The 115,343-nt window shown below is 38.5% G+C and carries 109 protein-coding genes and 1 pseudogene (1 of these 110 running past the window's edge); 45 read left to right on the top strand and 65 right to left on the bottom strand.

Annotation, left to right across the window (positions count from 1 at the left end):
• Both PP182_RS19745 and PP182_RS19740 read left to right on the top strand, forming a co-directional pair.
• Window positions 1–2,060 carry the 3' portion of an inorganic phosphate transporter gene (locus tag PP182_RS19745; RefSeq protein ID WP_272652973.1) on the top strand. Its footprint begins 241 nt before the window's first position, so the window shows 2,060 of its 2,301 coding nt (coding positions 242–2,301); its start codon lies beyond the left edge, outside the window; it ends in the stop codon at window positions 2,058–2,060.
• A 55-nt stretch (window positions 2,061–2,115) separates the two neighbouring features.
• Entirely contained in the window at window positions 2,116–2,835 is a 720-nt protein-coding gene (locus PP182_RS19740) for a DUF6503 family protein (RefSeq protein WP_272652972.1), read from the top strand.
• Window positions 2,836–2,839: 4 nt separating this feature from the next.
• Here the strand turns inward: PP182_RS19740 and nadD are convergent, their stop codons facing one another.
• The 6 genes from nadD to PP182_RS19710 form a co-directional block, all read right to left on the bottom strand.
• On the bottom strand, window positions 2,840–3,424 hold the full coding sequence (nadD, locus tag PP182_RS19735; RefSeq protein ID WP_272652971.1) for a nicotinate (nicotinamide) nucleotide adenylyltransferase: 585 nt from the start codon (window positions 3,422–3,424) through the stop codon (window positions 2,840–2,842).
• Between the two features lie 63 nt (window positions 3,425–3,487).
• Entirely contained in the window at window positions 3,488–4,072 is a 585-nt protein-coding gene (gmk, locus tag PP182_RS19730; RefSeq protein ID WP_272652970.1) for a guanylate kinase, read from the bottom strand.
• Window positions 4,072–4,929, bottom strand: coding sequence for a YicC/YloC family endoribonuclease (locus PP182_RS19725; RefSeq protein ID WP_272652969.1), 858 nt, complete (start codon window positions 4,927–4,929; stop codon window positions 4,072–4,074). The genes gmk and PP182_RS19725 overlap by 1 nt, the downstream gene beginning before the upstream one ends.
• Before the next feature lie 56 nt (window positions 4,930–4,985).
• Window positions 4,986–5,807 (bottom strand): 3-keto-disaccharide hydrolase, encoded by an 822-nt coding sequence (locus tag PP182_RS19720; protein ID WP_272652968.1) that lies wholly within the window; start codon window positions 5,805–5,807, stop codon window positions 4,986–4,988.
• 20 nt (window positions 5,808–5,827) lie between these two features.
• The gene (locus tag PP182_RS19715; protein ID WP_272652967.1) at window positions 5,828–6,577 is read right to left on the bottom strand and encodes a 3-keto-disaccharide hydrolase; all 750 of its coding nucleotides are present in this window, start codon (window positions 6,575–6,577) and stop codon (window positions 5,828–5,830) included.
• 20 nt (window positions 6,578–6,597) lie between these two features.
• Entirely contained in the window at window positions 6,598–7,650 is a 1,053-nt protein-coding gene (locus tag PP182_RS19710) for a sugar phosphate isomerase/epimerase family protein (protein WP_272652966.1), read from the bottom strand.
• A 159-nt stretch (window positions 7,651–7,809) separates the two neighbouring features.
• Between PP182_RS19710 and PP182_RS19705 the strand changes: the two genes are divergently transcribed.
• Window positions 7,810–9,513, top strand: coding sequence for a GMC oxidoreductase (locus PP182_RS19705; RefSeq protein ID WP_272652965.1), 1,704 nt, complete (start codon window positions 7,810–7,812; stop codon window positions 9,511–9,513).
• A 116-nt stretch (window positions 9,514–9,629) separates the two neighbouring features.
• Window positions 9,630–10,088 carry an ASCH domain-containing protein gene (locus PP182_RS19700; protein ID WP_272652964.1) on the top strand — a complete coding sequence of 153 codons (459 nt, stop codon included), beginning with the start codon at window positions 9,630–9,632 and terminating at the stop codon, window positions 10,086–10,088.
• 53 nt (window positions 10,089–10,141) lie between these two features.
• On the opposite strand, the gene PP182_RS19695 is transcribed toward PP182_RS19700, so the two are convergent.
• From PP182_RS19695 to PP182_RS19680, 4 genes are read right to left on the bottom strand one after another with little or no spacing between them, the layout of a single operon-like run.
• Window positions 10,142–11,281, bottom strand: coding sequence for a Gfo/Idh/MocA family protein (locus PP182_RS19695; RefSeq protein ID WP_272652963.1), 1,140 nt, complete (start codon window positions 11,279–11,281; stop codon window positions 10,142–10,144).
• 48 nt (window positions 11,282–11,329) lie between these two features.
• Window positions 11,330–12,562 (bottom strand): MFS transporter, encoded by a 1,233-nt coding sequence (locus PP182_RS19690; protein ID WP_272652962.1) that lies wholly within the window; start codon window positions 12,560–12,562, stop codon window positions 11,330–11,332.
• A gap of 5 nt (window positions 12,563–12,567) precedes the next feature.
• On the bottom strand, window positions 12,568–13,011 hold the full coding sequence (locus tag PP182_RS19685) for a DinB family protein (RefSeq protein WP_272652961.1): 444 nt from the start codon (window positions 13,009–13,011) through the stop codon (window positions 12,568–12,570).
• An 18-nt stretch (window positions 13,012–13,029) separates the two neighbouring features.
• Window positions 13,030–14,022 (bottom strand): sugar phosphate isomerase/epimerase family protein, encoded by a 993-nt coding sequence (locus PP182_RS19680; RefSeq protein WP_272652960.1) that lies wholly within the window; start codon window positions 14,020–14,022, stop codon window positions 13,030–13,032.
• Window positions 14,023–14,195: 173 nt separating this feature from the next.
• Here PP182_RS19680 and PP182_RS19675 point away from each other — a divergent pair, with 173 nt between their 5' ends.
• Genes PP182_RS19675 through PP182_RS19665 form a run of 3 tightly spaced genes read left to right on the top strand, consistent with a single transcriptional unit; the run spans window position 14,196 to window position 17,483 of the window.
• Window positions 14,196–15,914, top strand: a complete 1,719-nt coding sequence (locus PP182_RS19675) for a GMC oxidoreductase (protein ID WP_272652959.1) — start codon at window positions 14,196–14,198, stop codon at window positions 15,912–15,914.
• Entirely contained in the window at window positions 15,914–16,561 is a 648-nt protein-coding gene (locus PP182_RS19670) for a gluconate 2-dehydrogenase subunit 3 family protein (protein ID WP_272652958.1), read from the top strand. The genes PP182_RS19675 and PP182_RS19670 overlap by 1 nt, the downstream gene beginning before the upstream one ends.
• A gap of 1 nt (window position 16,562) precedes the next feature.
• Window positions 16,563–17,483 carry a hydroxypyruvate isomerase family protein gene (locus tag PP182_RS19665; RefSeq protein ID WP_272652957.1) on the top strand — a complete coding sequence of 307 codons (921 nt, stop codon included), beginning with the start codon at window positions 16,563–16,565 and terminating at the stop codon, window positions 17,481–17,483.
• Window positions 17,484–17,761: 278 nt separating this feature from the next.
• On the opposite strand, the gene PP182_RS19660 is transcribed toward PP182_RS19665, so the two are convergent.
• Entirely contained in the window at window positions 17,762–17,953 is a 192-nt protein-coding gene (locus tag PP182_RS19660; RefSeq protein ID WP_272652956.1) for a hypothetical protein, read from the bottom strand.
• A gap of 384 nt (window positions 17,954–18,337) precedes the next feature.
• Window positions 18,338–18,844: a hypothetical protein gene (locus PP182_RS19655; protein ID WP_272652955.1), complete on the bottom strand. Its 507-nt coding sequence runs from the start codon at window positions 18,842–18,844 to the stop codon at window positions 18,338–18,340.
• A gap of 474 nt (window positions 18,845–19,318) precedes the next feature.
• On the opposite strand from PP182_RS19655, the gene PP182_RS19650 reads away from it, so the two are divergent.
• Complete coding sequence (locus PP182_RS19650; protein ID WP_272652954.1) at window positions 19,319–20,053, top strand: LytR/AlgR family response regulator transcription factor; 735 nt, start codon at window positions 19,319–19,321, stop codon at window positions 20,051–20,053.
• A 90-nt stretch (window positions 20,054–20,143) separates the two neighbouring features.
• The gene (locus tag PP182_RS19645; protein WP_272652953.1) at window positions 20,144–22,051 is read left to right on the top strand and encodes a tetratricopeptide repeat protein; all 1,908 of its coding nucleotides are present in this window, start codon (window positions 20,144–20,146) and stop codon (window positions 22,049–22,051) included.
• Here PP182_RS19645 and PP182_RS19640 read toward each other — a convergent pair.
• Window positions 22,044–22,613 carry a DUF3109 family protein gene (locus PP182_RS19640; RefSeq protein ID WP_272652952.1) on the bottom strand — a complete coding sequence of 190 codons (570 nt, stop codon included), beginning with the start codon at window positions 22,611–22,613 and terminating at the stop codon, window positions 22,044–22,046. The two genes, PP182_RS19645 and PP182_RS19640, sit on opposite strands and share 8 nt — an antisense overlap.
• Window positions 22,614–22,726: 113 nt before the next feature.
• On the opposite strand from PP182_RS19640, the gene PP182_RS19635 reads away from it, so the two are divergent.
• Both PP182_RS19635 and PP182_RS19630 read left to right on the top strand, forming a co-directional pair.
• Window positions 22,727–23,311 (top strand): MarC family protein, encoded by a 585-nt coding sequence (locus PP182_RS19635; protein WP_272652951.1) that lies wholly within the window; start codon window positions 22,727–22,729, stop codon window positions 23,309–23,311.
• Between the two features lie 35 nt (window positions 23,312–23,346).
• Window positions 23,347–23,550 (top strand): hypothetical protein, encoded by a 204-nt coding sequence (locus tag PP182_RS19630; protein ID WP_272652950.1) that lies wholly within the window; start codon window positions 23,347–23,349, stop codon window positions 23,548–23,550.
• On the opposite strand, the gene PP182_RS19625 is transcribed toward PP182_RS19630, so the two are convergent.
• The 4 genes from PP182_RS19625 to PP182_RS19610 all read right to left on the bottom strand — a co-directional run bounded on the left by PP182_RS19625 (window position 23,547) and on the right by PP182_RS19610 (window position 27,038).
• Entirely contained in the window at window positions 23,547–25,172 is a 1,626-nt protein-coding gene (locus PP182_RS19625) for a S41 family peptidase (protein ID WP_272652949.1), read from the bottom strand. The genes PP182_RS19630 and PP182_RS19625 overlap by 4 nt on opposite strands.
• 5 nt (window positions 25,173–25,177) lie before the next feature.
• A complete protein-coding gene (locus PP182_RS19620) occupies window positions 25,178–25,609 on the bottom strand; it encodes a deoxycytidylate deaminase (RefSeq protein ID WP_272652948.1) in 432 nt (143 codons plus the stop codon).
• 87 nt (window positions 25,610–25,696) lie between these two features.
• Window positions 25,697–26,284: a HupE/UreJ family protein gene (locus tag PP182_RS19615; protein ID WP_272652947.1), complete on the bottom strand. Its 588-nt coding sequence runs from the start codon at window positions 26,282–26,284 to the stop codon at window positions 25,697–25,699.
• A 13-nt stretch (window positions 26,285–26,297) separates the two neighbouring features.
• The gene (locus tag PP182_RS19610) at window positions 26,298–27,038 is read right to left on the bottom strand and encodes a TerB family tellurite resistance protein (RefSeq protein WP_272652946.1); all 741 of its coding nucleotides are present in this window, start codon (window positions 27,036–27,038) and stop codon (window positions 26,298–26,300) included.
• 126 nt (window positions 27,039–27,164) lie between these two features.
• Between PP182_RS19610 and PP182_RS19605 the strand changes: the two genes are divergently transcribed.
• The 3 genes from PP182_RS19605 (at window position 27,165) to PP182_RS19595 (ending at window position 29,058) form a co-directional block, all read left to right on the top strand.
• Complete coding sequence (locus PP182_RS19605) at window positions 27,165–27,575, top strand: BrxA/BrxB family bacilliredoxin (protein ID WP_272652945.1); 411 nt, start codon at window positions 27,165–27,167, stop codon at window positions 27,573–27,575.
• A gap of 74 nt (window positions 27,576–27,649) precedes the next feature.
• On the top strand, window positions 27,650–28,387 hold the full coding sequence (locus tag PP182_RS19600; RefSeq protein WP_272652944.1) for a lysophospholipid acyltransferase family protein: 738 nt from the start codon (window positions 27,650–27,652) through the stop codon (window positions 28,385–28,387).
• Window positions 28,384–29,058, top strand: a complete 675-nt coding sequence (locus PP182_RS19595) for an HD domain-containing protein (protein WP_272652943.1) — start codon at window positions 28,384–28,386, stop codon at window positions 29,056–29,058. Before PP182_RS19600 ends, PP182_RS19595 begins: the two co-directional genes overlap by 4 nt.
• 5 nt (window positions 29,059–29,063) lie before the next feature.
• Here the strand turns inward: PP182_RS19595 and PP182_RS19590 are convergent, their stop codons facing one another.
• Together PP182_RS19590 and PP182_RS19585 are read right to left on the bottom strand one after the other, a co-directional pair.
• Window positions 29,064–30,335 carry a nucleotide sugar dehydrogenase gene (locus tag PP182_RS19590; protein WP_272652942.1) on the bottom strand — a complete coding sequence of 424 codons (1,272 nt, stop codon included), beginning with the start codon at window positions 30,333–30,335 and terminating at the stop codon, window positions 29,064–29,066.
• A gap of 195 nt (window positions 30,336–30,530) precedes the next feature.
• Window positions 30,531–31,976: a glycosyltransferase gene (locus PP182_RS19585; protein ID WP_272652941.1), complete on the bottom strand. Its 1,446-nt coding sequence runs from the start codon at window positions 31,974–31,976 to the stop codon at window positions 30,531–30,533.
• Between the two features lie 281 nt (window positions 31,977–32,257).
• Here PP182_RS19585 and PP182_RS19580 point away from each other — a divergent pair, with 281 nt between their 5' ends.
• From PP182_RS19580 to PP182_RS19555, 6 genes are all read left to right on the top strand, one after another.
• A complete protein-coding gene (locus PP182_RS19580) occupies window positions 32,258–33,682 on the top strand; it encodes a Gfo/Idh/MocA family protein (RefSeq protein WP_272652940.1) in 1,425 nt (474 codons plus the stop codon).
• A 121-nt stretch (window positions 33,683–33,803) separates the two neighbouring features.
• Window positions 33,804–35,543 (top strand): amidohydrolase, encoded by a 1,740-nt coding sequence (locus PP182_RS19575; RefSeq protein WP_272652939.1) that lies wholly within the window; start codon window positions 33,804–33,806, stop codon window positions 35,541–35,543.
• A gap of 84 nt (window positions 35,544–35,627) precedes the next feature.
• Window positions 35,628–36,911, top strand: coding sequence for a CitMHS family transporter (locus PP182_RS19570; protein ID WP_272652938.1), 1,284 nt, complete (start codon window positions 35,628–35,630; stop codon window positions 36,909–36,911).
• Window position 36,912: 1 nt separating this feature from the next.
• Window positions 36,913–38,247: an acyclic terpene utilization AtuA family protein gene (locus tag PP182_RS19565; protein WP_272652937.1), complete on the top strand. Its 1,335-nt coding sequence runs from the start codon at window positions 36,913–36,915 to the stop codon at window positions 38,245–38,247.
• A gap of 2 nt (window positions 38,248–38,249) precedes the next feature.
• Window positions 38,250–38,549: an AtuA-related protein gene (locus tag PP182_RS19560; RefSeq protein WP_272652936.1), complete on the top strand. Its 300-nt coding sequence runs from the start codon at window positions 38,250–38,252 to the stop codon at window positions 38,547–38,549.
• 10 nt (window positions 38,550–38,559) lie between these two features.
• Complete coding sequence (locus PP182_RS19555) at window positions 38,560–39,588, top strand: alpha/beta hydrolase (protein WP_272652935.1); 1,029 nt, start codon at window positions 38,560–38,562, stop codon at window positions 39,586–39,588.
• Between the two features lie 12 nt (window positions 39,589–39,600).
• On the opposite strand, the gene PP182_RS19550 is transcribed toward PP182_RS19555, so the two are convergent.
• The 7 genes from PP182_RS19550 to PP182_RS19520 form a co-directional block, all read right to left on the bottom strand.
• Window positions 39,601–40,674, bottom strand: a complete 1,074-nt coding sequence (locus PP182_RS19550) for a PA0069 family radical SAM protein (RefSeq protein ID WP_272652934.1) — start codon at window positions 40,672–40,674, stop codon at window positions 39,601–39,603.
• Window positions 40,675–40,720: 46 nt separating this feature from the next.
• Window positions 40,721–42,271, bottom strand: coding sequence for a hypothetical protein (locus PP182_RS19545; RefSeq protein ID WP_272652933.1), 1,551 nt, complete (start codon window positions 42,269–42,271; stop codon window positions 40,721–40,723).
• A 17-nt stretch (window positions 42,272–42,288) separates the two neighbouring features.
• The gene (locus PP182_RS19540) at window positions 42,289–43,071 is read right to left on the bottom strand and encodes an enoyl-CoA hydratase/isomerase family protein (protein WP_272652932.1); all 783 of its coding nucleotides are present in this window, start codon (window positions 43,069–43,071) and stop codon (window positions 42,289–42,291) included.
• An 11-nt stretch (window positions 43,072–43,082) separates the two neighbouring features.
• Window positions 43,083–44,513: a sensor histidine kinase gene (locus PP182_RS19535; RefSeq protein ID WP_272652931.1), complete on the bottom strand. Its 1,431-nt coding sequence runs from the start codon at window positions 44,511–44,513 to the stop codon at window positions 43,083–43,085.
• Window positions 44,514–44,743: 230 nt separating this feature from the next.
• Complete coding sequence (locus tag PP182_RS19530) at window positions 44,744–45,295, bottom strand: CopD family protein (RefSeq protein WP_272652930.1); 552 nt, start codon at window positions 45,293–45,295, stop codon at window positions 44,744–44,746.
• A 77-nt stretch (window positions 45,296–45,372) separates the two neighbouring features.
• A complete protein-coding gene (locus PP182_RS19525; protein WP_272652929.1) occupies window positions 45,373–48,507 on the bottom strand; it encodes a WD40/YVTN/BNR-like repeat-containing protein in 3,135 nt (1,044 codons plus the stop codon).
• Window positions 48,508–48,530: 23 nt separating this feature from the next.
• A complete protein-coding gene (locus PP182_RS19520; RefSeq protein ID WP_272652928.1) occupies window positions 48,531–51,662 on the bottom strand; it encodes a WD40/YVTN/BNR-like repeat-containing protein in 3,132 nt (1,043 codons plus the stop codon).
• 149 nt (window positions 51,663–51,811) lie between these two features.
• Here PP182_RS19520 and PP182_RS19515 point away from each other — a divergent pair, with 149 nt between their 5' ends.
• The gene (locus tag PP182_RS19515) at window positions 51,812–54,961 is read left to right on the top strand and encodes a S41 family peptidase (RefSeq protein WP_272652927.1); all 3,150 of its coding nucleotides are present in this window, start codon (window positions 51,812–51,814) and stop codon (window positions 54,959–54,961) included.
• A gap of 32 nt (window positions 54,962–54,993) precedes the next feature.
• Here the strand turns inward: PP182_RS19515 and PP182_RS19510 are convergent, their stop codons facing one another.
• From PP182_RS19510 to hemH, 4 genes are all read right to left on the bottom strand, one after another.
• A complete protein-coding gene (locus PP182_RS19510) occupies window positions 54,994–56,100 on the bottom strand; it encodes a lactonase family protein (protein ID WP_272652926.1) in 1,107 nt (368 codons plus the stop codon).
• A 123-nt stretch (window positions 56,101–56,223) separates the two neighbouring features.
• Window positions 56,224–56,352, bottom strand: coding sequence for a hypothetical protein (locus PP182_RS19505; RefSeq protein WP_272652925.1), 129 nt, complete (start codon window positions 56,350–56,352; stop codon window positions 56,224–56,226).
• A 117-nt stretch (window positions 56,353–56,469) separates the two neighbouring features.
• Window positions 56,470–57,843, bottom strand: a complete 1,374-nt coding sequence (locus PP182_RS19500) for an MATE family efflux transporter (protein ID WP_272652924.1) — start codon at window positions 57,841–57,843, stop codon at window positions 56,470–56,472.
• Between the two features lie 173 nt (window positions 57,844–58,016).
• On the bottom strand, window positions 58,017–59,051 hold the full coding sequence (gene hemH, locus PP182_RS19495; RefSeq protein WP_272652923.1) for a ferrochelatase: 1,035 nt from the start codon (window positions 59,049–59,051) through the stop codon (window positions 58,017–58,019).
• 162 nt (window positions 59,052–59,213) lie between these two features.
• Here hemH and PP182_RS19490 point away from each other — a divergent pair, with 162 nt between their 5' ends.
• Both PP182_RS19490 and PP182_RS19485 read left to right on the top strand, forming a co-directional pair.
• A complete protein-coding gene (locus PP182_RS19490; RefSeq protein ID WP_272652922.1) occupies window positions 59,214–60,287 on the top strand; it encodes a mechanosensitive ion channel family protein in 1,074 nt (357 codons plus the stop codon).
• Between the two features lie 5 nt (window positions 60,288–60,292).
• Window positions 60,293–61,135 carry an N-acetylmuramoyl-L-alanine amidase-like domain-containing protein gene (locus PP182_RS19485; RefSeq protein ID WP_272652921.1) on the top strand — a complete coding sequence of 281 codons (843 nt, stop codon included), beginning with the start codon at window positions 60,293–60,295 and terminating at the stop codon, window positions 61,133–61,135.
• Window positions 61,136–61,295: 160 nt separating this feature from the next.
• On the opposite strand, the gene PP182_RS19480 is transcribed toward PP182_RS19485, so the two are convergent.
• Window positions 61,296–62,189, bottom strand: a complete 894-nt coding sequence (locus tag PP182_RS19480; RefSeq protein WP_272652920.1) for an AraC family transcriptional regulator — start codon at window positions 62,187–62,189, stop codon at window positions 61,296–61,298.
• A gap of 195 nt (window positions 62,190–62,384) precedes the next feature.
• Here PP182_RS19480 and hemA point away from each other — a divergent pair, with 195 nt between their 5' ends.
• The 8 genes from hemA to PP182_RS19440 all read left to right on the top strand — a co-directional run bounded on the left by hemA (window position 62,385) and on the right by PP182_RS19440 (window position 71,239).
• Window positions 62,385–63,641: a glutamyl-tRNA reductase gene (gene hemA, locus PP182_RS19475; RefSeq protein WP_272652919.1), complete on the top strand. Its 1,257-nt coding sequence runs from the start codon at window positions 62,385–62,387 to the stop codon at window positions 63,639–63,641.
• On the top strand, window positions 63,638–65,221 hold the full coding sequence (hemC, locus tag PP182_RS19470; protein WP_272652918.1) for a hydroxymethylbilane synthase: 1,584 nt from the start codon (window positions 63,638–63,640) through the stop codon (window positions 65,219–65,221). The genes hemA and hemC overlap by 4 nt, the downstream gene beginning before the upstream one ends.
• Window positions 65,218–66,243 (top strand): uroporphyrinogen decarboxylase, encoded by a 1,026-nt coding sequence (gene hemE / locus PP182_RS19465; RefSeq protein WP_272652917.1) that lies wholly within the window; start codon window positions 65,218–65,220, stop codon window positions 66,241–66,243. Before hemC ends, hemE begins: the two co-directional genes overlap by 4 nt.
• 78 nt (window positions 66,244–66,321) lie before the next feature.
• Window positions 66,322–66,864 carry a GNAT family N-acetyltransferase gene (locus PP182_RS19460; RefSeq protein WP_272652916.1) on the top strand — a complete coding sequence of 181 codons (543 nt, stop codon included), beginning with the start codon at window positions 66,322–66,324 and terminating at the stop codon, window positions 66,862–66,864.
• Entirely contained in the window at window positions 66,854–67,756 is a 903-nt protein-coding gene (hemF, locus tag PP182_RS19455) for an oxygen-dependent coproporphyrinogen oxidase (RefSeq protein WP_272652915.1), read from the top strand. The genes PP182_RS19460 and hemF overlap by 11 nt, the downstream gene beginning before the upstream one ends.
• A 6-nt stretch (window positions 67,757–67,762) precedes the next feature.
• A complete protein-coding gene (locus tag PP182_RS19450; RefSeq protein WP_272652914.1) occupies window positions 67,763–68,551 on the top strand; it encodes a PhzF family phenazine biosynthesis protein in 789 nt (262 codons plus the stop codon).
• A gap of 32 nt (window positions 68,552–68,583) precedes the next feature.
• Window positions 68,584–69,576: a porphobilinogen synthase gene (gene hemB, locus PP182_RS19445; RefSeq protein WP_272652913.1), complete on the top strand. Its 993-nt coding sequence runs from the start codon at window positions 68,584–68,586 to the stop codon at window positions 69,574–69,576.
• 82 nt (window positions 69,577–69,658) lie between these two features.
• The gene (locus PP182_RS19440; RefSeq protein WP_272652912.1) at window positions 69,659–71,239 is read left to right on the top strand and encodes a serine hydrolase domain-containing protein; all 1,581 of its coding nucleotides are present in this window, start codon (window positions 69,659–69,661) and stop codon (window positions 71,237–71,239) included.
• 121 nt (window positions 71,240–71,360) lie between these two features.
• Here the strand turns inward: PP182_RS19440 and PP182_RS19435 are convergent, their stop codons facing one another.
• Together PP182_RS19435 and PP182_RS19430 are read right to left on the bottom strand one after the other, a co-directional pair.
• Complete coding sequence (locus PP182_RS19435) at window positions 71,361–71,579, bottom strand: hypothetical protein (RefSeq protein ID WP_272652911.1); 219 nt, start codon at window positions 71,577–71,579, stop codon at window positions 71,361–71,363.
• Between the two features lie 2 nt (window positions 71,580–71,581).
• Window positions 71,582–72,073, bottom strand: coding sequence for a DinB family protein (locus PP182_RS19430; RefSeq protein WP_272652910.1), 492 nt, complete (start codon window positions 72,071–72,073; stop codon window positions 71,582–71,584).
• A 223-nt stretch (window positions 72,074–72,296) separates the two neighbouring features.
• Here PP182_RS19430 and PP182_RS19425 point away from each other — a divergent pair, with 223 nt between their 5' ends.
• The 4 genes from PP182_RS19425 (at window position 72,297) to PP182_RS19410 (ending at window position 76,365) form a co-directional block, all read left to right on the top strand.
• Complete coding sequence (locus PP182_RS19425; RefSeq protein ID WP_272652985.1) at window positions 72,297–73,256, top strand: helix-turn-helix transcriptional regulator; 960 nt, start codon at window positions 72,297–72,299, stop codon at window positions 73,254–73,256.
• Between the two features lie 64 nt (window positions 73,257–73,320).
• Entirely contained in the window at window positions 73,321–74,628 is a 1,308-nt protein-coding gene (locus PP182_RS19420) for a serine hydrolase domain-containing protein (RefSeq protein WP_272652909.1), read from the top strand.
• Window positions 74,629–74,745: 117 nt separating this feature from the next.
• Window positions 74,746–75,885 (top strand): CNNM domain-containing protein, encoded by a 1,140-nt coding sequence (locus PP182_RS19415; RefSeq protein ID WP_272652908.1) that lies wholly within the window; start codon window positions 74,746–74,748, stop codon window positions 75,883–75,885.
• A 6-nt stretch (window positions 75,886–75,891) separates the two neighbouring features.
• The gene (locus PP182_RS19410) at window positions 75,892–76,365 is read left to right on the top strand and encodes a methylated-DNA--[protein]-cysteine S-methyltransferase (protein ID WP_272652907.1); all 474 of its coding nucleotides are present in this window, start codon (window positions 75,892–75,894) and stop codon (window positions 76,363–76,365) included.
• A 184-nt stretch (window positions 76,366–76,549) separates the two neighbouring features.
• Here the strand turns inward: PP182_RS19410 and PP182_RS19405 are convergent, their stop codons facing one another.
• Window positions 76,550–77,698 (bottom strand): hypothetical protein, encoded by a 1,149-nt coding sequence (locus tag PP182_RS19405; RefSeq protein ID WP_272652906.1) that lies wholly within the window; start codon window positions 77,696–77,698, stop codon window positions 76,550–76,552.
• Between the two features lie 91 nt (window positions 77,699–77,789).
• Between PP182_RS19405 and PP182_RS19400 the strand changes: the two genes are divergently transcribed.
• Window positions 77,790–78,503: a 3'-5' exonuclease gene (locus PP182_RS19400; RefSeq protein WP_272652905.1), complete on the top strand. Its 714-nt coding sequence runs from the start codon at window positions 77,790–77,792 to the stop codon at window positions 78,501–78,503.
• 240 nt (window positions 78,504–78,743) lie between these two features.
• Here the strand turns inward: PP182_RS19400 and PP182_RS19395 are convergent, their stop codons facing one another.
• From PP182_RS19395 to PP182_RS19360, 8 genes are all read right to left on the bottom strand, one after another.
• Window positions 78,744–79,196, bottom strand: coding sequence for a hypothetical protein (locus PP182_RS19395; RefSeq protein WP_272652904.1), 453 nt, complete (start codon window positions 79,194–79,196; stop codon window positions 78,744–78,746).
• A gap of 2 nt (window positions 79,197–79,198) precedes the next feature.
• On the bottom strand, window positions 79,199–79,408 hold the full coding sequence (locus PP182_RS19390; protein WP_272652903.1) for a hypothetical protein: 210 nt from the start codon (window positions 79,406–79,408) through the stop codon (window positions 79,199–79,201).
• Window positions 79,409–79,697: 289 nt separating this feature from the next.
• A complete protein-coding gene (locus PP182_RS19385; protein WP_272652902.1) occupies window positions 79,698–80,036 on the bottom strand; it encodes a hypothetical protein in 339 nt (112 codons plus the stop codon).
• Between the two features lie 5 nt (window positions 80,037–80,041).
• Window positions 80,042–81,379: a DUF6973 domain-containing protein gene (locus PP182_RS19380; protein ID WP_272652901.1), complete on the bottom strand. Its 1,338-nt coding sequence runs from the start codon at window positions 81,377–81,379 to the stop codon at window positions 80,042–80,044.
• A gap of 63 nt (window positions 81,380–81,442) precedes the next feature.
• On the bottom strand, window positions 81,443–81,706 hold the full coding sequence (locus PP182_RS19375; RefSeq protein ID WP_272652900.1) for a hypothetical protein: 264 nt from the start codon (window positions 81,704–81,706) through the stop codon (window positions 81,443–81,445).
• A gap of 178 nt (window positions 81,707–81,884) precedes the next feature.
• Window positions 81,885–82,235 carry a hypothetical protein gene (locus tag PP182_RS19370; RefSeq protein ID WP_272652899.1) on the bottom strand — a complete coding sequence of 117 codons (351 nt, stop codon included), beginning with the start codon at window positions 82,233–82,235 and terminating at the stop codon, window positions 81,885–81,887.
• Between the two features lie 352 nt (window positions 82,236–82,587).
• Window positions 82,588–83,232, bottom strand: a complete 645-nt coding sequence (locus PP182_RS19365) for a hypothetical protein (RefSeq protein ID WP_272652898.1) — start codon at window positions 83,230–83,232, stop codon at window positions 82,588–82,590.
• On the bottom strand, window positions 83,180–83,437 hold the full coding sequence (locus PP182_RS19360; protein WP_272652897.1) for a hypothetical protein: 258 nt from the start codon (window positions 83,435–83,437) through the stop codon (window positions 83,180–83,182). Before PP182_RS19360 ends, PP182_RS19365 begins: the two co-directional genes overlap by 53 nt.
• 43 nt (window positions 83,438–83,480) lie before the next feature.
• On the opposite strand from PP182_RS19360, the pseudogene PP182_RS19355 reads away from it, so the two are divergent.
• Window positions 83,481–83,591 (top strand): annotated as a pseudogene (locus PP182_RS19355) (3'-5' exonuclease); the annotation flags it as partial.
• Between the two features lie 110 nt (window positions 83,592–83,701).
• On the opposite strand, the gene PP182_RS19350 reads toward PP182_RS19355, so the two are convergent.
• The 6 genes from PP182_RS19350 to PP182_RS19325 form a co-directional block, all read right to left on the bottom strand.
• Window positions 83,702–84,025: a hypothetical protein gene (locus tag PP182_RS19350; RefSeq protein WP_272652896.1), complete on the bottom strand. Its 324-nt coding sequence runs from the start codon at window positions 84,023–84,025 to the stop codon at window positions 83,702–83,704.
• Between the two features lie 209 nt (window positions 84,026–84,234).
• Window positions 84,235–85,698, bottom strand: coding sequence for a hypothetical protein (locus tag PP182_RS19345; protein WP_272652895.1), 1,464 nt, complete (start codon window positions 85,696–85,698; stop codon window positions 84,235–84,237).
• Between the two features lie 75 nt (window positions 85,699–85,773).
• On the bottom strand, window positions 85,774–85,992 hold the full coding sequence (locus PP182_RS19340; protein WP_272652894.1) for a hypothetical protein: 219 nt from the start codon (window positions 85,990–85,992) through the stop codon (window positions 85,774–85,776).
• A 322-nt stretch (window positions 85,993–86,314) separates the two neighbouring features.
• Entirely contained in the window at window positions 86,315–88,564 is a 2,250-nt protein-coding gene (gene katG, locus PP182_RS19335; protein WP_272652893.1) for a catalase/peroxidase HPI, read from the bottom strand.
• 214 nt (window positions 88,565–88,778) lie between these two features.
• Window positions 88,779–90,842 carry a S8 family serine peptidase gene (locus PP182_RS19330; RefSeq protein WP_272652892.1) on the bottom strand — a complete coding sequence of 688 codons (2,064 nt, stop codon included), beginning with the start codon at window positions 90,840–90,842 and terminating at the stop codon, window positions 88,779–88,781.
• A gap of 316 nt (window positions 90,843–91,158) precedes the next feature.
• Window positions 91,159–92,136, bottom strand: a complete 978-nt coding sequence (locus PP182_RS19325) for an endonuclease/exonuclease/phosphatase family protein (RefSeq protein WP_272652891.1) — start codon at window positions 92,134–92,136, stop codon at window positions 91,159–91,161.
• A 74-nt stretch (window positions 92,137–92,210) separates the two neighbouring features.
• Here PP182_RS19325 and hflX point away from each other — a divergent pair, with 74 nt between their 5' ends.
• Complete coding sequence (hflX, locus tag PP182_RS19320; protein WP_272652890.1) at window positions 92,211–93,425, top strand: GTPase HflX; 1,215 nt, start codon at window positions 92,211–92,213, stop codon at window positions 93,423–93,425.
• A 259-nt stretch (window positions 93,426–93,684) separates the two neighbouring features.
• On the opposite strand, the gene PP182_RS19315 is transcribed toward hflX, so the two are convergent.
• The 15 genes from PP182_RS19315 to PP182_RS19245 form a co-directional block, all read right to left on the bottom strand.
• Entirely contained in the window at window positions 93,685–94,614 is a 930-nt protein-coding gene (locus PP182_RS19315) for a DUF3078 domain-containing protein (RefSeq protein ID WP_272652889.1), read from the bottom strand.
• 71 nt (window positions 94,615–94,685) lie between these two features.
• Window positions 94,686–95,192 (bottom strand): DUF2480 family protein, encoded by a 507-nt coding sequence (locus PP182_RS19310; protein ID WP_272652888.1) that lies wholly within the window; start codon window positions 95,190–95,192, stop codon window positions 94,686–94,688.
• Between the two features lie 19 nt (window positions 95,193–95,211).
• On the bottom strand, window positions 95,212–95,544 hold the full coding sequence (locus PP182_RS19305) for a DUF59 domain-containing protein (protein WP_094996716.1): 333 nt from the start codon (window positions 95,542–95,544) through the stop codon (window positions 95,212–95,214).
• A 5-nt stretch (window positions 95,545–95,549) separates the two neighbouring features.
• Window positions 95,550–95,972: a SufE family protein gene (locus PP182_RS19300; RefSeq protein WP_272652887.1), complete on the bottom strand. Its 423-nt coding sequence runs from the start codon at window positions 95,970–95,972 to the stop codon at window positions 95,550–95,552.
• 73 nt (window positions 95,973–96,045) lie between these two features.
• Entirely contained in the window at window positions 96,046–97,260 is a 1,215-nt protein-coding gene (locus PP182_RS19295) for an aminotransferase class V-fold PLP-dependent enzyme (RefSeq protein WP_272652886.1), read from the bottom strand.
• 68 nt (window positions 97,261–97,328) lie between these two features.
• Entirely contained in the window at window positions 97,329–97,877 is a 549-nt protein-coding gene (locus PP182_RS19290) for a porin family protein (RefSeq protein WP_272652885.1), read from the bottom strand.
• A 173-nt stretch (window positions 97,878–98,050) separates the two neighbouring features.
• A complete protein-coding gene (locus PP182_RS19285) occupies window positions 98,051–98,641 on the bottom strand; it encodes an outer membrane protein (protein ID WP_272652884.1) in 591 nt (196 codons plus the stop codon).
• A 183-nt stretch (window positions 98,642–98,824) separates the two neighbouring features.
• The gene (locus PP182_RS19280; RefSeq protein WP_272652883.1) at window positions 98,825–99,481 is read right to left on the bottom strand and encodes a porin family protein; all 657 of its coding nucleotides are present in this window, start codon (window positions 99,479–99,481) and stop codon (window positions 98,825–98,827) included.
• A 6-nt stretch (window positions 99,482–99,487) separates the two neighbouring features.
• Window positions 99,488–100,804 (bottom strand): Fe-S cluster assembly protein SufD, encoded by a 1,317-nt coding sequence (sufD, locus tag PP182_RS19275; RefSeq protein ID WP_272652882.1) that lies wholly within the window; start codon window positions 100,802–100,804, stop codon window positions 99,488–99,490.
• Window positions 100,805–100,873: 69 nt separating this feature from the next.
• Window positions 100,874–101,626 carry a Fe-S cluster assembly ATPase SufC gene (gene sufC / locus PP182_RS19270; RefSeq protein WP_272652881.1) on the bottom strand — a complete coding sequence of 251 codons (753 nt, stop codon included), beginning with the start codon at window positions 101,624–101,626 and terminating at the stop codon, window positions 100,874–100,876.
• Window positions 101,627–101,632: 6 nt separating this feature from the next.
• The gene (locus tag PP182_RS19265; RefSeq protein WP_272652880.1) at window positions 101,633–102,499 is read right to left on the bottom strand and encodes an N-acyl homoserine lactonase family protein; all 867 of its coding nucleotides are present in this window, start codon (window positions 102,497–102,499) and stop codon (window positions 101,633–101,635) included.
• A gap of 98 nt (window positions 102,500–102,597) precedes the next feature.
• Complete coding sequence (gene sufB, locus PP182_RS19260) at window positions 102,598–104,043, bottom strand: Fe-S cluster assembly protein SufB (RefSeq protein ID WP_272652879.1); 1,446 nt, start codon at window positions 104,041–104,043, stop codon at window positions 102,598–102,600.
• A gap of 39 nt (window positions 104,044–104,082) precedes the next feature.
• Window positions 104,083–104,412: a HesB/IscA family protein gene (locus tag PP182_RS19255; protein ID WP_272652878.1), complete on the bottom strand. Its 330-nt coding sequence runs from the start codon at window positions 104,410–104,412 to the stop codon at window positions 104,083–104,085.
• A 126-nt stretch (window positions 104,413–104,538) separates the two neighbouring features.
• Window positions 104,539–105,882: a hypothetical protein gene (locus tag PP182_RS19250; protein WP_272652877.1), complete on the bottom strand. Its 1,344-nt coding sequence runs from the start codon at window positions 105,880–105,882 to the stop codon at window positions 104,539–104,541.
• Between the two features lie 3 nt (window positions 105,883–105,885).
• Window positions 105,886–107,127 (bottom strand): choice-of-anchor B family protein, encoded by a 1,242-nt coding sequence (locus tag PP182_RS19245; RefSeq protein WP_272652876.1) that lies wholly within the window; start codon window positions 107,125–107,127, stop codon window positions 105,886–105,888.
• Window positions 107,128–107,188: 61 nt separating this feature from the next.
• On the opposite strand from PP182_RS19245, the gene thiL reads away from it, so the two are divergent.
• Complete coding sequence (gene thiL / locus PP182_RS19240; protein WP_272652875.1) at window positions 107,189–108,238, top strand: thiamine-phosphate kinase; 1,050 nt, start codon at window positions 107,189–107,191, stop codon at window positions 108,236–108,238.
• 156 nt (window positions 108,239–108,394) lie between these two features.
• On the opposite strand, the gene PP182_RS19235 is transcribed toward thiL, so the two are convergent.
• Entirely contained in the window at window positions 108,395–108,610 is a 216-nt protein-coding gene (locus PP182_RS19235; RefSeq protein WP_272652874.1) for a hypothetical protein, read from the bottom strand.
• Between the two features lie 247 nt (window positions 108,611–108,857).
• Here PP182_RS19235 and brnQ point away from each other — a divergent pair, with 247 nt between their 5' ends.
• The 4 genes from brnQ (at window position 108,858) to PP182_RS19215 (ending at window position 111,984) form a co-directional block, all read left to right on the top strand.
• Entirely contained in the window at window positions 108,858–110,168 is a 1,311-nt protein-coding gene (brnQ, locus tag PP182_RS19230) for a branched-chain amino acid transport system II carrier protein (protein ID WP_272652873.1), read from the top strand.
• A 182-nt stretch (window positions 110,169–110,350) separates the two neighbouring features.
• Window positions 110,351–110,677: a hypothetical protein gene (locus tag PP182_RS19225; RefSeq protein ID WP_272652872.1), complete on the top strand. Its 327-nt coding sequence runs from the start codon at window positions 110,351–110,353 to the stop codon at window positions 110,675–110,677.
• A 101-nt stretch (window positions 110,678–110,778) separates the two neighbouring features.
• Window positions 110,779–111,288 carry a hypothetical protein gene (locus tag PP182_RS19220; RefSeq protein WP_272652871.1) on the top strand — a complete coding sequence of 170 codons (510 nt, stop codon included), beginning with the start codon at window positions 110,779–110,781 and terminating at the stop codon, window positions 111,286–111,288.
• Between the two features lie 255 nt (window positions 111,289–111,543).
• Complete coding sequence (locus tag PP182_RS19215) at window positions 111,544–111,984, top strand: nuclear transport factor 2 family protein (protein WP_272652870.1); 441 nt, start codon at window positions 111,544–111,546, stop codon at window positions 111,982–111,984.
• Between the two features lie 145 nt (window positions 111,985–112,129).
• On the opposite strand, the gene PP182_RS19210 is transcribed toward PP182_RS19215, so the two are convergent.
• Entirely contained in the window at window positions 112,130–113,218 is a 1,089-nt protein-coding gene (locus PP182_RS19210; RefSeq protein WP_051199795.1) for a serine hydrolase domain-containing protein, read from the bottom strand.
• Between the two features lie 230 nt (window positions 113,219–113,448).
• Between PP182_RS19210 and PP182_RS19205 the strand changes: the two genes are divergently transcribed.
• Together PP182_RS19205 and PP182_RS19200 are read left to right on the top strand one after the other, a co-directional pair.
• Complete coding sequence (locus tag PP182_RS19205) at window positions 113,449–114,402, top strand: sensor histidine kinase (protein WP_272652869.1); 954 nt, start codon at window positions 113,449–113,451, stop codon at window positions 114,400–114,402.
• Window positions 114,399–115,097, top strand: a complete 699-nt coding sequence (locus PP182_RS19200; RefSeq protein ID WP_272652868.1) for a LytR/AlgR family response regulator transcription factor — start codon at window positions 114,399–114,401, stop codon at window positions 115,095–115,097. The genes PP182_RS19205 and PP182_RS19200 overlap by 4 nt, the downstream gene beginning before the upstream one ends.
• The last annotated feature ends 246 nt before the right edge of the window (window positions 115,098–115,343 follow it).

The following is a 115,343-nucleotide window of genomic DNA, read 5'->3' as shown; positions in this document are numbered from 1 at the left end:
AAGAAATCATGTTCATATTTATGGCCGTCATGATTACGGATATTCTCCTGTTAGACTTTTTTAATACTCTAGGAATGCCTACATCTACAACGGTGTCCATTGTATTCAACTTATTGGGCGCGGCAGTTGCCATGGCCTTGATTAAGATTGCCGCTAATAACGGAAGTATTACCGAGGTTGTAAATTACATCAATAACGAAAAGGCGATTCAAATAATTTCCGGTATACTTTTATCGGTAGTGGTCGCCTTTACCGTCGGAGCTCTGGTCCAGTACCTTTCTAGATTATTGTTATCCTATGACTATCAGAAAAAAGCAACGTGGATAGGTGCATTGTTTGGTGGAGTAGCTTTGTCTGCAATGACATATTTTATTTTGCTCAAAGGAATCAAGGGTACACCCTATGCCGATGTCAGTTTCGATATTATTGGTGGAGTAACCATTAAGGACTTCCTAGAACAAAAATGGGTTTCCGTTGTATCTGCAAACTTTGTCCTTTGGTCCATAATTTCTTATTTACTTATGAACTTTGCCAAAACCAACATATACAAATTAATCATTGGTGTTGGTACATTTGCTTTGGCGCTGGCTTTTGCCGGTAACGATTTGGTTAATTTTATTGGTGTACCTATTGCGGCATGGCAATCCTATGCCGAATGGGAAACTTCCGGAATTCCAGCGACGGAATTCAGTATGGAAATACTTAGTGAAAAGGTAGCAACGCCGACTCTACTTTTGTTTCTTTCCGGTATTGTCATGGTAGCAACTTTATGGCTATCCAAAAAAGCCAGATATGTTGCAGAAACAGAAATAAACCTTTCTAGGGAGGGTGAGGCCAAGGAAAGGTTTCAGCCCAACTATTTATCCAGAAGTATCGTAAGGTTCTCCATTGGCCTATCTGATGCTACAAGCAACTTGTTGCCTGAAAGTTGGCAAAAAGGAATTGAGCACCGCTTCAAGAAGCCAATAATACCTTTGACAAAAAATAAATTCCACGAACTCCCTGCTTTTGATATGGTTAGAGCCGCGGTAAACCTAATGGTGGCAGGAATTTTAATTTCAATAGCCACATCTTATAAACTGCCATTATCCACTACTTATGTTACGTTTATGGTAGCTATGGGAACATCACTGGCTGATCGTGCTTGGGGCGCAGAAAGTGCCGTATATAGGGTGGCCGGGGTCTTGAATGTAATAGGCGGCTGGTTCGGAACTGCTATTATTGCTTTTATAGCTTCTGGAGTCGTCTTGGCACTTATAAGTTTTGGTAAAGGAGCTGCAATTGCTATTTTACTTTTTGCCGCTGTTTTACTTTTAGCTAGAAATTATATTTCACACAAAAAGAAATCAAAAGAGATAAAGGCGGAATACACTTTAAATAAGGCCGAAAGCAGTTCTATTCAAGGAGTTATTGAGGAAAGTGCCAATAATATCTCAAACGTACTAAAAAGAACGAATAAAATTTACACTAACTCAATCAATGGTTTAGCTGTACAGGATTTGAATCTGCTCAAAAAGAACAAGAAACAAGGTGCCAAGCTAACAAATGAAATAGATGAACTAAGGGATAATATATTCTTCTTCATCAAAAACTTGGATGAAAACAGTATAGGGGCCAGTAATTTTTATATCACAGTTCTTGGCCATCTTACCGACATAGCCCAATCATTAGAGTATATAGGCAAGGTTAGTCATAAGCATGTAAACAATAACCATAAGAAGTTAAAGTACAACCAAATCAAAGAGCTAAAACAAATAGATTCCAAACTAGATGAGGTTTTAGGTCTCACTCAAACTGCATTTGAAAAGAGGTCCTTTGAAGAAATTGGAAAGGTGTTATTAAAAAAACAAGAGTTGTTCGATTTAGTCTCTGAAAAAATCCAAAGACAGGTAGAACGGACTAGAACAGAGGAATCAAGTCCAAAAAATACAACGCTATATTTTTCCTTGCTTTTGGAAACCAAGGATTTAATGACGGCTACCATGGAGCTTCTGGAACAATATTATAGCGAACACGATAGTTCCGTGGAACCAGCAAAAATTGTGGAAACTACCAATTAGTACCCGAGCAACAGTGCTTTTTGGGTATATTGATAAACCATAAATTCATTTAGTCATGAGATATTTACTTTTTGGATTCATTGTGCTGAATTCTTGGTTAGGCACCACACAAGACTTAACCGGTCCCCAACTTCTGGAGAAAGCAATTTCCTATCATGACCCCAACAGCAATTGGAAGAATTTTAATGGGAATATGGACATAATAATGACCACTCCCAATTCAGAAACCAGAAGAACCCACTTGGAACTGAATCTACCCGAAAGTTATTTTAAATCCTCAGTTAGAAAGGGCACACATACTGTTGACTACATTATTGACAAAGACCAATGTGAACTGTTGTTAAACAATAGTCCCGATATTTCGGATGATAGTAGGGATAGTCTGCAAATAACTTGCGAACGTGCAAATATGATGAAGGATTACTACACCTATCTGTACGGTTTACCTATGAAACTGAAAGATACCGGAACGATGATAGACCAGAAAGTTGCCAAAAGAACTTTCAAAGGGAAAGAATATCTCGTTTTAAGTGTAAAGTATGACGAGGCCGTGGGGAAAGACACTTGGTACTTCTATTTTGACCCTAATACTTATAAAATGGAGGTATATCAGTTTTACCATGACGAGTCTAAAAACGATGGTGAGTATATTCTGCTGTCCGAAGAAATTATGGTGAACGGAATAAAAATGCCTAAGCTTAGGGCTTGGTATTATAATAAGGACGATAAATACCTGGGTACGGATGACCTTGTCCAAGCTAACCCCCTAGAGTAATTTTCTATCTATAAAAATTCATCTCATCCATATATTTCCAAACTGCAGGAGGCAACATCGGCTTTACGTTTTTACCGTTCTTGTGCTCATGTCGAATAAACGTTGAAGAAATTTCCATTATTGGCGCTTTTACCACTTGAATTCTAGGGTGACCCTTAAATTGATGATCTACTACACCCTCTGAAACCCTGGGATAAACATAAATTTCATATCCTTTCAAAATTTCCTCATAATTTTTCCATTTATGAAAACTCTTTAGATTATCCTCGCCCATAATTAAACAGAATTGATACCCTTCTGGATATTTTTCCATCAAATGAACCAAAGTATTGATCGTATAATTCGGTTGGGGTAAATCGAACTCGATTTTGGAAGGTTTTAATTTTGGATACTCTTCCGTAGCCTCCAAAACCATTTGATACCGATGGTGATTATCCAAAAGTGATTTTTTTGCTTTAAACGGACTTTGAGGGGTCACAACAAACCAAACCTCATCCAAGTCCGAAAACTCCACCATATGGTTCGAAATTACCAAATGGCCTATATGAATAGGATTAAAAGTTCCGAAATATAGACCTACCTTTTTCATATCGTAAAGGAGTTTTGCAAATGGGAGAGATACATAAAATATTGTGCCATAAAGTAGAAAAAACTAATCCTCCTTAGTAGTACCAACAAAATCGGCCACTAAATTCTCCGCTTCTTTTAGGGCAACTTCTAAATCGTAGTTTTTTATGATTTTATCAAACTGTGGTGCCGTGGCCAACTCTACGGAGGCCTTTGCAATTCTCATGTTTATTTTATCATCACTTTCGGTACTGCGTTTCTTCAGCCTTATTTTAAGTTCATCCACACTTGGAGGTTTAACAAAAACAGCCAAAGTACGGTCTGGATATTTCTTTTTAATTCGTAAACCTCCAGCAACATCGATATCGAAAATTACATTCTTCCCTTCGGCCCATAAACGTTCAACCTCACTCTTCAGCGTACCATAAAAATTGTCTCGGTATACCTCTTCCCATTCCAAAAAGTCTTCATTTTTGATGTGGTTCTTAAATTCGGATACAGACATAAAGTAGTAATGTTCCTTATTCTTTTCCTTTCCACGGCGAGGTCTGGAAGTGGCAGAAACCGAAAAGGCCAAATTTAACTCCGGACATCCCAAAAGATGTCGAACAATGGTGGTTTTTCCACTACCGGACGGGGCTGAAAAGATGATGAGCTTCCCCCCTTCCATTATAACACGTTTAGCATTTGTTCTTTTATTTTTTCCAACTCATCCTTCATCTGTACGACTAATTGCTGCATGGGCGCATAATTTGCCTTGGACCCTATTGTATTTATTTCACGACCAATTTCCTGGGAGATAAACCCCAATTTTTTACCATTACTATCCTTGGATTTTAAAGTTTTCACAAAATAGTCCAAATGATTGGCCAATCGGACCTTCTCCTCGGTGATATCGTATTTTTCAAGGTAATAGATCAACTCTTGTTCAAACCTATTGGCATCCACCTCTGCCTTTACGTCTTGTACAGCTTTTTCCAAACGTTCCCTTACAGCAGACTGCCTTTCCGGATCCATTACAAGTACTTTTTCCAACAAAGTCTGTAAAGCCTTTATACGTTCTGCAAAATCATTCTCCAGTACGCTCCCTTCCTCTGACCTGAATGTATTTATTTCGGTCAATGCACCTTTTAATGCCTCTAAAATCGCAGTATATTCTTCTTCATCTATATCTTCCCTATCGGTACGCATGGCATCCGGTAGACGCAGAGCCATTTCCAATAATTGAATATCCTCACCGTTGGCAATGGACTTCAATTGGTTCATATATTGTTTAACAACACTTTCATTCACTTGTCCCGAGGCTTCATCACCGGTAATCTCAATATATAAATTGAAATCTACCTTGCCACGTTGTAAGGAATTTGCAATTACCTTTCTAATTTCCAACTCCTTTTCCCGGTAAGCAGAGGGCATGCGCGCGTTTAAATCTATACTCTTACTATTAAGGGATTTGATTTCTACGGTAATTTTCTTAGTTGGAAGCTGCACGACATGCTTCCCAAATCCAGTCATGGATTGAATCATAGGTCGAATTTAAAATTGTGGTAAAGGTAACTGTTTTGTTAAGGTTTACTTAGCGCCTAAAGTTCCCTTACCCAAATATTACGATAACTTACACGACTGTCGTCCCCATGGTCCTGTAATTTAAGCGGGCCTTTCCCATGTGCTGGATTCTTAGGCCAGCCAATATATGGTGTAGTGCCTTTTAGCTCTATATGATCTTGTACCAAAACACCATTATGGATTACAGTAATGTCACCTGATTTTGTTTTACCTCCCTCATTATTGAATTCCGGAGCATGATAAATAATATCATACGTGTTCCAATCCCCTGTAGGTACGGAAGCCATGGCCAGAGGAACATGCTGCTTATAAATCGATGCTACTTGCCCATTAACATAGGTTGGGTTGTCATTTTGATCTAAAACTTGTACCTCATACATACCATTCAAAAAAATACCACTATTCCCCCTATGCTGCCCCTCTTCTTGTACAGGTAAAGGAGACTTCCATTCGATGTGTAATTGAATGTCCCCAAAATTTTGCTTTGTTTGTATATCACCCGTCTTGTCCTTTACGGTCATACTACCATCGTTGTTCAAATGCCATTTCGCAGCTGTACTATCAATGGAAGATATCCAATTGTCCAAATCACTACCATCGAATAAAACAATGGCGTCGCTCGGAGCTCCATTCTGCCCAGTAGGATTTACTACTGGCACCTTTGGCTCGTAAAATTCTGTTTCCTCTGGGGTAGTTGGCTCCGTACCCGAATACTCATCGTATACAATTACCTCATCCTTAACTTCCATTTCTGATTCCGCTGTTTCCTGGGTAACCTTTTCTTGACATGAAGCAAACAATATTGAACATAGTAGTCCCGAAATATAAAATCTTTTCATATTATAGTTTATATGGCTTTTTAAAGTTCTTTTATTTTGATGTTCTTAAATGCAACCTGATTTCCATGGTCCTGTAAGGCTATTTTTCCATTGGAATATTTCGCAAAATGTTCCCAATCCGCAAATTTTGATTCGGAAACCATTTCTCCCCATTCGGGGTCATTAACTGGGAAATCAACTACCTCTACTCCATTTAAAACAACATTACCTTCATTGGTTTTATGGTTGATGGTAATCACCATGTTATTCCATTCCCCAATTGGTTTGGTCACATCTTCAGATGGGGATACCATATCGTATAATGCTCCGGATTGATGACTTGTACCGTTCTTACCATCAGGATGACCTTCATTATCGAGAACCTGTACTTCCGGTCCCGTTTCATAGGGCTGGCCCAACTCCTCAATTTCCTTAACACCCCACATAACACCGCTATTACCACCTTCAGAAATTTTCCAGTCCATGGAAAGTTCAAAATCGGTATAGGAGTCATTGCTAACCAAATTAAATTGTTCTCCGTCCTCCCTTTCCTCCGGTGGGTACAAAATCATAGCTCCGTCCTCTATCTTCCAATTATCGGATACATCTTGTTTTAGGTATTCATGCCATCCGTCAAAAGTTTCACCATCAAAAATGATGGTCCAAGTATCTTGGTCTGGCATCATTGTAGCATCATCCACTACAGCCTTGGACTCTTCAGTTTCTTTCTTGGTTTCCTTACACCCTACAACTAGTAAAGCGATGATGAGAGTTTTTAAAATATTCTTCATTGGTATCATTTTAGCCATAATTAAAGTCCTAATATATTTTTCAGCATTTCCTTATCAATTTCCGCTCCTGCAAAATCATCGAACGTTTTCTCCGTAGCCTCTATAATATGATCTTGTATAAAAATAGCTCCTTCCCTAGCTCCTTGCTCAGGACTCTTAATGCAGCACTCCCACTCCATTACGGCCCAAACATCGCAGCCATATTGGGTAAGTTTTGAAAAGATGGTTTTAAAATCAATTTGGCCATCGCCCAAGGAACGATATCTACCGGCACGATTACCCCAATCATTATACCCACCAAAGGCTCCCTTTTTTCCAGTAGGATTAAACTCCGAATCCTTTACGTGAAAAGATTTAATAAATTCGTGATAAAAATCGATATACTCTATGTAGTCCAACTGTTGAAGCACAAAGTGACTTGGATCATAAAGTATGTTTACTCGTTTGTGGTTATTGGTTGCTTCAAGAAATCGTTCAAAGGTATCCCCGTCATGCAAATCTTCACCAGGATGAATTTCATAACAAACATCTACACCTTCCTTATCATAGTGGTCCAATATCGGCATCCATCTTTTGGCCAGTTCCTCAAAACCCATCTCAACTAATCCCGCTGGCCTTTGGGGCCATGGATGCATCGTATGCCATAAAAGTGAACCGGAAAAAGTAGCATGAGACTTTAAACCCAATCTTCTACTTGCAGTTGCCGCCTTCTTTACCGTTTCAACCGCCCATTCCGTTCTTGCCTTAGGATTGTTATGCACATTTTTTGGTGCAAATGAATCGAACATTAAATCATAGGCAGGGTGAACCGCTACCAATTGCCCTTGTAAATGTGTAGACAGTTCTGTTATCTCCAATCCGTAAGAGTTAATCTTACCTTTTAACTCGTCACAATAGGTCTGACTCTCCGCGGCTTTATCCAAATCGATAAGAAAGCTTTCCCATGTTGGAATCTGAATTCCTTTATATCCTAAATCTGCAGCCCATTTACACATACCATCTAAAGTGTTGAACGGTGCTTCACTATCTACAAATTGCGCTAAAAATACCCCAGGGCCTTTAATTGTTTTCATATTTGATACTGCTTCTGTTATTTAATACGTTGTTAATGTTGCAAGTAGAAATCTGTGAATTAATATTATATTTAAAGAATTAATTACACATTCCTGTATTTATCATTCGTCAATTTATAAATATAGGAAATACCATCAGAAAAAGATAAAAATAAAGGGATGAATCAAGAAGAAACCTACGATGCTATCGTAGTTGGAACGGGAATAAGTGGTGGTTGGGCAGCCAAGGAACTGACCGAAAACGGCTTAAGAACCTTAGTCCTGGAACGTGGCCGTATGGTAGAGCATTTAAAAGACTACCCTACCATGAACGATGATCCTTGGGACTACGCTTACAAAGGTGAGCTTTCTAAGGACGAACAAAAAAAATATCATGTTCAGAGTAGGGTAAATTGGGCGCCTAAAGACGATAATAAGCATTTTTTCGTAAACGATTTGGAACATCCCTACGTAGAGACAAAACGTTTTGATTGGATTCGCGGGTATCAAGTGGGAGGAAGATCCCTTACTTGGGGGAGACAGAGTTACCGATGGAGTGATATTGATTTCGGAGCCAATAAAAAGGAAAATATTGGAGTGGATTGGCCTGTACGATATACCGATATTTCACCATGGTACGATAAGGTTGAAGAATATATTGGTGTTAGTGGTGAGAATTTGGGTCTAAAACAATTGCCTGACGGGAAATATCAGCCCGCTATGAAGTTGAACTGTGTTGAAGAGGTCTTTAAAAAAGAGACCGCTGAAAAATTCGATGATGGGCGATTGGTTACAATTGGCAGAACAGCCCATATAACAGATCCCAATGCAAATTTTGAAGGTAGAGGTACCTGCCAAAACCGCGATCGTTGTTCAAGAGGTTGTCCTTTTGGAGGATATTTTAGCAGTAATTCCTCCACTTTGCCAGCAGCGGAGCGAACAGGCAATATGACCTTGCGGCCGAATTCCATTGTTTATGAAATTATTTATGACGACACTACAAAAATGGCTACGGGGGTAAAGGTAATCGATGCCGAAACCCATGAAGAATTAGAGTTTAAGGCAAATGTAATATTTCTATGTGCTTCGGCGATGGCATCAGTTGGGATTTTGCTTCAGTCCAAATCGGAACGATTTCCAAACGGGCTTGGTAATGATTCCGATGCCTTGGGACGAGGAATTATGGACCACCATTATAAATTAGGGGCTTCGGCTAAGGTTGATGGATTTCTGGATAAATATTATAAGGGACGACAGCCTACAGGCTTTTACATCCCGCGATTTGTAAACCTGGACGAAAATACAAAGCGAGAAGGTTACTTACGAGGTTTTGGATATCAGGGAAGAGCTAGCCGTGGAGATTGGTCTGAATCCATTGCCGAGTTGAGTTACGGAAAGGAACTAAAACAAGAAATTATAAAACCCGGACATTGGACTATCGGCGTTACAGGTTTTGGTGAATTTCTTCCCTACGATGATAACAGAGTTACCTTAAGCCCAACAGAAAAAGATAAATGGGGGCTACCTCAATTGGCTTTTGATGTGGAGTTCAAAGAAAATGAATATAATATGAGAGAGGATATAAAAAAACAAATAGAAGTCATGTTTAAGGCTGCGGGCTTTAAGGAAATAAGCACCTATGATCAAGTTACCGGTCCTGGATTAGGTATACATGAAATGGGTGGTGCCCGTATGGGTCATAGTCCTAAGGACTCCATCGTAAACAAAAACAATCAGGTCCATTTAGTACCCAATGTGTATGTAACCGACGGAGCCTTTATGTCGTCCTCTAGCTGTGTTAATCCTTCATTGACCTATATGGCTTTTACTGCCCGGGCGGCAAATCATGCGGCTAAAGAATTTAAAGCGGGTAAATTTTCGTAAACAATAACGATATAACGGGAATCTTAAGAATCGTATCGATCTAATTATTTGATTCAATATCAATGTAAGTTCTTTAAAGATTCTACAGACCCAACCATTTATTTATTAAATAGACTATGGAAAATGCTTCTGCCAGAAATATGTGGGGTGATTACTTGGACAAACATCTCGAGGATGCGTTTCACGATGCGCCGGAAGTCATACATTTCTGCGACAACCAAAAAGATGCTGACCTATGTGCGGATTTAGCAAAAAAAGGAATTAAAAAAGCGACAACGGATTCGCTTTTAGGTTTACAACTAAGAAAGGAAGCCTTACCTAAAATTGGAGATTTTAAGGTAGTTACCAATTGGGAAGGTGAGGCACAATGCATTATTAAACTTATTTCAGTTAAACTAAAACCCTATTTTAATATTGACGAGCAATACGCAGCATTGGAAGGAGAAGGGGATAAAAGTTTATCCTATTGGAAAAAAACGCATTGGGATTACTATACCAGGGAACTAGAACCCTTTAATAGAAAACCAAACGAAAGTATGATCGTGGTGTGTCAGGAATTTGAAAAAATTTTCTAAAAAATAAAAAGGACCGGTGAGTAGCCGGTCCTTTCTTAAAATGGGTCTATTAATTAATCCTCTAAATCCACCCAAGTATTTCCGTTCTTATTAGATTCTACTGTCGATAAAATAAAATCCATCCCTCTTACACCATCAACGATGGTTGGGAATTCGCCGTCATTATATTTTTCACCTCTAATGGCTCTTGCCGCTCCTAAATAAATGTTGGCCATAGAATCAAAAATTCCTTCAGGGTGACCTGCAGGTAGTTTCGTACCATCCAATGATAATTCGGTATTATAGGCATGACCGGGCTTGTATATTTGAACAGGTTCGGTATCACTCATCTTATACAGGAAATTAGGTTTTTCCTGTTCCCAAACAAAAGCTCCCTTTTCGCCATAGATGCGAATGGCCAAACCATTTTCCTCTCCTGTTGCGACCTGACTTCCTCGAATTACCCCTTTTACATGGTCGCCCATTCTTATTAATACGGTACCGTCTACATCCATTTTATTATCCTCATATAAATAGTTGAAATCACATAAAAGCGACTTCACTTTAAGACCAGTAGTGTATTCTACCATATTAAACGCGTGTACCCCTATATCTCCCATACAGGAACTTATTCCCGCCTTCTTAGGGTCTAGGCGCCAAACCGAATTTCGTTTTTCCTTATCATGGATAATTTCATTGATCCAACCTTGATAATATCTGGCATCTACCTTATGGATTTTCCCAAGAGCTCCGGCTTTAATCATTTCCCTCATTTGGCGCACCATAGGATACCCGGTATAAGTATGTGTCAAGGCAAAAACGGTACCTGATTTTTGTTGTGATTCCAATAAGGTTTTTGCTTCTTCCAAAGTAGTTGTCATGGGCTTTTCACAAATGACATGAAATCCATTGTCCAATAACTTTTTGGCCATTGGGAAGTGTAAAAAATTAGGCGTAAGAACGGAACATACTTGTATACGTTCATCCTCAGGCAATTTCATTTCCTCCTCCACTAGGGTGTCAAAATCTTTGTATACCCGGTCCAGAGGAATATCAATTTCTTTTGCAAAAGCAATGTTATCATCATAATCGGGATTGAAAACCGCCCCTGTGATTTGATAATTATCATTTATATGGGAAGCTACCCTATGTAATACCCCAATGAGTGAATCTCCTCCTCCTCCTAAAATTCCTAATCTAATTTTCTTTGGCATGTTGTAATCGTATTTTTAGTTTTAAGGTTTTCAATTTATGTAAAAATTCTAAGATTGATAGTCGATTTTTTCTCTTTTAAATAAAAGAGCATATAAAATCAACACTATAAACGCAAAGCTGGCAGGATATAACCAAATCGATTCCCAAATATGCATTCCGTCGCTCAACAAATAGGTGTTGGCTATCTCCCCCGCTATCCAAAAACCAATTAACATACCCACCCCGTAGGTTGCTAGGGTAATTAGTCCCTGTGCCGAGCTTTTATATTTAGGCCCTGCTTTACTATCCGTATAAATTTGACCGGAAACAAAAAAGAAATCATAGCATATACCATGAAGTGCAATACCTATTATCAACATGAAGCCGAGTTCCCCTACATCCCCATAAGCAAATAAAAGATAACGTACTACCCAAGCAAGCATGGCTACCAAAATGGTATTTTTAAATCCAAATTTTGTAAAAAAGTAGGGTAATAGCAATAAAAAAAGAATTTCGGAAATCTGACCTAATGTCATTTTACCAGTTGGGTTTTCCATTCCTATTTCTACCAAAAAAGGATTCGCATTCTGATAATAGAACGCTAAGGGAATACATATGAGAATCGAGGATATAAAAAATATCAAAAAATTCCTGTCCTTGAACAAATTCAATGCGTCTAAACCCAGAATATCCCTGATGCTCAATTTTTCACTTGTACCTTTTGCTTTCGGCGGTGTTTTTGGTAGGCTGAAACTGAATATCCCTAAGAACAAAGAAGCCATGGAGGTCATTAAAAATGTGTTTTTTAATTGCCCCTGTAATATACCCGAACTAGAATCCCATTCAAAAAGATAACTGATCAATAGCCCAGCAACAATCCAACCGAGTGTCCCAAAGACCCTTATCATGGAAAATTCTTTGGCCGGATTTTTCATCTGATTAAAGGAAACGGAATTGACCAATGCCAAAGTTGGCATATACAATATCATGTAGCCCAAAACATACGGATAGAAAACATCGAAGGAAGTTGTCTTGTACATTAGAAACAAAAGACCAGCACCCAAGAGATGTAAGAGCCCCAAAATTCTTTCAGCATTGAAATATCTATCGGCAATTAAACCAATAACAAAAGGAGCAATAATAGCACCCCAAGATTGGGTTGAAAAAGCCAAAGCAATTTCACCGTCCGAAGCATTAATATTATTACCCAGAAAAGTACCTAGTGTTACAAACCACCCTCCCCAAATAAAAAATTCCAGGAACATCATTAAACATAGGCGTATTCGAATACCGAGGTTCATGGCTTTTATCTTTTATAAAAAACGTAATCCAATACAATAGGCTCTATGTCATTTTTTCTAAAGTCCATAGCAATTTGCCCCCTATGATTTGTAGAATGATTTATAATGTGAAACAATATATCCTGTAAGGTATTGGTGAAAAGCCTGCCTTCGGAATTTTCATAGTCGATTCGTTTATCAAAACCATCCGCATTTGTGGTTATTTCAAACGAAGTCCTTTGGTTTTCATAATGGATATCAGACCAATCTTTTACATTATGTCTGTCCCAAACATTAAATTCGGAAGTCTTCATTAGAATTCGGGCATTCCAGATATGATGTGCATTAAGGATATGGCTAAAAAGTTCCTGCGTTTTATCGGGAACCTGTTGCATTGCCACACATTCATCGATAATTCTCTTATTACAAAAGAAATTATAGTCGAACAATTCATGAAAGAATGCTTTCATATTCCAATAAACCTAGAGTTAAACAACTTCTTTAGCCGCCTTTAATAATAAATCCCTTGTTGCAATAATACCTTCTTCCTCGCTTAGCACGTTTCCTTCATATTCAACGCCCACAAATCCGGTATATCCATTGTCCTTGACTATTTGTAACATCTTTACATAGTCAATATTCTCTTCGTTCCCCTCTGCATCAAATACGTTGGATTTTGCACTTACCGCTTTGGCATAAGGCATCAATTCCTTAACTCCTTTATATTTATCATACATTACTTCGCAATCCCAGCTATCAGGTTTCCTGGTTATGCAAAAATTTCCAAAATCCGGTAAGGTACCTACATTATCCATAGCTACCATCTGCATTACCTCAGCATGTAATTCACCATTAGAAGATAGTCCTCCATGGTTCTCTACAAGAACATTGATGTTCTTATCCTTGGCATACCTGCCAAGTTTGGTAAGACCGTCCACAGAATTCATCTTCCATTCCTCCGGATCATTGCTGCCATTTAGATTTACTCGGATGGCGTGGCAACCCATTGCCGCAGCGGCATCTACCCACTTTTTATGTTTCTCTACTGTTTCATTTCGCTCAGCTTCATCGCTTGCGGCAAGATTCCCTTGTCGGTCAATCATAATCAAAACATTCTTCATACCGTGCTTTTCAGCTTCGGTATTAGACTTATCAATAAATGCGGTCATAGCCTCTGGTGAATAGTCATCGTTTTCTAAATCAGCAGGGTAAAGTTGGCTAACGTATTCCAAACCTTTGAAACCCCAGTTTTTAGCTTTTTCCGCAAAAGTGTATGGATCCACACCCTTTTCATTAATCATTTTATGAATGGACCATTGCGCCAGGGATAGTTCAAAAAACGGTTCCGTCATTGCTGAAGATTCCTCCATTTCGGGAATCGTTTTATCCTCTTTTTTTGTTTCCTTACAAGCGTAGGCTCCCAAAAAAGTAACTCCCACACCTGCTGCGGTGGTCCTAGTAATAAAATTTCTTCTTTTCATTGATCAAAATAATTTTTGCTTAGGTAATTGGTTCTAAAATGTTTAACTCCATAAAATGGAGTAATTTACTGATTACCACTATAACGTTATAGTGTCATATTCTCAATAAGATTAAGATTTAAATGTATAGAATTAATTTAATATTTAATAAATTTAGGGAATAAACAATTTCTATGAGTAAATTTTATTATAACGAAGAACAGGAATCGTATGATGCGATTGTTGTTGGAACTGGAATTAGTGGTGGATGGGCCGCTAAAGAGCTTTGTGAAAATGGTTTAAAGACACTAGTTCTTGAACGGGGTAGAATGGTGAAGCACATAGAGGATTACGTGACTGCCAACAAAGACCCTTGGGATTTTCCAAATGGGGGTGTTGCTACCAAAGAAATTATTGAGCAACAACCTAAACAACACAGAACTGGTTATACTACGAGCCAAGCAAGCCATATGTGGTTTGTAAATGATTTGGAACATCCCTACAATGAGATCAAAAGATTTGACTGGATGCGTGGCTACCATGTTGGAGGACGTTCACTTCAATGGGGGCGGCATAGCTATCGATGGAGCGATATTGACTTTACTGCGAATAAAAGAGATGGTATAGCCGTAGATTGGCCTGTCCGTTATAAGGACATCGCGCCATGGTACGCTAAAGTTGAGGATTATATCGGAGTAAGTGGTGAGGCATTAAACCTGCCACAACTCCCGGACAGTAACTTTTTACCCATGATGGATCTAAACTGTGTAGAGCAACATGTTCGGGAAAAAGTAGCTGAAAATTTCGATGGTCGCGTAATTACATCAGGAAGGGTTGCACATATAACGGGAAGTAAAAATTTCGATGGCCGATCAAAATGCCAATTCAGAAATAGATGTATACGAGGTTGTCCTTTTGGAGCTTATTTCAGCAGCTTGTCATCAACTTTACCCGCGGCCGAGGCAACCGGTAACCTGACCTTAAGACCAGATTCCATCGTGCATGAAATAATGTACGACCCTAACACTAAAAAAGCTACTGGTGTGAAGGTAATCGATAGGGTCACCAAAGAGGCCTATGAATTTAAAGCAAAGGTTATTTTCCTTTGTGCTTCGGCCATTGCTTCAACATCCATTCTAATGCAATCCAAATCCGATCGCTTCCCCAACGGAATGGGCAATGACTCCGATCAGCTGGGACGTAATGTAATGGATCACCATTTGGGCGTGGGAGCCTCTGGAAAATTTGATGGATTTGACGATAAATACTATAAAGGCAGAAAGCCTAATGGTGTTTATATTCCAAGATTTAGAAATTTGGGAGGCGACTCCAATCGCACCGATTATAAACGTGGCTTTGGATATCAAGGTGGTGCTAGCCGTGGAAACTGGGAAGACGTCATCGCAGAAATGTCCCACGGCAAGAACTTAAAGGATGCCATTACCAAACCCGGCGGATGGACCTTTGGTATTGGTGGATTCGGGGAAATATTACCTTATCAAGAAAATAGATTCACTTTGGATTACGATAAAAAAGATCAGTGGGGACTACCAACGGTAACCTTTGATGCAGAATTCCAAGAAAATGAATATAATATGCGCAAGGACATGCAGGAGTCAGCCGTTGAAATGTTGGAGAAAGCAGGTCTGCGTGATGTACAAGGGCATGACAATGAAGAATCTCGTGCTATAGGTCTAGGAATCCACGAAATGGGTACGGCCAGAATGGGTAGGGATCGAAAAACTTCGGTATTAAATGGCAATAACCAACTCCATGATGTACCTAATGTTTATGTCACAGATGGATCATTTATGACATCTGCAAGTTGCGTGAATCCGTCATTAACCTACATGGCATTTTCAGCGAGGGCCGCAAACCACGCTGCAGAAGAACTTAAAAAAGGAAATATATAATGGATAGAAGAAAAGCACTTAAAAATATGGGGTTAGCAATGGGTTATACTGTTGCTACTCCCACCCTTTTAAGCATTATGCAAAGTTGTAAAGGGGAAACTGTGGCGACATGGACACCTGAATTCTTAACGGTATCGGAAGGAGCTGTCCTTACCAAACTGGTAGATATAATTCTTCCAAAGACCGATACTCCTTCCGCATCGGAAGTACAAGTGGATATATTTATAGATAAGTTTGCTAAAGACGTCTTGGAAAAAGAAGAACAAGATTTTCTAAGAATGGCTATGGGAAAATTTACCGATAAGGCTTTACAGGATTCTGGAAAGTCAAATGTAGACGACCTTACTTCTGAAGATTTGGAACCTGTATTGGCAAGTTCCCTAAAGTATACGAAAGAGGATGAAGCCAAAATGTTCGAGTCCATTACCTCTTATACGGAAGCTGTAGCCGAAGGTAGTGAAGCGACTTTGGACGATGAGACATCCAGGTTCGCATTTGCAAATAATCTTCGTGGATTGACCATTTGGGGTTATAAAACTTCAGAATATGTAGGAGAGGAAGTAATGGCTTATCTTCCCGTACCGGGAGAGTATATTCCCTGTGCGGATACTCAAGAGTTAACCGGAGGCAAAGCATGGTCCTTATAACATGAAAAGAAGAGACTTTGTTAAAAATACAGCCCTTTCCAGCGGAGTTATTTCGTTGGGAGGGGCTTTTTCTTACGCATCCTCAGATCATAACCAAGGAAAAGCCCCTAACAGCTTTAATCTTAATTATGCGCCTCACTTAGGCATGTTCAAGCAACATGCAGGGGAAGACCCTATTGACCAAATAAATTTCATGGCAGACCAAGGGTTTAATGCATTTGAAGATAATGGCCTTATGAACCGTGATATCTCCTTACAAAATAAAATTGGGGAAACCCTTGCCAAAAGAGGTATGACCATGGGGGTGTTCGTTGTGGATAAAGGAGGTAATATGGCAAATACCTTAGCTGCAGGAAAAAAAGAACATGTTGATATCTTCCTAGATGGTTGTAAAAAAGCCGTGGAAGTAGCAAAACGTGTAGACGCAAAATGGATGACCGTTGTCCCTGGAGGATTTGAAAGAAATTTTCCGATAGGAGTACAAGATGGCAATGTTATAGAAGCCCTGAAACGAGGTGCTGAAATTTTTGAACCTCATGGACTAGTGATGGTATTAGAGCCATTATCGGATTCGCCGGACCTTTATTTGCAGAACTCAGATCAAACATATATGATTTGTAAAGGGGTGGACAGCCCTTCCTGTAAAATACTGTTTGATATATACCATATGCAAAAAACAGAAGGTAATATTATACACAATATGGGACTTACATGGGATGAAATAGCCTATATTCAAGTTGGTGACAATCCTGGTAGAAATGAGCCTACTACTGGCGAGATTAATTACAAAAATGTATTCAAGTTTATTCATAACCAAGGTTTCAATGGCGTACTCGGGATGGAACATGGTAATTCCCAATCTGGTAAGGATGGGGAAACGGCAGTAATCGAAGCTTACAAAAAAGTGGATCAATTTCTTTGAAACAGACCCGGATAAACCTTTTTCAAGAAAAACCCCCATCGTAAAAAATTTTCACGATAGAGGTTTATATTTTTTAACGGGATATGGACCCAAATGGCCTTCCGCCGTTTTTTTTGGCTTGTTTACCACGCTTTAATCCACGGATACATTCATATGGATTAAAGAGATCTTGACCATAATGGAACCTTATCTCAAGTATCCTTTATTGCTAGGTGTCGGCATACAAAAAATGCAACAGCATAAAACAACATACTTTACATGGTGATGACATTGTATACTTAATCCAATTCTGGTTTTACCACGCTAACGGAATCAATCTGAATTTCACTCATCTCCAAAATTGTACTTTCATCTTCTTCAGGGCAGTCTCCTTGTAGGCATTCAATTAGATCAGTTTGTTCTTTTGTACATGAGGTTATTGATAGGGCCAATGCCATAACACCTATTATAATTACCATTTTAGTTTTCATCTTTCATTGGTTTTTAATTAATATGCTCTTAATTCAATTATTAGGTTAACGATAAATTATAAACCAAAACTATAAAGGCCCATATACAGGTAAAACTCTTGCTGTGTATTGGTTTAGCTACTATATCGTTAGGGCTTAACCCTTAATTTCTAGCGAAATAGGGTTACTTTGTATTATCGCCTTGTTTAGTTGGAATAGCGTTTAATCTTAAAAAAATACGACCCCTCAATGCTTCATTTGATGAAAAATGCCCACCAAGTGCTAATCTAGGTAGTTCCCCCGAAACCTATTATTAGACTTGTAACGAAATACTCAGTGCATTCCTGTTACCATTGGCGCTCAAAACATTGACCGGAACAAAAATATCCCTAGGGTCGTATATTGCTAGAAATTTTGAAAAGAATCCGAAATTCGAATTGTTTTCCCATTATTATTTAAAAGGGTTATATCTAAATAACCTTGAATATGCTCATCTTTTAGTTTATTTATTTGTACAAAACCTTTGTTAGCAAAAAAGGGTTTTTCTCCGAAACCTTTATTCGTAAAAACCCCAAAAACACCTTCAAAGCCATTTAAGAATCCGTCAATATGGTTTATTGTATACACTTCATTACTAAGATACTTGTCGTTACCCCGACTCATGATAACCAGCTCAATAGCACCTTCTGAATCACAATCAAAAAAAACCAATGTCAATTTCTTGTAATAAAGTCCATCTTCAGATTTTTCGGCTTCTAGTTCAAAACTTAATTGGGATGGTATCCTTGAATTCTTGTGAACCAAAGTCTCATTTGGTATAAATTCCAATTCATTTCCAGAACTGGAAATCAACAAAAATGGTAAAAAACCCAAAATACTATACTTGAAAAATTTAATCGAGAAACGATACATCCGAGTTTAGATTGATCTTAGTTATTAGAATTAATAATAGTTTTTGGCTCATTCTGCCCCATTGCTAATTTTTCATCTAGTACTTCCTTGTTATTTTTTCGTTCCAGTAAAGATGCCATAATAACTACAATCAATAAAATCCCGAACATTAGTAAACATTTTTTCATAATCACGTTCATTGAAAGGTTAGTGAATAGCCCATACGAATTTAAGCCAAGATTACTGTGAATGGGGCCAACATGTATAAACTGCATTCTTTTTTGTATAATCGGGATAGGAAAATTTAAAGAATATCATTCACCTTAATTTATGTAATCCTTTTCTTATAAGAATATGGTTTTCATCTATTTAAACAGTTGATTTGATATTTTTTACCAGTTATACTTAAATGTGTTCCATTGACACAAAATATTTAAGGGAGTATGTCGATAGTACTAAATTTGATTAACTTACCTCTTGAGATATATTTGAAATATGCTAGAAGCTGTAATTGTCGATGATGAAATAAAGGCGCTCCAGAGTCTCTCATGGGAGCTCACAAATTTCAGTGAAGAAATCAATGTGACCGCTTCATTTACAAATCCGTTTGAAGCATTGGAATATTTGGAGAAAAACACTCCGGACTGTCTTTTTTTAGATATAGAAATGCCTACAATGGATGGGTTCCAATTTATACAGAAACTGACCAATAAGAACTTTCCTGTTGTGATAACCACTGCATACAATCAGTATGCCATTAAGGCTTTAAAGAACGAAGCGATAGATTATTTGCTTAAACCAATTGATTCCGACGACCTAGAGGACACCATTACAAAAATTAAAAAGTTCAACACTAAAAATTTCACGGCAGAAAAATTAGAGCAAATATTGTTAAACTTTAATTCCCGATCCACCAACAAAAGAATTACCTTAAATACGGACGGAAAACTACTATTTTTAGAGAGCGATGAAATCCTCTATGCTGAATCAGATGGTAACTACAGTACTATTTTCCTTGTTGATGGACAAAAGATAGTACTTACAAAGAAACTCAAGGAAGTAAATACTTTATTACCGGAAGATGCCTTTTTCAGAATTCATAATTCATACATTATCAACCTAAATAAAATAAAGGAATTCCTGAAGACCGATGGTTATGTAGTATTAAAATCGAATCATAAGATACCTGTTTCCAGACAAAAGAAATCTGACTTTTTAGATTTATTATAAGTAGGTATGATTTTGAATCTTTGTAATATTCATTGGTTTTTTTCATTTCTAAAATTCCCATTTTTTCTAAAGGGGCGTACATTTCTTTATTTGATTCTACTTACAGCCAGCACATTTTCATTTTCCCAAGAGACTTCGGAAGAGTTTGAGAGTACCTTGAAAAACCTAATTATCGAGGCCCCAAGTACCTATGCCGAAATAGATGGTTATTTACGAGCGTATAGAAAGGACACTTCCTTAATGAAATTGGTTGTAGAAGAATCCAAAAAATTCAATTATTGGGAATCACAAATCTATGCCCTAAATCAAATGGGCAGGGTATATAGAGATATATCGCAGTATCCCAAGGCACTGGAACTTTTCCAAGACGCTCTTAAACTCTCCATTGAAACAGAAAACCTGGAATTCAGAGTCTATAGCCTAAACATGATCAGTGTCGTCTATAGGCGAACAGATGCGATCAAATCCGCTTTGGATTATAGTCAGGAGGCGTTGGAATTGGCGGAAACAATTCCATTTGAAAATCGTTCAACTGGTTTAAAAAGAAGTATAAATGTCTCCTTGAATTCTATCGGAAACATTTATCAACTATTGGAACAGTATGATTTGGCCATTGAAAAATTTAATGAGTCCATGAAATTGGAAAATGAACTTAACAATAAGTTGGGTTTGGCTATTAACCATCAAAATGTAGGGGAGTGCTATGAAGCACAAGAAAAGTTAGATCTGGCATTGGAAAGCTTTCAAAAATCATTGGCTTTTAATACGGAAATCAATTCCGAAAAAGGCAAAATCATTTGTAATTATAGTATTGCCCATGTGTATGTCCATTTAAACAAAATGGAAGAGGCCTTAAAACTGCTAAATTCCTCCTTAAAAAGGGCAAAAAATTTAGGAGATCAAGAAATCATCGCTACTGTTTATATCAATTTGGGTTGGGCCTATTTAAATGTTGGAGATTACAATTTGGCCGAATCCAATTTAAATGAAGGACTTAAAATTGCTACGGAATATAACTTTCCTTCCGAGATAGCGGAAGCCAATAAATTTCTATCCGAATTATGGATGAAAAAAGATGATTTTAAAAGAGCAATGAACTTTTACAAAGAGTCCAAAAAATATGAGGAACAGGTAACTAACAACTTAAACCTTAGGTATGTAAACGATATGATTGTGCGGTACGAAGCTGAAAAGCAAAGCGACCAATTAAAATCATTAGAGGAAGAAGTAAAAAACCAAGCCATTACCTTGAGAAAAAACAAGACGATGCTCTTGATTACCTTCATTGGTCTCGCCCTAGTGGCCGGAATTCTTTACATTCTATATAGACAATATCAGCTAAGCAGTGAAAAGAAACTTTTGACATTGGAACAGACTATGTTGAGGAGTCAAATGAATCCACATTTTCTCTTTAATTCATTGAATTCCATTAAACTATACATCATTAATAACGAAAAGAAAAACGCGGTCCACTATCTCAATAAGTTTTCTAAACTGGTTCGGAAAATTCTAGAAGCCTCTTCACAAAGGGAAATTCCACTCGCGGAAGAATTGGAAACCGTGGAATTATACATGAATATTGAGAACATCCGATTTTCAAATGAAATCATTTTTAAAATCAATGTAGAAGATGATATCGATGTGCATAACGTCAAAATTCCGTCACTGATTCTTCAACCTTTTTTGGAAAATGCACTTTGGCATGGGCTTTCATCCAAAGAAGGAGAAAAGAACATCACCTTAGATGTTATGAAGGGAGTGGAAGGGTTTATCAATATTGCCATTACGGATGATGGTGTTGGACGTGATGCCGCGGAAAAAATAAAGGAGAGAAAGGTATTAAAACGAAAGTCCGTAGGAATAGACATTACCAAAGAGCGATTGGCAAATTTCTCAAAGGATTATCAAAATTCATTCCATGTGGAAATCATTGATATTTATGATAACGAAAATAAAGCTTCTGGAACTAAAATAATGCTACACATCCCAACTATTTAAGGTGTTCCTTAGCAACCTGGTCCAATTCTTCGTACCAAGTCTTTCCAAACTTTCTAATTAGGGCTTCCTTTACAAATTTATAAATAGGAACTTTAAGTTCTTCACCTAAAGTGCATGCTGGGTGACAAATTTGCCATTTGTGATAATTAATCGCCGTCAACTTCGTGTACTCACGTATCCTAACGGGATAAAGATGACAGGACACCGGCTTTTTCCAATTGATCTTTCCTTGGTTGTAAGCCTCCTCAATTCCGCACTTTGCTATATTTTTATCATCGAAGGTAACGTAAGCACACTCACTGCCTTTTACCAATGGCGTCTCCCATTCACCGTCGTCCCCTTTTACGAACGCTCCCTCTTTTTCTATAACGGATATGCCCTCCGGTCTCAAAAATGGCTTAACCTTTGCATAGATATCTACCAAAATCTCCGTTTCCGATTCCTCCAGTGGAGCCCCAGCATCCCCATCCACACAACAAGCCCCTTTACACGCATTAAGGTTGCACACGAAGTCATTTTCAATAATCTCCTCCGAAACAATGGTCTTACCTAACTGGAACATTTTATTTTTTTGTGCGGCAAGATAACATATTTCGTGTGTTGCCTTAGAAGATTATTAATTTAATAACATCCAAAGACCTATTATTAAACGTAAATTTGCAAAAATTTTATAAAATGAACTTTAATTTTGACCTTAGGGAAATAGCGACAGCAAGTATGGTTTTGTTTGCCGTAATCGATATCTTAGGAAGCATTCCTATTATCATAGGCCTAAGAAAGAAGGTGGGTCATATACAGTCCGAAAAGGCATCTGTGGTTGCGGCTTGTATCATGGTCGCATTCTTATTTTTGGGAGAAGAAATTCTAAACCTTATTGGGATAGATGTAAACTCATTTGCCGTCGCCGGTGCGTTCATTATTTTCTTTCTTGCCATTGAGATGATATTGGGCATTACCATATATAAAGACGACGAGCCCGAAAGTGCTTCAATAGTTCCTATTGCTTTTCCTTTAATTGCCGGAGCGGGAACCTTGACTGCACTTCTATCGCTTAGGGCCGAATATCATGTAGAGAATATCATAGTGGCAATCATTGTCAATATCATTTTTGTATATCTAGTACTGAAATCATCTGTAAAGTTGGAAAAAATCCTAGGGAAAGGAGGTGTCAATGTAATCAGAAAAGTGTTTGGTGTTATACTTATGGCCATTGCTGTTAAACTTTTTGCGGCCAATATCAATGAACTTTTTAATCAGTAAAAAAGAGTGTATTTTTACGGTAATCCGGAATTGTGATGAACAAAACTTTAGCTATTATATTGGTAGTGTGCGCGGTGGCGCTCATTGCATATAATGTAACCTTAATAGATTTTTCCAATCCTTTTGAAGGAAATAGTATCGTTGCCATAATTGGGGTCATGGCATCATTATGTGCCATTGTTTTAATACTTATATTTTATACCAGTAAAAAAATCCAGAAAAATATGGAGGAAGATTAGTTTTGGGACTCTATGGCTTCTGCCGCTCCTTGCTGGATAGTGGGGTTATCCAATTCCAAAACCCTTAAAAGCATTGGGTCTTCAACACTTTTTATTTTTGCATGCATATTGGCATCGAACAATTGTTCTGCCAAGGAGGCTTTGAGGTATAGTTTGATACTATCCTCAAAATCGTAAAAATTCATTTTTAAATTCCTTTCCAAGGAGTACTCTACAAACTTTTCGAACAGAATATCATCCACACGGAAATATCTAAAAAATTCCTCCGCGGTATAGTCCGAGTACAGTCCCCTGTTTTCATCCAAATGTTCAAACACAAAAAAGGATAGAAACCCAAGACTGTCCATACTTTCTACAGCCTCTTCTTCATTTGTTCCAATGGGAACAAACTCATCTGGAATAATGCCGCCTCCGCCATAAACTATCTTACCCTTTGGAGTAGTAAACTTTAATGAGTCCGCTACCTTTATACTATCAACAGATACCATTTCACCATTGTGGTACCTATCCGTAAATCTTTCATAGTAATCCTTGTTACCGTTGGCATAACTTTTCTGTATACTCCTACCTGTAGGAGTATAATATCTAGAAACGGTTAAACGTACGGCGGAGCCATCTCCCAAAGCCATCTCTCTTTGCACAAGCCCCTTCCCGAAAGAACGTCTACCCACAATGGTTCCAATGTCGTTATCCTGCAATGCACCGGCTACAATCTCACTAGCTGAGGCCGAACGTTCATTAACTAAAACGTAAATAGGCTTTTCCTCAAAACCACCTCTTCCGGTGGCAAAAGTCTTATCTATTTTCCCTTTCTTGTTCTTTGTAAAAAGTATGAGTTTGCCATCTTTTAAAAACTCATCGGCCATTTGTTCGGCGATATTCAAATAACCGCCAGGATTATCCCTTAGGTCCAAAACTAGTTTGGAAGCGCCCTCTTTTTGTAATTTTTTTAAGGCCGATTTAAATTCTTTAAAGGTAGATTCGGCAAATCTCGTCACCTTGATGTATCCTATGTCTTCTGCAAGCATGTAGTAGGATTCAACACTCTTAATGGGAACGACGCCTCTTTTAACGGTAACTGTAAAGGTTTTTTCTTCTGATTTTCGATAGACTTGAAGCTTAACTGGCGTACCTTCCTTCCCTTTAAGTTTATCCACAATAACATCGCTCGGCATATTCTTTCCATACAATGTGTCGTTATCTGCCATTAAAATCCGATCTCCTGGCTTTATCCCTTTTGCAAAGCTAGGCCCGTCCTTTACCGCTCTTATGACAGAAATCGTATCCCTGTACGAATAAAAATTTATGCCAATACCAACAAAATCACCCTTCATATTTTCTGAAACCCGGGTCATTTCCTTTTCTGGAATATATACCGAATGTGGATCCAATTTTTCCAAAATACTATTGACGGTAACATCGACTATACTATCAGTGTTCACCTCATCCACATACTCATAATCTATATAGTCTATAAGCCTATTGAGTTTATCCTTTTTTGAATTTGTAGTAAATAACTTTTCAGGAGTATCATTGAAATTGAGTTTACCCCCCACAAAAACACCAATAGCTAAAGCAAAGGCAATAATGGTAGGTAAAAGGTATGAGTCTTTGTTCTTCATTTCAACTAGTCATCAATTTTTGGCATAAATTCAATCTCTACTCCAGCCCTTTTTAAAAAGCTAAGTCCGGAGTCATCCTTGTATGCAATTTGATATACAACACGTTTTATGCCAGATTGGTGTATCAACTTGCTACATTCCCTACAGGGAGACAGCGTTATATATAATGTGGCTCCTTGACAGGACTGCGTACTGGAAGCTACTTTTGATATAGCATTGGCTTCTGCATGAAGCACATACCATTTTGTATACCCTTTTTCATCCTCACAAAAATTTTCGAATCCGGTAGGCGTACCGTTATATCCGTCCGAAATAATCATACGATCTTTAACGATAATGGCCCCGACTTGCTTACGTTGACAGTAGGATAGCTTTCCCCATTCCTTGGCCATCCTCAAATAAGCTTTATCGTATTTTTCCTGTTTCGATTTATTCATAAAAAGAAGCAAAAATGCTTGGATTAACTAATATAACTGCTTTAAAAGCCCCTACAAAAGTATAAGGACAATTTTAACTTTTGAAACTCAATACCAAGGAAACGTTTGGTATAAGAGTGGTATTGTGATCAATAAAACAATTATACTAGCCGACAAAACGAAAATGGACTGTTTGACCTTCCCTATGCCTTGAATGAAAAATGCCATCAAGAGTACTATCATAACAATTATAACTTGAGAAATCTCGATTCCTGTTGCAAATCCAAGTAAAGGGGTTATTTTCTCATCCTCCCCCGAAATAAGCATTTTAAAATAATTCGAAAATCCGAAACCATGAATAAGGCCAAAAAAAGCGGTAGCTAGGACATGAAGCACAATACGCTTGTTTCCATTTATATTCTTCTGATACATGATGTTAAAAATAGCGGTCAGGAAAATGGTCACGGGTATTAAAAATTCGATTAGTGAGACATCCATAACTACAATCTCAAATACAGACAACAAAAGGGAAAGACAGTGTGTTATCGTAAATACCGTAGCCAAAAGCAAAACCTTCTTCCAGCTTTTGAAAGTAAATGGGATAGCTAAGGCAGATAGAAACAAAATATGGTCATAGGCCGCTAAATCCAAAACATGGTTTAATCCCATTTCCACATAAAACCAAAAATTTTCCATAATCTATTTAACACTAATTGATTCCTCTTTCTTTTTGTATGGTTTCGTAGGCAAGCTGAACTTGTTTAAACTTCTCCTCTGCACCTTTTTTAATGGCCTCATCCTGTGTGTTTACACGGTCAGGGTGATACTTTTTGGCCATTGTTCTATAGGCTTTTTTTACTTCTTCGTTGGAGGCCGATTTATCTATTTCCAATATCTTATAGGAATTATCCGCAGATTTTATGAACATGGCCATAATACTATCAAAATCTCGTTGAGACACTCTTAAGTATCCGGCTATTTCTCGAATTTTGTTTATTTCAGGGGTACTAACATTACCATCTGCCTGTGCTATACCAAACAAGAAGTGAAGTAGTTGAAGTCTTACTTCATAACGTGTCCTTTGTGCCAAAAATGAGCCGATACGTTGCGCGGACACCTCCCTTTTCTTAGTAATGTCATTAAATGTTCTAAAGATTGCATTGGCCTTTTCCTTGCCATAGGTACCAACAAAGTACTGCCTAACATAATCCATTTCCTGCTGGCTTACTTGTCCGTCTGCCTTGATTACGATAGAACATAACGAGAGTAAATTCAATTCAAAATCTGCGGGTGATACATTGGGCCTTGTAAAATCCCTAAAAACAGTCTTCGCCTGACTGGTTCCCGAACCAAAAAGACTATCCAGAATACTCCCGACAAAGAAACCTAAAATGGCTCCAGCCAAACCCCTAATAAAAAAGCCGACAAAAGCCCCAATCCATTTAATCATTCCAATATTTTGATATTTGCCAAAGATAAAATATTCAGGAGATACTGGAAGACTAACGAAAAGTTAAGGTCTTCTAGTAAATAGGTCAGATTGGTTATCTTTGTAATTCATTTTTAAAAAAATACTATGTATCCTGCAGAATTAGTAAAACCTATGAGAGACGACTTGGCATCTGCCGGGTTTGAAGAATTACATACAGCTGAATCAGTGGAACAGGCCATTAAAAAACAAGGAACCACATTGGTAGTGGTTAATTCTGTTTGCGGATGTGCCGCTGCCAATGCAAGACCAGCTGCAAAGATGAGTTTACAAAACGATAAGACTCCGGATCATACTGTTACCGTATTTGCCGGAGTAGACACTGAGGCAGTGAACGCGGCTAGGAATCTAATGGTCCCTTTTCCTCCTTCTTCTCCGTCCATGGCCTTGTTCAAGGATGGTGAATTGGTCCATATGATAGAACGTCACCATATTGAGGGAAGACCTGCTGAAATGATTGCTGAGAACCTCGTACAAGCTTATAACGAATTCTGTTGAGAAGCTTCATTCTTTCAAACGTATTTTAGACATTTTACACCGCTCTTAACAGAGCGGTTTTTTATTTTTGTAACATGCAAAAGATGCTATCCTACATTGTTACCCCTTTTTTTTTCGTTGCCTTTGGGATAACGCTGTTGGTTTTTCACCCTATACTTTGGTTGAGCTTAAATCTTTTTGGTTATCCCGGAATTAAGAGGACCGTTAGTCTTCTCAATCTTTCGTTAATGCGCTCCACTAATATTTTAGGAACTACCTATAAATTTTCAAATCCTTATAATATTCCGATTGATCGACCCTTAATTATCGTCACAAACCACCAAAGTATGTATGATATACCACCAATTATATGGTACATGAGAAAGCACCACCCAAAGTTTGTGAGTAAAAAAGAGTTAGGGAAAGGTATTCCAAGTGTCTCATATAATTTAAGACATGGTGGGTCTGTATTAATTGACAGAAAGGACGCAAAAGGTTCAATTATTGAAATTGGGAAACTAGGTGCTTATATAGAAAAACATAATAGAACAGCTGTTATATTCCCTGAAGGAACAAGAAGTAGGGATGGACATCCAAAACCATTCAAACCCATGGGACTCAAAATGCTAATGAAAAAAGCACCGTCCGCTTTAATAGTTCCAATAAGTATTAATAATTCGTGGAAACTTGTACGCTTTGGAAAATTCCCTATGGGACTTGGGGCAAAAGTTTCTTTTGATGTCCATGAACCAATAGAGAACAACGGGGATTTGGATGAATTACTGGCCAAAACAGAAGCAGCCGTCGTATCCGGAATAAATTCTTTTAAATGAGCAACACCGAAATAATCGAAGAAACCATAACCTTTGTAAAGGAAACACTGCAAAATGCCGAAGGTGGACACGATTGGTTTCATATCAAGAGGGTATTTCAGAACAGTATGCTCATTGCAAAGGACGAAAAAGTGGATATTCTTGTGGTAAGCCTTGCAGCCTTATTGCACGATATAGCCGATGCAAAATTTTATGATGGTGACGAAAAAATAGGACCCAAGATGGCTAATAATTTCCTAAACTCCCTTAATGTTCCAAAAAAGACCATTCGCCATGTCGTAAAAATTATTAAGTATATATCCTTTAAAAACAGTCTAGGAAAGTCCAAAAAAAAGCCTTTTAATTCTAAGGAACTGGAAGTTGTACAGGATGCTGACCGTTTAGATGCCATTGGAGCTATTGGTATCGCTAGGGCATTCAATTATGGTGGCTATAAAAACAGAGAAATCTATAATCCAGAAATTGCTCCTAATTTAAATTTGACCAAGAAAGCTTACAAGAAATCAAAAGCCCCAACTATTAATCATTTTTACGAGAAACTGCTTTTGCTAAAGGATAAAATGAATACGGAAACGGGGAAAAGGCTTGCCGAGTCAAGGCATCAATTTATGTTGGCTTATTTAGAACAGTTTTACACGGAGTGGAATCCTCTCATTATCAAACCGAACTAAGTAATTTAAAGACGATCTGTAACTAATTGTTTTTGGAAAAAACTTTTTATATCAAAAATTACAGTTTTTGAACTTGACTTTATATCTCCAAGATTAATTTTCTTGAAATTATTATGCCCTACTGCTAAAATAATAGCATCATAGTTTTTTCCAATTTTAGGAGCTAGACTGAAACCATACTCATCAAATACTTCTTCGACATTTGCGCAAGGATCGTAAACATCTACATCGGCTCCAAAATTTTTAAATTCTCTTATCATATCAATCACTCTGGAATTACGGATATCAGGGCAATTCTCTTTAAATGTGATACCTAAAACTAAAATTCTGGATTTTGTAACCGTTAAATTATTTTTTACCATCAGTTTAATTACCCTATTTGCTATATATAAGCCCATGTTATCATTTATCCGCCTTCCAGATAAAATGACTTCCGGGTAATAACCCAAACTTTGGGCTTTATGAGTTAAATAGTAAGGGTCCACACTTATACAATGCCCACCTACCAAGCCTGGTCTAAAAGGTAAAAAATTCCATTTCGTACCAGCTGCTTCTAAAATTTCTTCAGTATCAATATTTAGCCTATCAAAAATAAGCGCAAATTCATTGACCAACGATATGTTCAAATCCCTCTGAGTATTTTCAATAATCTTAGAAGCCTCAGCGACCTTAATACTGGATACCTTATGGGTTCCTACTGTAATTATTTGATTATAGAGTTCATCAACTACATTGGCTATTTCCGCTGTGCTCCCGGAGGTGACCTTAATTATATTATGAACACGTCTTTTTTTATCACCTGGGTTTATTCTTTCTGGTGAATAACCACAAAAGAAATCTTCATTGAAAGTCATACCACTATATTTTTCCAAAACAGGGACACAATCCTCTTCTGTACATCCCGGGTAAACTGTTGACTCATAAATAACAATATTCCCCTTATTAAGATTCTTGGCGACCAACCTACTTGCGGACAAAATTGGTTTCAAATCTGGTTGTTTAAAATGGTCTATAGGTGTAGGAACCGTAACAATAAAAATATCTGAATTTTTAATATCTTTTTTACAATGTGTAAACTTAATTTTGGCCATATCGCCCTTGTCATTGGAAGTAACTTCACCAGTATTATCTATCCCTTTTTTGAGTTCATTTATCCTATCTTCATTGATATCAAAACCTATGACATCAAAATCATTTTTAACAAACTCTACGGCCAATGGAATACCCACATACCCCAAACCAATTATCGCCAGTTTTTTATTTTTTATATTGTTCATCGAAAGATATTCTAATTGCTTAATGTCTAAAAGAGTGTAATTAAACTATTTTTTTAAAGCTAATGCTGTTTTAGTTAAAAGCCTAAATAGTTCAAGAATAACCCACGAATATAGGATAGAAAATGAAATTTATTTTCAAAAAAGCACTATACTAAATAGGATTACCTAAGAACCGTATTCATCATTACCTCACTACTATTTTTTTTCGGCCAGGCCTCTAGTCAGCCAACCTCTTCTATTGGCTGTTGCAATAGCGTAAGGTGTTATCCAGAATAATCCAAACGTATACATTACACTATAGGAATAAGCCCAGAATGACTCAATAAAGTTATACCGCTTCGCATAAAAAATAACCGGGAAAGTAGAAAGTACCAGTATACTCAAAAAAGTTGAGCTAACAAACAAGATTGGATGTGTTAGAACAAAATAAAGCATAAACAAAAGGAATGGGTAGCTCATAACAATCTTTGTTGCCTGACTAAAGAACAAAAGTCGAGTTCCCGCTTTAGTTCCCTCCCTAAAGTTTTTAAACACATACTTGGACATTTCAATATTCTCCCTAACATTACTCCTACCCCACCTAATGAACATTTTGTACAAACCACGAAACTTTTCGGGAACGTTGGTATACGCATATGCATTTCTTTGAAATAAAACATGATATCCTTGCTTTAAAATCATGTTGGTCATGGCACGGTCTTCGCCAATATCTGAAGGTTGTCCCATAAAGGTCTGATTGATCCAATCGTTAAGGCAAGCAAAAACAGCTGTTCTACGGTAAGCGGCCAAAGCCCCAGGGGTACAAAGAACTGAATTTAAGCTACTCTCCGCAGATCTTACGAATTCAAAACTCAAAACAAAACTTACATCCAACATTTTAGGTATCAAGGCCTTTTCATTGTTTAGAACCCTGATGTTACCTGCAACTGCTCCACATTTTTCATTGGTAATGAACGGACTAACCAAATTTCTTAGAGTGTCCTTTTTAACAATTGAATCACTATCCACCGTTACAAATACATCACCGATTCCCTCATTAAAACCACGGTAAAGGGCGTGTCTTTTTCCCATATTCTTTGGTTGCTGGCAAATGGAAACCCGATTTCCCAATATCTTTTTGGCCTCTTGCATCCAATGCCAAGTATCATCCTTGCTACCATCATCGATAGAAAGCAATTGAAGTTTTTCTACTGGATAATCGCTGTCCGCCAAGCTCATTAATGTTGCGTAGACTTGCTTACCCTCATTATAGGCCGGCACAATTACCGTGCAAGTTGGCAACTCTTCGTCTGAAACAGAGTCTATTGCCTTATATCTAAAATATCTATACAAGGTATAAACGAAGAATCCAGCTTTGAATATAAAAAGTCCAGTTGCAATAACCATAAAAATCAACCCGAAAGTCGTACTCATACGGTCTTGATTGAACTGGTCGTAATCGGCTTGTAAGACATACATCACATATATGGAAGCAATCATGAGAACGAATGTGCTTCCCATTACAAAAACTCCCCATGCATTTGCAGTATGAACGAATGATTTCAACTTGGATTTTATAAAAAAACCGTTCTTAAAGCTCGGTGTGTTATCGGAATGATTAGTGGTATTTAATTTAGAGGTAAAAGTATTTTCAAATTTCATTGTGTTTTCGATTTGTTCTAGAGGTTATACGTCAACACATGGCTGCCTGGATCATACTTTATGATTTATTTATGTAATAATTTTTTCTTTAACCTTTAAATAAGAATTAATGAGCATTTATTAATATTTTGATAGATTTTAAATAAAAATCAAAGCAAATACAATTTACCAAGTTTTTAATAGTGGTATGTATTTGTTGCAAGACTATTAAAAATACTAGGTGATTAATTGGAATTTCTATTTTTCGTAACTTTCTAGCCTAGAATAATCTTATTTATATCATGCAAAGAAGAAAATTTATAAAGAACACCGCCGCTGCTTCAACGGCATTTACCATTGTGCCCAGTTTTGTTATGGGTAAGCAACATGTTCCGCCAAGTGATACACTCTATGTCAGTGCATTCGGAGTTGGAGGCCGAGGAGCCAGTGTAATTCAAGGACTTAATGAAACCCAAAAAGTAAAATTTGTTTCCTTTTGTGATGTAGATGATAGAAGGGCAGCTGAAACTTATACCAATTTTCCTGACGTCAAGAGATATAAAGACTTTAGAAAAGTTTATGACAAGCACTTAAAGGATATGGACGCCATTATGGTTGCCACTCCAGATCATATGCATGCCTCCATAGCCCTACCCTTTATGAGAGCTAAAAAACATGCCTATGTTGAAAAACCATTGACACATAATATCAATGAAGCCCGTTTAATGACCCAGGTTGCCAAGGAGAACGGCATTGTTTCCCAAATGGGAAATCAAGGAGCATCCAGTGACGGTAGTAGGGAGGCAAAGGAATTAATAGATTCTGGAATCATCGGGAAAGTATATAAAGTGGATTGCTGGACCAACAGACCGGTTTGGCCACAAGGGGTTCCAGTGCCCCAGGGCAAAGACCGTATCCCTAAAGGGTTGGATTGGGACTTATGGTTAGGTACCGCGAAAATGAGAGATTATAACGATTCTTATCTCCCTTTTAAATGGCGTGGCTATTGGGACTTCGGTACGGGAGCCCTGGGCGATATGGGTTGCCATATAATGGAAACTCCCTTCAGTGTTTTGGGATTAGGATATCCTACCGAGGCCGAGGCAAGCTGCACAACTAATTGGGTTGGTGATTTTGTAGAAGCCGACTATAGTGAATCTTGTCCAGCTTCCTCCATAGTTAGGTTAAAATTCAATACCCCAGAACATGGGGATATAGCTTTGAATTGGTACGATGGTGGTCTATTACCGGATTTACCAGATGAGCTGAAAGATGGAGAGACTATAGGTGATTCAGGCGGTGGAAGCATTTTTTACGGTACCAGGGGAATTTTGGTCTGTGACACGTACTCAAGAAATGCGAGGTTACTACCCTCAACTACTATGGAACTTTTGACACCTCCAGAGCCTTATTTAAAACGTATTGAAGGGGATACAGGAGGTCATCAAAGAAACTTTGTAGAAGGTTGTTTACAAGGTGTTGAAACCTCTTCGGACTTTGAACGTTCCGGACCATTGACCGAAGCCGTTCTTATGGGTAATTTGGCCATTAAGGCATTCCAATATAAAAGGTTGAAAGAAGGAAAACAGTTGGGAGATTGGGATCCTTTTGAATATCCTGGAAGAAGAAAAATCCTTTGGGATGGTGACAACATGCGCGTGACCAATTGGGAAAAAGCCAATGAATGGGTCAAGGGAAGTTATCGAAAAGGTTGGGAGCTCAGTTAACCAACAAAATGATTATTGAAAAATAAAAGCTATGGCATTTCCATAGCTTTTATTTTTGCGAAACAAAGGGTTATCTTTAAAAAAGTATAAACTGCTAAGACTTGCTCGACAACCTCATATTATGAAAATAAACCGCCAACTATCCCTGCTGTTCCTCTCTGTACTAGGAGTCTTCATTTTCTATTCTTGCACTAGTGAGAAAAAGCAGATAGCAACACTATTGATACACGGGGGGCCAATATATACCGTAGATTCTGTAAACACAATTGTGGAGGCCGTTGCGACCTTGGACAACAAGATACTTTTCACAGGAAGCATGGTAGATGCAGAAAAATTTCATGGCCCAGATACCCAAGTCATAAATTTGGAAGGTAAAACTATGACTCCGGGACTTATAGAAGGTCATGGGCATTTTATGGGTTTGGGATATAACGAACTCAATCTAGACCTTATTAATACTAAAAGCTATCAGGAAATCATAGATGCCGTTGCCGAAGCCGTTAAAAAGGCGAAGCCGGGAGAATGGATTACGGGACGGGGCTGGCATCAAAGCAAGTGGGAGCAAATGCCAGAAGAAACCTTTAAAGGTTTTCAAACCCACAATAGACTCAGTGAAGTGTCACCCAACAACCCTGTCTACCTTAGGCATGCCAGCGGACATGCGGGATTTGCCAATGCAAAGGCAATGGAATTGGCCGGATTACAGGTCATGGGCAAGGATGGTATTGATGCGTTTGAAATTGACGGTGGCGAAGTCATCTTGGACGACCTTGGTTTACCAACAGGTATTTTCAACGAGCGGGCCATGACCCTAATTACCAAACATATACCCGAAAATACTCCTGAAAAGGACATTAAAGCTTTTGAACTTGCTGTGGCGGCGTGTCATAGAAATGGTATTACAGGTTTTCACGATGCGGGTATCGGTAGGGAAACCATTGCACTTTACAACAACATGAAAGCTTCCGATAAAATGAGTCTGCGCATGTATGCCATGCTGACCGGCTGGGATAAGGAATTGCTAAATGAATGGTATGAAAAAGGTCCATCAATAGATCCGAACCATCTATTTACCATCAGATCTGTAAAATTAAATTGTGATGGCGCTTTAGGTTCACGTGGAGCATGGTTGTTGGAACCCTATTCCGATCGTGAGGACCATTACGGTCATGAGACCCTTCCCATGGACTTCGTAAAGGAAACTGCTCTCAAAGGTTTACAGTATGGTTTTCAAGTATGTTCCCATGCTATTGGTGATCGTGCCAACCGGGAAATTCTGGACCGTTATGAAGCCGCCTTTGAATTTAAACCAGAGTTGGTTAATAACCACAGGTTTCGAATTGAACATGCCCAACATCTACACCCCGATGATATTCCAAGATTTGCGAAGCTAGGAGTGATACCCGCCATGCAGGCAGTTCACCTATCTTCCGATAGGCCTTGGGCAATTGATCGTTTGGGCGAAAAGAGAATCAAGGAAGGTGCCTATATGTGGCAAGAGCTATTAAAGAGTGGGGTGCCCATCGTTAATGGAACCGATGTTCCAGTGGAACCTCTTAATCCTATTGCCAGTTTATATGCCAGTGTTACCCGAAAGACTTTAGATGGTACTCCTGAAGGAGGGTATGAGCCAAATCAAAAAATGAGCAGAGATCAAGCGCTAAGGTCATACACTTTGGACGCAGCCTATGGGGCTTTTGAAGAAGATATAAAAGGCTCTATAGTAAGGGGGAAATTGGCTGATTTTACTATTTTCGACCAAGATATTATGATGGTTCCAGAAGAAAAATTTCTAAATACTAAAGTTGCCATGACCATCTTTGATGGAAAAATTGTTTATCGGGATTCCGAAAACCAATGAAACCAGATTGCATTTAGTATTGGAAACGACCCAAATGCCTATATTTAAGTTTTAGACCAAAACCAACTTAATACCTAAATTCACATGTTAGCCTGGCTTGGCCTTATCACTATTGTTGCCCTTTTGTTTCTTGTCATGAGCAAGAAAATGGCGGCGGTGGTCGCTCTGATTATAGTTCCAATAATCACAGCTCTTTTGGGTGGTTTTACTACGGAAATAACAACTTTTATAACCGACGGTCTAAAGTCCATCGCACCCACTGGGGTCATGTTTATATTCGCAATTCTGTTCTTTGGCATATTAACCGATGCGGGAACCTTTAAACCCCTAATAAGGGCCCTTCTGAAGTTTGCAGGAAATAATCCTTCTCGCGTTGCCGTAGCCACCGCATTATTGGCAATGGCCGTGCATTTGGATGGCTCGGGAGCGGTAACCTTTTTGGTGACCATACCAGCACTCCTTCCTTTGTACGATACATTACAAATGAAAAGGACAACTTTGGCTACTATTGCAGCTTTGGCTGCAGGCACCATGAATATCCTACCTTGGGGTGGACCAACCATCAGGGCAGCAACAGCTCTGGAAGTCAGTGTTACGGAGTTATTCAATCCATTACTTATTCCTGTTATCGGTGGGCTATTGACAGTATTGATTATCGCCTATATACTTGGTAAAAGGGAACGTGTGGATGAAGCTGCCAATATTGATGACATAGCACTGGAACAAGATATAGACACTAAATTGGAACGCCCTAGGCTATACTACTTCAATATTGCCCTTGTTTTGGTTGCCGTAGGAATTTTGATAAGTGGAATTGCCCCGCCACATATTATTTTTATGATAGCTTTTGCTATTTCCTTAATAGTAAATTATCCAAACCCAAAAGATCAAGGGGAACGTATCAATGCCCACGCAAAAGCAGCTCTATTAATGGCCAGTATATTATTTGCTGCGGGGTGTTTCACGGGTATCCTTAAGGGTTCCGGAATGATTAATGCCATGGCGGAAAGTGCCGTAACTTATGTTCCTGATGCTATAGGAAGTCATTTGGCCGTCATAACCGGTGTGCTGTCCATGCCCGCAAGTCTCTTATTTGATCCGGATTCCTATTATTTTGGAATACTGCCCTTATTGTCCACCACGGCATCCCACTTTGGGGTCGATGCTATTGAGGTAGGACGGGCATCTATAATAGGACAAATGACAACAGGGTTTCCAGTAAGTCCGCTTACGGGCTCCACATATCTATTAATTGGACTCACGGGAATCGAATTGGGGGATCATCAAAAAAAGACCATTCCATTGGCATTTTTGGTGACTATGGTTATTTTAATTTTATCCTTAATGATTGGAGCAATAAGCTGGTAACATGAAAAAAATTAGAATAGGAAGCGGAGCGGGGTATGCTGGAGATCGCCTAGAACCTGCACTCGAATTAATGGAACATGGCAATCTAAATTATATCTGTTTTGAAGGCCTTGCCGAAAGAACAATCGCCTTGGCACAAAAAGCTAAAAAAGCCAATCCAGAAAAAGGTTATAATGACCTACTTCTCTATAGGATGGAAAAAGTCCTTCCATTGGCACATAAAAACAAAATCAAGGTGATTACCAATATGGGAGCGGCCAATCCAAAAAAGGCCATGGAGGAGGTTGCAAAATTGGCTACTACATTGGGACTTAAAAATCTGAAAGTAGCCGCAGTTCTTGGGGATGACATATCAAATAAAATACAGGAATACGCCAACGAAACAGTCATTGAAACCGGTAAGCCATTATCCGAAACTAATAAGGATATGTTCTCCGCTAATGCCTATTTGGGCTGCGAAGGCATTGTTGAAGCCTTAAGCAATAAGGCTGACATCATCATTACCGGCAGGGTTGCAGATCCTTCCCTTTTCTTGGCACCCATGCTTTATGAGTTTGGATGGGAAAAAACCAATTGGGAAAAAATGGGAAAAGGAACTATGATCGGTCACCTATTGGAGTGCGCCGGACAAGTAACCGGAGGGTATTTTGCGGATCCCGGTATTAAAGAAGTACCGAATCTTTGGAATTTGGGATTTCCCCTAGTTGAAGTAAATGAAGCAGGGGAAGGCTTTATCACCAAATTAAACCATACTGGAGGAATGGTCACCACCGCTACATGCACTGAGCAATTACTATATGAAATCCATGATCCAGAAAACTATATCACACCAGACTGTACCGCTGATTTTTCAAAAGTGACATTCAAAGAATTACAAAAGGATATAATTGAATTTTCTGGAGCCTCGGGAAAATCGGCCACTCCAACGTATAAGGTAAGCGTTGGCTATTTAAATGGTTTTATAGGTGAAGGTCAAATAAGTTACGGTGGCCCCAACTGTATTGCAAGGGCTATTCTAGCCAAGGAAATCGTGGAAAAGAGGTTAGAAAACCTCCCTTTTGTAATTTCAGAATTACGATGTGATCTTATCGGTATAAATTCCTTATTTGATACAGGGGAAATGCCCAAGGAAATCAATGAAGTTCGATTAAGGGTAGCAGGGAAAACCAATACCAAAGAACAGGCCCAGTTCATTGCCAATGAAGTGGAGACCTTATATACCAATGGCCCTTATGGCGGCGGCGCTACCAAAAAGGCAGATGAAATTATTTCCATTGCCTCCATATTGGTACCTAAAGAGGATTTTGAAATTAACGTACTCTATAAAACTACATAGCCATGAAACTATGGGAAATTGCTCATGTCAGAACTGGGGACAAGGGAAACATTAGTAACGTTTCCGTCACCGTCCATGACCCAAAACATTTTAAAATGGTTTCGGAAAAATTAACTCCGGAATTTATTAAACAATGGTTTGGGGAACAAGTACTGGGTGAGGTCAAAAGATATAATTTACCGCAACTCGGTGCTCTTAATTTTGTAATGTACGACGCCCTTGGAGGAGGGGTAACGTCTTCTACCGCCTTGGACAAACATGGAAAAACGCTTGGGGCTTATTTACTTAACATACCTTTTTAAAACTCAGATTATGAAAAAAATATTCGTAATTCTATTTCTATCGCTAACAAGTTTGCTTTCCGCTCAAGAAGTGGCCGAAGGACAAGTTGTATTAAACTCTATTTATTCCAAAAACCTGGAAAATGATTTTGGTGAAAATCCAACCAGAAAAGTATCGGTTTATTTGCCACCAAATTATGAAGATTCAGAAACCAGGTATCCTGTAATTTATTTTTTGCACGGTTTTTTGAACGACAATAGTCTTATGAATTATATGAAGGATCTTTTGGATTATGCTATTGTGGCACAAAAAATTGACCCCTTTATTCTTGTAATACCCGATCAGCGAACCACCTATGACGGTAGTTTCTACTCCAATACGGGCATCTTTGGAAACTGGGAGGATTTTACAGCTTATGATTTGGTTTCTTATATGGATAAAAACTACAGAACCTTGGCAAAATCTGCCAGTCGCGGAATTACCGGGCACAGCATGGGCGGATACGGAGCCTTAAAAATTGCCATGAAGCACCCGGATATTTTTGAAACCGTTTATGCATTAAGTCCCGGAGCGCTAACCATCGTTCGGGAATATGGACCAAATAGCAATACCTATATTGAATTTTCCAAAATGAAAACCATAGAAGATCTCTCAAAATCCTATTTTGGGAAAGTTATCATGGCATTTGGACGGTCATGGTCTCCCAATGCCAACAAACCCCCTTTCTATTTTGATTTACCCTTTGAATATAAGAATGAAGCCATTGTAGCCAACCCCAAGGCACTTGAAAAATGGTATTCCGAAATGCCCGTTCATATGATCGATGAGTATCTCGAAAATCTAAATAAACTCAGGGCCATTAAATTCGATTGGGGAAGAAATGCTGGGGAGCGTTTTACCATACAGTGCAAAATGTTCAGTCAACGCTTGGAAAATGTAGGTGTAAAGCATTTTGCCGAAGAATATATTGGCACCCACACCAATAACATCTATACCAAGGATGGCCGAATTCCACAACAAATGTTACCCTTTTTCGATTTTTATCTTGATTTTGACTAACGCATAAAACAGTTAAAACAGACTCATCTGTCCCGTTTTATATTGTCCATGTAGCTCGGTGTTCAAAGTAGGGAACTTTTTGTTCCTAAAATATTTATGCCTCGCCAATCGGACCATATCGTGAATTTGGGTGGCAATTTTGCCTTCACCCTTGCTTCGGATTCCAAAGCGGCTATCGTTTAGGGTTCCGCCGTGACATTCCTTGATTTGGTTTAACACCTTATCCGCCCTATCTGGCATCGTCTTGTGAATCCAATCGGAAAAAATACCACCAATGGCACCATTCAATCTTACTACGGTAAAAGCGAAGGACAAGGCCCCATTGTCTGATACTGCCCGGGCCAAACCCAAGATTTCATGGCTATTGATTCCCGGAATGATGGGCGCCAGCATTGCGTTTACGGGAATGCCGTTTTCAGACAGCACTTTTATCGTCTTCAGCCTTTTGGGGATAGAGGCGGTTCTCGGTTCCAAAATCCGCCGGGTTTCCTCTTTCAGGGAGGTCACCGAAACATTCACCCCTATCAAACCATAGTTGTTCAACTCTTTTAAAAGGTCCAAATCCCTTAAAATCAATCCATTTTTCGTAATGATACCTACCGGATGCCGATATTTTAAAAATACTTCTAGACACTCCCTCGTAATTTTATATTTCTGCTCTGCAGGTTGGTAGCAATCCGTATTTCCGGATAGTACAATGGTGCACGCTTTCCAAGCTTTGCTTTTTAGCTTTGCCCCCAACAATTTTGGCGCATCACGCTTTACCAAAATTTTACGCTCAAAATCCAATCCTGCACTATATCCCCAATATTCATGCGTATTCCGTGCATAACAATACACACATCCATGTTCACATCCTTGATAGGTGTTCATGGAATACATCATCCCAACGTCTGGACTTTTGACCTCGTTAACTATGGTTTTTGGAAAAATGGGAATGTACTGGGTTCTGTTATTATCGGCCAATTCACCTTCGAGACGACAAAATTCCAGGAAGTCGTCCCTGGTCTCGTAAATATGTTGAAGAAATTTATTGGGCGTATTTTCCTGGGCACCCCTTCCTTTAATAGGATAATCAAAATTCATTTGTTGGATTTATTCCAAAATTATGGAAATAATCCATTATTAAAAATTATTTAACAGCTACTTGTACGAGTTGTTTTTTGGAACCCCGCTTTGCATAAAACATAAGCTCATCATTTAGATGATCTACGTAGGGTTTAGAAACCATTAATGGCAGGCGCGCGTCTGTATCGTCAATGACCTTTTCATAATTCATACTTCCGTTTTTGTCCAACTTGATAAGAAAAATATTTCTGTTCCTGCTTAGACCCTGCTTGAACATAATTCGTTCGTCGCTTAACTGTTGTGGGTTTTCGGCTGAAGTACTAATAAAGAAATACGTTTTATCACCCTTCGTGTACGAGCTATAGGAAGCGTAAGCCCCATCTCCTTGGGTAACCTCGGTCTTATTAATATTTCTGGCCCAAATCAAGTCACCACCATCACTTAATTTAGCGCTTACTATATCATTATGATGATATCTTGTAACCATGACACGACCCCCACTGCTATTTGCTTGAGTACTGGTACTTGTAAAATATTCTTCAGCATTGAACAGGATTTCACCTTTTGGAGTAATATCCATTCCTTTGAACACTAAATTTTTAAGAGTTTTATCATCCTCCCGACCAAATTTATCCATCATAAATTGTTGAGAGAAGGGATTGAATTTCTGCGTTTCAACATTAAGAGAACTTGGATTGAGCTTGAAATAAGCGATACCATTATAACGATTATCCTTTCTATCGGCATAAAATCCAAGGCAAAGTAATTCCTGACCCTTAAAAATCGGTTTTAAGGCCTCCGGAAACTTTCCGGGGGTGAAAAATGATTGTGTACTTCTACCTGCAGAGGAAATCCTAACCATCTCATATTGAAACTTTCTTTCTGTAGCATTAAATCGTTTCTTTTTAAAATAGGCCTTTCCAACCAAATAAACATTTCTCAAATCTTCAGAAAAGGTTATAGTCTCAAAGGCATAGTTCTTTTCTTCCACCTCATCGGAAAAGTCATGCTCCATAATTTTGTTTAGACTAGCATCAAAAACATGGATAAAATGTTTGTTCTCCTTCCGCTTTTTAAAATGCGTAGTAATGGCAAAAGCTGACTTCTCATCATTAAAAAGCACTGAGGTTGTAAAACCTGAAGAGAAATTTCGATTGTAATAGTTACGATCTAGGGGTTCTGATACGGGGTCCGAAGGAATGGACAATATCGTTTCTTTCGTAAATTGATAGTCCGTATATGGACTTCTATGAATTTGATATTCATAAGCCATACGGTCAAAATTGTATTCCAAAAATAGAAGATATGCCTGACCGTTTTTAATATAGGCATCTACAAAATTTGCATTTTTCAGCTTATAGTTAAACTCGGACAACAATTCCAAATCCTTGTTATAATGTTCAATAAAGTATCCCTTGGGCCTAAGAACAATTCCGGTAAAGTAAGATCTTACAATAACGGTGCCCCCTTCTCCATCATCAGCAATGGCCAAAAGGTTGGAGTACTTGTATTTATCATTATATTTTTGGCCAATGCTATAAGCAACATCGTTTTGTTGTGCAAAAGATGCAACCATAGTCATCAAAAAAAGAAATAGGAATGTTTTTTTTACCATGTTTGGTTCGGTATTATCTACGAACCTGGAAACTCAGCTTTTCTTTTCTCCAAAAATGCGGTAGTGCCTTCACTAAAGTCATTCGTTCCAAAACACGCTCCAAAAGCATCAATTTCCTGCTCGTAACCATTTACAGTATTCATAAAACCCGCATTTACCGCTTTTATTGCATAAGAAATGGCAACACTGGAATTATTAGTTATTTTATGTGCTATTTTGGAGCAAAGCGGTAGTAATTCCTCCTGAGGTACCACATGGTTAACCAATCCATAGTTATTGGCCTGTTCGGCCGTAATCATACCTGCGGTCATTATCATTTCCATTGCCCTTCCCTTACCCACCAATTGTGGAAGACGTTGTGTTCCTCCATAACCTGGAATAACACCTAAAGAAACCTCTGGCAACCCCATTTTGGCATTCTCACTTGCAATTCTGAAATGACATGCCATTGCTAACTCCAGACCGCCGCCCAAGGCAAAACCATTGACCGCTGCTATCACAGGTTTGGACAAATTTTCTATAAAGTCGAACAATATTCCTTGTCCCTTAGCAGCCAGTTTTTTCCCTTTTTTTACAGAGAAATCGGCAAACTCGGAAATATCCGCACCTGCCACAAAGGCTTTTTCACCACTTCCAGTGATGATTATCACCTTAATCTTTGAATCCTTTTCCAGTTCGGAGACTACCTCGTGAAGTTCTTGAATGGTTTCCCGATTTAAAGCATTTAACTTTTTTGGCCTATTAATAGTCACTGTAGCGATGGACTCATCTACTTCTAAAAGAATTGTTTCGTAAGACATCTTTTTTTAATTTATTTTATCGTTATCATATTCCCTGCCCTGGGAAATTTAACACAGAACACGGTTCCCTTGCCTGGTTGGGAAGTAAAGTTAATAATCCCCTTATAGGTTTCCACAATATTCTTTACCATAACCAATCCAAGTCCCATGCCACTAGTTTTGGTTGTAAATTTTGGTTCAAATATCTTATCCTCGACCTCCTTTTGTATTCCAATACCGTTATCTGCCACCGAAATTTTTACCATATCACCATCAACGGCAACCGAAACCAATATCCTAGGGTTAGTATTATCTTCCGGGATGGCTTGGATAGCGTTCTTAACTAAATTGGTTACGACTCGTATTAATTGGGTGCGGTCCAATTTTGCGATTATTTCCTCCTCCTCTGCAATAAAATGGATATAATCCTCATTGAATATATCCAAAGCCAATTTTACAATTTTGACCACATTCAGGGTTTCATTTTGTTGTGCGGGCATTTCAGCAAAACTGGAAAAAGCTGAAGCAATACTACTCATGGTATCTATTTGCTGTATAAGTGTTTTGGAGTATTCGGCTACCTTATCCTTAACATCTGGATCATTTGGGTCGAACTTACGTTCAAAACTTTGAACGCTCAAACGCATAGGCGTTAACGGATTTTTAATTTCATGGGCCACCTGCTTGGCCATTTCTCTCCAAGCTTGTTCCCGTTCACTTTTTGCCAATTTTGCCGCACTTTGGCTTAATTCGTCGATCATGGCATTATAGGACGAAATTAGTTTTTCAATTTCCTCACCTGGTTTATCTAAATGAATCTTTTCGTTTCTTCGGGTGAGATCTGTTCGTTCCATCATATCACTGATCGTCTCCAGGGAACGTGTTATATATTTGGAAATAAAGAAAGCAAGGACTATGGCCAGAATCAGCATTAAAAAATATACACCACCTAATCTTGCCAAGAATTCATATAGCTCCTTGTCGTTAAAGGAATTATCCTCAAAATAGGGGAGGTTAAGTATGCCAATAGGTTTAAACTGACGATCAGAGATATAAGTATATGATGCCTGATATTGATCCCCTGCAGCAGTGTTTTTTTCCACATACCTTTTATCAATACTAGTATCGAGCTGGTTCAAAACCTCTGGGTCCAAACAAAGGGAAATTGGGTCATTATCAAGCTTAGGTCGGGAACTTTTAATTAGTTGTCCATCCAAGGAATATATGTTGAAATTCATGTTTTGCACCACGGCAATCTCATAAATATCGTCTTTAAAAATAAGTCCTAAGTTTTCCGTAGTAACAGGATATGTGGTCTTCTGTATGGTTAGGTCTATACTTTGTCTGATCTGTTCTTCTTTACGAACCATTCGGTTTTCATGATAATCGATATTGATCTCTCTAAACTGATAGATGGTAACGCCCAATATGAGTACAGATGCAATAAGCACCAATAGAATCATTGATACAAAAATGCGTGACCGTAAAGAAAATCTGCTTAACAAAGGACTCGTGTTTCATTCAAAGTTAGCAAATATCACACCAAAGAAAGTTTTTGGAAAAAATCATAAGCAGGTTCAATCTCATGAATCAAGCTCAAGCTAAAAATAAAGAACAATAAATACGGTTCATTTCCGTCTATCGGTACAATCCAAAATTGGAGAACCTTCCTCAAAGATTTGGGTCAACTCTTTTAAGCTTTTGGGTTTTTGTTCCTAATTCTCTTATAGAGTTTAATACCCAACATCAACAAAATACCTAAAACTAATATACCCACAACACCAAAAATCCAATTAAAGGTACCTTTTAGAATTACTAAGAAGACAACCGAAAAAAGTATCAATGTGGCACCCTCGTTCCAAATGCGCATGTAATTGGAAGTGTAGTTGATTTCATTCTTCTGGAACTTTTTAAAAATCAAATGGTTTTTTATATGATACGCTATAAGCAAAACCACAAAACCCAGTTTTATATGCATCCAAGACTGCTGCAACCATTGAGGAAACAGTATTAAAAGCCACACAGCAAACATTGTAGCCAATATGGCTGATGGCCATGTGATAATGTACCATAAGCGTTTGGTCATCAATTTAAGTTGCTCACTTAATATTTCTTTTTCAGGGGATGGTTTTTGATGGGCCTCAATATGATAAATAAACAATCGTGGTATATAAAAAAGCCCTGCAAACCATGTTATTACAAAAATGAGATGCAAGGCCTTGATATAATTATAGTATTCCGACATGAAGTTTATGGTCTTAGGCTAATAAAATCAAAGGTAGCAAATACAAAAGATTAGCACCTTTGGATATGAACCGAAACTCATAACCGTAGCGCCCCAATTCCAGCTTCCCAGAGTACACTATTAAAAGCGGGAATATCTTCTTTAATCAACTCCTGCCCTCTTGACTTGAGTATAGTCCATTGTTGGTCCAATTCCTTCTTTCGGTCTAAATTCGATTTGTTCACCCGTGGTATACTTCCACTGGTCTGGTTTAATAGAAACAAATACTCTGCGGTAAACTTATTCGGGAAATTTTCCACATCGTCATAGGCCTGTGACTTTCGTTGTACCATATCCTCATCCCACACCTTCATTTTATCCAAAAGTGCCTGACCCTTGGCTTTTAAGGATTCGTCTTCCATACTTGAAAGTACTTCTTTTAGTTCCTTTTGTACTTTGTAGAGTGAATTGACCATGGTATGCATCTCGGTAATCTTCTGCTCCATTTCACCCATCAATTCGTCATACTCCTCAAACTGCCCAGGCTTCATCTCAATGGTTGGAATGGCTTTGATTTCCCCTTGTGTGCTTACCGTTTCCTCCCCTACGGTAAGTTCTAAAGTATATTTGCCCGGGATGGCTTTATGTCCCCTAAAGCCGGCTTCTATATACACTCCAGGTATCCCCGGAACAATGGCATGGCCCATGTCCCAAACAAAACGGTTTAATCCCTGTTCTTTAGGCAGAACGGATGCCGGAGGAGCTCCTCCTCCATTATGTGGTATATAGTCCTTGTCCTTCTCAGAACTAAAGCTTCGTACTAATTTACCCTTTGAATCCTTGATTTTCATAGTAACCTTAGTAGAATCCCCCAATTTGGGCAATTCATAATAAAGTACCATACCATTTGCAGGGTTTACTCCTTCAAAAGCATCGGTTGCCTTTATTTCTTTGGAGTTTGTTGAAAGAGGACTTCCCCACGATCCTGCATAGGCAGGGCTTGGTTTTAAGATTTTCAGACCTTTATTGGAAGGTTCATATTGCGTTAAAGCATCCAGATTATCCAATATCCAAAAAGAACGGCCAGAAGTTGCCACAATTAAATCACCCTGATGCACTTTTAAGTCCAACACGGGAGTTACCGGTAAATTCAATTGGAAAGGTTCCCAGGTCTTTCCTCCGTTCCAAGAAATATACATGCCCTGTTCGGTCCCGGCATATAGCAGGTCCTTTTTCTTTTCATCCTCCCTTACCACCCTGGTAAAGGCCCCATATGGAATCCCTGAACTAATATTGGTCCAGGTTTTACCATAGTCGGTTGTTTTGTAAAGTGCCGGGGTATAATCGTTAAACTTGTATCGGGTTGTTGCGATATAGGCCGTGGCCGAATCATGAGGTGATACCTCAATAGCATTGATCAAGGTCTCTCCTAATCCCTTAGGGGTGACATTTTCCCAAGTTTCCTCTCCGTTTTTGGTAATATGCACCAATCCGTCATCGCTCCCTGTCCAAAAAACTCCCTTTTCATGTGGAGATTCTATCATATAGGCTAAGGTTCCGTAGTTCTCTGCACCAACGGCCTCATTGGTATATGGACCACCACCGTTTCCTTGCTTTTCGTCAATGTCCCTCGTAAGATCAGGTGAAATTTCCTCCCAAGTTACTCCCATGTCTCGGGTTCTTAGTACTAATTGAGCTCCGTGATAATAGGTGCCAGGCTCGTGAATTGAGCCAATAATAGGGGCATTCCAGTTATAAAGATATTTCATATTTCTGGCTTCACGTCCAAGATATTGAATAGGGGCCGCCATAACGTTAGTGGAACTTTTGGTATCCATATCCAATACTTCAATAGTTCCCAAGTAACTGCCTCCCAACACATATCTTGGATCATCCGGGTCAAAGGCCAAAAAGGCACTTTCACCTCCCGCAGCGTAGGTCCAATCTTGTTCCGAAATTCCACCCCTGCCCAAGGACAAACTCGCAATACGAACCGATGTATTATCTTGCTGGCCACCATAGATATTGTACGGAAACAAGTTATCCACACTAATTCTGTAGAACTGGGCCGTAGGCATATTATCCTGGGAGGACCAAGTTTTTCCGTAGTCAAAAGTGATGGTTGCCCCACCATCATCCGCTAAAACCATGTTTTTAGAATTCTCTGGATTAATCCACAGGTCATGGGTGTCACCATGGGGAACATTAATTGTTTCCCAAGTTTTACCTCCATCCTCGGAACGGAACATCGAGGCACTTAAAACATATACGGTATCCTCGTCATTGGGGTCTGCAAACACTTCAATGTAATACCAGGCGCGTTGCACCAATCTATTGTCACCGCTGACCATGGACCAAGATTCACCGGCATCATTGGAGACAAAAAGTCCACCTTTATCCGAATTGGAATCACTCTCTATCAAAGCATATACTTTGTTGGAATTGGCCGGACTCACCGCAATGGCCATTTTTCCCTTTTCTTCCGGAAGCCCTTCATGAATTTTTGTCCAGGTCTCCCCTGCATCGGTAGATTTATAAAGACCACTGCCTGCTCCACCACTGATAACGATATTTGGTTTACGCTGATGTTCCCACATGGCCGCATACATAATTTCTGGAAAGTTGGAATCCATGGAAAGCTCCGCAGCTCCGGTCAGGTCATTGACGAATAGGGTGTTTTTCCACGTTTTTCCTCCATCTACCGATTTATAGATACCTCTTTCGGGATTACCTTCAAATAAGGCTCCTTGAGCGGCCACATAAACAATATCAGGGTTCGTTGGATGAATAAGAATTCTGGAAATATGCTGTGTTTTCTCCAAACCTAAATAATGCCAAGTTCTTCCACCATCTGTAGATTTATAGACCCCGTCACCATAAGAAGTCATCACCCCTCTAGGAGCATGCTCTCCCATACCGCAATAGAGGACATTAGGGTTGGATTTGGAAACAGCAACCGCACCAACAGAACCTGTTTTAAAGTAGCCGTCTGAAATATTCTCCCATTTTTGTCCGGCCGTCTCCGTTTTCCACAGGCCACCACCGGTAGTTCCCATATAGTAGGTCATCGGGTCATTGACCACGCCGGAAGCAGTCACAGACCTTCCCCCTCGAAAAGGACCAATGTTCCGATATTTCATCGATTGAAAATAGTCATTGGCTGTTTGCGAAAAACCAACCAGCGTGGCTAACGTACACCCAAGAAAAAGTAATATTTTATTCGGTTTCTTCATTTTAAATTATTTTAACTCCCTCATTATTCAACAAACAAATATTTAAGTCCCAATGCATTAAAAGAAGAATTAAACTCCTTGAGTTCGTTGGACATTACCGCGTCAAACTTCTCCAACTCCTCATTGATTTGAGCCGTAAGCTCATTTTTTACCTGAATATCCTGATCCGTTGGCGGAAAATCATCAATCGCCACCAAGCTGTTTAGATGCCCTAATTTATTGGTCAATTTGATTGGGAAGTTCAATGGGTCTTGCCTACTTCTGTTCTTTGTTTGATATAGGGCCTTTTCCACTTCACCAAGGCTTTCCTTCATCTTCTTGGCCTTTTCAATAAGCTCCTTAGTGGACTCGTTGTCCGCATACTGTTTGGTAAATGCATCTAATTGAGCAGTAACGTTCCTAATCTTTTCTATGGATTTATGGGCCTTATCAATAGTGGTATTGATATCGGTAATAAAGTCGTACTGTTTTTGCATATCTGCAACAGATGCTTCTGCCCTCGGATCCGGAACAATTTTGAAGGTTTCCGTATTGGTATCTCCATTAACGTTAAGATGTACCTTATAGCTGCCTGGAACCGCCTTTGGACCATCTAAATTGGCCCACCAAAGGATCATACCATCCAATAGTTTCGCCCCTTTCCCCCGAGTATCCCAAACAAAGGTATTTCCGCCTTTCTTTACCTCGAGTTTTTTATCCTTTTCCTTTGAAAAGTTATTGTATGTGGCCAAAGTATCGCCTGCCATTGAAGTGTACGTTAGATGTACACTGTCCTTTTCACTGAGATTTTTTAAGTAAAAATGGGTTACCACACCATTAGGATGGTTTTGACCTGAAGTTTTGGATAGCCTACTTGAAGCCCGTCCCTTTGTACGATATGTTTCTTTTGGTTTGTAAAGAATATTTCCGGAACCCTTCTTATTCTCGTCCAACTGATGTAACACGGTTAAATCATCGATCATCCAAAGACTTCTACCTTGAGTGGCCACTATAAGATTATCATCCTTAATGGTCAAATCCGTGATTGGTACAATGGGCAGGTTCATCTGAAAGGAATTCCAATTGGCTCCATCATCAAAGGAAATATATATACCTGTTTCCGTTCCTGCATAAAGCAATCCCTTTCTTTTGGGATCTTCCCGAACAACTCGGGTAAAATGTTCTGCATCGATGCCATTGGTAATCTTGGTCCATGTTTTACCATAATCAGTCGTTTTATATAAATAAGGTTGAAAATCACCTAATTTGTATCGCGTAGCTGCCACGTAACAAGTTCCTTCGTCAAAATAAGAAGGCTCTATACTGTTGATCATATTCCACTCCGGCATATTAGCGGGGGTGACATTTTCCCATGTTTCGCCACCGTCTTTTGTTACATGGATTAACCCGTCATCACTACCTACCCAAAGTAAGCCTTCCTTTAAAGGACTTTCATTGGCCGTAAAGATGGTACAGTAGTATTCTACACTGGTATTATCCTGGGTGATGGGTCCACCACTGGAACCTAACTTGGTGGGGTCGTTCCTGGTAAGGTCGCCACTTAAGACTTCCCAACTTTGCCCTTCATTGGTGGTCATGTGTACATGGTTGGAGAAGGTATAAAGTTTATTTGGATCGTGCCTACTGAATAAAATAGGAAAATTCCATTGAAATCGATACTTCATGGCCTCCGCACCAGCACCCATTGGATTATCTGGCCATACATTTATTCCTCTAACCGTTCCCTTTTCATGATTGACACGGGTAAGAAAACCATCGTAACTACCTCCATACACGATATCGTCATTTTCAGGGTCTACGGCTATCCAAGCGGATTCACCCCCTGCCGTTTCTTCCCAATCATCCTCTGTTATAGCAGAACCATCACTCCTGTGGTTCACTCGCAAGGTAGAATTATCCTGTTGCGCCACATAGATCCGATATGGAAAATGGTTGTCCGTAGTAACCCGGTAAAATTGAGCCGTTGGTTGATTGTAATAGGTACTCCAAGTCTCCCCGCCGTCATAGGAAATCTGGGCACCTCCATCATCGCCAATAATCATGCGTTGCCCATCCTCTGGGGATATCCATAAATCGTGATGGTCTCCATGTGGTGCGTTGAATGACTTAAAGGTTTTACCTCCATCCGTAGATTTATGATAACTTACATTTAGTACATAAACCACATCCTCATCCTGGGTATCTGCATATACGCGTGTGTAATACCAGGCACGTTGTCTTAAACTACGGTCGCTATTGACAAGCGTCCATTTTTTCCCACCGTCCTCGGAACGGTACAGTCCACCTTTTTCTTTATTTTCTACAATGGCCCAAACCCTCTCTGAATTTTTAGGGGAAACTGCTACGCCGATAATCCCCAAAGTATCCGTTGGGAAGCCCTCGTTCTTGGAAATTTCCTTCCAAGTTTCCCCACTATCCGTACTTTTCCATAAGGCAGAACCTTCTCCACCACTACTCAAACTATAAGGCGTACGCTGTGCACGCCAAGTGGATGCGTATAAAATTCTCGGATTGTTAGGGTCGAAGGTCAAATCGACTGCACCAGCCTGTTCGTTTACAAAAAGTATTTGTTTCCAGTTCTTTCCACCGTCCGTACTTTTAAAGACTCCTCTATCCTTGGTGGGTTTGTAAATATCTCCTAAAACCGCTGCATATACTGTGTTATAATCCGTGGGGTGCACCCTGATTCGTGGTACATGCCTACTTTTTTCCAGCCCGGCCTTTTCCCAGGTTTTACCGGCATCCACAGTTTTCCAAACTCCGTAACCCGATGAAACATTACCTCGTAGGGTCTGTTCTCCGCCGCCGACATACATTACATTTGGATCACTCTGTGCAACCTCAACCGCACCAATACTTCCACCAAAGTAACCGTCAGAAATATTTTCCCAGGTGCGTCCTCCGTCCAGTGTTTTCCAAACCCCACCTCCAGTGGCTCCGAAATAATACAGATTAGGTTCCCCCGGAACACCGGTTACTGCTGCTGAACGGCCGCCCCTGAAAGGACCTATTTCTCGATAGTCCAGGCTAGAATATAATTCCTCTGGATAGGTGACGTTGACACTTTTGGATTTGTTTCTCCGTTGTGCTTCCGAAGTATTTGAAAATAATAGAAAAAGGGCCCATAGGCCCAATAAGGTGTAGTTTGGTTTCATTTTGAATTCTTTGAATTAGTCGTCCCTAAATTAAGGAAAAAGGTTTTAAAGAACTCCCCTAAGTGTAGTTTTTCGTGTGTTAATTGTTAAATTGTCAATAATTGCAGCCATTCATCTTTGTAAATAAAATTTCAATTCATCGATTCGCCATGAACAAACTCTTATTCCTATTTTTTTTAACCTTTTATTCTTTTACCATAAGTACGGCCCAGGAATCCTATTTTCTTTTAGACCCTACCCTATCGCCAGACGCCAGCACAATTATTTTTAGCTATGATTCGGACCTTTGGAGTGTTTCTTCAAAAGGTGGAACAGCCGTGCGACTTACCGCCATGGAGGGGAATGAAACCTTACCGAGTATTTCTCCTGATGGTAAATGGCTCGCTTTTAGCGGCACCCAATTTGGCAATAAAGATGTTTTCATTATGCCCTTAGATGGAGGAGAAGTAAAGCAACTCACCTTTAACGATGCCAATGACGATATGGATAGCTGGTCATGGAATTCTGAACATATCTATTTTACGTCATCGAGGTACAATAGATATTCGGGATATGAAGTTTCCATTAGTGGAGATACTCCTAAACGATTGTTTCAAAATTATTTTAATACGGTTGCCAACATTGCTACCCACCCGATAACGGGAGAAATTTTCTTTAATGAAAGTTGGGAGGCTAAAAATTTTACACACCGTAAACGGTATAAAGGAGCATACAATCCGGATATTAAGTCTTATAACCCCGAAACAAAGGAATATAAAGAATATACATCTTACAACGGAAAAGACCTTTGGGCCACCTTGGATAAAAGCGGAAATCTATTTTTTGTATCCGACGAAGCCAATGACGAATACAATTTGTATCAAATAAGGGGGAACCAAAAAAGTCAATTGACCGATTTTGAATCCTCCATAGGTCGTCCAAATGTGAGTGCCAACGGGGAACTAATCGTTTTCAGTAAAGACTATCAAATCTTTACCTATAACGTAAAGAATGGGACCGCAACCAAAGTACCTATAAAAATTACGCGGAATAATACCTTAAAGAAAAAACAGGATTTTAAGGTTCAAGGTAATATCAGCAACTTTTCTGTTTCCCCTGACAATAAAAAATTGGCATTTGTATCCAGAGGAGTATTATTTGTCTCGGATATCAAAGGGAAATTTATAAAACACATTCCCATTAAAAAAGGGGAGCGCGTATTGGAAGTGTTGTGGTTGAAGGACAATAAAACCCTCTTTTACAACCGTACCCATAGGGGATATACCAATCTATTCACGATTGCAGCGGACGGAAGTACTTTAGAAAAACAGCACACCGATGATTTAAGAAATAACGTGAATTTATTAATAGATCCGGACTTTAAAAAAGCGCTTTACATCAGTGGCAGGGACGAATTGAGGTTGTTGGACCTTTCAAGCTTTAAAAGTGAACTATTACTAAAGGATGAATTTTGGGCATTGTATGCACCACAACCTTATTTCTCTCCCAATGGAAGCCATATTGTTTACAATGCCATCCGGAATTTCGAGTCCGATGTTTTTGTAATTCGTCTTTCTGATAAAAAAATCACAAATCTTACCAATACCGGTGTTTCCGAAAGCTCCCCGGTGTGGTCTCCAGATGGTAAGTACTTGTATATGGTATCCAATTTAGTAAAACCATCTTACCCCTACGGATTGGACGAAGCGCAAATTTATCAAATGCCCTTGGATAAATATGAAGACCCTTATTCCTCTGAGAAACTGGTTGAGTTGTTCAAGGAGGAAGAAAAAAAAGAGGAAGAGGACAAGAAAGAGGATGAGAATAAAAAAGGTGAAAAAGAGAAAGAGCTAATTACGATTAAAATTAATGAGGAGGGTATTATGGATAGGATTACAGCTATAAGCCCCTCTTTTGGAAGGCAGAGAAACCCAACCGTAATTAAAAAAGATGATGCGCAACATATACTTTATTTGAGCAACCATGACGAAGGAGAAACAAAACTTTGGAAAACCGTTATTGAACCCTTTAAAAAAAATAAAATTGAAAAAGTACTGGACGAGAAAATCAGCGGATATCAGATAGCACGTGCTAAAGACGATTACTATCTTTTAGGTAAAGGAAACCTCCACACTTTTGATGTGGAAAAAAACAAAGCTGATAAGATTGATATGGACCATACTTTTAGAAAAAACCTATCCGAAGAATTCAGTCAAATGTTTCATGAGGCTTGGGCCGGATTTGAAGAAAATTTCTACGACGGTGAATTCCATGGAGCGGATTGGACCGTCTTGAGAAAAAAGTACGAGCAATATCTCCCTTATATCACAAATCGGGGTCAGTTGCGCTTATTATTTAATGATATGCTGGGAGAACTCAACACTTCTCATTTTGGATTCCGGTCCTCTGGCGATGAAGAAGATGAATTCTATGATACAAAAACTTTGGCTACCGGTATCCAATTCTCCAATGACCAACCTTTTATGGTGGACTATATTATACAAGATGGTCCGGCAGATATATCGGGTAAAAATATTAAAAAAGGGGACCTACTGGTGGCAGTGAATGGAATACCTATAGATTCAAAAAGAAATAGGGAATCTTACTTTAACCAGCCTTCTTTGGATGAAGAAATGGAATTAAAATTTAGTAGATCTGGTAAAACAATCACAGTAAATCTGCACCCAGCAAGCACTAATACTCAAAGAAATTTACTTTATGACCTATGGGTAGATGAAAATCAAAAGTACGTAGATGAAAAAGCGGATAAGAAAATAGCTTATGTACATATGAAAAACATGGGAGGTGGGGAACTAGAAAACTTTAAAAGAGAAATGGTTTCAGAGACCAATCAAAGGGAAGCGTTAATTCTAGATTTGCGCTATAATACCGGAGGAAACGTGCATGATGAAGTTTTACAATTTTTGTCGCAAAAACCCTATTTGAAATGGAAATATAGGGACGGCGCATTAGCTCCCCAACCAAATTTTGCGCCTGCGGTAAAACCAATCATATTATTGATGAACGAACAATCATTGAGTGACGCGGAAATGACTGCCGCTGGATTTAAAGCTCTCGGTTTGGGGAAAACCTTAGGGACCGAAACGTATCGCTGGATTATTTTTACTTCAGGAAAAGGATTGGTAGACGGTTCCTTTTATCGTTTACCAGCATGGGGATGTTTCACACTGGATGGTAAAAACTTGGAAAAAACGGGGGTAAAACCAGACATAAAGGTACCTGAAACCTTTAGCGATCGGTTGGAAGGTAGCAAACCTCAATTGGACAGGGCCATTCAGGAAATACTTCAGCAACTCTAGTACGCTTTTCTTTAGAATCAAAGAACCATTTATCATGGCTCTAAAAACTCCAGACAAACGGGCGCTGGCAGGGCTATTTCCTCCAAAAACTCCAAAGTGCCTTGGTCTTCGTTTCTTTTAAAAACAACGATATTGTTACTCTTTTGATTAGCGACAAGTAGAAATTTTCCTGTGGGATCAATGGTAAAATTACGAGGCCAATCTCCCCGAACAGATTCTCTGCCGACAAAGCTCAAACTTCCTGTATTCTCGTCTACCTTAAAAATGACAATGGTCTGTTCACCCCGGTTGGAGCCATATAGAAATTTTCCATCGGGCGACAGGTGAATGTCCGCGCAAAAACTATCTCCGGTAAAATCTTCTGCCAGTGTAGCATATGTTTCCATTTCAGTATAACTCGAACCCGCTCTTTGAAAAACTGTAACGGTAGAGTTCAGTTCATTAATCGTGTATAGAAATTTTCCATTTTGGCCGAAAGTAAAATGCCTTGGCCCCGCTCTATCAGGTAAATCAATAGAAGCTTGTTCGTTCGGAACAAACCCACTATTTACCTTTTTATAACGCTTAACAGCATCTAGTCCCAAATCGGCAATAAACAGTCCATCCTCCATAAATTCGGCAGAATGAGCATGGGAAGTCTTGACGGTGTCCAGGCTTTTATGGTCAATTCGTTGTGGGTTCGCCTCTAAACCGCCCATTGCGTTTAAACTAAAAATGGTAGCGCTTCCACCGGTATAGCTTGAAGCAGCCAGATATCTCCCGTCCTCAGATACCGCTATATGACAGGGGTGCGCTCCAACCGTCGCTATGGCATCCTTTTCAATCAATTTACCGTCAACAAGTTTATAAGCCATGACCCCGCCTGAAGTATTTTCAAAAGTATCCGTTTCCAAAACAGAATAAAGCACTTTATTGTTAGGAGAGAACTTTAAGTAGGATGGATTTTCTATCGTCGCTGCCAATTTTTTGTCCGTAAGAGCTCCAGTATTTGTATTAAATTTTAATTGATAAATACCATTACTCTCCCCATCGGTGTATGTTCCCACATATAAATCATACATTTTGTTTTCGATATTTGTTTTGCAAGATCCAAATATTAATAGATATAGACCCAAAAGAATACCTTGTTTTATTTTCATGTTTCTTAATTAAAAACCTAAAAATAATCACTTAGTATTATATAGCTATTAGAAAAGAGAACTTTAAAATAATCCTATAGGCTATTTCTATTTTTTTAAGTCACCCTATGACATGAGCAAATTTCAACTCTTGGTATCATCTTCCTTGCTAAGATACTTTTTGTAGATTTTCTTGGTCTTTTTTAAATCCACGAGAGCGGCAATCAAGACAACTATTAGGATTAAAGCAATAATTGTTAGAAGTAAATACATGGTTAGGGGTTATTTACTTCTTTAGAAACATCATTTTAGGAAAAGTCACGAGTTCTTCTTTTTTATTATCGAAATAATCCACCAAGTGGTGTCCCTAAAAAGTTCATAAGTGTAATATTATAAAGTCCTTTTAATTTCTTTGCGAAGATAGACACCAGTAACCAAGGTCGCCAATACGTCGGCGATTGGAAAGGAAATCCAAACGCCCAATTCCCCATAAAGTTTGGGTAATATTAAGATTAAGGGGATAAAGAAAAACCCTTGCCTGGATAAGGTCAGCAATAAAGCTGGGACCGCCTTACCAATGGCCTGAAAATACGCAGCCCCAATCAATTGCAAGGCAATAATGGGTGTCGCAGCAAACACCCATCGCATAGCATTTGGGGCGTTCTTTAGAACAAATGCGTTGGTCTTCAAATCATGCGCGGACATTTCTGGTTTATCACTAAGAAATAATGCGGTAATCGCTTCAGGGAAAATCATAAGACCTATAAAGACAAATGTTGCCAATAGGGACGCATAGGTAATAGCTGTATTAATAGTTTTACGTACCCTTTGGTATTTGTGGGCTCCGTAATTAAATCCGGCGATCGGTAAAAAGGCTTGAGTAATACCAAAAACAGGAAAAAGGGCAAACATCAACATACGACCTATTATGGCATACACCGCTACCATAGCCTCTCCCCCCAAGGTGAACAAAATGTTGTTCATTATCAGATAAATTACACTAACTACCGCCTGTCTTGCCAAGGTTACAAAACCTAGAGATCCCATTTCCTTTACTATGGGAAAATCTAACCCTAAGTGCCTCCATTGAGTCTTCATTTCTGAGTGCCTCGAGAAGAAAAAATATCCTACATATGAGAAACAAAGTATATAGCCTATTGTGGTTGCCCAAGCGGCCCCGGTCATTCCCCAATCGAACACATAAATAAATAGGTAGTCCATCAAGAGATTACCAACAGATGGTATTATCATGGCAATCATAGCAAATTTGGGTTTTCCCTCAGCCCTAATAACCGTATTACCCATCATGCAAAGTGCCAGAAAAGGGACACCATATAATACAACGGTATAGTAAATTTTTGCGGGTTCATAAATAGCCCCCTTTCCACCAAATGTGGGTATAATCGATTCTATAAAGGTTAGGCCCACTATAACCATGGTAATGGTAATAAATAGTGTTAGGGTAATCTGATTTCCGAAAGTAATAAAGGCCTTTTCCTTTTTATTAGATCCCAATGCCCTAGAAATAATACTGGAACCGCCAACACCAATAGCCATACCCAACGCTCCTATAAAAAATGAAACGGGAAGTACAACATTAATCGCCGCTATGGCAATGGAACCTATCCAATTTCCAACAAAAATGGAGTCGACCAAAACATTTAGGGACATCACAAGAATACCAATACTGGCAGGAACCGCTTGGCCTATCAATAGTTTACCTATGGGTTGCTTTCCCAGTTCTTCCGATGTAAATTTGGCCATAGCCCTATCGTATTAAAAAAGAAAATAGTAGAAAAAAACGGTCAATTTCAATTTGTTGACCAAAATTATCCATTAGCTATAGTCGAAATATAGCTTTTGATTTATTCAAATCAATGCTTAAAAACCATTACCCAGCTGCTTCTACCGTTCTATGCCCGAACTTTAAACTTGATTTAAGTCTGTGGTAGGACATGCTCTTTTTCCCAGGTATCGACCCATTGTGCCATTAATGATACCCATGCATCATTATCATTTAAGCAGGGAATATGTTTGTAAGATTCTCCCCCCGCTTCCGTAAACTGATGTTTCCCCTCCATAGCAATCTCTTCGAGAGTTTCCAAACAATCCGACACAAATGCGGGAGTTACAACGGCCAATTTCTTCTTTCCTTCCTTAGGAAAACGTTCGAACTCAAAATCGGTATAGGGTTTTAACCAAGGATCATTGGGAAGACGCGATTGAAAGGATACACTTACTTTCTCCTCTGGAAGGTTCATATAGTTTCGAACCAGTTCCGTCATTTTATAACACTGATGCCTATAACACGTATGATGGGCCACTGAATTGGTAGAACAACAGGAACTATCTATTTTACAATGAAAATTTGTGGGATCGGATTTTCTAATATGACGTTCCGGTATCCCATGGTAGGAGAAAAGAAGATGGTCGTACTCAAAATCCTTCAACCCTTCCTTAATGGATTCCGATAATACCTTTATATAATCAAGATTCTTATAGAAGGCCGGTAATGTAGTTATCTTCATGCCTGGAAAAAATTCGTCCTTTACCTCCAGTGTCTTGACAACGACCGTCTCAAAAGAGGACATTGCATAATGGGGATACAAGGGCACCAATAATACATCATCAACACCTTTATCTTTCAATTCTTGTAACGCACTTTTTATGGTCATGCTCCCATATCGCATTCCTAAGGCCACAGGGACCTGAGTATGCTTACGAAGCTTCTCCGAAAATCGTTCCGAAAGGACTATTAAGGGAGAACCTTCTTCCCACCATATTTTAGAATAGGCCTCGGCTGATTTCTTTGGCCTGGTTTGTAATATGATACCTCTCACGAGGATATTTCTCAACCATTTTGGCACGTCTATCACACGTTCGTCCATAAGAAACTCATCCAAATATGGTTTAACGTCCTTTGCGGTCGGACTATCAGGTGATCCCAAATTAACCAATAAAACTCCCTTCATTTCCTAATATTGAATTTTGAATTGCAAAAATAACCATTGAAAACCGATGATATTTTAATTTTAGGCAATAGTTTTCTATACTACCATAAAGTCCATCGATTTATTCACCTAAAATTTTATGGGCCAACTAATTTTCTTATGTTGTACTGAAACTTAAAATTTATGGATTCAATTTTTAAGGATATCCCGAGGGATTCATTGATATATCTTGGTGTAGCGGTTACTATTTTTCTGGTTATCTATTGGGTCGCACTCTACATACTTCGAAAACTGGGCAAAGACCCAAGATACCTTATACCAGAGGGCGTAATGAAACGAGTTGCCCTACCCATCTTTCTTATTTTTATTTCCATAATCATTCGGATGGCGGCCTTTAGACAATTATTCGGTCTAGAAGATGAAGAATATTGGTTTAAAAAAGCAAGCACCCTGCTATTTATATTTGCTATGACATGGCTAATTATAGGAATTCTGAAGGTTGTAAAGCAATTAATAATAAAAAACTACGATGTTAACTCCGCCAATAATCTAAAGGCCCGAAAAGTGTATACGCAGTTCAACATTTTGGAGCGTATCATCATTTTTATAGTTGTAATACTGGCAATAGGGCTGGCTTTGATGAGTTTTCAAGAAATACGGGAACTTGGGGTGAGTATTTTTGCATCGGCCGGAGTTGCCGGTATCATTATTGGTTTTTCGGCACAAAAACTCATCGGTACCGTATTGGCAGGAATACAAATTGCAATCGCACAGCCTATAAAGTTGGATGACGTAGTTATCGTAGAAGGGGAATGGGGCCGCATTGAGGAAATCACTTTAACTTATGTGGTAGTTAAAATTTGGGATAAAAGACGTTTAATTGTGCCTACCCCCTATTTCATTGAAAAACCCTTCCAAAACTGGACAAAAACCTCATCCGATATATTGGGTACTGTATTTTTATACACGGATTACAAGGTTCCGTTTGATGCCCTACGCCAAGAGCTAACAAAAATCTTGGAGAATACCGATTTGTGGGACCAAAAAGTTAATGTGCTACAGGTAACGGACAGTAAAGTTAATTGTGTGGAGATTAGGGCATTGATGAGTGCAAAGGACTCCCCTACTGCATGGGATTTGCGGGTGCATGTCAGAGAAAAATTGATATCTTTCCTTCAGGAGAATTATCCGGAAAGCATTGTGCACAACAGATTATTACTTAACGAAAAGGACGGTAAGGCTTCAACCGAAAATTAACACAAATGAAATACACTTTATTATTCACTTTTTTCCTGCTCTCCCTTAGTGGAATAAAGGCCCAAACGATTACCTGCTCCCCCTTGGACAAAGAGGCTGTAGTTTCTAAAATAGACGAAATTCAGGCATCGGGAAAATCGGTTTTTGGACAGACTATGGTGGCCGTAGGCAAAACTTTTTTAAAAACTCCCTATGTGGCCAAGACCCTTGAAATAGGGGATACGGAAACTTTAGTTGTTAATCTAAAAGGATTGGACTGTACCACGTTTGTTGAGAATGTACTTGCTTTTTCCTTACTGTTAAAAGAGAATAAAAACACATTTGAAGATTTCACAAAGACATTAGAAACCATTCGGTATAAAAATGGCACTTTGGATGGGTACGCTTCTAGACTTCATTACTTTTCCGAATGGATTGCCAACAATGCCGAAAAAGGCTTATTGAAGGATATTACGGGGGAGATTGGCGGCAACCAAATTACCAAGGATATCAACTTTATGAGCGAACATCGTGACCTCTATCCTTTTCTTGCTGACGATATCAATTTCGAAAAAATCAAAGCTTCGGAAAATTACCTTAACAGCCAGCCCATTTGTGTCTTAGCTCAAAATCAGATTGCCGAAAACGAGCACTTAATACAATCCGGCGATATCATTGCACTAGCAACCACCATTAACGGTCTGGATGTTACCCATACGGGAATTGCCACACGAGAAGCAGACGGTAGAATACATTTATTACATGCCTCCACCGGTTCCATGGAGGTTGAAGTTTCGGATAAGCCATTGGTGGAGTATCTAAAAAAGATTAAAGGTAATACCGGAATTATGGTTGCGAGACCCTTATAAGTTATAAAGCCTACGAACCATTGAGTTTGTTTTTAAATTTTTATTATGATTCTCATTTTAGAAAACCCTCGAAAACAATACCCATTTTATCGACTAACTTCATTTTTTATGATGGATTATTTAATCCATTACGGACGCAACAAACTAATCAGTTTGAAAACTATAAGCTATTTGCCAAAGCCATTACGTATTTTTTCGGCGTAGTCCCATACTTTTTCTTAAAAGCGGTAATAAAATGGCTCGATGTACTATACCCTATCTTTAGCCCTATTTCACTTACATTATATTCACCACTTTCCAACAAGCGCCGTGCATATTCCATCTTGTAATCGAACAAAAAACTGTATACGGAGTCCCCATATATTTGTTTGAATCCTTCCTTTAAACGCTTCAGACTTAAACCGATTTCCTTGGAAAGTTCCGATAAGGTAGGAGGCTCGGCCATATTGGAAATAATGATTTCCTTGGCTTTACGTATACGTTTAACATTGTCCTCATCGACCAGAAAAGGACATTGTTCCACATCTGCATCCGTATTTTTATTAAAGTAAAGGGCAATCAACTCATAGATTTTCCCTTTTACATACAGGCTTTTAACAGTAGGATGCAGATTATAGTTAATAATCTGACTTAACACCACTGCAATTGGTGGGGACACGGGGTCTTGGGCGTAATACTTTTTTTCTTTGTTTTCTTCACTTAAAAAGGGAATATAGTTGGCCTCTTCAGAAAATAAGGAATGGAATTTACGAATACTCATCACTACCGATACCATCCAAGAATTAGGCGAAAGCAATAGATTTAAAGGTAAATCCAATTGCGTATTATAGAGCAACAGTGAATTTTCTTCAGTAACTTCCAAAGCATAGTTTCCTTGATTAAAAACAAACTTTCCGCCACCTTTCAGACAAAAATGGAACTGAATATAACTTCGGTTGATTTCCCGCGTAACCTTCTTTATTTCAGGTGTATTGTTTTGTATTTTAAGTATATAAAACCCGTTTTCTATAGGTAGCTCCTCAAAGGAACCTTGGGCGATGTTTTTACTTTCCATAAATTAAAATTTAAAAACCCTTTTATTTAGAATCCATCTAAATAGTGATATTCGAAAATCGTGTTAAACGTTGTAAAATTAAGGGTTTTAAGCCGATTTCTATTGTATTTGGTCTAAAATCACTTCTATCGATGCTAATAGTTCCTCTAGCGTTACTTTTATTGATTTGATGATTCTATTTTTGTCGCCGCGACTATGAAAGATTACCACATTTCTAAACATAGCTCCTTCTACACCATTGGACTTAATTATAAAAAGGCCGACGCGGAGATTAGAGGAAAATTCAGTTTGGACGAAGTTTCAATGACTGCTTTATTGAGAAAGGCCAAGGAACAAGGTATCGATGGTCTAATAGCAACCTCAACCTGCAACCGAACCGAACTTCATGGTTTTGCCCAGCATCCCTTCCAGCTCATTAAACTATTATGTGATTTTTCCCTTGGAAGTGTAGAAGAATTTCAAGAGGTAGCTTACGTTTATAAGAATAAAGAAGCGATTTCCCATCTTTTTAGGGTCGGAACGGGACTTGATAGTCAAATTTTAGGGGATTTTGAAATTATCAGTCAATTAAAGCAAAGTTTTTTCCGATCTAAAAAGGAAGGCATTGCGAACCCATTCATGGAACGTTTGGTAAATGCGGTCATACAAGCGAGCAAGCGTATTAAAAACGAAACGGAGATTTCCTCCGGAGCAACTTCGGTTGCCTTTGCATCCGTACAATACATTTTAAACAATGTGGAGGATATCAGCAATAAGAATATTCTATTGTTCGGTACCGGTAAAATTGGTCGAAATACCTGTGAAAACCTCATAAAACACACCAAAAATCCACATATTACCTTAATAAATCGAACAAAGGAGAAAGCAGATAAGGTGGGTGGTAAATTTAACCTCACCGTTAAGGACTATGGGGATTTGCAAGCAGAAATAAGGAAAACAGATGTGTTGGTCGTAGCAACAGGCGCACAGAAACCAACCGTTTGTAAGGAACTTATTTATACAAAGAATCCTTTGTTGATTCTTGACCTTTCAATTCCTAAAAATGTGGATGATAATGTCTTGGAACTGGATAACGTATCCCTCTTGCATTTGGACCATTTATCCCAAATAACGGATGAAACTCTGGAAAAGCGAAAAGAATTTATTCCTAAGGCAGAATCTATCATCGAAGCGGTTAAAGGTGATTTCATTCAATGGCTGGAAACCAGAAAATTCGCTCCGGTAATAAAGGCCCTTAAAATGAAACTGAAAACGATGAAGGATGAAGAACTTGACTATCAATCAAAAAAAACTTCCAATTTTGACGCAGAACAGGCGGAATTAATTACAAACAGGGTCATCCAGAAAATCACCAAACAATTTGCCAACCACCTTAAGGATGACACCATCGATTCCGATTCTAGCCTAGAGCTTATTCAGAAAGTATTTCAATTAGAGCTAGAGACCAAATGAACAGAGTAATTCGAATAGGTACACGCGATAGTGAATTGGCACTATGGCAGGCCAACACCGTTAAAGACCAATTGGAGGAATTGGGGCATCAAGTGGCTTTGGTTCCCGTGAAATCAACGGGAGACTTAGTCTTGGACAAACCACTTTATGAACTTGGAATTACCGGGATTTTCACAAAAACCCTGGACGTGGCTATGCTCAATGGCGATGTTGACATTGCCGTACATTCGATGAAGGATGTTCCCACCATGTTACCCAAAGGAATTGTTCAAGCTGCAGTATTAAAGAGGGCCAACTATATGGATATCTTGGCTTTTAATAAGAATGAGGAATTTTTGGGTTCACCGGACGGTATTATCGCCACAGGGAGTTTAAGGCGCAAAGCACAATGGCTCAACCGCTATCCTACCCATACCGTTGTGGACCTAAGGGGAAATGTTAACAGTCGCCTACAAAAACTTGAGGACAACGACTGGAACGGAGCTATTTTTGCCGCTGCTGGATTAGAACGTATTGGCCTTGAACCTGAAAACACCATTGGCCTTACTTGGATGGTACCAGCACCTGCACAAGGGGCTATTATGGTAGTTGCAATGGAGAGCGATGAAGAAATACGGGAAATTTGTGAGGAACTGAATCACAGGGAAACCGAAATATGTACCAAATTGGAACGTGATTTCCTAAGGGAATTAGAAGGAGGTTGCTCAGCTCCTATCGGTGCATTGGCCTATATTGACAAGGACGAAAAAGTGAATTTGAAAGGGGTACTGCTTACGGTAGATGGCTCTAAAAAATTGGAGGCTACGCTAACGGCACCACTTGGAAAACACGAGCAGTTGGGAATTGATGCGGCCAAAAGTATACTAAGCAGAGGTGGCAAACGTTTGATGAACGAATTACAGGGTGCCAACCTGAAGACCACCATATTCTCCACCAAAAAACTGACAGAGGCTCAGTTGCAAAAATTTAAAGGCACAATTAAAGTAGATTCTGAAGATTTCATTAAAATAAGTCCCAATAGGATTTCCCCAATCGTATTGAAAAAGAAACTTAAAAACGTCGTTTTTACTAGTAAAAATGCCGTTGAAAGCCTTTTGACCAATATAAGTCCTGCAGAACTCCAATTCGAAAACATTTACTGTGTAGGGCGAAAAACAAGAAGGCTTCTTCAGAAAAAAATTGGAAAAGTGACCCATTTCGAAAATAGCGCAAAGGACCTAGCAAAACATCTGGTGGAGTACGTAGAGGGTACGGAAGTCAATTACTTTCATGGAAACTTAAGTTTAGAGGACTTACCAAGCATTCTGGAAGAAAATAAGATTACCGTAAACAAAATAGAAGCCTATAGGACTAAGCTTTCCGGTAAATCCATTGAGAATTCAGTAGAAGGAATTCTATTTTATAGTCCATCAACTATTGAAAGCTATTTATTAAAAAACAAACCAAATAAAGTTGCTTATTGTATTGGTGAAACCACTGCAAAAGAAGCTAGAAAACACTTTAAAGAGGTGAAGGTTGCAAAAATACCCGATATGGAAAGTGTAATTGATTTGGTAAATGAAGATTACAATACGAAATGAGCTTAAAAAACGATTTATTTTTACGAGCCCTAAAGGGTGAGACGGTTGAAAGACCACCGGTATGGATGATGCGACAGGCAGGAAGATATCTACCGGAATTTATGGAAATCAAGGAAAAGTACGACTTTTTCACGCGCTGTCAGACTCCTGAATTGGCTTCTGAAATTACGGTACAACCTATACGAAGATACGGTATGGATGCTGCCATCCTGTTCAGCGATATCTTGGTAATACCTCAAGCTATGAACATCGAGGTTCAAATGAAACCCAATTTTGGTCCTTTTTTGCCCAATCCCATAAGATCTCAAAAGGACGTAGACCAAGTGATTGTCCCAGATGTAGAAGAAACGCTAGGTTACGTTATGCAGGCCATTACTGCTACCAAGGAAAAACTGAATGATGAAGTCCCTCTAATCGGGTTTGCAGGTTCCCCATGGACTATTTTGTGCTATTGCGTACAGGGTCAAGGAAGCAAGACTTTTGACAAAGCCAAGGAATTTTGTTTTACACAACCCATAGCCGCCCATGAGCTACTTCAAAAAATTACAGATACAACCATTGCTTATCTCAAAGCAAAAGTGAAATCGGGTGTTAATGCAGTTCAAGTGTTTGATTCTTGGGGAGGAATGTTGTCTCCTGTGGATTATCAAGAATTTTCATGGCAATACATACAGCAGATTATAGATGCCCTTAAAGAGGAGGCCCCCGTTATTGTATTTGGCAAAGGATGTTGGTTCGCTTTAAAAGATATGGCCAAGTCCGGTGCTTCGGCACTTGGAGTGGATTGGACCTGTTCGGCACAGAATGCCCGTTACCTTACGGGAGGAAATATTACGCTGCAGGGAAATTTTGACCCTTCTCGGTTATTATCCCCACCTGCGGAAATAAAGAAAATGGTCACTCAAATGATACGGGAATTTGGAAAAGACAAATATGTAGTAAACTTAGGTCATGGAATTCTTCCAAATGTACCTGTAGAGAATGCTAAGGCCTTTATAGATGCTGTCAAAGAGTATAAGTAATAGAAGTATTGTTCACATAATCAGTGAAAAGACTCTCAATACCTTTCAAGAGGCTCCAAGACTTCGTATTTTAGGGCTATGATTACCATAGCAAATGGCACTTTTGAAATTACACCTATCCATGAAAAATATGCTTGGAGAATTTGTGACTTTGTTACGGTAAACACCTCAAGGTTAAAGACCTATTTCCCGAGAACATTGACCGAGAATCTTACTCCAGATTTATCCCAACTATTTGTAGATCGAAAGATTAAGGATTTTAAAAGTAAGAACGAGTTTTTATTTGTGATAAAAAACACCATAGATAGAACGGTTGCGGGATTGTTGTTTGTCAAAAATCTGGATTATACCAAAAAAGAGGCCGAGCTTGCTTACTGTATCGGATACCAGCATGAAGGTATTGGGATAACCACTATGGCCGTGAACAAGATAACCGATTGGTCTTTTAAGGAATTGGATATAAAAACACTTCGAATCATTGTACATAAAACGAATTTGGCCAGTATTCGGGTTGCAGAAAAATGTGGTTATGTATGGAAGGGAACCTTACCAAAAGAACACCAACCTCCTGAAATGCCGGCTATGGATATGGAACTTTACATAAAGACCCATGAAGGATAAATTTTACGATTATATACAAAATCTTCAGGATAGGATTACCCAAAAACTAGAGCAGATAGATGGAAAAGCCAAGTTCAGGGAGGATCTTTGGAAAAGACCGGAAGGTGGAGGGGGTAGAACCCGAGTTATCGAAAATGGAAATGTTTTTGAAAAAGGAGGGGTTAATATTTCTGGTGTGCACGGGGCCCTACCCGAAAGCATGCAAAACTATTTTAATGTAGCGGATGCCGATTTTTTTGCCTGTGGCTTAAGTTTGGTACTACATCCAAAAAACCCAATGGTTCCAACGGTGCATGCTAATTGGCGCTATTTTGAAATGTATGATAAAAACGGAAAACTGGTTGACCAATGGTTTGGTGGTGGACAAGATTTAACTCCTTATTATTTATTCGATGAGGATGCGGCTCATTTTCATAGTGTATGTAAAGAAGCCTGTGACAAACATCACCCCACATTTTATAATTCCTATAAAAATCGTTGTGATGCATATTTTTGGAATGCCCATAGGAATGAAGCCAGGGGTATTGGAGGATTATTTTTCGACTATTGTAAAAAAACGGAGGAAATGTCCATGCAGGACTGGTACGGATTCGTTACCGAAATTGGTGATAGCTTCCTAAACAGCTATATACCCATCGTTACAAAAAGAAAAAACCTCTCTTATTCCCAAGAACATAGGGATTGGCAGGAAATCCGTCGTGGAAGGTATGTAGAATTTAATTTGGTACACGATAAAGGCACGTTGTTCGGTCTTAAAACCAATGGCCGTATAGAAAGTATATTGATGAGTCTTCCCCCGCATGTACAATGGAAATATGATCATAACCCCAAAGCGGGAAGTGAAGAGGAACGACTTTTAACCGTATTAAAAAAACCTAAAGATTGGGTATAAATAATAATGAAACAAAAAATATATCAAATCGATGCTTTTACGGACACCCTCTTTGGCGGTAATCCGGCAGCCGTATGTATTCTGGACACTTGGTTACCTGATGATACGATGCAAAAAATAGCCGCCGAAAACAACTTGGCGGAAACGGCTTATACCGTACCTACAGGAAATGAATACGAGCTTCGATGGTTTACACCAGAGGTAGAGGTCGACTTATGTGGACATGCTACCTTGGCCACGGCCTATGTTCTATTTGATTATTACGACCACAAAGGAAATACCATTCGGTTTGTATCGCCCAGAAGTGGTGAACTATTAGTAAAAAAAGGTGATGACGGATTAATGACCATGGATTTTCCAACGGACGACTTAGTTTCCGTTGAAAGTGTAAAGGAAATCAACGAAGCTATTGGTAAGCAAACCTTGGAAACTTTTAAAGGCAAAACAGATTATTTGTTGGTTTACGAAGACCAACGGGACATTGAAAACATCAAGCCTAATTTTCACCTATTGAACCAGTTGGATTGCAGGGGCGTTATTGTTTCGGCTAAAGGAGATGCAGTCGATTTTGTGTCCCGGTTCTTTGCTCCACAATGTGGTATTCCGGAAGACCCCGTAACAGGTTCGGCACACACGACCCTTACCCCCTATTGGTCTAAAAAATTGAACAAAAAAGTAATGACTGCCAAGCAGTTATCGGCAAGAGGTGGTGACCTTACCTGTGAATTTTGGGGTGACCGGGTGAAAATTTCAGGTAACGCCATTTGTTATCTTGAAGGTGAAATCAATATATAAATTAAAAAGTATAAGTTCCTAAAACTAGCAATATGTACCCACTCATAAGAAACAGAAGATTACGCGCATCCGAATCCATAAGAAGATTGGTCAGGGAGACTATCATAAGTCCAGATGATTTTTTAGTCCCTCTATTTGTGGTAGAGGGTAAAAACATTAAAGATGAAATTCCCTCCATGCCCAATTACTATAGGCTAAGCTTGGATAATCTGGAAAAAGAGGTCAAGGAACTTTGGAAAATGGGGCTTTGCTCCGTCTTGTTATTCGTAAAAGTACCGGACAATTTAAAGGATAATGCAGGAACCGAAGCAATCAATGATAATGGTTTAATGCAATTGGCGATTAAAACGGTCAAAAATACCTGTCCGGAGATGCTCGTCATGACCGATGTGGCATTAGACCCCTATTCTTCCTATGGGCATGATGGTATTGTAACGGATGGCGAGATTCTAAATGAAGAAACCGTGGAAATTCTTTCAGAAATGAGTGTTTCCCATGCCAAGGCAGGTGCCGATTTTGTGGCACCAAGTGATATGATGGATGGAAGAATTCTTAGTATACGGGAAGCTCTAGAGGATGAAGGTTATATCAATACGGGAATCATGAGCTATAGTGCCAAATATGCCAGTGCCTTTTACGGACCATTTAGAGATGCCCTGGATTCTGCCCCCGTGGATATTAAGAACGTTCCCAAGGACAAAAAGACCTACCAGATGGATTATGCCAATCGGTATGAAGCTATCAGGGAAACCCAAATGGACATTGACGAAGGTGCCGATATCGTCATGGTAAAACCCGGTCTTTGCTATTTGGATATTGTTCGGGAAATCAAAAATGAAGTGGATGTTCCCGTGGCCGTTTATCAAGTTTCCGGAGAGTATGCCATGGTAAAAGCTGCTGCCGAAAAAGGCTGGTTGGATCATGATGCCGTGATGATGGAGCAATTGACCGCAATCAAACGCGCAGGGGCGAATATGATCGCCTCTTATTTCGCCAAAGATGTTGTCAAACTGCTTAATACCTAAAATTACTACGCCCACAACATCCGCATACAATGTAACATTCCACCAAAGGCATTATCTTTAGAGGGAACCAAACCTCCTTTTTATGAAAAATGTCCTTTTCTACGCTTCGCTGTCCTGTTTTGTGATACTGGGTGCTTGTAAACATCAGACCCAAGAGCAAGTTACTCCCAGCCCTACGGAAAAAGCACAACGGTTCTCCAGCAATTATACCCCTCCAAAATTTGAAAACGATCAGCGGACCAACAAAATTACTGGGACTCAGGATAAAATCCAGGAGATTTTTGAAGCCAATGCTAAAGCCAGACATATTCCGGGTATCAGCTACGGCATTGTAGTGGACGATTCACTGATACTTACCGGAAGTTATGGTGTTATTGACCTTGAAACACAAATCAAAGCCAGCCCTACAAAAGCCTTCCGGATTGCGAGCATGACCAAAAGTTTTACGGCCATGGCCATTTTAAAATTGCGGGACGAAGGCAAGCTGGATTTGGACGACCCTGTATCAAATTACTTTCCGCAGTTGGACACCTTGGTATACCTTACCCAAGATTCCCCGGCAATTACCATAAAGAATCTTCTAACGATGACCGCAGGCTTTCCCGAGGACAACCCTTGGGGCGATCGCCATTTGAACGATGCTACTGAAATGTTGGAAAATATGCTGGCCGAGGGACTTTCCCTCTCCAAGGTTCCTTCCTTTCAATTCGAATATAGCAATACCGGATATGGCATGTTGGGTCAGATTGTGGCAAAAGTGTCCGGAAATACCTTTCAGGAGTACATCACCCAAAATATCCTAATTCCATTGGGTATGGAGCATACTTATTGGGAATATGAAAAAGTACCCGAGGATATGCTGGTACACGGATACCGATATGAGGATGACACTTGGAAGCCCGAACCTACTTTGCACGATGGCGTCTTCGGTTCCATGGGCGGGCTGATTACCACGATAGCCGATTTTTCAAAATATGTGAGTTTTCACCTCACCGCATGGCCACCCAGAAGCGAAAAAGACAATGGGCCTGTAAAACGGAGTACCCTCCGAGAAATGCATACGCCACAATATCCATACCTATCCACTTGGGCAACCGATTGGAATAATGAGCCCTGCGCAAGGGTCTCCGGCTATGGTTATGGGCTAGGAATATCGGAAGATTGTAAAGGAATCATAAAGGTTTCCCATGGTGGGGCACTGCCCGGTTATGGTAGTAACTATTCCTTTTTTCCGGAATATGGTATAGGAATCATGGCCTTTGGCAATTTAACCTATACCGGACCCCTGCCCTTAGATGAAATCTCGAAAATACTGTTTGAGGAACTGGAATTGCAGCCTCGAAAAAAAGTAGCTTCCCAAATGCTTAAAAACAAGAAAGACCAATTGGTATCCGTTTTGAAAACATGGGAAACAGGAATGGACACCACCTTATTTGCGGATAATTTCTTTTTGGACCGTTCCTTGGAAAAGCGAACCCAACACATTTCCGATTTGAAACAAACTATCGGGGAAATCGATTCCATCGGGGAGATACGTCCCAGAAACCAATTACGGGGAGATTTTGAGATTTATGGTAAACATGGCACCATCTCCATCTTCTTTACCTTAAATCCAGAAATTGATCCAAAAATCCAACAGTTGGAAATGAGAATTAAACCCTGACTTTTTTCTGTGTCAACCCAGACATTTCCATATTAGGTCATAGCCTTTTATGGTTAAGGAAATGATAGTATAAGACCTGTTTAGTTTTAAATACCAAACAGGTCTATTTATTTTGTTCCCATCAATGCAATTCCTCACAGAAAAAGCCCCGTTGAGTCAAGAGTGTTGAAATGGCCAAAGGATTGGGCTTTTGCGTCTCTATACGTAGGATATTATCGCAATCCTCCAGATCAAAGTTCCATCGCCCATGGTCGTTTATCAATTCGTTTAAATAAGGCGCAAGATATTTCACCTTCCCCCTTTTTCTTACCGAAGTTTTAAAAACCAATACTGTTTTCATACTTAGCTTCTGTCGTAAAACATGGGAGGTTCAATCCCTAAAGATCGTAGATATACATAGCCTTGACCGCGATGATGGATTTCATTGTCCATAAAATAAAAAAGTGCGGATTGCACCGTTCCAGGGAATTGCCCAAAAGAGACTATTTGCTTCTGAAAGTCCGTTCCCTCCATTTGTGCCCAAAGCTCCTTTAGTTGCTGAGTGGCACTGTCCCAGGACTCTAGTAATTTTGCCTTGCTGTTGCCATGGTCAAAATGTTCGTTTAATTGAGCCGTTTGCCCCGTGACAATTTCACGTAATCCCGGTTCCGCAATGCCTAGAAGTTCCATGACCATATCAGCGAAGGGACGCATACCTCCAATACTATAGGTAAACAGTTCATCTTCGGGAAATATCGCTATAACCTTACGAGTGAGTCTTCTGTGACCTTGCCAATGTTCCAATAATTGATTTATTGAAATAACCTGTGTTGCTCCTTTAATGGTGTTTTCCATACTATTTATTATTTATTGATTACTGATTATGACATCAAAGATATGGAGGCCCTATGACAACCCTTTGTCAGTAGTGTTTTGGAAATTAAAAATAATCTTGCTCCTGACATACCGCTGTCACTCCATAGACCTATTTTTGACCAAAAGGAATGCTAAAATGGGTACCAAATGGACATTTGACCTTAAAATCTTGTCCTATCTTTGGAACAAAGGCCGCTCTATTATGGGAATGGATACCGTAAAACGTTTTGATAGGATTGTTGCCATATTTATACAGCTTCAGTCCAAACGCATTGTAAAGGCCCAGGAACTTGCAAATCGATTCCAAGTGAGTCAACGTACTATCTATAGGGATATTCGAACCCTTGAAGCTTCTGGTGTGCCCATTGCCAGTGAAGCAGGTGTTGGATATTCTATCATGGAGGGCTATAGCCTTCCCCCAGTCATGTTTACCCGTGAGGAGGCCGGCAGCTTTGTCGCTGCGGAAAAATTAATGCAACAATTTACGGATAAGTCCCTGGGATCCTATTTCGAAACGGCCATGTACAAAGTGAAGTCCGTACTCAACGTAAGGGGAAAAAAGTGGGTGGAAGCCCTGGAATCACAGGTGAGAATTTTTCCAAACCAACAGTTGTTCAATGAAAATATACCGAATGCTCTTGAAATTCTTTTTGAAAGCATCGCTGAAAAGAAACAGGTGTTTTTGCGATACACCGCCTTGGAGGTAGATAAACCATCGGAACGAACTATAGAACCTATAGGCGTTTTTAATGAAAATAACTATTGGTATGTTATGGGATATTGCCACCTAAGAAAGGACTATAGACAATTTAGGACCGATAGGATTTTAAAAATTGTAGGTGCTTCCAAGCCCTTCGTTTTGGAACACAAAACACTGGATGACTTGCGAAAACGGAACGAGGTCAAGAACAAAACAAAGGTGCGAATACTTGTGGATAAAAAAGTAAGCAAATACTTAGGGTCAAGTAAAAATCACCAAGGTTTTGTTTCCGAAAAAATAAAAGGAAACCAGATAGAAATGACTTTTATGGTCGATGATGTCCAAAATTATTTTTCTCGATGGTACATATCTTTTGGGGATTATGCACAGATATTGGAACCGGAATCATTGAAGAAAAGGGTATCAGAAATCATTGATAATATGCAGAACGGTCTAAAATAAAAATCATTACCACAATCATCCGATGAATCTCAAACTTTATATTTGAATTACAAATAGGACTCAAATGCCAAAAACTTTCATCTACATATTTTTTGGAATACTGTTAAATACACTTACAGCTCAAGAAGATGGTTCATTAATAATTAAAAATACCTCTCCCAGGACCGACTCCTTGTTAGTTTATACTCAGATAGATTCTATTATAACCATCGGTATAAAAAATGAGGCCTTTCCAGGTGCACAAGTGCTTGTCGCACAAAACGATTCCATTATTTTTCATGAGGCCTTTGGATTTCATACCTATGATAGTATCCAGCCCGTAGCCCTAGATGATTTATACGACTTAGCTTCGGTCACCAAAATCACAGGACCCTTACCGGCCATCATGAAGCTCGTCGGGGAAGGAAAATTAAACTTGGATGCTCCCTTTAGTACCTATTGGAAGCCTTGGAAAAGAAGAAAAGACAAACGGGCTATTACCCTGAGGGAGATATTGGCCCATCAAGCTGGATTACAACCCTATATTGTTTTCCTGAACAAAACCTTAAAAAAGAACGGTCGTTATAAAAAGAGGTTTTTAAGGCTAGAAAAGAGTAGTAAGTTTAGCAAGCAAGCCTATAACGATATTTTTGTAAAAAGTAGATTTAATAGAAAAATCTATCGTATCATTAATCGTTCTAAGGTTTCGGAAGATAAAACCTACCGGTATTCCGGATTAACTTCCCTTCTATTCCCTCAATTAATAGAAGACATTACAGGAGTACCCTATGTAGAATATCTACAAGAAAATTTTTATAAACCCATTGGTGCTCACACTTTGGGGTTTCTACCCTCAGATAAGAACTATCCCAACAAGATAGTGCCAACAGAATTGGACACTCTTTTCAGACATAGCTTGACGCAAGGATGGGTACACGATGAAAACGCCTCCCTGCTTGGAGGTATTTCCGGAAATGCAGGTTTGTTCGGGGCAGCTACGGATTTAGCCAAAATCATGCAATTGTATATCCAATACGGAAATTATAAAGGCAAACAAATCCTTCCCGAAAACGTAGTCAAAGAATTTACTACAGTCCAATTTCCCGAAAACGATAATCGAAGAGGGCTTGGATTTGACAAACCCCTATTGGGTAATGACACCTTGAATTTGAATGATGCTTATCCTGCTCCAGAAGTAAGTTCAGGAAGCTTTGGCCACAGTGGTTTTACCGGCACCTTTGTATGGGCTGACCCTGAAAACCACTTGGTATATATATTTTTATCCAACCGGGTCTACCCCAGTCGGGAACACAGGAAACTCTATGAGCTTAATATACGTTCAGCAATACAACAGGTATTTTATAAAGCATTAATGGACCACTCGCTTAATTAAGAACAATCGTCTTGTCATAAGCCAATATTAACTCCTTTACCAAATCTCTTATCGCAAATTAATTGCCCCATGGAATAGAACGATATAATTGGTATCTTAGGCTCTCAATATTTATCCATGGGATTACTCTTTTTTTACGCCTTTATATCTATTTTCTTTTCTTTCCTATGCTCCATATTGGAAGCTGTATTATTGAGCATTACTCCGACTTTTGTGAACGTTAAGAAAAGGGAAGGTAAAACGTATGCCTTGACTTTGGAGGAATTAAAAAAGGATGTAGATAAACCCCTGATTGCTATCCTTACCTTAAATACTATTGCCCATACTGTTGGTGCAATTTTGGTAGGTGTGCAGGCCAAAGTCGCTTATGCCGAGCTATATGGTACTACCCAACGGTCCATCTTAGGAATGGAGTTCACGGAGGACCTTATGGTGGGCGTTGTTTCTACAATTATGACCATACTAATACTGGTTGCATCGGAAATTATTCCAAAAACTATTGGTGCTACTTATTGGAAGCAATTGGCGAATTTTACCTCAAAAGCCTTAAAAACTATGGTACTTGTGCTACGATATACGGGTTTATTATGGTTATTGCAACTTTTCACAAAACTCGTAGGCGGCAAAGGGCATCACGGTAGCGTTTTAAGTCGTGAAGACTTTACCGCAATGACGGACATGGCCCATGAAGAAGGAGTTTTTCAAAAATCGGAATCGACCATAATTAAAAACCTATTACGGTTTGAGGAAGTACATGTAAAGGATATTATGACCCCGCGCGCAGTCATGAAAATTGCACCGTCCGACAAAACAATTCAGTCCTTTTTTGAGGATAATCCTAAACTACGTTTTTCCAGAATTCCCATTTTTGAAGATAAAATGGATAATATCACCGGGTTTGTGCTCAAGGACAATGTTTATGAGGAAATCATAAATAATAATGGTGATTTACCCCTGCAGGAAATTAAAAGGGATATACTACTTACCAAACGTGATACCCCTATCCCGAAGCTCTTTGATACCTTTGTCAATAAACGGGAACATATCGCCTTGGTTGCGGATGAATATGGTTCCGTCAGTGGCTTGGTTACTATGGAAGATGTCATAGAGACCCTTTTAGGCCTGGAAATCATGGACGAGAGCGATAATGTTGCAGACCTTCAGCTCTTGGCTCGTAGAAATTGGGAAAACAGGGCCAAAGAAAGCGGTGTTATCGAAAGAAAACCTGAGGAGAAAACTCCCGAAAAGGAAGAATAAATAATTATGGAGAGCGCTTTTATCCATACACCCCTCGGAACAGCCAAATTGGAAGGAGACGAAAATGGACTTACTTCGATAACCGTTTTGGAAACCGATGAAGAACTTACCGATGTATTACCGACCGTCCTGGAAGATGCGGCATATCAACTTAAGGAGTATTTTGAAGACTCCAGAACCCAGTTTGACCTTAAATTGAATCCATCGGGAACGGACTTCCAAAAATCGGTTTGGAAAGCCCTAGAAGATATACCCTATGGCAAGACAGTATCCTATCTGGATTTAAGCAAAATACTTGGCGATGTAAAAGCCATAAGGGCTGTTGCTGCGGCCAATGGTAAAAACCCTTTATGGATTGTAGTGCCCTGCCACAGAGTAATTGGCAGCGATGGGTCACTTACGGGTTATGCAGGTGGACTGCACCGAAAAAAATGGCTGCTGGACCATGAGAACCCGGTAAAACAACAACGTTTGTTTTAAGATTACTAAAATTCTACCTTTTAATTACGCTCCAAAACCGACCACAAGGTCTAATTATGTAAAGTAAATTTCACAAAAAATGAGAATATTTGAAGTTTAACTCCTGTATGATTCCAATAATCTAGAAAAGAGATAAAATTCTAGATTTCAAAATATTGAGAACAAACTAAAGAGTTTGTTCACGTTATTCCACAAAATAAGTAGGGACGAATTCCAAATTCTTATGGGCTCTAAGCATTCCATCCGTTGAGATTAACAGAAAACCACCCGGTTCATTAATAGCCCCATTGGGCAAAACATAAGAAATAGCAAACAGATTTTTGTCAGGAAGGAATTGACCTATGATAGGCTGGATATCCATGTCCTTCTCCCTATTTAATTTTTCAACGATTCCCAATAAATCTAAAACGGTATTGGACCCAGTTGAAGTATCGAATATCGCAGGCCCCCTAACCAGACTGAAAGGTTGTGGGTAGGTATATTCGTAAAATAATTTATTATCCTTTAATTTTCCATTGATAGGCCCTGTAGGAAATGGTTGATCAAACTGTAACTCATTTTTAGAAATTCGTATGAGGTTAATCATGTCAAAAAGTTCCAAAAAAGAATTTTCATTATCATTCTGTGTAAAAATGGCCAAATTTCCTTCTTCCGTTATTAAAATACTGGGGTTACTACTTCCGAATTCAAACGTTTTGGCTATAACATCCTTTTCGGTATCGAAAAGGATAATCTTGTAGTCCCCATTCCCTGACCTGTACGTTAACACCAAAGTACCGTCCCTGTATAAAGGCTGGAACAACTGGTCGATTCCAAATTCCAAGGCAATATCGAATCCTTGCAAATCCTCAAGGTTAACAATATGAAGTGCTAAATTGGTAGACCCAAATGGTTTGTAAAGCCCAAAATAAACCGAAATTTCATTACTTAAACCCCAAACCAATGAACGCTCAAAGGAATTGTTGTAAAACTCGGGATATGTCGTTATACTCGATGTAACCAAATCCTTTTCGAACAATGAGACAGCGCCATTGGAAAGGGTGAAAAACGATAGTTTGTCATCAAGTTGCCGAAGCGTAAGGTAATTATTACTGATTCCCAGTTCACTGGACAAATTTGTTTGGAATCCCTCTTCGGTACCGCTGTTGTAATCATATTGATACACATTCTCTAAATCCTCTCCAATCACAGTCAGATTTATAACTTCATCTATCGATTGATTTTCCACCTCATCCTTGTTACAAGCAGTTAAGAGCACCACTATAAAAACAAAGAAAACCCTAAAGCGCTTTAAAATAACCCTACCCCTGAACCTTATTATGTTTATCACCATGCCTAAATATAACCTATTTTGGTCTATACGAATGGCCTTATCATTTGAAGAAATTATGTTAAATTACTGAACCTTAGTAATTCAAAAAACTATGCTTCAGAAAATAAACTTGGAACATATCTTATTTCTTGATATTGAAACCGTTCCGGAAAAGGAACAATTTCAAGAACTGGATGATGTTAAACAGGAACTTTGGGAACAAAAATCTAGATATCAGCGAAAGGAAGACTTTACGGCCGAAGAATTTTATGACAGAGCAGGTATTTGGGCCGAATTTGGAAAAATTGTATGTATTTCAGTTGGGTACTTTAAACACCAAGATGAAACGCTTAACTTTAGGGTCACGAGTTTCCATGGTGATGAAGCTAAGCTCCTGAAAGACTTCAAAAATCTCTTGAACGGGCATTTCAGCGAAGCTAAAAACTTGCTCTGCGCACATAACGGCAAGGAGTTCGATTTCCCTTACATCGCCCGCAGAATGATTATCAATGGTATTTCCTTGCCCTGGAAGTTGGACCTCTTTGGAAAGAAACCTTGGGAAGTTCCTCACTTGGACACCATGGATCTATGGAAATTTGGGGATTACAAACACTATACATCTTTAAAATTGATGGCCAATATTTTAGGTATCCCCTCTCCCAAAGAGGATATAGACGGTAGTATGGTGCGGGATGTTTTTTATGAGGATAACGATTTGGACCGTATTATTACCTATTGCGAACTGGATGTGGTTACCACAGCACAGGTCTTTCTTAAACTACGGAATGAAAACTTGCTGGAAGACCATCGGATAAAAAAGGTGTAAAGCCCCTTATCCCCTAAGAGGGAATTTGGTTGTTGGTTATTGATAATCGTACTCAAATTCCAAAAGGAACGCGGGGACACGAGCAGGATGCTCGCGCCAGCGGGGGGGTTTTTGGTCTTTGTTTTATTTATTTAATATTACTCAATATCCCGTTGCAAGTTATAATTTTATTATACCAAATAAGCAAGTTACTTGCTCCGGTGGAGGATTACCTAATTAAGATGCCAAGGAATCTTTAATTTAAAATTCAATATCCCGAATAACGGATATAGTCCAAACTGAATCTTTTAATTCAATATCACCATTTACTTCTGCATTTTCTATAGGACTGTAGAAAATAAAATTTCCTCTACTAAACTGACAAGAATCCGTTGGATTTATTTCTAATTGGAGTTTTAATTTATTATAGGGTAAGGAATCCACTATTTTAACATATCTATAATTATCAATCAAAAACGAATCAAGTTCAAAGAAGAAATCATTTTTAATTATCCTAACTGGATTTCTTTCCTCGATATCTAGATGTAGGTAGGTTTGAATATTCTCAGTTTTAAGAATTTCATTAATAAGATTTATTTTTTCAATTCGATTAAAACATTTATCCAGGTTATTTTTTTCTAATTCAGAATTATTTTTTTGTTCTTTTTTACAAGAAAAAAATAAACAAACTACAAATAGCAAAATAGTTTTCATTCTTAATTAATTATTTTATTTAGAATTAACCTAGCATTCTCAGGCATTACATTAGTTCCGTAAACCATTATTTCAAATTTCTCACCTTCTTCTCCAGGATAGTCAAAGCCATTTGTGTAATCGCCATAATGAACATATTCATGTAAAATAGTAGTCCCAATAAAGAATATTGCTGCGTCGTTATCATTTTCTGGAAGAGACCCATTTTCCATTTGATTTACATAGTCTATGTCCAGATATTATGTGTTAGCAGTACTTTCCTTAGCAAAATGCTTCACAATAACTGAGCATGACCATGTTCTTGTACAGGGGTTGATACCAATGGTACCGGTATCCGTGGGACACCCCGTACTATAGCCGGTTGTCTTAAACTGGTCTTATATATGAAAAAGAACTAAGAGAATAGTGGATATCCAACGACCCATCTGGGGAGTTCAAATATAAATCCGATTTAAATATTTAAAAAGAGACAAGCATCACCAAGTTAACTCAGAATCATAATTATAATTTAACTTCAATATCTAAATGGCCCTCAGTTGCTCTGTATGGTAAAAAGGTACATTTAACCGGTCCTTCTCCATAATAATCACTATACCATAAAGTATCAATTGCGCCATGTAACTTAAATTCTAGGTTGTATGCTCCTTCAGTTTTTACATATATGGTATCATTCACGTACCCCTTTATTTTTAAATTAAACATGGAGTAAGGCATAAAACTATATGGTTCAACTACAAGTGATTTTTCTTGTATGAAACTGTTAATTGTTATTTTCTTGTAATCTTTTTTACAAGAAAAAAAGATTACAAGAAAAACATAAAAAAGTATTTTTTTAAACATTTTATTTATTGATTAGTAGGAATTAGAATTGAATTATTAGTAGCATTGTAAAAGCCATTTTTATAAGTAAGATTGCTTAAGTACCGCAATTCACCGGCATTTTTAGCCGCTTCTATAAGAACAAAAATTCTAGAAGGCTTGTCTTTCCCAATATTTCTACCAACGCTATTGTTGAAATAATCCATCTGTGTTTCTTTGTAATGATTTTGGTAATTCGGATCATATGCTATGTCTTCATGCGCATCAGTCAACTTTTTAGTTAATGCAACTCCAATTCTTGAGGCGCTCAAAGCGTTCCACATTGAGTGTTTAACTGCATCCCCAATTCTATTTCTAACAGGTTGATCATAAAATGTTTCAGCATAAATATAGGCTTGAACAGCACTGGTAAGATAAAGGGTTTTCTGGGTGTTGTCCAATTCATTATCATAAATCCCCCTTTCTTTTGGTGACATGGCCGCCAATAACCTATCATATATTCCTCTATCCATCAAGGCACTAATGGAAGTAAGCACAAAGTTTATGTTCTCTTCGGTATTTCCATTATCTATCAAGAACCAGACAAATTCCTTCGCAATGTCCACCCGTTCCGTATGGTCGGGGTCCGTGAACCAATTAAAATGTCCTGCTGTAAAGGACCCATTCAGAGCATAGTACAATTTATGTATTGGCTTCGCCGCTGTGTTAATGGCGAATGTACCAGAGCCGCTTACACAATCGTCCCCATACGCTGTTATCCTGGATTTGTTTTGGTTGGTGGAAGGTGTAGCGCATAAACTGCCAGACCAAGTTCCATCTGGTCCAACTGTATGTGTACTGGTACAAGGTTCTGTAGTTGCCCCAGGACCACTACTATTTGGAGCCTCATAAGAGACGTTCACCTGCGTTGTACCATTAGGGACATAGGTCGTGTAAACCGGAGCCGTTGGACCATTTGTGGCAACCTCCACCACTCCGCTAGTGGCCTCTGTGCTTACCGTACTTACCGTACCATTGCTCACGATGGTAGAATTATAATAATATGTAGTACTAACAGTGTTATAACTAAAGCTGGTAGTAATGTTATTACCATTATAATTGTGGCTCAGAACGGTCCCAGGGGAATTATAGCCAATGTCACCACTATAATTGCCTCCCGTAGTCCCGGTTCCGCAGTCCCCAGTCTTGCCTACCCTGTTAAATTTGCTATCCTCAAAGAAAGAGTCCACAGAATAAAATCGAAATGTAGACCTAAAACCGCCATAATCCTCCCCGTTCATAAAAAAAGATTCCATATCCTCCGGTAACATTTCAAAGCCTACCACGTAGGCTTCCTTCAACTTTCCCTTGCCATCATTCTGCATTACCAAATTATAGATATGGTACGGTGAGGCATCGTACACAAAAAGAGCAAAGGAATAACTACTTTACCCTCCATTCTTTAAGACCTTTTTTATTTCCTTTAAATCGATATCCACGTTGCTGTACTTTAATTTTCCGTTTTTGATACTTTTCCCCGTATCGGATAGTCTCAAGTAAAGTTCGTCCATAACTTGCGGTATTTCCTTGTAAGCAACAACGGAAAGTTGGGTTTCCCTTTCCTGTACTGCAGGTTCCTCAACAAATTCCAGATCATTGGGGTCAAGGTCCAAAGTTTCTTTCTGAACACATCCAATAAAGAAGAGGGTCATGCATGAAAATAATAAATAAGGGGTGATTCTGTACGGTCAAGCCAATCGATACAGGCTACTGTTACACTTGAACTTTTATAAGCTGCTATTCGAATATTACGGAAATAAGTAAACCTAGATGTAAGTGTCTTTTGTTCCTATCATGGCACCCAGACAAAACTAGTTAGTGGATGATCAATTATTCATGAAATATAATCGTATCTTTTTCTATTAATATTTCGTACTCTTCCGCTAGTGGAATACCATTACTGAAATATCCAAAATTCATTTCTCTATTTGAGTTTTTATTATATATCCTAATTTGATAGGAACCATCACCTCTAATTTTGATTTTTTTATCAAAAGGAAGGAAAATTGAGTATGACTTTCCATTTCCAATATTAGATTCTACTACTGATGAATATCCGTTACTTATATGAACAGAATCAATTTGTATTCCACTCTGATTTTTTACTTCGAAAGTCACTCCGTTCTTAAAACATGAGGAAAAAAATATTAAAAAAAACGATACGAAAACGATTTTTCTCATTTAATTACTGATTAGTTGGAATTAGACAAGTACTACTTGTCGGCAAGCCAGTAGAGCCTAAAGGTGATAAGTATCGCAATTCTCCATTAGTCTTCCCAGAATTACCATTAATCGTTTGATCACCAACTTTATTATTAAAGAAATCCATTTACTTTTCTTTTATCAATGCCTGTGGCACCTCGCTTTCATGTGCATCCGTTAGTTTTTTGGTTAGTGGCTCTCTAATTCGAGAGGTACTCAACGCATTCCATATGGAGTGATTATTGCGGTTGGTTATTGATAATCGTACTCAAATTCCAAAAGGAACGCGGGGACACGAGCAAGATGCTCGCGCCAGCAGGGGGTAACTTCATCAGAAATTCCATTTATTAAATTGGACACGATAATTTATTTTATAACCTATGTCTAGTTTTGTGGCGACAATTAATTCTATAGTACCAAAAATATTATTGTTATGGTAGTAATGATATAGTATATAACGATGATTTTCAATTAAAACTTGAGATGAAAAAAAATGTCCATATTTTCTATTCGAATCTCGTTCCAACAATATTACTTTATCAGAAAAACTATTTTGTAGTGTTTTCTCTTCTGGGATATTATCAATGATACCCCTAATTTGATTATCTGTAAAATATTTATCTAAACTCTTGAAACTAGATTGAAGAGATTCTTCTAATACTTTTTTAAGAGCTGAATTATCTGTTTCATTGAATATTATCGGTTTATGATTTTTTTTTCTCTCAACAAATCTTATGCTATCCTGTTGGGTTAATTTTCCATTTTTAATCAAATCGTGATATTTTTCAAGAGCAACTGAATCAATGATTTTGCTTTCAAAAGCTATTTGTTCAATGAATCTATAATATTCTTTATTATTTATGACATTATTTTGACACAAGGCATTAGCACAAAATAGTAAAAAAGTAGGAACTAATAAATACCTAGTTACATGGAGATCCAATAGCCAATATTTCAAATCCTGAGCTTTCATCATCAATAATATTTTTATAGTTCTGTTTTACAATCTCATCTAAAAGTGTCCAGGCAGTGGAACTTTGTAACCCCGCCCAAGCCAAAGCCTCAGCTGTATTGTCGCTAACGTTGTAGCCTTTGGCATTGTCATAATTTTGAATAATTTCGGCACTTTCCAATACTAAATCACCCATGATTTGATGTTGTTGTTTAGCTAAATCTGTCAATATTTGATTTTGAGGCACACCAGCTTGAACATGAGCAACATATTTGGACCGTATTATTACCTATTGCGAACTGGATGTGGTTACCACAGCACAGGTCTTTCTTAAACTACGGAATGAAAACTTGCTGGAAGACCATCAGATAAAAAAGGTGTAAAGCCCCTTATCCCCTAAGAGGGAATTTGGTTGTTGGTTATTGATAATCGTACTCAAATTCCAAAAGGAACGCGGGGACACGAGCAGGATGCTCGCGCCAGCGGGGGACTATTATTTCTCTCTTATGAAGGTTATCCAAATCTCCTTTTTAGAAAATATGTCTTGAGGGCTAGTTTTATTTCTTATAACCAGTCCTATTGAAGTTCCCTCAGTATTTTTGTTTATTCCATACCAATTAGAACTTCTAACAATAGAAAAATCCTCTAGTTCTGGCATACTAATATTTTCGTAGTACTCATTTAATGAATCATTTTCAACTTCAATGGGATTCTTATATCCATGTTTTTCTAAATAAAATTGCGATAGGCTAGAAGTCTCAGGCATTCCGTATTCTTTTACCACCTTATCATAAAAAAAAAAGATCTGGTACTTCAACAGATATTGTTAGCTTTTTTAATTCATTTTTTGTGTTGACGAATGCTCCCATTTTCTGCACGGGAAATCCTAAAAAATTGTAGTTAGTTGGTATTCCTGAAATTGTGCTATAATTACTGGCCGGGAAATAACATTCTCTAAAATTTTCATTATTACATTCAATATATTCTAGACCTTGGAATAATTCCTTTACCGACTTATCCAAAAAATTATGGTCTATTTTCATTCCTTGATAATACATTAGGAAAATTAATAAAAAATAAAAGTAAGCTTTCATTTTGATAACAATTATCCATACCACTCCAATCTTCTATATATTGTCTAACAACACCTGACCAACCTAATGGAGCACTTCTCGTTGCCTGTCCTCCAATCTCATTAAAATTTTCCTTAATAAATTCATCCATTTTGTACGCCAAAACTCCAGTTGTTATTTGACCACAAGGTTGCTTTCTGAACCAAGTTTCCATATCAAAGAAAGCATTTGCTAGTGCATCAGCAGATCGCTCAGCAGCTAGATTTTTATTTATATAAGATGGTAAATGAAAATAATAGGTTTGGTAAGATGCTGCAACTCCAATACCTGGAAATTTACCCCATTTAGTCACATCATCCCATATACCATTTATAGCTGGAACCTGGACACCTGTAGTACCAACATTATAGAAATCAAAACTTTCGCAACTAGGACCCTTGATTATACTCCAATTTTCAAAATCAATCCTATATCCTTCCATCAGCGCACTAATAGCAGTAAGCACAAAGTTTATGTTCTCTTCGGTATTTCCATTATCTATCAAGAACCAGACAAACTCCTTAGCAATGTCCACCCGTTCCGTATGGTCAGGGTCCGTGAACCAATTAAAATGTCCTGCCGTAAAGGACCCATTCAAAGCATAGTACAATTTATGTAATGGCTTCGCCGCTGTGTTAATGGCGAATGTACCAGAGCCGCTTACACAATCGTCCCCATACGCTGTTATCCCGGATTTGTTTTGGTTGGTGGAAGGTGTAGCGCATAAACTGCCAGACCAAGTTCCATCTGGTCCAACTGTATTTGTACTGGTACAAGGTTCTGTAGTTGCCCCAGGACCACTACTATTTGGAGCCTCATAAGAGACGTTCACCTGCGTTGTACCATTAGGGACATAGGTCGTGTAAACCGGAGCCGTTGGACCACTTGTAGCAACCTCTACCACTCCGCTAGTGGCCTCAGTGCTTACCGTACTTACCGTGCCATTGCTCACGATGGTGGAATTATAATAATATGTAGTACTAACCGTGTTATAGCTGAAGCTGGTAGTAATGTTATTTCCATCATAATTGTGGCTCAGAACGGTACCAGGGGAATTATAGCCAATGTCCCCGCTGTAATTTCCTCCCGTAGTCCCGGTTCCGCAGTCCCCAGTCTTGCCTACCCTGTTAAATTTGCTATCCTCAAAGAAAGAGGCCACAGAATAAAATCGAAATGTAGACCTAAAACCGCCATAATCCTCCCCGTCCATAAAAAAAGATTCCATATCCTCCGGTAACATTTCAAAGCCTACCACGTAGGCTTCCTCCAACTTTCCCTTGCCATCATTCTGCATTACCAAATTATAGATATGGTACGGTGAGGCATCGTAGACAAAAAGAGCAAAGGAGTAACTGCTTTCTTTGTTTTTTCTTAACACTTTTTTGATTTCTTTCAAATCAATATCCACTCTATTATGCTTTATTTTATCATTTTCTACACTTTTGGCAGATTTTCATAATTTGACATAAAGATTGTTCATAACCTCGGGTATTTGCTTGTAATCCACAACTGAAAGTTGGGTTTCGGATTCCTGAAGTATCGGTTCCTCCACAAACTCAAGGTCGTTAGGGTCTAAATCCAAAGTTTCCTTGCCCACACATCCAATAATGAATAAAGAAAGACATAGAAACAAAAAATAGGGGTATACTTTGTTTAGTTTATGGTTTTTCATAAAGTTAGTGCTATAGTTACCCTATAAGTTAAAATAATATCACGTTACCCCCCCTATAGAAAAACCTTATAAAAATGGAGGATTTTATCATTTTGTGATAAAGCGTATGTTTTTATCGGTGAAATACATAATATTTTGTTAGGTCAAGCCCTTTGTATTCATCCAAAACCAACCAAAGTCCAAAATTTTCCTTTACGATTGTGTGTAATAGCCTCTCGACTGCGCTCGAGGTGACAGGTTTATGAAACACTGGGAAATTGCTATTAAATAAAAAAGGCAGCCTAATGGGCTGCCTTTTAAAGAGTATTGAAATAGTTTTAAATTACTTTAAATCAAATCGATCCAAATTCATCACTTTAGCCCAAGCTTTTACAAAGTCTTTTACAAACTTTTCCTTGGCATCGGAAGTTCCATACACTTCCGCCAAAGCCCTAAGCTCGGAGTTAGAACCAAAAATCAAATCTACACGGGTTCCTGTCCATTTCTTTTCTCCCGTTTTCCGATCGCTGCCTTCAAAAGCGGTATCATCATCAGAGGCAGACTTCCAAGTGGTACCCATATCCAATAGGTTCACAAAGAAATCGTTGGTCAACTGATCTTTCTTATCTGTAAAGACCCCATGGTCAGAACCGTCCGTATTAGTTCCCAACACGCGCATTCCACCTACCAAAACAGTCATTTCTGGCGGTGTTAGTGTTAATAAATTGGCACGGTCTACCAACAGTTCTTCTCCCTTAACGGAATATTTATCCTTGGTAAAGTTTCTAAAGCCGTCCGCTAATGGTTCCAAAGCTTCAAACGCCTCGGCATCTGTTTGCTCCTGTGTAGCATCTGTTCTACCTGCGGAAAAAGGAACTTCAAGATTATGACCCGCATTATGTGCCGCTTTTTCCACAGCTGCAGTTCCTGCTAATACGACTAAATCCGCAAAGGAAACTTTTTTGTTGCCAGATTGGGCATCGTTGAATTCTTTCTGGATTCTTTCCAAAGTATCGATGACCTCGGCCAGTTGTTTTGGGTTGTTGGCTTTCCAACTCTTTTGTGGTTCCAAACGGATACGTCCGCCATTAGCTCCACCACGTTTATCGGAATCCCTATAGATAGATGCGGCTCCCCAAGCAGCAGAAATCATACTGGATAATGATAGTCCAGAGGCCAAGATATTTCCTTTAAGTTCTTGAACATCTTGATTATTAACCAATTCGTGGTCCACCGATGGTACAGGATCTTGCCACAATAATTCCTCCTTTGGCACTTCTGGCCCTAAATAACGGTCCAATGGTCCCATATCCCTGTGCGTTAGCTTATACCAAGCTTTAGCATAGGCATCGGCAAATTCATCAGGGTTTTCCAAGAAATGTCTTGAGATTTTTTCGTAATCGGGATCCATACGTAAAGATAAGTCAGTCACCAACATGAAGGGTTGATGGGTCTTACCTTCTATATGGGCATCTGGCACCGTTCCAGCTCCAGCATCGCCAACTGGCTTATATTGCCAGGCTCCTGCTGGACTTTTGGTTAATTCCCACTCAAACCCAAATAAATTTTTGAAATAATTATGGCTCCATTTAGTCGGGGTCTGACTCCAAGCTCCTTCCAAACCACTAGTAATCGTATCAGCTCCTACACCGCTATTAAAGTTATTCTTCCAGCCCATGCTTTGCATAGTAATATCAGCTCCTGCCGGTTCTGGCTCCAAATACTCCGTATCTTTTGCCGCACCGTGCGTTTTTCCGAAAGTATGACCACCAGCAATCAATGCCACTGTTTCGTAATCGTTCATCGCCATACGACCAAAAGTTTCCCGAATATACTGTGCGGCTTCAACCGGGTCTGGATTAGCATTATGACCTTCAGGGTTCACATAGATCAAGCCCATATGAGCAGCTCCCAAAGGGTTTTCCAATTCGTTCCCTTCAGAATCATACCTTTGTTTATTTCCCAACCATTCTGTTTCCGAGCCCCAGTAAACATCGTCTTCTGGTTGCCAGATATCTTCACGACCACCAGCAAACCCAAACATCTTAAGTCCCATAGACTCATGAGCCACATTACCGGCCAAAATCAAAAGATCAGCCCAAGATATTTTCTTTCCATATTTTTGTTTTATAGGCCACAATAATAAGCGTGCCTTGTCCAAATTGGCATTATCCGGCCAGCTGTTCAAGGGTGCAAAGCGTTGGTTGCCTGTACTTGCCCCACCTCGTCCATCGGAAATTCTATACGTTCCCGCGGCATGCCAAGACATACGAATAAAGAACGGCCCGTAATGACCATAATCCGCCGGCCACCAATCTTGGCTATTCGTCATTAAATCATTTAAGTCCTTTTTAATCGCCGATAAATCTAATTTCTTGAATTCTTCTGCGTAATTGAAATCAGCATCCATGGGATCGGATTTCGATGAGTGCAGTCGAAGTATGTTGAGGTTCAACATATTAGGCCACCAATCTCGATTAGTAGTACCTCCTCCAGCAGTTTGGTTCATTTGCCCATTTAAAAAAGGGCACCCAGCTGCTTGGGAATCATTTACGTCCCATGCATCTCCATGGGGATTATTGTTGTTATCCATGCTATATAAGTTTTTAAGTTCCTATCTCCGTAAAATTACCAATTTAGATACTTACTTGCATAGTTATTTTCTTGTTTTGGTTTATTGCTATATCAATTTTGTCTATTTTATAAAATACTATATCAACATGAAAAAAAAGACCTGACAATCGTTCTTGAAAGTCAGGTCTATCTAAAGGAAAATGTATAGGTTCCGGGGAGATAAGGGCAAATTTTTAATTCTTATAAAATTTTGTGCTTTTGTAGACCTCTTGATCTTTTATTTGAAGGATATAGAGTCCGGAAGCAAGATCTTCTACATGTATAGGTTCATTCTTTGCCGGGCCTACCTTTAATTCGACACCAGAAGCGGACACAATACGATACATTGCCGATTCACCGACTACCATGTTTAAGTTAATTTGATGTACAGCGGGATTTGGAAAGACTGAAAAATCAACAGCACCTTCCGCATTTAGAACCTGGTTCATATCTAATTCACCAACAAAAGTATCGGTTCCTTCAAAGGTAAATTTGTATTCCATACTGAATTCAGATGCCATATTTTGTGAGCAAAACGTTCTAACCCTAACAATATAATCCTCATTCAATATCAAGTTTTTAAATTCTTTAATCCCAGAGGTTACCATTTCCGAAATCCAAACCTCTTCATTTTCATTTCTATACTGCACTTCATATAGCCCATCTGGTGTTTCGGCCCACGCTAAAGTGATTTGGTTATCTAAAGCATTGCTCAAAGCCAATCTGCTTGGGGCATTAATCTTACACTCAGTTAAGGATACTCCCGTTAGTATTAGTGAAAAATCTTGATTTAATTCCTTTAAGTTATTCTTATGGGAGACCGTAATGGTATAACTACCATTTGCATTAGGAATTTCGATTCGTTCAAACGGATCCACAAGATTATCGCCTTGAGTTGCCTCCGCTTTTGGATTCTTCGGATTTAATTTCCAAGGTAAAAATGTTTTTCCATCTTGGGTGATTCGTATATCCAAATCATTTACAAGTGCAGCCGTTGTATTATTTAAATCTCCCCTATTGATATATTCAGAGGCCGGGTCCGTCCAAGAAATAGAAGCCGTTAAGGTTTCCCCACCCTTCGCTGCTACCGTATAACTAAAAGTTTCTCCTTCAGTTAATGTATTTTCGGATATGTGTGTACTAAAATCTTTTTGAAATAAAACTTCTGCAGCACGCTTGGCGTTCATTACACCCCATCCCATCTTGTAATCGGGACCTTGAGCATCAACATCATCGGCAGTATGTAACGCTAATCCTTTTAATGTTGCTGCTTTTAAATAAGCTCCGTATAGTTGTTCATTGTATTGCTGAAGTAATAACAATGCACCGGTTACCCCAGGTGTAGCCATTGAAGTTCCGGCCGATACATCATAACTTGTATTGCCTATGGCATCCGTTGAAAGAATAGATGATCCATCACCTGCAAGATCCGGTTTTATCCGACCATCATCCACAGGTCCATAACTGCTGTAGGCTGAAACCGTTGCTTCTTTAAGATTTCCTTTATTATCAATTTTTGAATTGGATCCGGCAATGGTAAGCCCGTTTTTGGCAATCGTAAAGCCCAGCATCAAATCAAATCCATCCGCGCTAGTTCCAAAAATCGGAGATTCATTATCGCCACTATGTCTGGCGTTACCCGCGGCCGTTACCATAAGATAATAAGGCGCATTGTACATAATATTATCCCAATCCTGGGCTACTTTAATATAAGAACCAAAGTACCAGTCGGGCACTCGGTCGGTTTTAATGCCATAGGAATGGTTAGATAACAAAAGTCCATTTGCGGCAGCTTCGGTCACTTCTATCTTATCCCGTGTCCAATCATGGGAGAGTACGTTGGCTCTGTATGCTACACCTTGTGCTCCTTTTTTTATGCCCGAGGAAATCAGGCTACCGGTAACCATAGTTGCGTGGCCATCTATTTCAGAACTTCCATCAACTATTGTAGCTCTAACATCATATTCTTGATGGGTAGTAAGCGCAACACCAGCATCCCATACACCTACCTGCATACCCAACCCATCGAGATCCAAATCTAAAATACCATTCGTATGTAATGAGGAAGCCCTGGAAGTTTGACTAGCATCATCTGAATAGGTCTCATAGTAGATAGGACTGCCATCTTCTCCTATTTCCTGTAGTTCCACTTTTTTTCCGTTGGGTAAAACCTCTTTCATTTTTAGATGGTTAGCTTTAGCTACAGCCAAGGTTTTTACCCTATTTTTTTCGTAATCGAACTCCAGGTCAACTTGCATTGACCCAATTTTGGTAAAGTCATATTCCTTTTTTATTATCTTCTTTAGTTCAGGAGATTGAGCAAATATCACTTGAGTCCCTATCCATAGAAAAAAGGAAAAAGCTTTGAAGCCAGTCCTTAAATTGAAGTGTTTTTGGTAGTCCATATCACCGTTAATTAATTGTAAGATTTGGACTACAATAATATTTAAAGACTAGCATGCTCCAGTAGCGGAAGCCAACTTATTCGATGAAATACATAGCAGAATTTTACTCTTTGTTGTGAAAGTGCAATTTTTTGATGTTTATAAGAATATCCCTACTTTATCATGTTTGCTATTTATTATATTTTAAAACGATATAAACCGGAAAATGATCACTATATCCTCCCAAATATTTCTTCCCTGCAAAAGTTCTAAAAGGGTTTCCTTTATACTTTCCCTTATTCTCCTTTAAAAAATCATGGTCAAAAATATTGGCTGTATCAAAGCTGTGTTTAGCCTTCCTGTACTTATAAAAGCTGTGCGAAAGCATAATCTGATCAAATAAATTCCATGCTTTTCTATAACTGGCACTTCCTCTAGCATTTGGAATATGTAGACTTTCCATAGGGTTATGTAGACCTGAGTGCTCTAGAAGTGTCTGAATACTCAAGGATTGTGGATCATCATTGAAATCGCCCATTACTATATAATTTGGCGAAGCTTCATGAACTTCAATAGCTTTCATTTTTTTCTTGATGACTTCTGCTGCCGTCACCCTTTTATATTCCGTAGTTTCGGCTCCTTCCCTTCTAGAGGGCCAATGATTCACGAAAAGATGAATGTTCTCCCCATTTAGCAAGCCCCGAACATATAATATATCTCGGGTAGTATCTCGTATTCCATCAGGGTTATTTACCAAAAGAGGAATAGCATTTGATTCCAACACCTTAAAATATTTCTGATGATATATAAGTCCGGTATCTATTCCCCTTTCATCTGGGGATTCATAATGTATGAAGCTATAATTTATGTCGTTCAGGGGGGAGGTATTCAACAAATCCTGCAAGACGAATTTATTCTCGGCCTCCGCCACTCCTATAAGAACAGGCGGATACCTATTTGTAGAATGTCCAATTTTTAAAATGGTTTTGGCCAATCCGGAAAGTTTTCTTTTGTATTTTTTAGTGGTCCATTTTTTAAACCCATTCGGAGTAAAATCATTGTCCAAGGTAAATTTATTGTCTTGGGCATCGAACAAATTCTCTAAATTATAGAATGCAATAGTATATAATTGCTTTGAAGTTCTTTTTTTGAAGAATGAAAATAACATATCTACGCTTTAGGGGCCATAAATTTACTAAAATAGCTTAGCCTCTTTTATGTAATTTTGCATTTTACTATTATATGCTAGAGAAGAAAACAACGGAATACGAAAAAGCTGTCCTTATTGGAATAATCAATAAGGAACAAAACGAAGAAAAGGTAACCGAATATCTGGATGAACTGGAATTCTTGACTTATACCGCTGGCGGCGAGGTCATGAATAGATTCGTACAGAAGGTAGATGTACCCAACCCAAAAACACTAATTGGCAGTGGAAAAATGGAAGAGGTACAATACTATGTAGAAGAGAATGATATTGGCTCCGTAATATTCGATGATGAACTTAGTCCGGCCCAACAACGAAATATTGAAAAACAATTACGCTGTAAAATCATAGATCGCACCAGTCTAATCCTGGACATTTTTGCTCAACGTGCCCAAACCAGTTACGCCCGTACCCAAGTGGAGTTGGCTCAATATGAATATTTATTGCCAAGACTTACCGGACTTTGGACACACCTGGAGCGCCAAAAGGGAGGTATTGGTATGCGCGGTCCCGGTGAAACGGAAATTGAAACGGATAGGCGTATTGTACGGGACCGGATAACCCTGCTCAAAAAGAAATTACAGAAAATAGATAAACAAATGGAGACCCAAAGGGGTAATAGAGGCTCCTTGGTCAGGGTTGCTTTGGTTGGATATACCAATGTCGGTAAATCAACACTGATGAACGTAATTAGTAAAAGTGATGTTTTTGCGGAGAATAAGCTTTTCGCAACTTTAGACACCACGGTTAGAAAAGTGGTCCTTGGCAATCTACCTTTTCTTTTAAGCGACACGGTAGGTTTTATCAGGAAACTACCGACCCAATTGGTGGAAAGCTTTAAAAGCACCTTGGACGAAGTTAGAGAGGCGGACTTACTGCTACATGTCGTTGATATTTCACACCCTCAATTTGAAGAACATATAGATTCCGTTAATCAGATTTTGTCCGAAATTAAAAGTTCGGACAAAAAAACCATTATGGTCTTCAACAAAATTGACCAATATGAAAACGAAGTCATTGAAGAAGACGATTTAATGACGGAGAAAACAAGCAAACATTTCACCATTGAGGAGTGGAAGCGTACATGGATGGAGAAAGTTGGAAATAGGGCGCTTTTTATCTCCGCCCTTAATAAGGAAAACCTGGACGAGTTTAGGAAGCGAGTTTATAATGAAGTTAGGGACATCCATGTTACCCGTTTTCCATATAACAATTTCCTATATCCAGAGCATTTAGACGAGTATCAATAGTTATATCTACGGAATTTTGTGCTGTTCATCGATCATTTTAATACGCTCATATTTTTCACCACATTTTAAGTCCGGTTCACAACATAAATAAGAATAAAGCAAAAAGACGGTTGTATTTTTATGCTGTGTTTAAGTGATAGTGTTGACCCCAAATCAATATTTAACTTCTTAAGCTAAAAGTAAAACCCCAAATTTTACGATATCTACTTAACCAAAAAGCCCTCCAAAAGGAGGGCTTTTTAAATGTATATTATTTTATTTAGAAGGCATAATTTAATCCGAACAGCACATACGTCTGTAGGTCGTTATCAATGTTATCAAACGTAGCATTTGCATCTGGTGTTGGACCGTTTAGAGCGTAGTTTAACGCCTCTTGTTTATTATTTCTTAGGCCAAATTCGAAGCCAAGTCCAATTCCATTCCATAGCGTATAGCCCAGTGAATTAATCCAAGTGTAGTTGGATAGGTTACTGCTTTTGTAACTTTGAAACATGGATAAGTTAGTCTTGAAATTTACTTTTCCGATTTTCCTCGTATAATCTGCAACAATCTTAGCACCTAAAGAAGATTCAAAAACCGCATCGTTACTGCTAAATACGAAGTTGTAGTTTAAAGGATGGATGACCACAACCAAATCGGTGATAGGCGTCCAAGTGGCACCAACACCCAAATCCAAATAACCTGGGTCATTGAAATTGTTTAATATTGTTGTTCTATATTCCCCTAAGGCTGAGATTGCGAACTTTTCGTTCAACTTGCGCCCATACAGAGAGGTGATGGTAAAAACATCCGTTGCCTGCTTAAAGCTATCATCATCATCTGGGTCGTCCTTATCGTCAAACTTTACCCAACCAAGGTTAAGATTTCCAGAATTTCGCCAGAAGAATTTATCTTGTTGTAAGTTGGCAAAACCATTTACGGTAACTCCAATATTTCCCGATGAATTGTTGGGCGTTCCTTGTGCGTACCAGTTATTAAAACTACTGATATTGGCACCAATGGTTCCGAAGGCACCTTTTTTCCATCCCGGAAGGGTCGCAATTTCTGCTTTAATAGCGTCCACTCTTGCTTGGATAGCTTTAATTGAATCCTTTTTTGGAGCCAACTGAGCTTTAAGTTCTTCCTCAGTTTGTCCAAAACCAAAAGCACAACTTAAAAAAAGTGCCGTAAGTAGTAAAATGTTTTTCATGATTATGGTATTTATCGTGTTTAGAAACACAAATTTACAAAAGGTCACTATCCAGAAGGGAAATAATTCCGTTATTTCTTTTTGTAAAGCGGCACGGAAGAGCAGGCCTCCCCATACATGATGGACTTTGCAACACCCTGAAGTTTTTGGGTCAAATAAATATAAGCGTTAGCAGGAACCGGTTTATTGCTACATCCCTTGATGATAACCGACTTGTCCTTAAAAATACCATAATCCAAGTCCTCCAATGATTTATAGAACAAAGCGGTCTCTAAGTCCTCCAAGGAACCTTGGACCACTTGCAATGCATAGGGTTGCAACTTGGAAGCGACCAACATAAAAGCCCATCCAGGCACAATGGCGTCCGTAGAGCAAGTAATCGCCACATAGGTATCTTTATATTGGCTCCAATCATATTCTAGAAGTTGTTTTCTAAACTCCTTTTCCCTTAGAATAATACCCTTATAAAGCCAATTTTTGATATCTAACAAGGTCCTCTTCCCCGGTGGATAATATTCCTCCAAGTTAAAAGTAATTAGCTTACTTTGGGAAACCCTATTTACGATTTCATCTGACATAACTTTTCTAAAAGAGGCGTTACAAAAGACCTAATTCTAACTTGGCTTCCTCACTCATTAAATCTTGCGTCCAAGGTGGATCAAAGGTTATTTCTACCTCCGCATCCTTGATAGCGTTTAAAGATTTTACTTTTTCCTCTACCTCAACCGGAAGCGTCTCCGCAACCGGACAATTTGGGGAGGTTAAGGTCATTAGAATTTTGACCTCGCTATCTTCATTTACCAATACGTCGTAGATGAGACCAAGTTCATAAATGTCCACAGGTATTTCGGGGTCATATATGGTCTTTAGTACCTTGACTATTTTTTCCCCTAAATCCGAGGTATCCGTTCCAACTATTTCTTCACTCATATTTTCTAGTTTACTTGCGTTTGGTATGCTACAGCGTATAATTTTAGCTGTTTTATCATACTAACCAATCCGTTTGCCCTTGTGGGCGATAAATGTTCCTTTAAACCTATTTCATCTATGAAATTTGTATTTGCTTCAATAATATCCTTAGGTTTTTGATTACTGAATGCCCTAATCAGAATAGCAATGATTCCTTTTGTGATGATGGCATCACTATCAGCGGTAAAGACCAACTTGTTGTCTTGTAGTTCTGCATGCACCCATACCTTACTCTGGCAGCCTTTAATGATGTTATCATCCGTCTTATAGGCTTCATCGATCAAAGGAAGAGATTTTCCGAGTTCAATCATATATTCATAGCGTTGCATCCAATCATCGAACATGGAAAATTCATCCACTATATCGTCCTGTATTTCTTTTATTTCCATGAATTTCTTTTACACAAAAGTACGATAGGAATTGTTGGGAATCAAAAGTTTAGCCTTCCTCTAACAAATTAGATTATAAGAGCATTTTTCGGGCCCTTTCTACTCCAGAAACCAATGTGTCTATTTCTCCCTTTGTATTGTAAAAACTAAAGCTAGCCCTTACCGTACCGGGAATTTTATAGAAATCCATAATGGGTTGGGCGCAATGATGGCCTGTTCTTACGGCAATACCCAATTTATCCAAAATGGTGCCAATATCGTATGGATGAATACCATCAATATTAAATGAAATGACCGAAGTCTTATTTTTAGCCGTACCATAAATTTTGAGTCTGTCTATCTTTAACAATTCTTGGGTAGCGTATTGCAGCAATTCGTGCTCGTATTTGGCAATTTCATCAAAACCAATGCTGTTCATGTAATCCAATGCCGCACCAAAAGCGATACCTCCACAAATATTTGGGGTTCCAGCCTCGAACTTATGGGGCAGATCTGCGTAGGTCGTTTTTTCAAAGGTGACTTCGGCTATCATTTCGCCTCCTCCTTGGTATGGGGGCAACCTTTTTAACCATTCCTCTTTTCCATAAAGCATTCCTACTCCCGTAGGACCACACACCTTATGGGCCGATATGGTATAAAAATCCACATCCAAGGCTTGTACATCCGCTACAATATGTGGAGCTGCCTGTGCACCATCTATTAAGACAGCGGCGCCAACTCCATGGGCCCTGTCAATTATTTCCTTAATGGGGTTAATAGTTCCCAAGGCATTGGAGATATGATTACAGAATACCAGTTTCGTTTTTTCGGATAGTAATTCATCGTACACATCCATCAACAATTCCCCTTCTTGGTTCATGGGGATAACCTTTAAAACAGCACCTGTACGCTCGCACAACATTTGCCAAGGGACAATGTTGGAATGATGCTCCATAGCCGAAACCAAAATCTCGTCGCCATTCTCAATTAGGGAAGAAAATCCATTGGCCACCAAGTTTATACTATGGGTAGTGCCCGAAGTAAATAGAATTTCGTGAGAGTTGGCTGCATTAAAATGCTTTTGAATTTTTATACGTGCCTGCTCGTATTTATCCGTGGCCTCTTGCGAAAGCGCGTGAACACCTCGGTGTATATTGGCATTGTAATTTTGGTAGTAATCAACGATAACATCTATAACCTGCTGCGGAGTCTGGGAGGTAGCCGCATTATCCAAGTAAACCAAGGGCTTACCATTGACTTCTCGCTTGAGTATAGGAAAATCTTCTCGTATTTTTTTAATATCTAACATATCGATGTAATGATATACAAAGATACCTAGTATGTTACAATTAGTATTATCGAGAATACTTAATAAAATTAAAAAATCACATAACCCACAGATAGCTGAAGTAAGCCATAATATATCTTATCGGATAGACTTTGGTTTTCTACAATAGATTTTCTAAAAACATTGGATACTCCCAGATAAGAACGAAATTGAATGGAAAAGTTTTTTGGGAGGTCAATGCCCACACCTAGAGTAGGTCCATAATCTATGAACGAACCTCCAGAAACTTCAAATCCAATCTGTGGGCCCAATTCCAAGGAAATATTTTGGTTAAAATTAAATCGGGTAATTAAGGGTATTAGAAGAAACTCCGCTTTAGCCACAAATACGTCATCGTTCTGGTTAACTGAAGGTGAATCAAAATTTTCTAGTCTGGCATATTTGATTTTAGTTCCTTGAGAAGAATAAAGGATTTCTGGATGAAAACTGAATTTTCCACGTAAAGGGATTTCAGCAAAAACACCTGCATGAAAAGAGGTTCTAGCACTAAAGGGGTCATCCCCAGGAGCTATGGTTTTCGAGTAATTTAAACCACCTTTTATACCCATATTGAAATCTTGGGCATTTGCACGGTTCATTATTACAGTAAAAGCGAATAAAAAGAGGTGTAAACTGAAGTTTTTCAAAATAAAATAGTCACATGTTGTCGACGGAAAGTTACACCAATAAATTTTCTAACGATAGAAAATGCAATAAACGACCATTTTTTATCTCTTAAACTTTTGCACTTTATGTCTTTAAGTTTTATTGCTTAAAACCGTAAACCTACTCCTACTTTTAGTCTATCAATATTATCGGTGAAGTTATATGAAAACGATTCACCATCAATTGTGCTTACACCTTTATTATGTAGCCTTATATAATCATATTTGGCCTGTATAAAAAAACGTTTAGATATATCATATGTAACACCTAACTCCAAATTGAATCCTCCATCTGAATTATTGTCTGAATTCAATTGTACACCACTGATACTTCCCGATTGCTCATAAAAGAAAACACTGTACCCAAGACCTACTACAGGATGCAATTTTGGAACAAAGGGTAAATCAAATTCAGCAAAAACTTTTGGCTGAAGTATGTAATTAGTAAATTTAAAAGTATCATCATTATTCACTCCCGGTTTGTAACGCTCAAAACCAATATTAAAGTCCAAGCCAAGATGTACCAAATCTGTATTCAGAAAACGATACTTTAAGGAAGTGTCAAATGCAAGTTTTGGGTCACTCCTATCTTTAATTAACTGAATTGGATAATTCGCCTCAACACTCCATTTTTGGTCTTGAGAATAGGACAATAATGATAACAATACAAAGGCCGAAGTAATAAAAAGCTGTTTCATGGAACATTGATTGGATTAGTTGTTGATTCGGCTAATGTAGATTTACAGATTGTAGGAAAATAAAAATGGTTTGTTAATATTACTCAACAAACCGTTAATTGTAGCCTAAATCCTTCTTAAAAAACCTATATCTAAAAAGCCTTAGACTTTACCAACAGATACCATTGTATTAGAATGATTAATTTAGTTAATTGAATAATTCAATGATAACTGAATAGCAGCATTGTAATTTTGGGCTCCTTGGAGCGCATTAAGACGATTTCTAAGCCCTATGTAAAATCTTGGGGACAAGGATAGGTAATCATTCAGTTTTATTCCTAATCCTACTGCGGCGCCATAATCCAATTGAAAATCCCCGGAAACGGTAGACCTTCTTTCTATATTCGAATTTTGATCTAGATTTTTGTTTTTTGTTACCTGATTGAGTAAAAACCCAAACTGTGGTCCAAATTCTATGTCTATACGTTCATTAAGTACAAACTTTCCTAAAATAGGGACAGTAATATAATTTAACTGAACGTTGGTTCTAAAATCGTTTTCTTCTCCCACGGAACCGTTTGATTGAATAGCGGCCAAATCCGTACTGTATTGAAACCCTTGGGAAGAATATAATACCTCTGGTTGTAATTTAAAGTTTCCGTAAAAGTCTATCTCCAAAAATACACCACCATGACCGGAGAACCGAAATTTCAATCCGTCAGTCAGGTCTCCCACTATGGACGAATAATTAAATCCTCCTTTTACCCCAAGATGGGTCTCTTGAGATTGTACCCCTATATATGAAAATAAAAAAAGAGCCATTGCAAAAACGGCTCTTCTATATATCCGGCAATATTTCATCCTATTTTACAAATTGAACCCAAGGTTTACGCCTAATTTATTAGCGATTAACTTATTAATTCTTGTCTTTAATTCTGGTATCCGCACTGATGATAGTACATTATTTGCAAAAGCGTACATCAACAAAGCCCTGGCCTCCTTTTTGGGAATTCCCCGAGTTTGTAGGTAAAATAAGGCCTCTTCATCCAATTGCCCAATCGTACAACCGTGAGAACATTTTACATCATCTGCAAAAATCTCCAATTGGGGCTTGGTGTTAATCGTTGCCTTATCACTAACCAAAATATTATTGTTCTGCTGAAACGCGTTGGTTTTCTGCGCAATTTTGTCTACGATAATCTTACCATTAAAAACCCCTGTAGCACTATCTCCGTAAATACCCTTGTAATCTTGGTGACTTTCACAATTAGGTTCTATATGGTGTACCAAGGTATGATGATCTACATGTTGCTTATCCCCTAAAATGGTGACCCCTTTCATTGTGGAGTCTATATACTCCCCATTTTGGTAGAAATTAAGGTTGTTACGAATTAGCTTACCACCAAAGGAAAACGTGTGGACCTTGACGACACTTTTATCTTTTTGGTTGATGTAGGTGTTATCTATCAAGGAAGCCGTAGAAGCATCATTCTGAATCTTATAATAATCCACGATTCCATTCTCGGCAGCAAAAATCTCGGTAACAGAATTGGTCAACACTTCATTTGTCGTCAGACTTTGATGGCGCTCTATAATCTGGACTTCTGCATTTTCCTCTACAACCACCAAATTTCGGGGTTGTAACATTAAGGAAGCTTCATTCCCCGTAGCGAGATGCAAGATCTCTATAGGCTTTTTCGGCATTTTATTCTTGGGAATATAAATGTATGCCCCTTCCCTACTGAAAGCTGTATTTAGCGTGGTCAACGACTCATCCTTAGAAGCAACCTTATTAAAATATACGTCGATAACCTGTTTATACATAGGTTTGGTCAACGCTGAACTCATCAAACATATATCCACTCCGTCATGTGTCGTTTCCGAAAGGTAGGAACTATAAATACCATCAATAAAAACAATTTTGTAGGTATCTATTTCATGCAAGAAATATTTTTTTACCTCTTTGTATTCCAATGCATTTTCCTCTTTTGGAAAGATGCTAAAATTTGTTTTCTGGAGGCTGTTTAAGGAAGTGTATTTCCAGGCCTCCTCCTTTTTTGAGGGAAAACCTTTTTTCTCAAAGTTCTTCATTGCTTCCGCACGTACGTCGTGAACAGGATGTTCTACATCCACGTTGTTCTCAAACGCCATAAAGGAAGAAATTAATTTATCTTTTAAATCCATTTTCTACTATTTTAAGTAATTGGCATAAAGCATTCAAAAGTTAACACGCATTACTTTGTGTGCAATACTTTAAATCGCAGCTTCCTGCTTTAACCAATCATATCCTTTCTCCTCTAGCTCCATAGCAAGTTCCTTACCTCCAGACTTAACGATCTTTCCATCGTGCAATACGTGTACAAAGTCTGGAACTATATAATCCAATAATCGCTGGTAATGTGTAATAACGATTACCGCATTATCCTTACTCTTTAACTTGTTAACTCCGTTGGCAACAATTCTAAGGGCATCGATATCCAAACCGGAGTCGGTTTCGTCCAAAATAGCCACCTTAGGCTCCAGCATCGCTAGTTGAAAAATTTCATTTCTTTTCTTTTCCCCTCCTGAAAAACCTTCATTTAGAGACCTGGACAAAAATTTACGGTCAATTTCCAACATTTCGGATTTATCCCGTATCAACTTCAACATTTCGTTGGCGGGCATATCCTCCAAGCCCTTGGCTTTTCTGGATTCGTTAATTGCCGTTTTCATAAAGTTGGTTACGGATACACCGGGAATTTCTACGGGATATTGGAACGAAAGAAATATACCTTTATGTGCCCGCTCCTCTGGAGCAACCTCTTCCAAGTTCTCACCATCCAGTTCAACGGAACCTTGGGTAACCTCAAATTCCTCTTTCCCGGCAATGACCTCAGCCAATGTACTTTTCCCGGAACCGTTCGGTCCCATGATTGCATGAACCTCACCTGGTTTAACTTCAAGGTTTATTCCCTTTAATATTTCCTTATCATCTACCTGCGCATGCAGATTACTAATTTTCAACATATTCTTTTACTTTAAATATTCAGGTGCCTTTGGCATTTTATTAAAATCGTCTTTTTGATGTTGCACATAAACTTTTGCATCCTTCACTTTTGCAAAAGCTTCAAAGGAATCCATACTCGCCAATGTTTGCTCCACATCAAAATTAAATATAGGTACTCTTTTAAACTCCCTATTTTCATATAGGTGATATAAATCACCGGTTAAAAGGGTTGGTCCGTTTTCGGGCAAATCTAAAAACAAAACCTGATGACCAGGCGTATGTCCCGGCATGGACTTAATGACTACCGTACCATCCTCAAAAACATCATAGTCCCCCTCTATTTTTTGTACGTCCTTTAATTCCTTTACCGCATCGTACAATTCCGGATTGGAAGCTGCAGTTGCCTCGGATGCAACAAAATCATACTCTAAATCGGGAACCAACCAAGTGGCATCTTCAATTTCGTTTGCGTGACCACTATGGTCAAAATGTGTATGGGACAAAGCAATAAAATCAATATCATCTGGAGTTAACCCAATTGATTTCAATTGATCGGCTACCGAGTCTTTTCTAGAAACCGTAAATGCTCCATTAGGAACAGTTAAAGGTTCCTGGCCTACCAACATTTCGGGCAAACCTGCATCCCACATCAAAGTTCCCTTAGGGTGGCTAATTACATAAAAAGGATCTGCAAATTCCTTTGTTTGACCTTGGTAGGTAGTATCTTGAGAAAATAATTCCAAGTTGTTCACCATTATCGTACCTCCGTCAAAAGTATAGAGTTTAATCTCTGGTACAGGTTCTTCGGCAACCTCCGTCTTCGCTTCTTTTTTCGCCTCTTTACAGGAAAAAGTGAGACATACCAACATGAACAATAAGAAGTACTTCTTCATATATAAATTTCAATTATCGTGGAACCTCTTTTAAATTCTTCTTCTATTTTTAATTAATGGGTTAAACCCTTTAAGTAAATAGGACAGTAATTTTAAAACTAACCTACGGACCCTTCCAAACTAATTTCCAAGAGTTTTTGTGCTTCGACCGCAAACTCCATGGGAAGTTTATTTAAAACCTCCTTGCTAAATCCGTTAACAATCAAGGCTATCGCTTTTTCTGTATCTATTCCCCTTTGGTTACAATAAAAAATTTGGTCCTCCCCAATTTTACTGGTAGTAGCCTCATGTTCTATCTGGGCCGATTTATTCTTGGCTTCTATATAAGGGAATGTATGTGCACCGCATTCGTTGCCCATTAAAAGGGAATCGCATTGGGAAAAATTTCGAGCATTCTCGGCACGGCTATTAACCTGTACCAAACCTCGATAACTATTTTGTGACTTCCCGGCAGAAATACCTTTGGATATAATGGTACTTTTTGTGTTCTTACCCAAATGGATCATCTTGGTACCTGTATCTGCCTGCTGGTAGTTGTTGGTCACTGCGATGGAATAAAACTCTCCAATGGAATTATCCCCTTTAAGTATACAGGAAGGATACTTCCAAGTTACCGCAGAGCCCGTCTCAACTTGTGTCCAAGAAATTTTTGCGTTCTTTTCACAAAGTCCTCTTTTGGTCACAAAATTGTATACACCTCCTTTACCTTCCTTGTTCCCCGGGAACCAATTCTGGACCGTTGAGTATTTTATCTCGGCATCATCCAGAGCTATAAGTTCCACTACGGCTGCGTGCAATTGATTCTCATCTCTTGATGGGGCCGTACAACCTTCCAAATAACTCACATAGCTACCTTCATCGGCTACCACTAGGGTTCTTTCGAACTGTCCTGTCCCCGCTTGGTTAATTCTAAAGTAAGTGGAAAGTTCCATAGGGCAACGCACGCCTTTGGGTATGTAACAAAAACTCCCGTCTGAAAAAACGGCGGAGTTTAAAGCCGCATAGAAATTATCTTTTTTAGGAACTACGGTGCCCATATATTTTTTCACCAATTCCGGATGCTCCTTGATCGCTTCGGAAATGGAACAAAAGATTATTCCTTTTTCGGCCAATGTTTTCTTAAATGTCGTAGCAACGGAAACGGAGTCCATTACAATATCCACGGCAACCCCTGCCAATTTCTTCTGCTCATCTATGGATATCCCTAATTTCTTAAAGGTGTCCAGCAATTCTGGATCTACCTCATCCAAACTATCGTATTTTGGTTTTTTATTGGGTGCCGAATAATAAGAAATGGATTGAAAATCGGGCTTTTTGTATCGTACATTGGCCCATTCCGGTTCTTTCATTTCCTTCCAAGCTTTAAATGCTTCCAATCGCCATTTGGTCATCCACTCGGGCTCCTCTTTCTTTTTGGAGATGGCAATAACAATCTCCTCGTTTAACCCCACAGGGAAAGTATCCGAATCTATATCTGTATAGAAACCATATTCATATTCTTTGGTTTCCAATTCTTTTTTTAATTCCTCTTCAGTATATGCCATAAATTCTTAGTTGAATAATTGTAGCTGTACAATTATCGATTATAGTGAAAAACTTTCGCCACAACCACAGGTTCGTTGTGCATTTGGATTATTGAAGACAAAACCTTTTCCATTTAGACCTCCAGAATATTCCAATGTCGTACCAACTAAATATAAAAAACTCTTTTTGTCTACAATAATACGGACATCGTTATCCTCAAAAACCTTATCGGTTTCTTCTGTTTTGTTATCAAAGTCAAGCTCATAGGACAACCCACTGCAGCCTCCACTTTTTACACCCACTCGAACATAGTCCTTAGAAGCGTCATACCCTCCTTCTTCCATAAGGGTAATCACTTTCTTTTTTGCTGTTTCCGATACTTGAATCATATCTTAAAATGGATTAATTATAAATAGTCTACAAATATACTTTATTGGGGAGTAATTCCAATAGGGTCTAACATTATTATAACGTATTAAACTATTGGTGTTTTCTATCTAAAAAGAGGATAGCTTCTACCGAAGCTTTATGATTATTAAATCTGTTTTCCCTTTCGAAGTTATATCCGGAAAATCAGAACTCTGGCTCGCTCCTACCAAGACAACACTACCGTCCCGGCCTTCCACCACATCATAACCAAAATCGATACCTGTTCCGCCAAAGCTTTGTTGCCAAATTAGACTTCCTTGATTATCGGTTTTTATAATCCATATGTCATTCTCACCACTATTCGATGTAGCATCCAAATCTGAGCTTTTTGAGTTCCCGACCACATAATAACCGCCATCTTTGCTTGACCTAACAGCCTGGGCAGCATCAAAACCAGTTCCTCCATAAGAGCGTTCCCAAATAAGTTTACCGAAATCATCCACTTTAATCAACCAAAAATCGGATTCCCCCTTATAATTACCTATGTCACCATCCACACTAAATGAATTACCGGCAACCACATAGCCCCCGTCCAGCGTATTGTCAATATCATAGGATATTTCAATTCCTGAGCCTCCAAAAGAGCGCTCCCACAGAAAATTCCCCTGACCATCTATCTTGACCAACCAATAATCATAGCTGCCTTGTGTGCTGCTAATATCGAAATCATCACTTTCCGAAAAACCCGCCATTACAAAACCCCCATCCTCTGAACGAACTACAGCATGGGACCTGTCATTGTTACTACCCCCAAAATATCCTCTCCATTGCAAATTTGCCGAAGCGTCAATCTTGGTGCCCCAGAATTCACCTACCCCATGACGTGTCAATGTGTTACCTTTTTCCGTATTCCCATCGGCACGAGCAGATGTAATATCCAAAAAACCAGTAAAAAAGAAGCCACCGTCATCAGTTTGTAGAATATCATAGGAATGATCATGACCTGAAAAACCAAAGCTCTTTTCCCATTCAATAGCACCAGAAGCATCAAGTTTTAGGAGCCAATTATCATGAAAACCTTGATTAACGGAACCGTCACCATCATCACTCATTGCATAACCAGTTAAAGCATATCCACCGTCAAAGGTCTGGACCAAACTTTGTCCACGGTCGTCCTTAGATCCACCATATGTTTGGTTCCATTGAAGATTACCTTCAGCGTCAAGTTTGAGCAGCCAGTAATCATTAACCTCTAGCGTTTTGTACTGCAAATCACCATCTACGCTGTTAGAAAAGCCCAAAATGGCATATCCACCGTCTATAGTCTGAATAATGGATTGTCCCGTATCCTCTCCGCTTCCTCCAAAATTCTTGACCCATTCCACTTTTCCCAAAAAGTTGGAACCACTGCTTTCAAAATTATCCTCCAAAGCATCATTGGAGCAGGATATACCAATAAGCAATAATAAAAACAAGTAGAATTTATACATGATTTACTCTGATTTCTTAATTACAAAAAAACCATTGCTAATATCACTTACTACGATTTTACCACTTTCAAAAAAAGGATATACACTCCAAACCCCGTCAAAATCGGTATTATTGTTCAAAGGGAACGTATCAAAAAATCCTATTTCGGTGATGTTCTTAGCTGCTATATCAGAAATATCCAAAACACGGACTCCGGCTGTGTAGTTCGCCAGAAAAAACTGATTTCCCAGAACGTAACCATTGTGATCTATAGCATTGGTTGGTCCCAAATATGTATCATGCAGTACCGGGTTGTCCAAATCGGACATATCAAAAACCAAGGTTCTGGATTGGAAGCCAGAATTAATCTCATCTAATTCATCCCCGAGAATAAAATAACGTTGATCCTCGGTAAACCACCCTTGATGTGTGTAACCAATGTTGGGGTAAGGTAGTGTTGCGATTTCCTGTGGGTTTTCTTTATCCGTAATATCCACGACCACAACTTGAGATTCATTCGCCCCGACAAAAATTTCTGCCCCTGCATAATCCGTGTCCGGACCCGTATAGGAAATCACTTGGGCATCATGGGTATATCCGTTTTCCGCCCAACCACCTGCTGCTGCGGGAGACTCAGGATTTGAAAGGTCTAAAAAATGAATTCCGCCATTGTATAGATCATTCCGATCGGTACCTACGGGATATGCATACCCAGAATTCTCATTGATTACGATATTGTGCGCATTTCCTATATCGGTAAACCTACCATTTTCCTCAAATTCAAAAGGAACATCGCTTGCATTGCGCAATTTTCTCAAATCGAACACCTGTACACCATGTCCTTCAGCTTCTGCAACGATGTAGGCGAAATTTTCATAAACTTTAATATCCCGCCATGAACTGGACGTTGTCGCTGTTGGTAGTTTTCCGAGATAAATAAGGTTTTCAGTATCCGAAATATCGATAAATGCAGTTCCGTTATCCAAGCCCATTATGGCGTATTCCTTTCCGGTCATTGTATCGGTCCATCCCCAGATATCATTAGCAGATTGTGCCCCGAATTCCATAAGGGCTATATGCCCTAATAAATCATATCCGTTGCACGGATATTCCCCTGCAAAACCATTTTCACAAGGGACCAGAGAGGTCTCCCCTGAATTCTCCGGATTCATAGTTTCATTCTGTGATTCATTCTCTAAATTATCATCATTCTTTGAGCAAGAAGAGAGCATTATCATCAGAATTAGTAGCACTGTATTTTTCATACCGAGAAAATTATACCAAGAGTAAAGATACGATATAAAATATCCTGTTTACTTTTGCAAAATGCTAGAAGACAAGAACAAAGAAAGAACATCTTTAGAAAAAATGGGCGAGTTTGGCCTTATTGACCATCTGACCCAGCAATTTACCATACAAAACAAATCCACAGTTAAAGGGGTAGGTGATGACGCGGCAGTACTGGATTTTAAAAACAAAAAAATGGTGCTTTCCACCGATTTGTTGGTAGAGAGCGTACATTTTGACCTCAGCTATATGCCATTAAAGCATTTGGGCTACAAAGCAGTTATGGTCAACCTTTCCGACATATATGCCATGAATGCAAAGGCGACCCAGGTAACCGTTTCCATTGCCATTTCCAATAGGTTTCCTTTAGAAGCCTTGGAAGAATTATATGCAGGAATCCAATTGGCATGCAAAACATACGGTGTTGACATGATTGGTGGTGACACCACTTCGTCAAAAACCGGAATGTTAATTAGTGTCACCGCTCTTGGTGAGATCGAAGAAAATAAAATTACCTATCGTTCTGGTGCCAAAGAAAATGATTTATTGGTCGTGACCGGGGACCTTGGTGGCGCTTATATGGGACTTCAAGTTTTGGAAAGGGAAAAAGAAGTTTTTAAGGTAAACCCTAATAATCAACCAGACTTAGAGCCCTATAGCTATATCGTAGAGCGCCAGTTAAAGCCAGAAGCTAGAAAGGATATTGTAGAGTTACTCGGAAAGTTGGAAGTGTTACCCACCTCTATGATAGATATCAGTGATGGACTTTCTTCGGAAATATTACATCTATGCAAAAATAGCGAGGTAGGCTGTGCCTTGTATGAAAATAAGATTCCGTTGGATCCTACCGTGATTTCCAGTTGTGAAGAGTTTAAAATGGATAGCACCATGATTGCACTCAGTGGTGGTGAGGATTATGAATTGTTATTTACTATTGATCAATCTGATTTTCCAAAAATTAAAGGTAATCCAAGCCTGACCGTCATCGGTCATATTACCAATAAGTCGAATGGTGCTAATTTGGTGACCCGAGCAGAATCTTTAATTCCCTTAACGGCACAGGGCTGGAATTCGTTTCAGGATTCGTAAACAAAAAAACCTGAAAATAAAGGGCGATTCTTTCCTTATCCGTTGTGGGGCATACGACAGGTAAGAAGAAAGAGGCTTACTTAATTTCCAGGAATACGTTGAATATTTCAGATGGGTAATCCTTCTAATCTAAAAAAGTATTTTATTGGGCCAGTTTTAAGCTACCTGATGCTCAGGATGCCTGTTTTGGTAAATACGTTCCAAAGTTCTGTTGATATCCTGTAGTTCAGGAGTCAAAATGGATAAATTACCACTAACGTCGGTTGTGACTTCTTTGCTACAGTGAATACATTTGTATTCCTTGATATGGGAAGTTACTTTTTTGGAGACTGAGTAATGATGGCCAAAAATATTGCAGAAAAGTTTTTTCATGCCGTAGGATTTTTAGGTTCACATTTGGTTCGATTTGGGAATCGGATTAAATGCTGTAATTGTTAATTTGATTTTCAATGTTGCTTAAGAGAACGGGTTGTTTTCAATAATTATTGTTAAAGTATATTATTTTAATCATCTGAGCCATAATTTGTTGTGATGTGCCCTAAAGTTGTGGTCAACCTTAAATTTTTATAGGTCTTATTTTTTAAATACGTATTCCATCTTTTTAATTTATCTTCCCAAAATGGTATGGAATGGAAAAAGTACCCGGGAAATCTTGGTAACCGCCTTTGCACTGTTCTCCCTTTTTTTTGGAGCCGGCAACCTCATTTTACCACCCCAGCTCGGTTTTAAATCGGGAGAACTTTGGTGGTTGGTTACTTTGGGGTTTTGTACCTCGGCCGTCTTAATTCCTATACTTGGAATACTGGCACATGCCAAATTACAGGGAACTATTTTCGATTTCGGCAAAAAGGTCTCGTCCAGTTTTTCCCTGACCTACTCGCTAATCATTTATGCTATCGCCATAGGCTTACCCTCGCCCAGAACGGCCTCCGTAACCCATGAAATGGCCATTGCCCCTTTTTTTGATAGTTCGCCCTGGCTAACCAGCATCCTATATTTTGCCTTGGTGTTCCTATTTGTAATGAACCGATCTAAAATTTTGGATCTCATTGGCAAACTGTTGACCCCGGCCATATTTCTCATTTTAATAGGTATCATAGGAGTCATTACCTTTTCGCTGGATTATAATTTTGCGCACAGCACTTTGGAAAACCCCCTTACGAATGGAATTTTGGAGGGCTACCAAACTTTTGATGCCATTGGGGCCGTTGTTGTAGGTGGCGTAATTATAGTCTCCATAAACATAACCCATAAGAAAAAAACTTATGCAGAAAAGAAGACCTTGATTCGAAAAGCGGGATGGCTTGCCGGGTTGGCCCTCTTTATGATCTATATGGGGCTCATTCTTTCGGGAGCCTTGTCCCATTCCCTTTTTGAACTGGACATTTCCAGAACGGAACTCCTCTCCGGACTGGCCACCGAAGCATTGGGTAATTATGGCAACTTATTGTTGAGTATTTTGGTGGCTCTGGCCTGTTTCACCACCGCTGTAGGGGTTGTTACGGGAACCTCCGATTTTATACGATCACGATTTCAAGATTCCCAAAAAGCGTATACCATCACGGCTGTCCTGGGCTGTGTTCTAGGGGTTGTTATGGGGCAGTTTAATGTGGACTATATTATTGCCGTAGCCTTACCGGCTTTGATGATCATTTACCCCATTACGATTGTTTTGATATTGCTGAACATAGTCCCGGAAAATTACGCTTCCCCAACAGTTTTTAAAGCGGTCGTGTGGACGACCATTGTTTTTAGTATCCCGGATTTTCTGGGAACTATTGGAAGCCCCCTAGCCCCCAATCGGGGAATACTCGAATGTATATCTCTACAACAGTATAGTTTAGGGTGGGTGTTGCCGGCTTTGGTGGTCTTTGTTGTTGGGAATGGTATTCTTTATTTTAAGGTTCAAAAAAGAAATAAGACGGAATAAGTATCTTAGTTCCACATATAAAGAAGTATAGATCATTAATGATCTATATACAATTGTTGTAAAATATTTGAAAAAAAATGACAGTATCCGAATTATTTGAGGAATTGAAGAAATCTGAATTGTCATTTACTAAACCTAGTTTTCCGCGTGAAAGACAATGGCATATTAAACAACAACTTTCGATGAACACAATAATTGCGTGCGGATTAGCGGAGAAAGTGGGACAAAACAAATACTCTTTAAACGTAGAAGGCCGCAAAGCAGATGTTATTGGAATTAAGAAATATGCGAATGGATTGAAAGACAAAAATAGACGGGATTTGATTTATCATTCTTTCGGTCTCTCAAGAAGCTGGTACTATTTTCCCCTTTTAAAAATGAGCATAGAAAGAATTATTAATTCCACTATTTCAAAAGAAATTTGGTTCACTGTAAGAGGCGTTATTATTCTTTTAATTGCGTATTCCATTTGGGCGATTTATGGTGATTTTTTTAAGTCGTTGTTGTAAAAAATTTAAAATATACCTTACTCATCGAAAGGAACAGTTTACTCATTGCAGTTTTTCTACAATATTCAGTAGGTCTATTTTTGAGTTCTAAATCCAGTTAAATGAAACTATTCAATTTTCTCCTGTTTCTAATTTTAGCCAATTCATCCATAAACGGACAAAATGAATCTATTCAGCCTGCTGATTTGGAAGGTTTATATACTCGGGCGTTGAACAGCCGGGTTGATTTGATATTAGCGGGCGGATGGAATTACGTGGAACTAAATGAATACGGAAAGCGAATAAAGGACTTAGATGTATCCGACAGGTACAAATTTCTTACAAACAAAGAATTGATTGATTTATCAATTAGAAAGAAAAAAACAATCAACGTATATAGAGTTCTACATAAATCTATTGCCAAAGATACAATTGACATAAATTTTGGTATAGTAAACGTAACCGCAAAAAGAGGAATATTCTTCTCTCGTGGTATAAAATTAAAGAAAGCAAAGTTTAATCTAAGTTGTGGTGGTACGAATGGATATCAACCAGACATTCGCTTTGTTTTTAACGACGAGAAGAAAATTTGGGAGATTGTATATAATCGATATATCTCAACATCGGAGTAAAAACATTTTACAACAAAACCTATAAACAATACGGTCTTTGGGCTTAAACGAATGGTTTGCGTATTTTTATGAAGTCGCGAAATCTTTGGGATTTCGCTTTGGACAGAAAAAAGAAAAATCAAAACCAAAAGATTTCGCTAGGTGCGTGGCGGAAAGCAAATGCTAGTTTGCTCCCGCACTGTTCATAGCTAAACCGTTGTGCGTCACTTAAAAAATACTTCACAATAATTATAATTTAACCTCAATATATGAATTATGAGAACATTAAAACTCACTTTAATTGGTTTCCTTTTCATAACCACACTAGCAAGTGGCCAATCTACAGATGAAATAGAAATCAGAAGATTAGAAAAGCATTGGACGGAATTACTTGATAAGGGAGATACAACTTCATTATTAAAAATCTGGTCGAAAGAATATGTGGTAAACAATCCGAATGGAAAAATTGTGACTCCGAAAGAAATTGTTGCAATCATGAAAAGTGGACATGTATTCCCAAGTGTTGAAAGAATTATTGAAAAAATAACATTCAATCAAGATATTGCAATTGTAATGGGCAAGGAATTACAACAACCAGCAAGCATGAACACCAACAAAAAAGAATGGATACCGAGGAGATTTACAAATGTATGGATTAAATCCGAAAAAGGTTGGCAATTGACTGCTAGGCAATCGTCACAAATAGTTGATAAATAGAATTATACGGAAAAAAGCGAACGCACAACAAAACCTATAAACATGACCCGTCCTGAATAAAGGCTACATAATTTTAAACATTATGTACAAAAACAGTGAATGTTCAACTTATGGACATTCACTGTTAAAATAAGAGAAAATATAATTAGTTGCTTCCATGCCACTTGGCCCAATCTTTCATACTTCCAAATAAGACATTCCTTCCATTAGAGCCATTGGTAAGTACAATAATACCAGATTTCGATTCAAAATCGAGCATAAAACCAGATTGCCATCCTTCATTAGAACCACCATGACCAGATAATGTGAAATCCCCAAAACGATTCATAATCATATAACCCATTCCGTAATTCCCTTTTGATAGTTCGGTAGGTTCTATTAAAAGAGCAATGCTTTCTTCTGACAAAACAGGATTTTTTGAAAATGATGCTTTTGCAAAAAGAATAAGATCATTAAGTGTTGTATGTAAACCAGCTGCTGCTTGCGCATTGAAAAGGCGTAATGGAATTTCCTTTGCATCTTCATCATATGCCTTTGCAGATTTTTTTAAAACCTTTTTACTAATATTAAAACTTGTCTGTTTCATTCTCAAAGGCTTAAAAATATTTTCTTTCATGTAATCCGCAAATGATTTGCCACTAACGTTTTCAATAACTAATTGTAATATAGAATAACCACCACCTGAATATTTCCATTTGCTTTCAGGTTCCATAACGAGTTCTACAGCCTCATCTGAATTAGTAGTTCCGGATAACGACTCACCAATTGAAGTTAATTCATCTTTAGTTTCATAACCGCTGTAACCATGAACAGACAAACCTGCAGTATGTTGCAATAGGTTCCTTATGGTTACTTTATCTGAATCAAATTCACTAGATGGTAATTTCCAATTCAAAATATATTTTGAAACAGGAATATCTAAATTAAGTTTTCCTTCTTCTACCAATTTCATAATTCCCCAAGCGGTAAACATTTTTGATATAGATCCAATATTAAAGCCTGTTTTACTATTAACAATCTCATTTTTTTTTACATCAGAAAATCCATATCCCTTTTTAATAATCACTTGACCATCTTTAATAATAGCCAATGCCAATCCAGGTACTTTATTGTCTTGCAATGCCTTTGGTGTAGTTTCATTTAAAGTTTTTAATAGTTCCTTCTCAGAACTCGTTTGAGCATTTACAAATAAGGTTGATAATGCGATTGTAATAATTGTAATTAAAGTTTTCATATGTATTTAGTTTTAAATTCGATGCAAACCTAGAGCTGAATATTCGTTATTTAGAACTATTTTGATGAAGCTAACGTGTCAAATGGTAATCAACTCATTATAATATTTAAAGTACCTTTATCATTAAATTTGATACGTCTGGAATATGAAGAGAGACGTTCATAAAATAAAAATTGCAACCTTGAATATGCAATATAGATTTGTGTCAAAATCATAAATAAATTAAAATCATGACACATAAAAAACTTTATAAGGCCACAGCAATTCTATCTGGAATCATCATTATATTAATGCTAATTTTAAGAAACGCTCAAAGCGAAATTTTCACAGTACTATCAAGCACATTGGGCTTAGTTATTTTTTACACCCTTTTGTATTATCTCTTTCAAACTGAAAAGATAAAATTTGGAACGTCTAACCTTCGATTAAAATATCTCGTTTTAGGAATAAGTATTCCTCTTTTAATATTTGCTATTGATGTTACCACAGATTTAGATGGAGGTTTCCTAAAGAATAGCGTAAGAATTCTTTTGGCAATTGAAATTGCATACTTAATTTTCTATTGGACCTACGAATACCGAAAAAGTATTCAAAAACTTAAAAAAGATAAATTGGAAGCAGAATTGATGCTTTTAAAAAATCAAATAAATCCACATTTTTTCTTTAATACATTAAACAATTTATATTCCTTAATAAAGAAAGATGCTGATGCAGCTCAAGATTATGTTTTAAAATTATCCGATTTAATGCGATTTACCATTTATGATAGTGGTAAAGAAAGTGTAAAACTAAAAGACGAAGTAAGCTATTTAATAAATTTTATTGATTTGCAAACGGCCAGATACCACAAAGATATTGATGTTAATTTTGAAAAAACGATTAAGAATTCAGATGCAAGTATAGCCCCTTTACTGTTTATCATCTTATTAGAAAACGCTTTTAAGCATGGTGTTGAAAGAGCTACTGAAAATGCATTTGTTCATATAAAACTTATAGAAGATGATAATAAGGTAAGTTTTGCAGTCAAGAATAATTATGATACTGATGAATCATTAGAAAACAAAGGTATTGGACTCAAAAACTTAAAAGACCGCTTAAATTTATTATATCCAAATACACATACATTACATAATAGTATTGAAGAAAACATCTATTCAACAACATTAGAAATATATAAGAAATGATAAAATATATAATTGTAGACGATGAGACAGCCTCGCATGATAATATTAAAGATTATGCGAGTAACTTGACCTACCTATCATTCCAAAAAAGTTGTTATAATGCTTTTGAAGCTCTTGAATATTTAAATAAACATTCAATTGACCTTATCTTTTTAGATATTAATATGCCTAAACTTTCTGGTTTAGAATTTTTAAAGACACTTTCTAATCCGCCAAAGATTATTATTACCACAGCCTATGAAGAATTTGCATTAGAAGGTTATGAGTTGAATATTGACGATTATTTATTAAAGCCATTTAATTTTAGTCGTTTTGTAAAATCTGTTAGTAAAGTTTCCGATGCATTAGCTAATAAATCAATATCAATACAAAATTCTGAAACCAACGAAGGTGCTAAAATCTTTATAAAAGAAGATAAAAAATACTATCAGATTAAGTTGAAAGACATTCTATTTATAGAAGCTTATGGAAATTATGTAAAAATTAATATGGTTGACAGAATAATTGTTTCGCACCAAACATTAACATCCTTTACACATAATCTACCTGAAAGTCAATTTATAAGAGTGCATAAATCATTTATTATTTCAATTGATAAAATAGAACTAATTGAAGGTAATAGAATACATATAAAGGATCACAAAATTCCAATAGGCAAAATGTATAAGCTTAACATAAATCGATTAATAAAATAAAATATTCAAAAACGTGCTACAACAACGTGTCCTATGAAAAGCCCTAGTCCAGTTCTCTAAAGTTAATTAATATTTTCCTTTTGCCTTAAACCACCTTTTTTTTAATATAACTTGCTCCGCATCCTATTTGTGATACACTTTTTTTATTAGGGTTCACCAGCATCTGTATGATTATAAATTATAATAAACTCGGCCACTTGCTATAAAGATGTGATTCCAATTTCTTGAATCACCCACGTTGTTTTG

It is taken from the genome of Maribacter sp. PR1, assembly GCF_028464145.1.
GTDB lineage: Bacteria > Bacteroidota > Bacteroidia > Flavobacteriales > Flavobacteriaceae > Maribacter.
This window is presented reverse-complemented; position numbering and strand designations above follow the sequence as displayed.

Coding starts and splice junctions, on each gene's coding strand:
- PP182_RS19535 (WP_272652931.1), bottom strand. CDS start 44,513: ATGATTCTATTGGTGCTTATTGCATCTGTACTCATATTGGGCGTTACC.
- PP182_RS19600 (WP_272652944.1), top strand. CDS start 27,650: ATGCAAAAGATGCTATCCTACATTGTTACCCCTTTTTTTTTCGTTGCC.
- PP182_RS19580 (WP_272652940.1), top strand. CDS start 32,258: ATGCAAAGAAGAAAATTTATAAAGAACACCGCCGCTGCTTCAACGGCA.
- PP182_RS19500 (WP_272652924.1), bottom strand. CDS start 57,843: ATGGCCAAATTTACATCGGAAGAACTGGGAAAGCAACCCATAGGTAAA.
- PP182_RS19385 (WP_272652902.1), bottom strand. CDS start 80,036: ATGTTTAAAAAAATACTTTTTTATGTTTTTCTTGTAATCTTTTTTTCT.
- PP182_RS19510 (WP_272652926.1), bottom strand. CDS start 56,100: ATGAAAATAAAACAAGGTATTCTTTTGGGTCTATATCTATTAATATTT.
- PP182_RS19525 (WP_272652929.1), bottom strand. CDS start 48,507: ATGAAGAAACCGAATAAAATATTACTTTTTCTTGGGTGTACGTTAGCC.
- PP182_RS19255 (WP_272652878.1), bottom strand. CDS start 104,412: ATGATTCAAGTATCGGAAACAGCAAAAAAGAAAGTGATTACCCTTATG.
- PP182_RS19450 (WP_272652914.1), top strand. CDS start 67,763: ATGAAACAAAAAATATATCAAATCGATGCTTTTACGGACACCCTCTTT.
- PP182_RS19700 (WP_272652964.1), top strand. CDS start 9,630: ATGGAAAATGCTTCTGCCAGAAATATGTGGGGTGATTACTTGGACAAA.
- PP182_RS19540 (WP_272652932.1), bottom strand. CDS start 43,071: ATGTCTTACGAAACAATTCTTTTAGAAGTAGATGAGTCCATCGCTACA.
- thiL (WP_272652875.1), top strand. CDS start 107,189: ATGCTAGAAGACAAGAACAAAGAAAGAACATCTTTAGAAAAAATGGGC.
- PP182_RS19485 (WP_272652921.1), top strand. CDS start 60,293: ATGAAATACACTTTATTATTCACTTTTTTCCTGCTCTCCCTTAGTGGA.
- PP182_RS19660 (WP_272652956.1), bottom strand. CDS start 17,953: ATGAAAACTAAAATGGTAATTATAATAGGTGTTATGGCATTGGCCCTA.
- PP182_RS19635 (WP_272652951.1), top strand. CDS start 22,727: ATGAACTTTAATTTTGACCTTAGGGAAATAGCGACAGCAAGTATGGTT.
- PP182_RS19225 (WP_272652872.1), top strand. CDS start 110,351: ATGAACACAATAATTGCGTGCGGATTAGCGGAGAAAGTGGGACAAAAC.
- PP182_RS19565 (WP_272652937.1), top strand. CDS start 36,913: ATGAAAAAAATTAGAATAGGAAGCGGAGCGGGGTATGCTGGAGATCGC.
- hemE (WP_272652917.1), top strand. CDS start 65,218: ATGAGCTTAAAAAACGATTTATTTTTACGAGCCCTAAAGGGTGAGACG.
- PP182_RS19435 (WP_272652911.1), bottom strand. CDS start 71,579: ATGAAAACAGTATTGGTTTTTAAAACTTCGGTAAGAAAAAGGGGGAAG.
- PP182_RS19220 (WP_272652871.1), top strand. CDS start 110,779: ATGAAACTATTCAATTTTCTCCTGTTTCTAATTTTAGCCAATTCATCC.
- PP182_RS19520 (WP_272652928.1), bottom strand. CDS start 51,662: ATGAAACCAAACTACACCTTATTGGGCCTATGGGCCCTTTTTCTATTA.
- PP182_RS19415 (WP_272652908.1), top strand. CDS start 74,746: ATGGGATTACTCTTTTTTTACGCCTTTATATCTATTTTCTTTTCTTTC.
- PP182_RS19210 (WP_051199795.1), bottom strand. CDS start 113,218: ATGAAAACTTTAATTACAATTATTACAATCGCATTATCAACCTTATTT.
- PP182_RS19725 (WP_272652969.1), bottom strand. CDS start 4,929: ATGATTCAATCCATGACTGGATTTGGGAAGCATGTCGTGCAGCTTCCA.
- PP182_RS19620 (WP_272652948.1), bottom strand. CDS start 25,609: ATGAATAAATCGAAACAGGAAAAATACGATAAAGCTTATTTGAGGATG.
- PP182_RS19530 (WP_272652930.1), bottom strand. CDS start 45,295: ATGTCGGAATACTATAATTATATCAAGGCCTTGCATCTCATTTTTGTA.
- PP182_RS19505 (WP_272652925.1), bottom strand. CDS start 56,352: ATGTATTTACTTCTAACAATTATTGCTTTAATCCTAATAGTTGTCTTG.
- PP182_RS19675 (WP_272652959.1), top strand. CDS start 14,196: ATGAGTAAATTTTATTATAACGAAGAACAGGAATCGTATGATGCGATT.
- PP182_RS19365 (WP_272652898.1), bottom strand. CDS start 83,232: ATGATGAAAGCTCAGGATTTGAAATATTGGCTATTGGATCTCCATGTA.
- PP182_RS19375 (WP_272652900.1), bottom strand. CDS start 81,706: ATGACCCTCTTCTTTATTGGATGTGTTCAGAAAGAAACTTTGGACCTT.
- PP182_RS19325 (WP_272652891.1), bottom strand. CDS start 92,136: ATGTTATTTTCATTCTTCAAAAAAAGAACTTCAAAGCAATTATATACT.
- PP182_RS19310 (WP_272652888.1), bottom strand. CDS start 95,192: ATGTCAGATGAAATCGTAAATAGGGTTTCCCAAAGTAAGCTAATTACT.
- hemH (WP_272652923.1), bottom strand. CDS start 59,051: ATGAAGGGAGTTTTATTGGTTAATTTGGGATCACCTGATAGTCCGACC.
- PP182_RS19615 (WP_272652947.1), bottom strand. CDS start 26,284: ATGGAAAATTTTTGGTTTTATGTGGAAATGGGATTAAACCATGTTTTG.
- PP182_RS19405 (WP_272652906.1), bottom strand. CDS start 77,698: ATGGTGATAAACATAATAAGGTTCAGGGGTAGGGTTATTTTAAAGCGC.
- PP182_RS19680 (WP_272652960.1), bottom strand. CDS start 14,022: ATGAAAAGAAGAAATTTTATTACTAGGACCACCGCAGCAGGTGTGGGA.
- PP182_RS19460 (WP_272652916.1), top strand. CDS start 66,322: ATGATTACCATAGCAAATGGCACTTTTGAAATTACACCTATCCATGAA.
- PP182_RS19420 (WP_272652909.1), top strand. CDS start 73,321: ATGCCAAAAACTTTCATCTACATATTTTTTGGAATACTGTTAAATACA.
- PP182_RS19640 (WP_272652952.1), bottom strand. CDS start 22,613: ATGTTCCAGTTAGGTAAGACCATTGTTTCGGAGGAGATTATTGAAAAT.
- PP182_RS19685 (WP_272652961.1), bottom strand. CDS start 13,011: ATGAAAGCATTCTTTCATGAATTGTTCGACTATAATTTCTTTTGTAAT.
- PP182_RS19715 (WP_272652967.1), bottom strand. CDS start 6,577: ATGAAGAATATTTTAAAAACTCTCATCATCGCTTTACTAGTTGTAGGG.
- PP182_RS19585 (WP_272652941.1), bottom strand. CDS start 31,976: ATGAAATTTGAAAATACTTTTACCTCTAAATTAAATACCACTAATCAT.
- hemC (WP_272652918.1), top strand. CDS start 63,638: ATGAACAGAGTAATTCGAATAGGTACACGCGATAGTGAATTGGCACTA.
- PP182_RS19610 (WP_272652946.1), bottom strand. CDS start 27,038: ATGATTAAATGGATTGGGGCTTTTGTCGGCTTTTTTATTAGGGGTTTG.
- PP182_RS19380 (WP_272652901.1), bottom strand. CDS start 81,379: ATGCAGAATGATGGCAAGGGAAAGTTGAAGGAAGCCTACGTGGTAGGC.
- hemB (WP_272652913.1), top strand. CDS start 68,584: ATGTACCCACTCATAAGAAACAGAAGATTACGCGCATCCGAATCCATA.
- hemF (WP_272652915.1), top strand. CDS start 66,854: ATGAAGGATAAATTTTACGATTATATACAAAATCTTCAGGATAGGATT.
- katG (WP_272652893.1), bottom strand. CDS start 88,564: ATGGATAACAACAATAATCCCCATGGAGATGCATGGGACGTAAATGAT.
- PP182_RS19710 (WP_272652966.1), bottom strand. CDS start 7,650: ATGAAAACAATTAAAGGCCCTGGGGTATTTTTAGCGCAATTTGTAGAT.
- PP182_RS19315 (WP_272652889.1), bottom strand. CDS start 94,614: ATGAAAAACATTTTACTACTTACGGCACTTTTTTTAAGTTGTGCTTTT.
- PP182_RS19440 (WP_272652912.1), top strand. CDS start 69,659: ATGAAAAATGTCCTTTTCTACGCTTCGCTGTCCTGTTTTGTGATACTG.
- sufB (WP_272652879.1), bottom strand. CDS start 104,043: ATGGCATATACTGAAGAGGAATTAAAAAAAGAATTGGAAACCAAAGAA.
- hemA (WP_272652919.1), top strand. CDS start 62,385: ATGAAAGATTACCACATTTCTAAACATAGCTCCTTCTACACCATTGGA.
- PP182_RS19400 (WP_272652905.1), top strand. CDS start 77,790: ATGCTTCAGAAAATAAACTTGGAACATATCTTATTTCTTGATATTGAA.
- PP182_RS19330 (WP_272652892.1), bottom strand. CDS start 90,842: ATGCAAGTTGACCTGGAGTTCGATTACGAAAAAAATAGGGTAAAAACC.
- sufD (WP_272652882.1), bottom strand. CDS start 100,804: ATGGATTTAAAAGATAAATTAATTTCTTCCTTTATGGCGTTTGAGAAC.
- PP182_RS19200 (WP_272652868.1), top strand. CDS start 114,399: ATGATAAAATATATAATTGTAGACGATGAGACAGCCTCGCATGATAAT.
- PP182_RS19550 (WP_272652934.1), bottom strand. CDS start 40,674: ATGAATTTTGATTATCCTATTAAAGGAAGGGGTGCCCAGGAAAATACG.
- PP182_RS19515 (WP_272652927.1), top strand. CDS start 51,812: ATGAACAAACTCTTATTCCTATTTTTTTTAACCTTTTATTCTTTTACC.
- PP182_RS19545 (WP_272652933.1), bottom strand. CDS start 42,271: ATGGTAAAAAAAACATTCCTATTTCTTTTTTTGATGACTATGGTTGCA.
- PP182_RS19425 (WP_272652985.1), top strand. CDS start 72,297: ATGGGAATGGATACCGTAAAACGTTTTGATAGGATTGTTGCCATATTT.
- PP182_RS19490 (WP_272652922.1), top strand. CDS start 59,214: ATGGATTCAATTTTTAAGGATATCCCGAGGGATTCATTGATATATCTT.
- PP182_RS19560 (WP_272652936.1), top strand. CDS start 38,250: ATGAAACTATGGGAAATTGCTCATGTCAGAACTGGGGACAAGGGAAAC.
- PP182_RS19575 (WP_272652939.1), top strand. CDS start 33,804: ATGAAAATAAACCGCCAACTATCCCTGCTGTTCCTCTCTGTACTAGGA.
- PP182_RS19480 (WP_272652920.1), bottom strand. CDS start 62,189: ATGGAAAGTAAAAACATCGCCCAAGGTTCCTTTGAGGAGCTACCTATA.
- PP182_RS19650 (WP_272652954.1), top strand. CDS start 19,319: ATGCTAGAAGCTGTAATTGTCGATGATGAAATAAAGGCGCTCCAGAGT.
- PP182_RS19655 (WP_272652955.1), bottom strand. CDS start 18,844: ATGTATCGTTTCTCGATTAAATTTTTCAAGTATAGTATTTTGGGTTTT.
- PP182_RS19555 (WP_272652935.1), top strand. CDS start 38,560: ATGAAAAAAATATTCGTAATTCTATTTCTATCGCTAACAAGTTTGCTT.
- PP182_RS19410 (WP_272652907.1), top strand. CDS start 75,892: ATGGAGAGCGCTTTTATCCATACACCCCTCGGAACAGCCAAATTGGAA.
- PP182_RS19705 (WP_272652965.1), top strand. CDS start 7,810: ATGAATCAAGAAGAAACCTACGATGCTATCGTAGTTGGAACGGGAATA.
- PP182_RS19630 (WP_272652950.1), top strand. CDS start 23,347: ATGAACAAAACTTTAGCTATTATATTGGTAGTGTGCGCGGTGGCGCTC.
- PP182_RS19235 (WP_272652874.1), bottom strand. CDS start 108,610: ATGAAAAAACTTTTCTGCAATATTTTTGGCCATCATTACTCAGTCTCC.
- sufC (WP_272652881.1), bottom strand. CDS start 101,626: ATGTTGAAAATTAGTAATCTGCATGCGCAGGTAGATGATAAGGAAATA.
- hflX (WP_272652890.1), top strand. CDS start 92,211: ATGCTAGAGAAGAAAACAACGGAATACGAAAAAGCTGTCCTTATTGGA.
- PP182_RS19390 (WP_272652903.1), bottom strand. CDS start 79,408: ATGGAAAATGGGTCTCTTCCAGAAAATGATAACGACGCAGCAATATTC.
- PP182_RS19665 (WP_272652957.1), top strand. CDS start 16,563: ATGAAAAGAAGAGACTTTGTTAAAAATACAGCCCTTTCCAGCGGAGTT.
- PP182_RS19625 (WP_272652949.1), bottom strand. CDS start 25,172: ATGAAGAACAAAGACTCATACCTTTTACCTACCATTATTGCCTTTGCT.
- PP182_RS19285 (WP_272652884.1), bottom strand. CDS start 98,641: ATGAAACAGCTTTTTATTACTTCGGCCTTTGTATTGTTATCATTATTG.
- gmk (WP_272652970.1), bottom strand. CDS start 4,072: ATGGAAGGGGGGAAGCTCATCATCTTTTCAGCCCCGTCCGGTAGTGGA.
- PP182_RS19280 (WP_272652883.1), bottom strand. CDS start 99,481: ATGAAATATTGCCGGATATATAGAAGAGCCGTTTTTGCAATGGCTCTT.
- PP182_RS19340 (WP_272652894.1), bottom strand. CDS start 85,992: ATGAAAAACCATAAACTAAACAAAGTATACCCCTATTTTTTGTTTCTA.
- PP182_RS19590 (WP_272652942.1), bottom strand. CDS start 30,335: ATGAACAATATAAAAAATAAAAAACTGGCGATAATTGGTTTGGGGTAT.
- PP182_RS19695 (WP_272652963.1), bottom strand. CDS start 11,281: ATGCCAAAGAAAATTAGATTAGGAATTTTAGGAGGAGGAGGAGATTCA.
- PP182_RS19370 (WP_272652899.1), bottom strand. CDS start 82,235: ATGAGAAAAATCGTTTTCGTATCGTTTTTTTTAATATTTTTTTCCTCA.
- PP182_RS19395 (WP_272652904.1), bottom strand. CDS start 79,196: ATGAAAACTATTTTGCTATTTGTAGTTTGTTTATTTTTTTCTTGTAAA.
- PP182_RS19595 (WP_272652943.1), top strand. CDS start 28,384: ATGAGCAACACCGAAATAATCGAAGAAACCATAACCTTTGTAAAGGAA.
- PP182_RS19720 (WP_272652968.1), bottom strand. CDS start 5,807: ATGAAAAGATTTTATATTTCGGGACTACTATGTTCAATATTGTTTGCT.
- PP182_RS19605 (WP_272652945.1), top strand. CDS start 27,165: ATGTATCCTGCAGAATTAGTAAAACCTATGAGAGACGACTTGGCATCT.
- PP182_RS19205 (WP_272652869.1), top strand. CDS start 113,449: ATGACACATAAAAAACTTTATAAGGCCACAGCAATTCTATCTGGAATC.
- PP182_RS19430 (WP_272652910.1), bottom strand. CDS start 72,073: ATGGAAAACACCATTAAAGGAGCAACACAGGTTATTTCAATAAATCAA.
- brnQ (WP_272652873.1), top strand. CDS start 108,858: ATGGTATGGAATGGAAAAAGTACCCGGGAAATCTTGGTAACCGCCTTT.
- PP182_RS19740 (WP_272652972.1), top strand. CDS start 2,116: ATGAGATATTTACTTTTTGGATTCATTGTGCTGAATTCTTGGTTAGGC.
- PP182_RS19570 (WP_272652938.1), top strand. CDS start 35,628: ATGTTAGCCTGGCTTGGCCTTATCACTATTGTTGCCCTTTTGTTTCTT.
- PP182_RS19690 (WP_272652962.1), bottom strand. CDS start 12,562: ATGAACCTCGGTATTCGAATACGCCTATGTTTAATGATGTTCCTGGAA.
- nadD (WP_272652971.1), bottom strand. CDS start 3,424: ATGAAAAAGGTAGGTCTATATTTCGGAACTTTTAATCCTATTCATATA.
- PP182_RS19295 (WP_272652886.1), bottom strand. CDS start 97,260: ATGTTAGATATTAAAAAAATACGAGAAGATTTTCCTATACTCAAGCGA.
- PP182_RS19670 (WP_272652958.1), top strand. CDS start 15,914: ATGGATAGAAGAAAAGCACTTAAAAATATGGGGTTAGCAATGGGTTAT.
- PP182_RS19245 (WP_272652876.1), bottom strand. CDS start 107,127: ATGAAAAATACAGTGCTACTAATTCTGATGATAATGCTCTCTTCTTGC.
- PP182_RS19305 (WP_094996716.1), bottom strand. CDS start 95,544: ATGAGTGAAGAAATAGTTGGAACGGATACCTCGGATTTAGGGGAAAAA.
- PP182_RS19250 (WP_272652877.1), bottom strand. CDS start 105,882: ATGTATAAATTCTACTTGTTTTTATTATTGCTTATTGGTATATCCTGC.
- PP182_RS19290 (WP_272652885.1), bottom strand. CDS start 97,877: ATGAACCGTGCAAATGCCCAAGATTTCAATATGGGTATAAAAGGTGGT.
- PP182_RS19300 (WP_272652887.1), bottom strand. CDS start 95,972: ATGGAAATAAAAGAAATACAGGACGATATAGTGGATGAATTTTCCATG.
- PP182_RS19215 (WP_272652870.1), top strand. CDS start 111,544: ATGAGAACATTAAAACTCACTTTAATTGGTTTCCTTTTCATAACCACA.
- PP182_RS19265 (WP_272652880.1), bottom strand. CDS start 102,499: ATGAAGAAGTACTTCTTATTGTTCATGTTGGTATGTCTCACTTTTTCC.